We start from the raw sequence: 108,439 nt of genomic DNA, 5'->3' as shown, positions 1-108,439 counted from the left end.
GCGGATGCCGGGCGGCGTGAAGTCTTGATCCAGATGCTTGCGCAGCGCTTTGCGCAGCAGCTCCACGCGCTTGCGCGCCAGGGCTTCATTGATGCCAAGGCTGGAGGCGATTTGCGGATAAGGCAGGTCCTCTTGAAACTTCAGCTGGAACAAGCGCTGCTGTTCCGGCTTCAGTCCGGCCAACGCCGCCTCCATGCGGGCCAGTTGCTGTTTCAGCGTCAGCAATTGTTCAGGTGTAGGCGCGTTGGAGCTGTGGGCATGGACTGTGTCGCAGTCCAGGTCGGAGTTCGGATCGATCACGAGGTTTTCCCGTCCCTGGCGGCGGACGAAGTCTAGAAAGGCGTGGTTGAGCGCCAGAAACAGGAAGCCGGCCAGGTTTTGCACCCGCTCGGCGGAGTGCTGCAGATACAGGTGTACTTTCAGCGCGGTGTCGGACAACAGTTCGTCGGCGCGGTGGGTATCGCCCTTGCACAGATGGCGGGCGCGGCGCTGCAGCTTGGGCTGGATTTCTCGCCATACCGCCGCCAGCGGCTGGATTGAGTCTTCATTCTTTGTGAATTTCACTTGGTAGTCCTGAATGACAAACGGAATTTCAGGATTGCCCAGTTGAAGGTTTGATTCTGTTTCTTGTGTGACAAATGAAATTAAAGAGGTTGAATAATTAAGGCAGGGCTCCACCTTGCTGCGCGATCCGGCGCAACCGTTCCGGATCCTTGATTTGCAAGGCGCGGCGCAATGGCTGAATCAGTCCGCTGCGTTGCCATTCCTTGAGTTGGGCATTGAGTCTGGGACGGCTGGCGTTGAGCATGGCGGCCAGAATGCTCTGGTTGAACTGCATCGGCAGCCAAATGCCGTCCGGCCCGGCCTGGCCCTTGAGCGCCATCTCTTCCAGCAGATGGCGGGCGAGGCGGGCCTCCAGCCGGTACAGGCAGACGGTTTCGACGAAATTGCTCAGCCGCTGCAGCCGCTGGCACAGCTGGGCCTGCACCCTGGACATGAAGGCGGGGTCCTGCTGCAGCAAGGAGAAATGGGGCTGATGCAGCAGCAGCAGCCTGGCGTCGGCGCTGAGCAGGGCGTTGCTGTTGCGCAAACCGGTTTGCAGAAGCGCGCTTTCTCCTACCAGCTCGCCGCAATGGCTGCGGTCTATGATGACCTCCTTGCCATCCGGCTCATCCAGGGTATGGTGCACGGTGCCCTGCATGACCAGGGCGATGAAGTTGGCTGGCTCGTCCTTCCAGAACAGCAGCTTCCGCTTCTTGCCTTGCAGCGGCACCGCGTGTTTTTGCAGATGCAGCAGCAGGGGCTGGGAAAGGCCTTGCAGCAGCGGCAGCGAAGACAGTTGCTGGAGATAATCTAGCGGTGGCGCTGTTGGCGAGGACGGCATGATGGTTTGGCTGGGCATGGTTTTCCGCATGGTGTGGTCTTGGCGGCGAGTGGTTTGACATGTAATGCGACCGGCATGATGTCCTAAGCCTGCTGCGCCGTACTTGCTCTTAGCGGAAAACGCTGCAATTAATGCCGTGTGAATAGTGTGGGCTGAATGGTTGGCGCGGGGGATGAGCGTAGTTATCGATTGGCTTGCATCTGCAATGCCACCCGCATAGCAATCCCATTGGTATTCTCGCGCTTTGAGTGGAGCCAGGGTGGTCTGAATGTTGGAAATCTATGGCACTGTCCATTCCCGCACCTTGCGCGTGCTGTGGATGGCTTGCGAACTTGAGCTGGACTTCGTCCACCACCCGTTGGACTGGCAACGTTGCGGCCAGGACGCGGACTATTTGGCCCTGAATCCGGCCGGCACTATTCTGGCCTTGAAGGACGGCGATTTCGTGCTGGCCGAATCGCTGGCGATCAACCTCTACCTGGCGGGGCGGGAACCGCGGCTGTGGCCGCAGGATGAACAGCGGCAGGCTTTGGCTGTGCAGTGGTCGTTTTGGGCGTAGTCGGCATTGGAGGACGCGTAGGCGCGCTGGGCCGAGCACAGCCTGTGGCTGCCGGCCGCATTGCGTAATAACGCGGCGCGGCGCCAGGCGGAGCGGGATCTGCAAAAGCCGCTGGGGCGGCTGGAGCTTGCCTTGCGCGAGCGGCCCTATCTGCTGGGCGAGGCGTTCAGCGCGGCGGACCTGAACGTGGCGGGGGTGATCAACAGCCTGGCCGGATGCGAGCCGGAGACGCGACCGCGTGTGCATGATTGGCTACGGCGCTGCCTGTCGCGGCCGGCCTATCTGCAGGCGGCGAAACTGCCTTGAGCCGCTTGACGGCGGCGGCACCGGCTAATAAAATGCGCAGCTCTTGGAGGGGTTACCCCAGCGGTCAACGGGTCCGGACTGTAAATCCGGCGGCTCAGCCTTCGAAGGTTCGAATCCTTCTCCCTCCACCAGATACAGAAAAAGCCAGGCGCGATGCCTGGCTTTTTTGCGTCTGCGCGCCGCTCAGGCCAGCAGATGGCGGGCGTGGAAGCGCAGCTGCGCCTCGATGAAGCTGGCGACGAAGTAGTAGCTGTGGTCGTAGCCGGCGTGGCGGTGCAGTTCCAGGCGGCTGTCGCTCTCGCGCGCCGCCTTCTGCAGCGCGTCCGGCTGCAGCTGCTCGGCCAGGAAGGGGTCGGCCAGGCCGATGTCCACCCGGATCGGCAGCGGGCTGCCGCGTTCGGCCAGCAGCAGGCTGGCGTCCCATTCCCGCCAGCGGGTTTCGTCGTCTCCCAGATAGGCGGCGAACGCCTTGCGGCCCCACGGCGCCTTGACCGGATGGCAGATCGGGCTGAAGGCCGACACCGACACGTAGTCCTGCGGCCGCTTCAGCGCGCATACCAGCGCGCCGTGGCCGCCCATCGAATGGCCGGCGACGGCGACGCGGCCGTTGAGCGGGAACTGGCCGCGCAGCAGCGCCGGCAGCTCCTGCGTCACGTAGTCGTACATCCGGTAGTGGCGGCTCCACGGCGCCTGCGTGGCGTTGAGGTAGAAGCCGGCGCCCTGGCCCAGGTCGTAGGCCGGATCGTCCGCCGCCTCTTCGCCGCGCGGGCTGGTGTCCGGCATCACCAGCGCGATGCCCAGCTCCGCCGCCACTCTTTGCGCGCCGGCCTTGTGGCTGAAGTTCTCGTCGCTGCAGGTCAGGCCGGACAGCCACAGCAGCCACGGCAGCTTGTGCTGCGCCGCCGCCGGCGGCAGATAGACGCCGAAGCGCATCGCGCAGCCCAGCGCGGCCGACTGGTGCCGCCACTGTTGCTGGCGGCCGCCGAAGGCCAGGTTGTCGCTGATCTTTTCCAGACTCAAGCCTGCTCCTTCGCGCGGTAGTGGATCACCGAGCGTATGCTCTTGCCCTGGTGCATCAGCTCGAACGCCTCGTTCACCTGCTCCAGCGGCATGGTGTGGGTGATGAAGTCGTCCAGCTGGAATTCGCCTTGCAGATAGCGTTCCACATAGGTCGGCAGCTCGGAGCGGCCGCGCACGCCGCCGAAGGCGCTGCCGCGCCAGACCCGGCCGGTGACTAGCTGGAACGGCCGGGTGGCGATTTCCTGGCCTGCGCCGGCCACGCCTATGATCACCGATTCGCCCCAGCCCTTGTGGCAGCATTCCAGCGCCGCGCGCATCACCTTGACGTTGCCTATGCATTCGAAGGAGAAGTCCACGCCGCCGTCGGTCATCGCCACGATCACGTCCTGGATGGGCTGCTCGTGCAGGCTGGGGTTGACGCAGTCGGTGGCGCCCAGCTTCCTGGCCAGTTCGAATTTGCCCTCGTTGATGTCTATGCCGATGATGCGGCCGGCACCTGCCATGCGCGCGCCTATGATGGCGGACAGCCCGATGCCGCCCAGGCCGAAGATGGCGACGCTGTCGCCCGGCTGCACTTTGGCGGTGTTCACCACCGCGCCCATGCCGGTGGTGACGCCGCAGCCCAACAGGCATACCTCTTCCAGCGGCGCGGCCGGGTTGACCTTGGCCAGCGAGATTTCCGGCAGCACCGTGTATTCGCTGAAGGTGGAGGTGCCCATGTAGTGGTAGATGGGCTGGCCGTCCTTGGAGAAGCGGGTGGTGCCGTCGGGCATCAGGCCCTTGCCCTGCGTCGCGCGTATCTTCTGGCACAGATTGGTCTTGCCGGACTGGCAGAACTTGCACTCGCCGCACTCAGGCGTGTACAGCGGAATCACGTGGTCGCCCACCGCCACGCTGGTGACGCCCGCGCCCACCGATTCCACGACGCCGCCGCCCTCGTGGCCCAGGATGCAGGGGAAGATGCCTTCCGGGTCTTCGCCGGACAGCGTGAAGGCGTCGGTGTGGCAGACGCCGGTGGCCACCAGCTTCACCCGCACCTCGCCGGCCTTGGGCGCTTGCACTTCTATTTGTTCGATGCTCAAGGGCTGGCCTGCGGCCCAGGCCACGGCGGCCTTGCAGCGGATGACGTTCTGGCTCATGCGGGGTTCCTCTTCTGAATGATGATAGGCGGTATCGCCGCGCAATCGGCCATTGTATTTTTCTCTTGGGCATTCATAATCGGCCAAATCGGTAAATGATTTTTTCTGTGGAGAAACAATGGCCGGCTGGGAAGGCATTCATGAATTCGTCGCGGTGGCCGACAGCGGCAGCTTCACCCGGGCGGCGCGGCAGCTGGGGATTTCGGTGGCGCAGGTCAGCCGCCAGATCAGCCAGCTGGAGGCGCGGCTGGGGGCCAAGCTGCTGTACCGCACCACCCGCCAGTTGAGCCTGACCGAGGCCGGAGGCTTGTACCTGACCCACTGCCGCCAGTTGCTGGAGTCGCTGGCCGACGCCGAGCAGGCGGTGTCGCGGCTGCAGGCGGCGCCGCAGGGCAAGCTCAAGCTGACCGCGCCGCTGGCCTATGGCCAGAGCCACATCGCGCCCTTGCTGCTGGATTTCATGCAGCGCTATCCGCAGCTGGAGGTCGGCCTCAATCTGTCCAACCAGTTGCAGGACCTGGTGCACGAGGGCTACGACCTGGCCATCCGCATCGGCCATCTGTCCGATTCCTCGCTGATGGCGCGCAAGCTGTCGCAGCGCCGCCACCACATCTGCGCCGCGCCGGCCTACCTTGCCCGCCACGGCGCGCCGCAGCGGCCGGGGGACCTGGCCGGCCACGCCTGCCTGCTGCTGGGCCAGGACAGCTGGCATCTGCAACAGGGCGGCCGCCGCCAGACGGTGCGGGTACAGGGGCCGCTGCGCTGCAACAATGCCCAGGTGCTGGCCGACGCCGCGCTGCGCGGCATGGGCTTGGTGCAGCTGCCGGACTACTACGTGGCGGCGCACCTTGAGAGCGGCGCGCTGCGCGAGGTGCTGGCCGACTACGCCGAGCCGGAGGAGGGCATCTGGGCGCTGTATCCGCACAACCGCCAGCTCAGCCCCAAGGTGCGGCTGCTGGTGGATTTCCTGGCGGAGGCCTTGTCTTCCGTCCAGCCATAGAGTCCTTGCCAAGGCGGCGGGCGGCGACAATAATCGCCCATTCTTTTGTGGAGCAATGGCGATGGTGATAGCGGAATCGAGAGTGGAATGCATGGTGGTGCACCGGGTGGGCAACCCGACGCGCGGCGAGCCCTTGCAGCTGTCCGAACGCACCACCTCGGTGGACGAGGCGGTGTCCGGCCTGCTGCTGGACGGCTACCTGAAGGGCATAGTATCCGACCGCAAGAAGCACCAGTTCGTCCACGAGACCGATCTCAACCTGAACGAGATCTACCACTACACCCGCCAGTTCTTCCGCGGCGAGATCGATTTCCTGGCGGTGTCGCAGCGCATCGCCAAGCATCTGTACGGCCGCTCGCAGCATCCCAACATCAGCGCCGGCGATCTGCTGATCATCGAGTTTTCCGGCCTGGGGGACGGCGAGCGCGAGGAGCGCGCGCTAGGGGTGTTCAAGTCGGAAATCCGCGACGACTTCCTCACCATCATCGACGGCGCCGGCGTGTTCGACATCAGCCACGCCTCCGGCATCAATCCGCGGCTGATAGACAAGGGCGCGCTGATCCTGGAGCACGGTCCCACCGTCTACGCGGTGGACCGTCTCAGCCGTGAGGCCAAGTTCTGGCTGGACGATTTCCTCAAGGCGCTGCGGGTGCCGGACAAGGCTTCCAGCAGCAAGATGCTGGCCAGCGTGGTGGAGCAGTTGAGCGGCGAGATCGAGGACCCGATGGAGCAGGCGCGCTTCAAGGACGAGCTGTTGACGCTGGTGGAGAGCCAGCAGGAAGAGGTGGCGGCCAAGTCGCTGACCGACGCCGCCGAGCGCTTCGTGCCGCGGGCCCAGGTGGAGGAGGCGCTGGGCAGCGCCGCCGAATCCTACGGCTTCGAGCTGGACGACGAGGCGCGGCTGCCGGCCAAGGGCATGGCCAAGCAGCTGGAAAAGACGCTGTCGCGCTACGGCGTCGGCCACGGCATCAGCGTGCTGCTGCCTTCCGGCATCACCTTGAAGAACATCCAGTCGGTCAACGACGGCGAAGGCGGCCTCAGCCTGACGCTGTTCCTCAACAAGCGCGACGGCTGAGGCGGCGCCGGTTTCCCGCTGGGCCAGCAGAATGACAAAACCCGCCGGATGGCGGGTTTTGTCATGGCGGGAACGGCTCAGGCCTGCAAGGCCAGGGTGCCGCTGCGGCCAGGGATTTCGCCCATCACCACCCGGCCATTGGGCAGGGCGGCGCGATCCAGGCCGTTGAAGATGTCCAGGCAGCTGACCAGCTGGTAGCCCTGGGCCTGCCAGCCCTGCAGCAAGCGGTCGAAAGTCTCGGCCAGGCGCATGCCTTCCAGCTCGGCGTGCAGCGTGTAGACATGGCCGCTGTCCGGCGCGGTCTCGGTCAGTGCCAGCAGGTGCTCGTGCACATTGTCGTTGGTGAGGCCGTTCAGGCCTATCAGCTCGTCCAGCGTCGGCAGCGTGGTGGGCAGCTGCGGCACGCCCAGGCTGCGGCCGGCGGCGTCCACCGGCTGGAACGGGTGGGTGCCGCGGCCGTCGGACGCGTACAGCATGCCCAACTCCTGCTGGTAGGCCAGCGCGGCGTCGTTGATCTGCCAGCCGGCGGCGCCGTGGGTGCGCGGCGGCTCGCCGAAAATCTGCTGGAAGCGGCGCGCGGCCTTGTGCATTTCGGCGCGGGTCCACACCGCGTCTTCTTCCGCCACATGGTCCTGCCATTTGATGTGGTCCCAGCAATGGATGCCCACTTCGAAGCCGGCGTCGCGGACCGAGCGCAGCAGCGCGGCCTCGCGCCGGCCGATGTCGGGGCCCGGCAGCACGGTGCCGTACAGCAGGGTGCGGATGCCGTAGTGTTCCACCACCGAGGTGCGCGACACCTTGGACAGGAAGCCGGGACGGAACACGCGCTTGATGGCGCGGCCGGTGTGGTCCGGCCCCAGGCTGAACAGGAAGGTGGCGTTCGCCTGGCGACGCTGGAGCATCTCCACCAGCCTGGGCACGCCTTCGCGGGTGCCGCGCCAGGTGTCGACGTCTATCTTCAGGGCGAGTTTTTTCATTGTTCTGGCAAGTTCAAGTGTTCGGAATCGCTGGCGAGTTTACCGTGTTGCGGGCTTGCCGTGCGGTTTTCCGGCTGTCATCGCCAACACGGAGGCGATAAACGCGCTCTTGGCGTCGGTGTAGGCGGCGCGGTGTCCGCCCATGCTTTGCGCCAGTTTCCGCTTCAATGCCTCGTATTCGGCGGCGAGATGGCCATCGGCGCGCAAGGCGTCGGGAAAGGCCAGCTTGTCGCGCCAGAAGGCGCTGTCCAGCGCCACTGCGTGCAAGTGGACCTGGCGCGGCGGTTGGGCGGGACGGGTGAAGTAATGCCGGTCCGGCATGGCGGCGGCCATCTGTGGCTGATGGTGAAAACCCGCCGCGAGCAATGCTGGGATGCGGGGCTTGATGCCTGCTAGTGCCGGCAGGCCCAGCATGATGTCGATGATGGGTTTGGCGGCGAGGCCGGGCACGGCGGTGCTGCCTATGTGCTCGATCCGGCAGGCGTCGGCCAGCGGGGCTAGAGCCGACAGGAGACGCCGGCGTTCGGTCTGGAAGCGCGCAGGCCAGGCTGGGGAATAGGGGGCGAGAAAGATGATGTCGGGCATGTGAAATGGGAGCATCCTTCAAAGCGAGGATATCATTTCTCTAGGGCAAACGGTTTTGCATTCGATGGCGCAAAGCGATGGAGTCCGCAGCGCGGACGATGATTTTCACGGCGGTTCCGCCCGCCAGCACGGGCAAAGGAGCTGTCTCGCCAGCCCCTTTGCGATCCCAGGCGACCCCCGCGGCCCGAGAAACCCCGGCGGAACAGTCTTGTGCCAGGCGCCGCCGATCAAAAAAACGGCGGCTTAAAGGCTCCTGGCCCAAGACTGTTCCACCGGCACGGGCCGAAGGGGGATGGGACGGCTGCCGATCAGCCGCTCGCTATGCGGCGCACAGCATGAGCGGAGAGGTTTCTTCGGACAGATTACACCGACAGGTCGCGGCTGGCGGCCACCTGGTCGCGGTAGTAGTCGTAGATGCCGCGCAAGGCGTCGGCCATGGTCACGGTCGGCTTCCAGTCCAGATCGGCCATGGTGTTGCTGATCTTGGGCACGCGGTTCTGCACGTCCTGGTAGCCCTTGCCGTAGTAGGCGCCGGAAGTGGTTTCCTCCACTTTCACCTTGTCGGCGTTGAGCTGGTATTCCGGATAGACGCGGGCCAGGTCCACCATCATTTGCGACAGCTCGCGGATCGAGTAGTTGTTGGCCGGGTTGCCGATGTTGTAGATCTGGCCGGAGGCCTTGCCGTCCTTGTTTTCGATGATCTTCATCAGCGCGGCGATGCCGTCGTCCACATAGGTGAAGGCGCGCTTCTGGTGGCCGCCGTCAACCAGCTTGATGGTTTCGCCGCGGACGATATGGCCCAGGAACTGGGTGATCACGCGGCTGGAGCCTTCCTTTGGCGTGTTGATGTTGTCCAGGCCGCCGCCTATCCAGTTGAACGGGCGGAACAGGGTGTAGTTCAGGCCCTGTTCCATGCCGTAGGCGTGGATGACGCGGTCCATCAGCTGTTTGGAGCAGGAGTAGATCCAGCGCGGCTTGTTGATCGGGCCGCAGATCAGCTCGGAGTTTTCCGGGTCGAACTCGTCGTCGTGGCACATGCCGTAGACTTCCGAGGTGGACGGGAACACCAGATGTTTCTTGTACTCTACGCATTGGCGGACGATGGGCAGGTTGGCCTCGAAGTCCAGCTCGAACACACGCAGCGGGTTGTTGACGTAGGTGGACGGGGTGGCGATGGCCACCAGCGGCAGCACCACGTCGCATTTTTTGACGTGGTACTCGATCCATTCCTTGTTGATGGTGATGTCGCCTTCGAAGAAATGGAAGCGCGGGTGGTCTTTCCATTCGGCCACGCGGTCATCGTGCATGTCCATGCCGTAGATGTGCCAGTCGGTGGTCTCGATGATGCGTTTGGTCAGGTGGTGGCCGATGAAGCCGTTCACGCCCAGGATCAGTACTTTTTTCATTGGATGTCCTCACTCGCCCGCAGGCGGAATAATCAAATTTTGTTTAAAGGCTCAGCGGCAGCGCGTCGCCGCCGGCAAGCGCGGCAAAGTTTTCGGCGCCGAGCGCTTGCCCGGCCAGTTCGGCCTGCAGCACCGCCAGGCGTCCGCCGTCGGCGGCGCGCAGCCACAGCCGGCCGGCTTCTAGGTAGAGCTCGGCGGCGGCGGCCGGAGTGGTCCGACCGGCCTGCAAGGTCTTCCACAATAGCAGGCGGCCGGCGCGGGTGTCGGCGAAGGCGCCGGGGAAGGGAAGGGTCAGCGCGCGCACGAAATTGTGTAGTTGCGCCGCGCCGGCCCGGGCGTCGATGCGGCCGTCTTCCGGCTTGCGGCCGCCGAAGTAGGCGCCCTGGCTCAGGTCTTGCTGGACATGCGGTGCGGCGCCGGCGATCAGGCCGGGCAGGCTGCGCCACAGCACCATCTCCGCCGCCACCGTCACCTTGGCGAACACTTCGTCGGCGCTGTCGTCCGGCAGGATGGGCACCGCCATCTGGTCGACGACGGGGCCGCTGTCCGGCTTGACGTTCATCTGGTGCAGGGTGGCGCCGGTTTCGGTTTCGCCGTGGATCACCGCCCAGTTGATCGGCACCCTGCCGCGGTACTTGGGCAGCAGCGAGCCGTGCATATTGTAGGCCCCGCGATTCACCGCTTCCAGCAGCGGCGCTTTGAGCATGTGGCGGTAGTAGAAGGAGAACAGGAAGTCGGCCTGGCAGGCCTTGACCTGTTCCACCACGTCCGGCGCGTTGGGGTTGTCCGGGGTGATCGCCGGGATGCCGTAGTCGCGCGCGGTTTGCGCCACGCTCTGGAACCAGATGTTTTCGTTGGGGTTGTCCTGGTGGGTCACCACCAGCGCCACGTCCACGCCGCGGCCGATCAGCGCCTTCAGGCAGCGAACGCCGACGTTGTGGTAGGCGAAGACGACGGCGCGGCTCATCGCAGGTCCTTTTTTTCCAGCACCGCCTGGATCACGTAGCGCGGGCGGGCGCGCACTTCCTGGTAGATGCGGCCGATGTACTCGCCCAGCAGGCCGATGCCGAACAGCGCGATGCCGATCAGGAAGAAGGCGATGGCGAATAGCGTGAACAGGCCGCCTTCTTCCGGGCCTATGATCAGCCGGCGCAATACCATATAGGCCACCAGCAGGCCGGAGCCGGCCGAGATCAGCATGCCCAATAGCGAGAACAGCTGCAGCGGCACCAGCGAAAAACCGGTCATCAGGTCGAAGTTCAGCCGGATCAGGCTGTACAGCGAGTACTTGGACTCGCCGGCGAAGCGCTCTTCGTGGCCTACGGTCACCTCGGTGGGGTTCTGCGCGAACTGGTAGGCCAGCGCCGGGATGAAGGTGTGCAGCTCGTTGCACTGGTTGATGGTGTCGATGATGCGGCGGCTGTAGGCGCGCATCATGCAGCCCTGGTCGGTCATCTTGATGCGGGTGAGCTTCTCGCGCAGATGGTTCATCGCCCGGCTGGCGACGTGGCGCCACAGGCTGTCGTTGCGCTGGCGGCGGATGGAGCCGACGTAGTCGTGGCCCTTGTCCATTTCATCCAGCAGCAGCTTGATGTCTTCCGGCGGGTTTTGCAGGTCGGCGTCCAGCGTCACCACCCGCTCGCCGCGGCTGTGCTCGAAGCCGGCCAGGATGGCGCGGTGCTGGCCGAAGTTGCCGTTGAACAGTACCACGCGGGTGACGTCGGGGCGGAGCTTGAACTGTTCCGACAGCATGGCCACGCTCTTGTCGCGGCTGCCGTCGTTGATGAACACGATCTCGTAGCCGATGTTCAGCGCGTCCAGCGCCGGATACAGCCGGTCGAACAGCGCCTGCAGCACGTCCTGTTCGTTGTAGACCGGGATGACAACGGAAAGATGGATGCTTGTATTCATGAGTCTCAGCTTAAAACAGGACGCAGCACGGCGCTGACGGTTTTGCAGACGCGGAGCACGTCCTCGTCGCGCATCGCAGGGAATAGCGGCAAGGTGACGGTGCGCTGTCCGATGTCCTCGGCGACCGGGAACTCGCCTTCGCGGTGGCCGCGCTGGCGGAACAGGGTGAACAGGTGCATTGCCGGGTAGTGCACGCCCACGCCTATTCCCTGCGCCTTCATACGGGCGATGAATTCGCCGCGGTCCACGCTCATCCGCTCCAGCGGCAGCAGCGGCTGGAACATGTGCCAGTTGGATTGTTCAAAGTCGGCCGGCGGCAGATCGCAGCCCAGCTCGCGGTCGAAATGCTGGAAGTATAGCTGGGCCAGCTGGCGGCGGCGGGCGTTGAAGCCGGCCAGCTGCTTTAGCTGTCCCAGGCCGATGGTGGCGGCGATGTCGGTCATATTGGCCTTGCCGCCCAGCACGTCGACGTCCATGGTGCCGTCTGGCAGGCGGGTGACGCCCTGCAGCCGCAGCTTTTCGAACAGCCGCGCCTCGTCGGCGTTGTTCAGCACCAGGCAGCCGCCTTCGCCGCTGGTCATGTTCTTGTTGGCGTGGAAGCTGAACGACACCAGGTCGCCGCCGTTGCCTATGTTCTTGCCTTTCCAGCTGGCGCCCATGGACTGGGCGGCGTCTTCCACCACCCGCAGGCCGTGCTTGCCGGCGATGGCGTATAACCGCTCGCGGTCCACCGGCAGGCCGGCCAGGTCCACCGGGATCAGCGCGCGGGTGCGCGGCGTGATCGCGGCTTCCACTTTGTCCAGGTCGAGGTTGCGGGTGGCCGGGTCGGCGTCTACGAACACCGGGGTGGCGCCCACTTTCAGGATCACATTGGCGGTGGCCACCCAGCTCAGCGGGCAGGTGATCACCTCGTCGCCGGGGCCGACGCCGGCCACCAGCAGCGCCATTTCCAGCGCGGCGGTGGCGGACGATACCAGCCGCACCGGGCGGCCGCCGCAAAAGGCGGACAATTCGGCTTCCAGCTGCTGGCAGCGGGGGCCGGTGGTGATCCAGCCGGAGCGCAGCACGTCGCCGACGGCGGCGATGGTGTCCTCATCGATGTGGGGACGGGTAAACGGCAGAAAATCCATCACAGGTCCTTGCAAAAATCAGCTGCGCGCCACCAGCACTACGCCGACGATGATGACGGCGATGCCGATCAGCTTCTGCGCGGTGAGGGCCTCGCCGAACATCCAGTATGCCAGCATGGCGTTGACCACGTAGCCGATCGACAGCATCGGGTAGGCGACGCTGACCTCCACCCGCGACAGCGCCATGATCCAAACCACCACGCTGACCGCGTAGCAGGACAGGCCGCCGATGATGGGCAGGTTGGTGGCCAGCGACCAGCCTATCGGCAGCGCGTTGGCGGCGGAAAAATCGAAGTGGCCGATCTGGCGCACCCCGGCCTTCAAGCACAGCTGCGCGGCGGCGTTGAGCAGCACGCCGAACAGTATCAATCCGAATTCAATCAGCTTCATGCATCCATTTCCAATTTCGCCCGCGCGCAGGCGGCGCGGGACATTTCCCTCTCCCTTCGGGAGTGTTCTAGGGCTTGGCCACCACCATGCGGCGCGTGTCCTGGTAGATCACCTTCATCGGCAGCCCCTGGCGTTTCAGCAGCTGGTAGGTGTCGTCGGTCAGCATCGCCACCGCCCTGGGCGCCGCCAGCCAGCGCGCGGGGAACTGCGCCAGCCGCGGCAGCCAGCGCTGCGGTTCCTGGCCTTCGCCGAACTCGAACTCGTCGACGAAATCCACCAGCGTCACCGGCCGGCCCACGTAATACGGGAAGGTCTGATCGTAATAGCGGACGGAGAATACCGCGCTGTCCGGCGTCAGATAGGGCTGGATCTGCGCGACGATCTCCTTGCTGCCCTTCAGGCGGCCATAGCTGTCGTGGCCGCAGGCGGCCAGGGTGACGGCGGCGAGGCTGGCGAAAGACAGCGCGGCCACCGCGGCCAGCATTTTGCCGCGCGAGAGCGCGAACCAGGCATAGGCCGCGCCCAGCAGGAACACGGCGGCGCCGGCGGCGATGAAATGCGCGAACGGCTGCAGCACCTCCAGCGGCGAATCGACGCTGGCGAAGCGGCCGACGAAGGGCCAGGCCGCCAGCAGCGCCAGCCACAGCAGCGCCGGCAGCAGCAGGTGTTTTTTCAGCGCCGCCGGCGCCATCCGGGTGAAGCTGTGGGCCAGCAGCAGCGCCAGCGCCGGGAACAGCGGCAGGATGTAGGACGGCAGCTTGGAGCTGGACTTGCTGAAGAAGGCGAAGATGAACACGCTCCAGATCAGCAGCAGCCGGCCGACGCGCAGGCCGGCGGCGCGGTCGGCCCAGCCTTCCTTGACGATGCGCGGCAGCAGCGTGGTCCACGGCAGCAGGCCTATCAGCAGATAGGGCACGAAATACCAGGGCGCGCCGGTGCGCTTGTGCTCGGTGGTGAGAAAGCGCTCGAAGTGTTCGCGGATGAAGAAGAAGTGGGCGAAGGTCGGATTGCGCTCTGAAACCAGCACGAACCACGGCGCGGTGAGCGCGAAGAACAGAGCCAGGCCGCTGAGCCAGTGCATGCGTTTCCAGAACGCCCATTGCCAGTTGAGCAGGCTGTACAGCACCAGGGTGGCGCCGGGAATCAGCAGGCCGATCAGGCCCTTGCTGAGCGTGGCGCCGGCCATCGCCGCCCAGGTGAGCCACATCCAGTTGCGGGCGTCGCGCGGGCTGGCGCCGTCGCGTTGCGCCAGCAGGAAGCCGCACAGCGCGGCGGCGAGGAAAAAGCTGACGCCCATGTCCAGCGACAGGAAATGGCTGTTGGCGACGATCCAGGCGCAGCTGCCGGCGGCCAGCGCGGCGTAGCGGCCGGTTTCCACGCCCCATAGCCGGCGAGCGGTGAAGGCGGTGAGCGCCACGGTGAGGAAGCCGGTGAGGCCGGGCCAGAAGCGGGCGGCGAAATCGTTGACGCCGAAGGCGGCGAAGCTTGCCGCCCCCATCCAGTATTGCAGGATGGGCTTCTCGAAATACAAGAGGCCGTTCAGGCGCGGGGTGATCCAGTCGCCGCTGTGCAGCATGAACAGCGAGATCGTCGCGTAGCGGCCTTCATCGGCGTGGATCAGGCCGCGGTAGCCGAGCGAGCCGAACCAGACCAGGGCGAACAGCAGCCACAGGGCGGGTTCCAGGGCCCGTGGCAGGGCGGTGGCGGAGCCGGAGGATGTGCGCATCGGAAATTTGGGCGGTGAGAGTTGTTGGTTCAAGCCAACTGGCTAGCATAACCGATCTGGCCGGCGCTGTACGTTGGCGCTTTGTAACCGGAGCCGGCTCACAGCCAGTCGCGGGCCGGCAGGAAGTCGGTGTACAGCTTGTCTTCCGGGCTGCCGGCTTCCGGCTGGTAGCCGTACTCCCAGCGCGCCAGCGGCGGCATCGACATCAGGATGGATTCGGTGCGGCCGCCGGACTGCAGGCCGAACAGGGTGCCGCGGTCCCACACCAGGTTGAACTCCACGTAGCGGCCGCGGCGGTAGAGCTGGAACTGGCGCTCGCGCTGGCCCCAGGCGGTATCGCGGCGCTTTGCCACGATGGGCAGGTAGGCGTCGAGGTAGCCGTCGCCCACCGCCTGCATGAAGGCGAAGCTCCGCTCAAAGCCCCAGGCGTTGAGGTCATCGAAGAACAGGCCGCCTATGCCGCGCGCTTCGCCCCTGTGCTTGAGGAAGAAATACTCGTCGCACCATTTCTTGTACTGCGGGTAGACCTCGGCGCCGAACGGCGCGCACAGGTCGCGCGCCACCGTGTGCCAGTGCACCGCGTCTTCCGCCACCGGGTAGTAGGGCGTCAGGTCGAAGCCGCCGCCGAACCACCATACCGGCGCCTCGCCGTCTTTTTCGGCGATGAAGAAACGCACATTGGCGTGGCTGGTGGGGATGTGCGGATTGGTCGGGTGGATCACCAGCGATACTCCCATCGCCTCGAAGCGGCGGCCGGCCAGCTCCGGCCGGTGCGCGCTGGCGGACGCCGGCAGCGCCTCGCCGTGGACGTGGGAGAAGTTGACGCCGGCCTGCTCGAACACCGCGCCCTCGGTCAGCACCCGGCTGCGGCCGCCGCCGCCAGCTTCGCGCTGCCATGCGTCCTCGACGAAGCGGGCCTTGCCGTCGCTTTGCTCCAGCGCGGCGCAGATGCGGTCTTGCAGGTCCAGCAGGAAGGCTTTTACGGCGTCGCTGTGCGGGTGGCTCATGCGTGGGGTCCAGGCGGGTAGCAAAACCTCGATTGTACCAGACCGCGGTAGGCTGTTTGGCAGCTGAAAAAGGCAAAGCCCGCCGAAGCGGGCTGAGTCAGAGAAGGCGGCGGCTTAGAAGAGGTAGCTGAGGCCGGCCTTGAACCGATTGATGCCGTTGGTTTTCAGACCGGCATCGTCTCCTGCCTGGTAGCGGGCGGCGATGTATTCGTATTCGCCGCGCATGGGCAGATTCTTGTCGATGGCGTAGCTGGCGCCGAAGCCGACGCCGGCTTTGGCGTTACTGGTATTCGGGCCCTCTAGGCCGTTGCCCTTGAGGCTGAGCTTGCCACACACTTCCAGGTTGTCCGACACCGGAATGATGCCGAGTACAGCCAAGCGCTCGGCGCGCAGAGACAGCAACCGAGTGATCGTGCCTTCATCGGAGGGAATGCCGCCCTGCATCTTGCCGAAGTCGGCGTAGGACAGTTCAGTTGCCAGATTGGGAGTTGATGCGGTAGCCGGCGCCAATTTCCCAACGGGTGCCGCCAGCCCTGTTGTTTTGCAACTGGGTACCTTCGGTATCGCCGACTGATCTGGCATGCGACTGGGGATCTGGGAGGGCGGAAAGCAAAACCGCCTGCGGATGGCAGGCGGGCGCGCGCGGCGGGGAGAAAACCGTTCAGGCGGCGGCGAAGGCTGTCCAGCCATAAGGCTGTTCCGCGCTTTGCGGGCGGGCGTGGCTGTTGAAGAACTTGAGGCTGCGCTGCAGCACTTCGGCGCGCTCGTTGTCCACCATCACCATATGGTAGCTGTTGGACAGCGGCATGAAGTCCACCGGGCCGCCCAGGTATTGCATCAGATAGTGGGCGGAGCGCGGGCTGGTGATGTCGTCCTCGTCGGCGTGGACGATCAGCGTCGGACAGGTGATTTCCGCCAGGCGCGGCATCAGTTGGCGGCGCAGGCGGTCCACTTCGCGGATGCACATCAGTGGAATGTAGGCGTAGTGGAATCGGTCGCCGCGCTCGAAGCGCTGCTGGATGGCTTTGCGGATGCGGGCGTTCTTGATGCCGAACGGCGACACTTCCGGCACGCGCATCTTCTTGGCCAGACCCGGTACATGGTAGACCGCGTGTCGCAGCCAGGTTAGCTTGGGCAGGCTCCAGCCGTCCAGGAACATCGGCGGCGCGTACAGCGCCAGCCGGTCCTGATGCTTTTCGCGGCGAGCCACTTCCAGCGCCACCAGTCCGCCCAGGCACACGCCGGCCAGATGCACCACCTTGTGCTTGGCCTTCAGCGCGCGGTATTCATTGCGAATGCTTTCCACCCACTCTTCCCAGCCTACGCCGAGCAAATCTTCCGGACTGCCACCATGGCCGGGCAGAACCGGGGAGTGGGTGACAATATCGGCATCTTCTAGTGTGCGGCCTAGTGCGCCCAGATCGTAGGCGGTACCACCCAGGCCATGCACCAGCAGTGCCGCCGGTCGTGAGGAAACCATTTCGCAATAATCCTTAATGTGTTGATAGCCTGCATTATCCGCAAGGCGACGACAAGGGTCTGTTGGCTTCCTGTCGGCGCTTTGTGACGGTGAGTGACTTATTGCTGGCGTGCATCCGGTTGCGCAATGATCATGCGGAAACGGGCGCCGCCCAGCTTGCTGGCCCCGGCGCTGGCGTGGCCCAGATGGTGTTCGGCGATCAGCCGGACGAAGGACAGGCCCAGGCCGTGGCCGCCGGTGGCGCGGTCGCGGCTGCGGTCCAGCCTGAGGAAGGGCTCGAAGACCTTCTCGCGGTCTTCCTCGGGGATGCCGCAGCCGTCGTCGTCCACTTCGATGATCAGCTGCGATCCCTGGTGATAGACCTGCATCCGCACTTGCCGGTGCGCATATTTGAAAGCGTTGAGCAGCAGGTTGCGGGTGGCGATGTACATCAGTTTGCGGTCGAAGGCGCCGTCTTCGCGCGCGCAGTCCAGCGTCAGCTCCAGGCCCGGCGGCTTCAGCGGGGTGACCAGGTCGATCAGGTCGTCGAACCAGTCGAACAGGTCTATGGTTTCCAGGTGCAGCGGGACTTCGCTGCGCTTGAGCTTGGCGAACTCCATGCTGGTGCTGATCAGCTCTTCCAGCTCCTGCAGGTCGCGCTCCATGCCGTCGCGGTAGCGCTGCCATTCGGCCGCATCTTCCTCCTCCTCCAGCATGGTCAGGCCGAAGCGCAGCCGGGCGATCGGGGTGCGGATTTCATGGGCGATGGCGTGCGACAGCGCCTGTCGCGTCTCCAGTTGCCGCTCCAGCCGCGAGGCCATGCTGTTGAAGGCCAGCGGCAGCGGCGCGAACAGCCGGCTTTTGGCGGTGCGGGCGCGGGCGCTGAAATCGCCCTCGGCGAACACCTCGGCGGTGCGGCGCACTTCCAGCAGGTCTTTCCACAACGGCTGCAGGCTGAAGTAGAGCAGGGTGCCCAGCGTGCTGCCGGACAGCAGCATCCAGATCAGCAGCACCTCTATGTCTTCGCTGATCCAGTTGCTGTCGCTGGACTGCACGTCCAGCGGCCCCAGCGCCAGCAAGCGCTTGCTGGCGGGCATCGGCGCGTACAGCAGCTGGTTGTCGCCGTCCAGATAGGGTTTGCCTTGCCGCAGCAGCGGGCGGGCGTCGCGCTCCAGTTCGGTCGGCAACTGATCGACCAGCTTCAGCGGATAGCTGAAGCTGCGGGCGATGGCTGCCAGTTGGGCGTCCCAGTTCTGCTGCGGCTGCGCCTGCAGGCGGTCGCGCAGCAGCGAGATGGTGCCGTTCATGAATTCGAGCTTGCTGACCTGGTCGCTTTTCTCGTACAGCTTGGTCACCAGGAAGCCGAAGCCGATGATGATCAACAGCTGCACCAGCATGGTGGCCAGGAAGTAGCGGGCGAACAGCGTGCCCAGCGACGGTTTGAACCAGCCGCGCATAGTCTTCGACGGCATCTTTTATTCCCAGTCGCTGCGCGAGAACAGGTAACCCTTGCCGCGCACGGTCTTGATCCGCGCCGGCGCATCGGGGTTGTCGCCCAGCTTGCGGCGCAGCCGCGAGATGCGGGCGTCAATCGAGCGGTCCAGTCCGTCGAAGCCTATGCCGCGCAGCTCGCTCATGATGTCGTCGCGCGACAGCACCTGGCCGGCGTGGGTGGCCAGCAGCCATAACAGGTCGAATTCGGCTGTGGTCAGCTCGATCTGCTCGTCGCCCAGCAGCGCCTCGCGCGTGCCCTGGCTGATGCTGAACTGGCCGAAGATGATGCCGTCGCTTTCGGTTTGGACGCCGCTGCCGTCCTGGCGCCCGCCGCTGCTGTTGCGGCGTAGCAGCGCGCGGATGCGCGCCAGCAGACGGCGCGGCTCCACCGGCTTGGCCAGGTAGTCGTCGGCGCCCAGCTCCAGGCCCAGTATCTCGTCAACGTCCTCGTCGCGCGCGGTCATCATCAGGATGCGGCCGCTGTAGTGCGGGCGCACGTCGCGGCAGACATCGAAGCCTTCCTTGCCCGGCAGCATCACGTCCAGCACCACCAGGTCGGGCCGGCTGTCCAGGATGGCCGCCGGCGCGGTGTCGCCGCGGCCGTGCAGGCTGACTTGGTAGCCGTGCTTGGTCAGGTAGGCGGCGATCAGCTCGGCCAGCCTGGCATCGTCTTCCACGATGAGAATGTGTTGTGCCATTGCGTACGTATTCCGATTCATCGGGCAAAAATAGTAACACGCGGCTGAATGGCTGACAGGCTTGTGTTTCACCGCCCATGCCGACAGAATCAATAATGTAGACCACACCCGGATGCAGACCGGCAGATGGGCTGCCGATCAAGTGAGCTGGGGGAGATAGAGAACAGGAACTTCCTTATGCAACAACTCAAGCAGTGTGTCGTCTGGCTGCTGGTGGCGCTGGCGGGGGCTACCGCCTTCGCCATGATGGCGCTGAACCGGGGCGAGACGATCAATGCGGTATGGCTGGTGGTGGCGGCCTTGTCAGTGTATGCCATCGCCTACCGCTTCTACAGCCGCTTCATCGCCGACAAGGTGCTGGAGCTGGACGCGCGCCGGCTGACGCCGGCCGAGAAGTTCAACGACGGGCTCGATTACGTGCCCACCAACAAATGGGTGGTGTTCGGCCACCACTTCGCCGCCATCGCCGGCGCCGGCCCGCTGGTGGGCCCGGTGCTGGCCGCGCAGATGGGCTATCTACCCGGCACGCTGTGGATACTGGTCGGCGTGATGCTGGCCGGCGCGGTGCAGGACTTCATGGTGCTGTTCCTGTCGATGCGCCGCGACGGCAAGTCGCTGGGCGAGATGATACGCCAGGAGCTGGGCGACATTCCCGGCGTCATCGCCTCCGTAGGCGTGCTGATGATCATGGTGATCCTGCTGGCGGTGCTGGCGCTGGTGGTGGTGAAAGCGCTGGCCGGCAGCCCGTGGGGAACGTTCACCATCGCCTGCACCATTCCGATCGCGCTGTTCATGGGCGTCTACACCCGCTTCATCCGGCCGGGCAAGATCGGCGAGGTGTCGGTGCTGGGCTTCATCCTGTTGATGCTGGCCATTGTCTACGGCGGCGACGTGGCCAGGAGCCCCGCGCTGGCGCCGCTGTTCACGCTGTCCGGCACCACGCTGGCCTGGGCGCTGATAGGCTACGGCTTCATCGCCTCGGTGCTGCCGGTGTGGTTGCTGCTGGCGCCGCGCGACTACCTGTCCACCTTCCTGAAAATCGGCACCATCGTCGGCCTGGCAATCGGCATCCTGATCGTGGCGCCGCAGCTGCACATGCCGTCGATCACCCGCTTTGTCGACGGCAGCGGGCCGGTGTTCGCCGGTAACCTGTTCCCCTTCCTGTTCATCACCATCGCCTGCGGCTCGGTGTCGGGCTTCCATGCGCTGGTGGCGTCGGGCACCACGCCCAAGCTGATAGAAAATGAAAAGCAGGCGCGGCTGATAGGCTACGGCGCGATGCTGGTGGAAAGCTTTGTCGCCATCATGGCGCTGATCGCCGCCTGCGTGCTGGACCCGGGCGTCTATTTCGCGATGAACAGCCCGGCGGCGCTGATAGGCAAGACCGCGGCCGATGCCGCCCAGGCGATTTCCGGCTGGGGCTTCGTCGTCACGCCCGACATGCTGACCCAGCTGGCGACGGATGTCGGCGAGCACACCATCCTGTCGCGCGCCGGCGGCGCGCCGACGCTGGCGGTGGGCATGGCGCACATCCTGTCCGGCGTGATAGGCGGCAAGACCATGATGGCGTTCTGGTACCACTTCGCCATCCTGTTCGAGGCGCTGTTCATCCTCACCACGGTGGACGCCGGCACCCGGGTGCTGCGCTTCATGATCCAGGATCTGCTCGGCTTCTTCGTCAAGCCGATGGCCAATACCGAGTCGTGGGTGGCCAACTTTGTCGCCACCGGCTTGGCTGTTTCTGCCTGGGGTTACTTCCTGTACCAGGGCGTGGTCGACCCGCTGGGCGGCATCAACACGCTGTGGCCGCTGTTCGGCATCGCCAACCAGATGCTGGCCGGCATCGCGCTGATGCTGGCTACCGTGGTGCTGGTGAAGATGCAGAAGACGCGCTACGTGTGGGTGACCGCGGTTCCCACCGCCTGGCTGCTGATCGCCACGCTGGTGGCGGGATGGCAGAAGTTGTTCGACCCCAGCCCCAAGATCAGCTTCCTCACCCACGCCGACAAGTTCGTCGCCGCCGCGGCCAATGGCGAGCTGCTGGCGCCGGCGAAAAGCATGGCGCAAATGCAGCAGATCATCTTCAATGATTATGTGGACGCCACGCTGACGGCGATGTTCATGCTGGTGGTGCTGTCCATGCTGGTGTTCGGCATCCAGGTGATTCGCAGGTCGTTGGCGGTGAAATGGGTGACGGCCAAGGAAGTGCCGGCAGTCTACCGGCAGGAGGGAGGTGCCAATGGCTGAATGGTGGCAGGCGTGGGTGAAAACGGCGCGGCTGATGGTGGGGGTCAAGGATTATGACGCCTACTTGCTCAGTCGGCGGCGTTGCAACCCGGACGCCAAGGTGATGAGCCGCGAAGCGTTTTTCCGCTATTGCCAGGACGAGCGCTACGGCGGCAAGTCGATGAAAAAGTGCCCGTGCTGAGTTGAGCGCGGGAGTGGCGATGTGAAAAGCCGCCCGGCGATGCCGGGCGGCTTTTCTCTTGAGGCAGGCTCAATCGGCCTGATGGCTGAGCGCCATGCCGGGCGTGCCGGCGTAGAAAACCAGTAACTCCACCGCTTGATCGCCGGTGACGCCGCGATGCGCCTCCCCCACCATTTCGGGCAGCGTGTCGCCAGCGTGCAAATGCTTGGTCAGACCGTCCGCTTTTCTCTCCAGGACCAGGGAGCCGGACAGCACGTACGCGGCGTTGGGCATGGGGTGGGTATGCCAAGGCAGGCTGGTGTGCGGCGGAATGGTGATTCTGAGCAGGGTGAGTTCCGGTTTGCCGGCAGGATAGGCGGCGTAAGCCTTACCATCCCAGGAGGCGCTGCTTTTGAGCAGCACCTGGGCGCGTACCAGCTACGCTCCCGCGGTCGGCTGCGGTTTGGCGGCCAGGGCCAGCGGAGCGCATAGCCATAGCGCGGCGGCGAGGCGCAGCGCAAGAACGGGGGACGATTTCATTGGTTTTCTCCTTGGTCGACGAAAGCGATGGCGCTGCCCAAGAGCCAAGCGGGGCAAAGACGTTGCGCAGGCTTGTGATCCCGTGGGCTGGCGAGTGCGGCGGCGACTTAGCGCAGTACGGTCATCACGCCCATATTGATCAGCGCGCCGCCTATTATCAGCCAGCCGAACAGCACGCTGGCGAGCAGCAGCGGTTTGGCGCCGGCCTGGCGGATGGCCGAGACATGGGTGGTGATGCCCAGCGCGCCCATCGCCGCGGCCAGCAGCAGGTTGTCCAGCGCGATGACCTGGTTCAGCAGCGCGTGCGGCAGCAGATTGAAGGAGTTGAAGCCGGCCACGCCGAGGAAGGCGACGGCGAACCAGGGGATGGTGATGCCAGTCTTCTCATGGCTGTCGCCGCGGTGCTTCTTCGCCAGCCAGCCGGACAGCGCGATCAGGAAGGGCGCCAGCATCATGACCCGTATCATCTTGGTGATCACCGCAGTGTTCATCGCCGCGTCGCTGACCGATTTGCCGGCGGCCACCGCCTGCGCCACTTCATGGATGGTGGAGCCGGCGAACAGGCCGTAGCTGAATTCGGAAATTCCCAGGTAGCGCACCGCCTCGTACATTATCGGCCACAAGAACATCGCCGCGGTGCCGAACACCACCACGGTGGCCACCGCCACCGCCACTTTCTCGGCGTGAGCCTTCAGCACCGGTTCGGTGGCCAGCACCGCCGCCGCGCCGCAGATCGAACTGCCGGCGCCGATCAGGATCACGCTCTGCTCGTCCAGCCCCAGTTTCCTGCGGCCGACCCAGAAAGCCAGGAAGAAGGTGGAAGTCAGCACCAGCGCGTCTATCAATACGCCGGAGAAGCCTACCGCCGCGATGTCCTGGAAGGTCAGCTTGAAGCCGAACAGGATGATGCCGGCGCGCAGCAGCTTCTGCTTGGAAAAGGCGATGCCGTGGTGGCTGGGCTCGGCGATGAAGCGATAGACGGTGTTGCCGATGATCATGCCGCCGACGATGGCGATGGTGAGCGCGGAGAAGCCCAGGTTTTTCATCGCCGGCATGTCGGCGGCCCAGATGGCGGCGCCGGCCAGGCCCAGGGCCAACAGCAGGCCGGGAATCAGGTTGCGATATTTGGTCATAAGTTAATGCCTCTTCGGTATATGACCAAGATACGCCACTGTATGTCAGTAGAAAAACAGATAAAATTAATAGATATCAGTAGTAAAAATGATTAATTGTCGATGGAGGGCGCAATGAGCCTGCATATCAGCCTGCGCGAACTGGAAGTATTCGTGGCGGTGGCGGAACTGGATACCGTGACGCGCGCGGCGAACCGGTTGGCCTTGACCCAGTCCGCCGCCAGCCAGGCGCTGGACAAGCTGGAGCAGGGCCTGGGGGCGAAGTTGTTCGACCGGGTGGGGCGGCGGCTGCTGATCAATGAGCATGGCCGCCTGCTGTTGCCGCGCGCCCGCGCATTGCTGGACGCCGCCGCCGACGTGCAAGGCTTGTTCGCGGGCGACGCGCTGGCGCTGCGGATAGGCGCCAGCACCACCATCGCCAACTATCTGCTGCCGCCGCTGCTGGCGGCATTCCGGAAGGATTGGCCGCGGGCGCGGCTGGAGCTGGAGGTGGCCAATACCCGCGACATCGTCGAGGCGGTGGCGGCCTTCCGCGTCGATTTCGGCCTGATAGAAGGCCCGTGCCACCATCCGGAGCTGCTGGCCAGCGCTTGGCGGCAGGACGAATTGCTGGTGTTCGTCGGCGCCGGCCATCCGCTGGCCGGGCGCAAGGTGGCGGCGGCGGAACTGGCCGAGGCCGAATGGATATTGCGCGAAGCCGGCTCCGGCACGCGCGAGGAGGTGGAGCGGGTGCTGCTGCCGCACTTGATGCGGCTGGCCATCAGCATGGAGCTGGGCCATTCCGAGGCGATCAAGCACGCGGTGGCGGCGGGCCTGGGCGTCAGCTGCCTGTCGCGCCACGTGGTGGCCGACCTGCTGGCGGCGGGCGTCGTCGTCGAGGTGGACGCCGACTTGCCGGCGCTGACGCGCATCCTGTACCGGATACAGCACCGCGACAAGGCGGTCAGCCGCGGCATGGCGGCGTTCGGCGGCCAGCTGCGATGAAAAACGGGCGGGGCCGCAAGGCCTCGCCCGTTGTCGCTTCGGCGATCTGAAACGACCGTCAGTGCGCGCCGCTGTCGCCGCCGGAGGCGGAGAACGGCGGCTTGGCGAACCAAACCAGGCCGATCAGGATCACGAAAAGGATGCCGGACAGCCAGAAGATCTCGTTGGCGGCCATGACATAACCCTGCTTGGTGACCTGCAGCTGGGTCAGCGCCGCCTGCTGGCCGGAGTTCAGCCCCAGCTTGTCCAGTACGCCGAACCACTCTTGCGAGGCCTGATCGTACAGGCTGACGTGCTCGGTCAGCTTGGAGTGGTGCAGCGCCTCGCGCCGGTCCCACATGGTGGTGGTGATCGAGGTGCCGATGCTGCCGGCCAGGATGCGCAGGAAGTTGGACAGGCTGGAGGCGCTGGCGATGCGCGACGCCGGCAGGCCGGACAGCGTAATGGCGGTCAGCGGCATGAAGAAGCAGGCCACGCCTATGCCTTGCACCACCTGCGGCCATACCACGTAGGAAAAGTCCATGTCCGGGTTGAAGGTGCTGCGCCAGAAGAAGCAGATGGCGTAGACGCTGAAGCTCACTGTCACCACCCAGCGCATGTCCCAGCGGTGCGCGTTCTTGCCGATGATGGGCGACAGCACCACCGGGATCAGGCCTATCGGCGCGGCGGCGAGGCCGGCCCAGGTGGCGGTGTAGCCCAGCTGGGTCTGCAACATCAAGGGCAGCAGCACCACGGTGCCGAAGTACAGCATGAAGCCCAGGCTGATGGCGATGGTGCCGACGGTGAAGTTGCGCCGGCTGAACAGCGACAGGTCGACGATGGGGTGTTCCTCGCCCAGTTCCCAGATCACCAGGTAGACCAGCGCCAGCACCGCCACCACCGCCAGGGTGACGACCTCGACGGAGTTGAACCAGTCCAGCTCCTTGCCGCGGTCGAGCACCATTTGCAGCGAACCGACACCGATTACCAACAGCGCCAGGCCGATCTTGTCGATCGGCAAGTCGACGGTGTCGGTTTCTCGCGGCTTCATGATGCGCCAGGAAATGAAGGCCGCCGCCAGTCCCACCGGCACGTTGATGAAGAAGATCCAGCCCCAGTGCCAGTTGTCGCTGATCACCCCGCCCAGAATCGGGCCGAATACCGGCGCGACGATCACCGTCATCGCCCAGAGCGACAGCGCCAGTCCTTTCTTGGCTGCCGGATAGCAGGAGAGCAGCAGGCTTTGCGACAGCGGAATCATCGGACCGGCCACCGCGCCTTGCAGTATGCGGAAGAAGATCAGCATTTCCAGGCTGCTGGACATGCCGCACAGCCAGGAGGTGAGCACGAACAGCAAGGTGGAGGCGGTGAACAGCTTCACCTCGCCGATGCGTTTGGCCAGCCAGCCGGTGAGCGGCACCGCGATGGCGTTGGCCACGCCGAAGGAGGTGATCACCCAGGTGCCCTGGCTGGTGGCCGCGCCCAGGTTGCCCGATATCGTGGGCAGCGCCACGTTGGCGATGGTGGTGTCCAGCACCTGCATGAACACCGACATCGACAGCGCCAGCGTGATCCAGACCAGTTTCGAGCCGGTCAGTGGCGGATGGTTCATGGCGAAGGGTTCCTTACTTGCCGGCTTCGGCGTTGGCGGCCAGGATGTCGGCCACCAGCTTGTCGGCCTGCTTCAGGTCGGGCAGCGTGTTGTTGTTCTCGCTGGGGGCGTGTGCCGGAGCGGCCTCGGCCAGCGACTTGCCGTCCTGGTTGCTGGTGTCCACCACCGCGTCTATCGACAGGCCGACCCGCAGCGGGTGGTCTTTCAGCTCCTGCGCATCCAGCGCGATGCGCACCGGCACGCGCTGCACCACCTTGATCCAGTTGCCGGTGGCGTTCTGCGGCGGCAGCAGCGAGAAGGCGCTGCCGCTGCCGGCGGCCAGGCCCTGCACCTTGCCGTGGTAGGTGACCTTGCCGCCGTAGAGGTCGGACTTGATCTCCACCGGCTGGCCGACGCGGATCTTGGCCAACTGGCTTTCCTTGAAGTTGGCGTCCACCCACAGGTTTTCCAGCGGTACTACCGCCATCAGCGGGGTGCCGGCGGCGATGCGCTGGCCCACCTGCACGTTGCGGCGGGCGATGGTACCGGAGAGCGGCGCCTTGATCTCGGTGCGCTGCAGATTGAGCCAGGCTTCCTTCAGGCGGCTGGCGGCGGCCTTTACCGTGGGCTGCTGCGCCAGCGCGTCTTTGCCTACCAGCGCCAGGCCGGCCTTGGCCTGCTCTTGGGCGGCGGTGAGGGAGGCCTGGGCTGCGGCGACCGCATCGTTGGCATGGCCCAGCTCTTCGGCGGACATCGCCTCGCTGCCGGCGATCTGCTTGCGGCGTTTCAGGTCGGCTTCGGCGCGGGACAGCTCCGCCTGGCGCAACGCCACCTGGGCGTTGAGCTGCTGGGTGTTGGTCATCAGCTGGCGGGTCTGGCGCACGGTCTGGGCGAATTCGTTGCGGGCGCGCTCGAACGCCAGTTGGGCGTCGCTGTTGTCGTAGCTCAGCAGCAGTTGGCCGGCCGTCACTGCCTGGGTGTCGTCCACCAGGATCTTGGCGACGGTGCCGCCCACTTCCGGCGTGACCTGCACCAGGTGGCCGCCGACGTAGGCGTCGTCGGTGTTTTCCTGATGGCTCAGCACCAGGGTCCAGTAGGCGCCGTAGCCGATGGCGATGGCGGCGAACACGGTGGTGGCCACCAGCAGATTGCGTTTGCGGTTGTTCGCGGTTTCTATTTTCTGATCCATTGCTTGGTGTCCTTAGTGGCTGGCGGGCAGGGAGTCGAAGCCGCCACCCAGTGCGGTATTCAGGGAAGCCCAGGCCAGACGGTTGGCGGCCTTGGCGTCGATGTAGGAGGATTGCTGGCTCAGCAGGGCGTCCTGGGCGTCAAGCAGCGACAGCTTGTTGACCAGGCCGGCGCGCAGGCGCGAAACCATCGCGTCGTTGGCCCTGCGGCTGCTGGCGAGCGCGCGCTCGGCCTGCTTCAGCTGGCGCTGGCTGTTCTGCCAGCCGGATACCGAGTCGGCGGCGTCGCGCAGCGCGTCCAGCACGGTCTGGTTGTACTGCTGCACCGCCATGTCGTAGCCGGCCTGCTGTTTGGACAGGTTGGACTGCAGCTGGCCGGAGTGGAACAGCGGCAGATTGATCGCCGGCATGAAGCCCCACAGCGAAGAGCCGCTCTTGAACAACTGGTCCATTTCCAGCGAGCTTTGGCCGGCGAACACCGTCAGCTTCACATTGGGGTAGAACTCGGCACGGGCTTCCTTGACCGAGCTGTCCATTGCCTCGACGCGCGCGCGCTGGGCGGCGATGTCGGGACGGCGGCCCAGCAGATTGGCGTCCAGGCTGTCCAACTGCGGCGCCGGCGGAACGTCCAGCTTGCCAGGTTGCAGCGCGGCCTGGGCTTGCGGGCCCTGGCCGGTCAGCGCGGCCAGCGCGTGGCGGCTGCGCTCGATGTCGTTGGCGAACGCGCTTTGCTGCTGCAGCAGCTTTTCGATCGACACCTCGTTGCCGCGCTGGTTGTCGCCCGGCAGCAGGCCGGCGTTGATGCGGGCTTGGGTCAGCTTCTCGCGGCTTTGCGCGATGGCCAGCCGTTGCGTCAACAGATCGGCCTGGGCCTGGCTGCGCTGCAGCTGGGTGTATTGGGCGATCACCGCGTGGGTCAGCGTCAGGCGGGTCTGCTCGCCTTCAAAGGCGATCGCTTGTTGCTGGCCGAGCGCGGCGCTGACCGCGGCGTGGTTTTTGCCCCAGAAGTCGAATTCCCAGCTGCCGATCAGCGCCGCGGTGTAGGCGGTGACGTAGTCTTCATGCAGCAGCGGTTTGAGCTGGTCGGTGTGGATCTGCGCGATGTTGGCGGTGGCATCCAGCTGCGGGCCGTCCTTGCTTTCAACGATGCCGACCGCGGCGCGGGCCTGACGCAGGCGCGCGGCCGCCAGTTTCATCGACGGCGCGTCCTTCAGCGTGCTCTCCACCAGCCGGTTCAGCGCAGGGTCGTTCAGTTGCTGCCACCAATCGCCGCTCAGGCTCTGTTTGCCGGGCGCGGCCAGCTTCAGCTGTTCGGCGCCCAGAGCCTGGTCGGGGGTGACATCGGGGCCGAAGCTGGCGCAGCCGCCCAGCACGGCGCTGATCAGCAGCACGCCGGCGGTCTGTGGCCAAGATTTCTTGTTCACCTTGTCGGTCTCCATCAATGATGTATGCGATGCTGTGATATATCTGATGATAATCACACAAGTTATTATTTGGGCGAAAAAAGCATCTACTAGCTCAACCGCCGAGCTTGCTCAGCAGCTTGCGCATCAGCCGTTCCATCTGCATTTTTTCTTCGTCGTCAAAATCGGCCCACAATTCCTTGTGGATCTTGCGGGAGTAGGGCAGCAGGCTTTCCACCAGGGTTACGCCCGCTGGCGTCAGCTCCAGCACGATCTTGCGGCGGTCCTCGGAGCTGGTCGAGCGCGCCGCCCAGCCGTTCTTCACCAATTCGTCGGCGATGCGAGTGGCGTTGGTGCGCGAGGAGTCCAGCGTATCGCTGATGTCGCTCGGATTGAGCGCCTGGTTCGGGCAAGCGTACAAGGCCAGCAACGCCATCCACACGGTTTCGTTCAAGCCGTGTTGCTTCAGGCTTTCGCACATATGGCTGCTCAGCCGCGGCACGATGTGGAAGATCAGCCTGGTGAGGATCACTTCCTGGCGCGGCACGCCGGGAAAGCGGGCCTCGACGTGGTTGATCGCCTGTTCCAATTGGGCAAAGGACTTGTTTGGGCTCATGTCGGATATTTTAGTAACGTACGGTATTATTTTGCAAGTAATAATAAGCCCGTTAATGGCTCATCTGCGCGAGCTGTGGTTAAGATGCCAATGGCATTGAAGGTGGTGTGGTCTTGCGCCGCGAGCGAGGCGTGGGAGAGCCATGCAAAACGGCCTGCGCCGTGAAGGGCAGGCCGCGGGATGGCAAGCGCGGGCGCTTATCGGGTCAGCAGGAGCAGCACCTGTTCCGGCGGACGGCCGATGATGGCGCGGTTATCGCCGATGGCGATCGGGCGCTCGATCAGATTGGGATTGTCCACCATCGCGGCGATCAGATGCTTGCGTTCCAGCGTGATGTCGTCCAGATAGAGGTCAGCGTATTCCTCTTCCTTCTGGCGCATCAACTCGCGCGGTTCCAGCCCCAGCAGTTGCAACAGCCGATCCAGCTCCTCATGGCTGGGCGGGTGCTTCAGGTATTCGACGACTTCGATCTCGGCGCCGGCCTCTTCCAGCAGGGCCAGCGCCGCGCGCGACTTCGAGCATTTGGGATTGTGGTAAAGACGGATCATGTGGCTTCTCCCTTGTTATGGGGCGGGGATCTGCGGCATTGACGCAGCATAACCCTGTCGCTGGGTGATGGGAAGATGGCGGCATCGTGGCATGAAAGACCGCGCCTGCCAAGCCTGCTGCTAGCGTTTGGCAAGCGGAGTGCTTATCGTTAACATGACGATATTGCTTATGATTATTGCCTCATGTCCTCATCATCGCGCAGTCATTTCGGCTTGGTCTTCCTGCTGGCAGCCCTGTCCACCATCGGTCCTTTTTCCATAGATACTTTTTTGCCGGCCATGCGCGCCATCGGCGACAGCCTGGCGGCGACGCCGCTGCAGATGCAGCAGGCGCTGACGGTTTATCTGTTCTGCTACGCGCTGATGATGTTATGGCACGGCTCCATCTCAGACGCGGTGGGCCGTCGGCCGGTGGTGCTGGTCACCACGCTGCTGTTCGGCCTGGCGTCCCTGGGCTGCGCCTTGTCCGACAGCCTGGCCATGCTGCTGCTGTTCCGCGGTTTGCAGGGCTTGTGCGGCGGGGCCGGCCTGGTGGTGGGGCGGGCGATCATCCGCGACCGGCTGGACGGCGCGCATGCGCAGCGGCTGATGTCGCAGGTGACCATGCTGTTTTCCTTGTCGCCGGCCATCGCGCCGGTGGTGGGCGGCTGGTTGTTCGGCGCCTTCGGCTGGCATTCCATCTTCGTGTTCATGGCGCTGGTGGGATTCGCGCTGTTTGCGCTGTGCTGGTTCGGCCTGGAGGAGTCCCATGCCCATGAAGCCCGCCAGCCCTTGAAGGCGCGCCATCTGCTGGCCAATTACTGGCAAGTGGCGAAGAAGCGCGACTTTCAGCTGCTGACCGCCGCAGTGTCGTTCAATTTTGCCGGATTTTTCCTGTATGTGCCGTCTGCGCCGGTATTTCTGATGCAGCATCTGCATCTGGGACCCAGCCAGTTTCTGTGGATGTTCGGGCCGGCGGTGTCGGGCATCATGTTCGGCGCCTACTTGTCCGGGCGGATGGCCGGCCATTTCTCGCAGCGCGAGATCGTGTCGCGCGGTTATTGGCTGATGTTCGCCGCGGCGGCGCTCAACCTGGGCTATAACCTGGCGGCCAGCCAGCTGGCTTTGCCGTGGGCGGTGCTGCCGCTGGCGCTGTACACCACTGGCATGTCGCTGGCGGCGCCGTCGATCACCATCAATCTGATGGATCAGTTTCCTTCGCTGCGCGGCACGGTGTCGTCGCTGCAGGGTTTTTGCCAGACCATGCTGTCCAGCCTGGTGGCCGGGGCGATCGCGCCCCTGGCCTGGTCCAGCTCTCTGCGGCTGGCGCTGTGGATGTGCCTACTGCTGGTGCTGGGCTTTGCCTGCCGGATGGGTTACCGGCTGCGGATGAGGGCGTTGGGGCGATAGGGGCCACCGCCGCCTGCCGTCCATTTGGCAGGCATCCGGCTGGCGTCTTTGCTCAGTTGTTGTTCTTCATCGCCAGGACCATTTCGCGCTGGCGTCCCTGCTCTTGCTGTTTCACCAGGCGGTCGCGCAGCAAGGCGGTCAGCACGCCAAGGCACAAGCCGGCGAACAGGCCCAGCGCCATGATCAGGCTGCGCTTGGGTTTGCTTTTCAATTCAGGCGGCACCGCCGGGTCCAGCACCTGGATCAGCGAGGAGTCCTTGGCTTCGTCTATCCGCGCCAGTTCGTATTGCTTGGACAGCAGTTCGAAGATGGTTTCCTGGTACTTGACTTCGCGCAGCTTGCGCAGGTATTCCAGCCCGCTTTGCGCCACCTTGCCAGTGGGAACCAGCAGGTCGTGGCCGTTGCCGTTGCCGGTCTCCATCTTCGAGAGTTGTTCGCGTAGTCCCGCCAGTTCCTGTTCGGTGCGGATGTAGAGCGGGTTTTGCGCGGTGGCATAGCTCTTCATCGCCTCCAATTGCACCTCCTTGGCCGCGATGTTGGCGCGCAGCTGGGTGATCGAGCCGACGATGGCCGGCAACTGGCCTTCCGGCAGCACCATGCCGGTGCTTTCCTGGGTCTTGCGCAGCGCGATTTCGGCGTCGGCCAGTTGGTCCTTGATCTGCTTCAATTGCTGCTCGAAGAACAATCTGCGCTTGGCGGCATCGGTCACCGCCAGCGACTGGTTCAACGCCTTCAATTCCCCGACATAGCCATTGGCCAGCATGGCGGCGAATTTCGGATCGTGATCGTCGACGCTGATGGTGATCAGTCCGTCCTTGCCGTTGCTGAAATTGCTCAAATTTTGCAGCGCCTTGCGGGTGCCATCCAGAGTGTTTTCCTGATAGCGCTGCTTCAACTGATAACGCTGGATCAGCTTGTCCGCCACGCTGCGGCTTTGCAGCATGCCGACGTAGAGATCATTGGGGTTTTTCAGTCCCGAGAGCCCTCCCGCCGTGCTGGCCAGCCCGCCCAGCTGTCCCAGCAGCGCGCTCATGCCGTTGTTTTGCTGCTGCGGCGGCATGATGCTGGTGGTGGCGGTGAACACCGGCCTGGCCAGCAGGCAGTAGGCCAGCGCCAGCGCGCCGAGCAACAGCGTGCAGCCAAATATCCAGCGTTTGTGGCGGGTCAGCCGCAGCAGCAGGGCCAGCAGGTCGACTTCGTTCTTGTCGGCGGCGTGGGTTGCGTTTTGCATCTGCGTCTCCTTCTCGATCTGGCCGTTGCTCACTTCAGAACCTTCAGGCCGGCGGCGCCTAGGCCGAATTGGTACAGGATGGAAGTCCATTCCTTCAACGCCTGGGTCCAGCTGCCGGCGTTCAGCTCTTCCGGCACGACGATGGTGTCGCCGGGGTTGATGCGTTTGCCGCCGACGCCGGAAAACCAGTTGCCGTTGTTGCTGCTGGCTACAGTGCCGTCGGCGCGCAATACATAAATGGAGGATTTGTCGCCGCTGTCGACTACGCCGCCGGCCAGCGCCAGATAATCGCTGACCGAGCGCTGCGGCCTATAGATGAAGGCATTGCTCTGGTACACCGCCCCCAGCACGTTGACGGTGCCCGGGCGGCGCGGAATCTCCACCTGGTCGCCGTCCTGCAGTTCCAGATCGGGCAGATCCTTGACCTGGGCGTTGGCGTCTTGCAACTCCAGCACCACTCGGCCCTCGGCCTTGACCGTGCGCATCTTGGCGGCGATCTGGCGCTGGCGCTCCACCTCGGCGGTGACCGAGGCGATCGCATCCTTGTCGGTGAGCCGGGACAGGCGGCCGGCGGCGTTCTGCTCCAATTCCTTTTCGAAACGGCCGGAAACCTCGTCCAGCTTCTGCTGCTGCATCTGGCGTATGCTTTCGCGCTTGAGTTGGGTGGCGAACACATAGCCGTCGTCGTTGACGCCGCCCAGGCGCATGATCAGCTGACGCAGGGTTTCGCCCTTGCGGATCTGGAAGGTGCCGGTGTGTTCGACCTCGCCGCCCACGCTGACGAATTCGTCGTTCTTCTGCACGCTGACCGGCTGGGCGCCGGGCACGTGCAAGCGGAAGATGTCGCCGGCGGTGAGGGCAAGGCTGGACAGCGTCTGGTAGTCGCCTTGCAGGCGGCCCACATTGGCGAAGCGGTTGTTCACGCTTTTCTCTATCCAGAGCTCCTTGCCTTCGGCGGCGGACTCCAGCCCGCCGGCCCAGTGCAGCAGGTTGCGGACGTTTTCGCCGTCGCGGAATTCGTAGATGGCCGGCGTCTTGACATCGCCAAGCAGCGCCACCCTAGGTCCGGCGGCGGGAATCTGGATCACGTCGCCGTCGCGCAGGGTCTGATCCTCGGATTTGTCGCCATCCACCAGGATCGCGTATAGGTCGACCTTGGCCACTTCCTTGCCATCGCGCATCAACGCGACGCGGCGCAGGCTGCCGCTGTCGTCGGGGCCGCCGGCTTTCAGCAGGGCGTTGAGCAGCGTGCTCATCGCATTGAGCGTATAGCTGCCAGGCTGGCGGGCGTGCCCGACCACGTAGACCTGGACGGAACGGCTCTGCGCCAGGCTGACGCTGAGATCGAAGTTGTTGAACACCCGGCTGACGCTTTTTTTCAGCAGGCCCTGCAAGTCGCGGTAGCGCACGCCTGCCACGGCGATGCTGCCGACGCGCGGCAGATAGATGGAGCCGTTGCGATCGACGGTCAGCGCCAGGTCGATGTCCACCATGCCCCAACCCTTGACCTGCAGCTGGTCGCCGCTGCCGATCACATAATCGGGATTGACCTGCACGCCGTCGGCTGATTCGAAATTATTGTATGGATTGCGGAACAGTTTGCTGCCGAATATCGGTAGGGTTTTCTCGGTGGCTTTCTGCACATAGTCGGTGAACGGCGGCAGCTTGGGCTTGCCGTCAAGCGGGTTCAGCTCATAGCCGTTGTCGTCCAGATTGAGCGGGATGCGCTGCGGGTAGGGGGAGTTGCCCCGGCCAGTTTGGGGCGTTTGCGGTTGTTGTTGCCTGTCGTAGCCCGCCTGGGTTGCGGGAAAGGCGTTGATCGATGGCAGCCCGTTGCTGTTGTCGGTTTCATAACCGGGCATGGTGGTGCTGGGGTAGCTGACATTGCCGCCGCCTGCCGCCTGCAAACCGCTGCTGGCCGCCAGCAGGCATAGCGCGAGTATGGTTTTTCCGCTCGATTTCAAGATGCTTGCAGTCATGGCTTGGCTTCCCGCTATTGAGACTTATTGAATAGGAACTTGGACCTGTACCCCAACCTGCTTCGGACTGATGATCACATTGCTGCGGTAGCGGCTGTCGTCGCGCTGGGCTTGCCATAGCCAGTTGCCCATCACATAGCCGAGCAGGCCGCCGACAGCGACGTCCGACAGCCAATGGTCGCGGCTGGCCAACCGGCCGGCCGCGCCGAAGGCGGCGACGCCGTACAGCCAGGGTTGGTCGTACTCCTTGGCGAACGGGGTGACGGCGGCGAACATCACCGCGGCGTGGTTGGAGGTGAAGCTGCTGCTCAACCGCGACTGTCCGGCCGGCTGCGTGCGCCACGGACTGTCGCTGCTGCCCGGCCGTTCGCGATTGACCACGCCCTTGAGCAATTCGCTGCCGGCCAGCGCCGCGGCGCTGGACTCCAGCGCGATCAGGCCGGTATTGCTCAGCCTGTCGTCGCCCAGCGCGAAGGCCGCGCCGGAGAGGGCAACGGCGGCATAGGGCAGATCCTTGCCCAGCTTGCCCCAGTCCTTGACCAGGCGATTCTGCTGGTGGTTCTGGAACAGCCGGTTCACCGGGCGATCCAAGCCCATGGCCGCCAGCGTGGCAACCGCTGCCGTGCCCAGCGCGGCGGCCTTGTCGTCGATCTGCAGCCATTGGGTGCCGGAATCCTCCAATCGCATCCGTATCATCGGCCACGGGTGATAGCTGGGCTGCGGCGGATTGACGGCCGGTAGGCTTTGCTCATCGGGCCGTTCGGCAAAGTTGCCCAGGCCGTCGTAGGAGTTGATGTCGCGTTTGGGGTCGCTGAGAATCTCGTATAGATCGCCCGGCGTCATCACCATCTGGCCGACGTCGCGGGTCCAGGGCGATAGCGAGAAGTCGCCGGCGGTGCGGCTATCGAATGTCAGCAGGCTGTTGAGCGGGATGGTGAAGAACATTCCCTTGTCGTTGTAGGGCTTGGCGGGGGTGCCCGGACTGGTGATGTCGTTGCCGTTGGTCTTGGTGTACCAGAAGCCGGCTTCGATGCCGGAGTGGAATCGCCGCTTGAGTTCGAAGCGCACGCCGTCGTCCTTGGCCAGGAAGCGGCCGGCGCGCATGGTGGCGGTCACGCCCATGGGCAACTGGTAATGCAAGGCAGCCAGCGCGGTGATGGTCTGGTAGTCGCGCTTGCCGAACCAGCCCTGAACGTCGCGTTGCTGCAGCGCGTCCACGGTCAGGTCTAGCGCCCAGTTCTTCACGCTGGGGTAATACAGGATCTGGCCGCCGGCGCCGCGGAACATTTCCTCGTAGATGCCGGCCGAAGCCCGAGCATAGGTGTTGGGAGTCAAGGCCATGTACTGGCTGAGCAGGAAGCGGTTCAGCTTGGGCGTCTTGATACGCTTGTAGTCGGCGATGTCGGAGCGGACGTGGGGCAGCAGGCTGTTGGACGGCTGCGTCACCGCCGTGATGGTGTTGTATAGGTCGGCGCTCAGCGCGCTGTCCAGATACAGGCCGCTGCCCAGGCGACGCTTGTAGGTGGCTTCCGCCATGATGTCGTAGTGGAAGGCGCCGCTGGGGTCGTTGAAATAGACGCCGAACTTGGGCGCCAGGTGGAAGTGGTTGTCTTCCGGGTCGTTGCTGGTGACCTGGACCAGATCACCTTCCTGATTGGTCAGCAGGTTGAGCTGGATGTTCTCCTGCAGTCCTTGGGCCAGGGATTTGCTTTCCAGCGGCTGGGTTTCCTCGTCGCGTCCCGGGCGGATGTTCACGGTTTCGAGAAAGCGGTTGCGATTGACCTTGCCCAGCAGATAGTCGTTGAGCGTCGGCATGTCGTAGAAGCTGTAAGTGGCCACCGGCTGTTCGAACTCGGTGTAGACCACCTTGATTTCCCGTGTTTCCAGCGGCGCGAAATAGAGCGCGGTACGCACCGCGCGGCCTACCGCGCGGCCGACATTGGAGATGCGGCTATTGCTCAGCTCCATCACCAGCGCGTCGCGCTGCATGCCGATGCGAATGTTTTTGAAGTCCTGCTTGCTGAGGGCCGTGGCGAGTTGGCTGGCGTAGTCGGGACTGTTCTTCCATTGCGCCAAAGTGGGGCGGGCAGGCAGATCGGGGCCGCCGCGGAAGTAGTCGGGCTCCTGGATCTTGGGAACGAATTCCTTCACGTTCAGCGGGATGTCGATATGGGCGTTGATGCTGTTGAGGGTTTTCTGGCGGGCGACCTGCAGCCCCAGCCAGCCCCATTGGTATTCGATGCCGACAACCGGCCCCTTTTTGCGGTCCGCAGCCAAGGTAGTCGATTCGTAGGGGTCCTGGCGGTAGTTGTTAGCGTCGTATTCGGCTACCAGCGACCAGTTGGGTAGCGCCTGAGGGGTGTAGCGCAGGCCGCCGAACGCGCCCTGTATGCGGTCTTTGCCGTAGCCCAGCGATGCTTCCAGACCAGGCAGCAGGTTCTTGCTGGCAACCAGGTAAGTGCTTTTCCACAAGCGGTTGCCGACGATGTCGGTGGTGCCCAGCGCAATTTCCGGCATCAGGCCGGACTCGTCCCACAGCTTGAATTTCAGGTCTATGGCCTTGTCTTTATAACGGCCATAATTGCCGCCGTATTGCGGATTGTCAAAGCCAGGAATGCCCGAGATGGAGGTATAGCGGCCGGATACCTCAAGCCAAGGCAATACTGTGGTGGAGGTCCACAGGACGCCGTATGGCTTGTCGTAGCCGTAACCAAGACTGAAGGTGCCATCTTCGCCCACTCTAGCCGATGGCATGTTGATATAGCCGATCTGTCCAGTCAGAGATGGCTGGGCAAACGCACCGCAGGCCAAGATGAGCGGCAGCCCTCCTTGCAGCACCCCCGTAACCAGATAGCGTCTGGATTTATTCTGCATTACTGCGGTCCGGATTTATTAGATGCAGCTGTCGCTGCTTATGTGCCGGCCTGATCGGCGGCCCCCTTTATATGCATCATCAGCGATAAGCAAGAGAGGCCTGAAAACGGTGAGGGTGATCCTGTGCGAACCGGTGGCTGCCGTGCATCTCTAGACGGGTGTGACCGGAATGCAAAACGGATCAAACTTTCAGAACAGTCCCTTGAGTCGCATCAGTTGCGGTATTGCTTGACGGTGTATTTTGCTGTTTTTCGTGTTGGAAGTAATGCCAAAAAATATTATTAAATCTTATTTAAACTCTTTGGCATTTTGCCAGGCGGCACGGTGTAGACCACCAGCCTGCCTGGCGTTTCAGCAGTACGGTTTGCATCCGTGCTTAGTGGTGCGTGGCAGCGGAGTGGGAGGACGAGGAGTTGCTGTTGCTGGATACCGCAACGGCCGCGGCAACGGCGGCGCCGATGGCCGCGATGGTACCGATGCTCAGGCCTGCCAAGCCTGCGGTGGTGCCTGCTACGCCGGCGGCGGCGGTAGTGGTGCCCACGGTGCCGGCAGTACCAGCCGTACCGGCAGTACCAGCCGTACCGCTAGTTCCCGCAGTGCCGGCAGCTTCTTCAGCGGCGAAGGCCGGAGTGGCGAGCATCACGGCCAGGGTAATGGTGATGATTTTTTTTAGCAGCATGATGAATCCTTTGCTCAAGTTGAACTACGGAAATCAAAAAACAGCTACTACTCATCACTGATGGTATGTGAATTTTTACGATTTTCAAGTCGAATCCGATGACAACATTGTGAACGTGGCAATGAGGTCACCGGACAGCCGACTCAGTCCAGCCAGAAATCTACCCGTTGATGGTGGCTATGCAACAGATCGCGGAAGATGGCGGGGTCCTTGGTGTAGGTCAATTCGCCGGTCACCGGCTGGTAAAGATCTTGCAGGCGGGATACCCAGAAACGCAGTGCCGCGGCGCGCAGCATCACCGGCCAGCTGTCGCGCTCGTCCTGATTGAGCGGCCGCTCCGATTGATAGCCGTCCAGCAGTGCTCGGGCCAGGGCGTCGTCGAGACTGCCGTCGTCGCGCCGCGCCCAGTCGTTTACCGCGATGGCGACATCGTACAGCAGGATGTCGTTGCAGGCGTAATAGAAGTCGATGAAGCCGGCGATCTGATCGCCGTCCATCAACACATTGTCGCGGAACAGGTCGGCGTGGATCACACCCGATGGCAGGTGATCGAAGCGGCGGCTGTCCTGGAACTGGATCTCGGCGCGCAGCGTCTCCGCCTCGTCAGCCGGCAGCTGCGGATACAGCCGCTGCGCGATGCGGTTCCACCAGCGCGGCCCGCGAGGATTCTTCATTTGCAGCGGGAAGGTGGCCGAGGCCTTGTGCATTTGCGCCAGCATCTCGCCCACGGCACGGCATTGGGCGGGGCTGGGCGCGCTGACATCGGCGCCTTGCAGGCAACTGACCAGGCAGGCCGGCTTGCCGGACAGCAGCGAGGCAAAGCGGTCGGCATGATCGGCGATCGGAGCCGGACAGGCGACGCCGTGCCTGGCCAGGTGGCTCATCAGCGACAGGTAGTAGGGCAACTCGTCCAGTTGCAGGGTTTCGAACAGCGTCAGCACATAGCGGCCGTGGCTGGTGGTGACGAAGTAATTGGTATTGGTGATGCCTGCGGCGATGCCTTGCAGTTCCTGCAGACTGCCCAATGCATAACCCTGCAGCCATTGCTGCAGGGTTTCACGGCTGACCGTGGTGTAAACCGACATGCAAACTCCTCAGAAACGCACCAGCACCCAGCGTGGGATGAGGATGCGTGTGGCCGGGTCGACCTGTTTCATGGTGCCGGAGCCGTTGTCGTCTATCAGGTAATACGGCACGCCATGGCCCGGCGTCACCTTTATCATGTACAACTGGCCGTTCAGCCGGTACTCCTCGATCTTCTCGTCGCCCTTCTGGATCAGGCGCACTTCCGGTTCCGGTTCGGCGGAGTTGTCCGGGCTGATGACGGGCGGCGGCGGCACCAACGCCTTGGCCGGCGCGGATGCGTCGGCGGCGAAGGCGGGGGCCAGCGGCAGGAGGAGAAGCAGGGCGGTGAGGCGGCGCATAGATTGTCCTTATTGATATGCGTTATAGGTTGAGCAGCTGTTCGCGTTCTTCGGGCAGCGCGGCGAAGCCGCGGGTTTCGTAGTGCTTGAAAATGGTGTCGACGATTTGCTGCGGATCGTCGATCAGCTGGATCAGGTTCAGGTCGTAGGCGTTGATCATGCCTTCGCTGACCAGGCGGTCCCTCACCCAGTCCAGGAGGCCGGCCCAGAATTCGCTGCAGCACAGGATGATGGGGATCTTGCGGCATTTGCCGGTCTGGATCAGCGTCAGCGCCTCGAACATCTCGTCCAGCGTGCCGAAGCCGCCGGGCATCACCACGTAGGCGATGGCGTGCTTGACGAACATCACCTTGCGGCTGAAGAAGTGGTTGAACTTGACCGACAGATCTTGGTAATCGTTGGGTTTTTGTTCATGCGGCAGCACGATGTTGAGCGCCACCGACAGACTTCTGCCGTAAAATGCCCCTTTGTTGGCGGCTTCCATGATGCCGGGGCCGCCGCCGGATATCACCGAGAAGCCGGAGTCGGACAGACGCCGCGCCACATCCTCGGTCAGTTTGTAGTATTTGTGATCGCGCGGTGTGCGCGCGCTGCCGAATATGCTTACCGCCGGGGTAATGCCTTGCAGTTCCTCGGCCGACTCGACAAACTCCGACAATATCTTCATCACGTGCCAGGCCTCGCGGGAACGGAAGCGCTGCATCATGGCGTGACGGTCACTGGTCTGCGGCAACTTATCGGACAAGCTCATACTTCTGCCTCTTATGAAAACATTGTTATTGATCGACGGCTCTTCTTACTTGTACCGCGCCTTTCACGCGATGCCCGATTTGCGTTCTCCGGATGGCCGACCGGTGGGAGCTGTCTATGGCATGGTGAACATGCTCAGGCGGCTGGAGAAGGAGGTTGAGTTCGATTATAGCGCCTGCGTCTTCGACGCGAAGGGCAAGACCTTCCGCGACGACCTGTACCCCGAATACAAGGCCAATCGCCCGTCGATGCCCGAGGAGCTTGCCTCCCAGATTACGGCGGTCCACGACGTGGTGCAAGCTTCGGGCTGGCCGATGCTGGTGGTGCCGGGAGTGGAGGCCGACGACGTGATCGGCACGCTGGCGCACGTGGCCGCCGCGGCCGGCATGCAGGTGATCGTCTCCACCGGCGACAAGGACATGGCGCAGCTGGTGACGCCGGCGGTGACGCTGGTCAACACCATGACCAACGAGCTACTGGACGAAGCCGGAGTGAAGGAAAAGTTCGGCGTGCCGCCGAACCGCATCGTCGACTACCTGACCCTGATAGGCGACAAGGTGGACAATGTGCCCGGCGTCGACAAGTGCGGCCCCAAAACCGCTGTTAAATGGCTGGAGCAGTACGACAATCTGGACGCGGTCATCGCTGGCGCGGCCGACATCGGCGGCAAGGTGGGTGAGAACCTGCGCGCGGCGCTGGAATGGCTGCCAAAGGGACGAGAGCTGATCACCATCAAGTGCGACGTCGACCTGGCCGCCGATCTGCCGCATGGCCTGCCCGGCCTGCAGCACGGCCAGAAGGACAAGCCGCGGCTGGCCGAACTGTTCCAGGACCTGGGCTTCCGCACCTTCTACCGCGAAGTGACCGAGGGGGCCCAGATGCCTGCGGTCGCCCAGCGCCTTGACGACAGGCCGGCGGCAATCCCCGCGCCATCGCATCAGGCAGACATGTTCTCCGAGCCTGCAGCCGCAGCGCCTGTCCTGCAAGCCGCTCTGCCCGAGGGCGAGCTGGCGCGCCAGTACGAAACCATTCTCACCGAGGCCCAGCTGGACGCCTGGCTGGAGGCGCTGATGGCCGCGCCCATGGTGTCGTTCGACACCGAAACCACCAGCCTGGAGCCGATGCTGGCGCGCATCGTCGGCGTCAGCTTCTCGATAGAGGCCGGCAAGGCGGCCTACCTGCCGCTGGCCCACCATTATGCCGGTGTGCCCGAGCAACTGCCGCTGGACGCGACACTGGCCCGGCTCAAACCCTGGCTGGAGGACGCGTCCAGGAAGAAATGCGGCCAGAACCTGAAGTACGACTGCCATGTGCTGGCCAATCACGGCATCGCCCTGCGCGGCATCGCCGATGACTCGATGCTGGCCTCCTACGTGGTGGAAAGCCACCAGCGCCACAATATGGACGACCTGGCGCGCCGCCATCTGGGCGAGAACACCGTCAGCTACGAGGACATCTGCGGCAAGGGCGCCAAGCAGATCGGATTCGCCGAGGTGGACGTCGCCATCGCCGCCAACTACGCGGCGGAGGACGCCGACATCACGCTGCGGCTTAACCAGTATTTCGCCGGCGAGCTATCCGGCGCGTTGGAGAAGGTGTACCGCGACATCGAGCTGCCGGTGGCCGAAGTGCTGTTCAAGATGGAGCGCCACGGCGTGCTGATAGACCGCGACCGGCTGGCGGCGCAGAGCCACCAGCTGGGCGGCCAGATGCTGACGCTGGAGCAGCAGGCTTACGAGCTGGCCGGACAGCCGTTCAACCTCAACTCGCCGAAACAGTTGCAGGAGATTCTGTTCGGCAAGCTGGCCATTGCCACCAAGGGCGTCAAGAAGACGCCGTCCGGCGGCTATTCCACCGACGAGTCGGTGCTGGAGCAGCTGGCGCTCGACCACCCGCTGCCCAAGTGCATCTTGGAATACCGCGGCCTAGCCAAGCTGAAGTCCACTTACACCGACAAGCTGCCGCTGCTGATTTATCCACAGACCGGCCGCGTGCACACCACTTATTCACAGGCGGTGGCGATCACCGGCCGCTTATCGAGCAACGACCCCAATCTGCAGAACATCCCGGTGCGCACCGCCGAGGGCCGCCGCGTGCGCGAAGCCTTCATCGCGCCGCCGGGCTGCAGCATCGTCTCCGCCGACTATTCGCAGATCGAGCTGCGCATCATGGCTCACCTGTCGGATGATCCGGGCATGCTGAGGGCCTTCGCCAGCGGCGAGGACATTCACAGGGCGACCGCCGCCGAAGTGTTCGGCGTCGAGTTGTCCGCCGTCACCGCCGACCAGCGCCGCGCCGCCAAGGCGATCAACTTCGGCCTGATCTACGGCATGAGCGCCTTCGGGCTGGCCGCGCAGCTGGACATCGAGCGCAGCGCCGCCCAGCAGTACATCGACCGCTACTTCATGCGCTATCCGGGCGTGGCCGAGTACATGCAGACCACCCGCGAGACCGCGCGCGAGCAGGGCTATGTGGAGACGGTGTTCGGCCGCCGCCTGTACTTGCCGGAAATCAGGCAGGCCAACCCGGCGCGCCGCGCCGGCGCCGAGCGCGCCGCCATCAACGCGCCGATGCAGGGCACCGCGGCGGACCTGATCAAGCTGGCGATGATCGCGGTGCAAAACTGGCTGGAGCAGGATGGCCTCTCAAGCAAGCTGATCATGCAGGTGCATGACGAACTGGTGCTGGAAGTGCCCCAGGCCGAGCTGGAGCTGGTCAAGCGCCGCCTGCCCGAGATCATGGCTGGAGTGGCCGCACTCAAAGTGCCGCTGCTGGCGGAAGTGGGCGCCGGCGACAACTGGGAGGCCGCGCACTGAGGCTGAGCGGCAACTCATCCGCAACGGCGCCCGCGGGCGCCGTTTTTTTTCCGCAGCCGTTCGGTTGGCGATTTTCTCTTCCGCATCACTTTCAACCTGCACTTTAGTCGCACTGACGATGGCGGCTTTCCGGCTTTGGAACAGGTGGGGACGGCGAAGGGCGCGTTCGTTTTCCAGACTATGGACTCGTCCCATCGTCATCGGAGGATTCATGGGCATCGCCAGCCAAGCCGGCCTCACCTTGCTGGAGCTGATGACGGCGCTCGCCATCGCGGCCATAGGCGGCAGCCTCGCCATGCCGCTGCTAGGCCAGTCGCTGGAGCGGCAGCGGCTGCACAGCCATGGCCTGGCGTTGCTGGGCTGCCTGCAGTACGCCCGCGCCGAAGCCTTGCGGCGCAATCAGCCAGTCTATCTGTGCGCGGCCAACCTGAAGCGCAACCGCGAATTGCAGGGTTGCCTGCCATCGCCGGGCGGGGCCCGCCAGACCTGGCCGGAAGGAGCGCTGGTGTTCGCCGACCGCGGCGGCGTCGGCAACGGTTATTACGATAGCGGCGAGCGCCTGAGGCTGGCGATGTTCGATGGCGCTCAGGTGGCTGTCCGCGTGCCGATGCGGCAGCTGGCGCTGACGGCGGAGGGGAGGCTGCAGGCGGCGGAGGCGGTGGTCTTCCGCCTGGCCAGTTTGAGTGGCCGCCATTGCCTGAGCCTGACGGTGGCGGCGGATGGCCGCGCCAGCCTGGGAGCGATGGACGATGCTTGCCGCTAGTCCGCGTCAGGCCGGTTTCAGCCTGCTGGAAACCATGGTGGCCTTGGTGATTTGGATGGTGGCCCTACTGGCGCTGGCCGGCATGCAGGCGCGTTCGCTGCAGCATGCACGCGACGCCGAATTGCGCGGCCGCATCGACGATGCGGTCGGCGATCTGGCCAGCGCCATCCAGGCCCGGCCGGAGAGCCATTGGCTGCACTACCTGGAAAGCGGCTATCACGATCATCTGACGGCTGGCGATTGCGCCGGCCAGTGCTCGTCGGCGCAACTGGCGGCGGCCGATCTGGGGCGTTTCAAGCGGGCGCTGCGGTCCGGCAGCAGCCGCATGGAGCAAGTCAGGGCGGTGGTCTGCCGCGGGGATGGCCGCGTGATGCCTTCCGCCGCCAGTTCGGGTTGCGGCGCGAGCGGCGAGCTGGCGATACGGGTGGCCTGGCGCAGCCGCAACGGCAAGGAATGGCAGGAGCATGCCGGTGTCTGGCCGTTGCAGCCCTGAGCGCAGGCGGCAGCGCGGCTCGCTGCTGCTGGGGCAGTTGCTGGGCCTGGCGTTGTTGTCTTTCGTCTTGGCGCAGGCCATGGCGTCGTTCTGCATGGTCCAGCGCACCACTCTCTTGGCCGAGCAGCGCTTGAGCCGCCGCGAAGAGGCGCGTTGGGTTTTGCGGCAGCTGGCGCAGGATCTGTCTTTGCATGGCCGGCTGGGGTGTTTGCAAGTGGCTTGGCGCCGCGATGATTTCAGTCCGCAGGCGTGGGCGCTGGCATTGCCAGGGCGCTTGTTGCGGCATCGGTCGCCGGAGCTGGATCAGGAGGGGAGTCTGCGCCGCCTGCCGCTGGAGGCGCAGGACGGCGGCAACTGGCGGGATTGGCGCGACAGCCGGTTGGTCAGTTGCGGCCGGTCTTATCGTCTGGCGGGGACGGGTGGGCATTGGAGCGACGCCGCGGGGGCTTTGGCGCTGGATCTGGAGCCGGCTTTGCCGGCCTGGAGCGCCGATGGCCTGCATCTGCCATCGCTGCAGCTATGGCTGCCGCGGCAGCGCCATTACCGCTTGCAGGGCCGGGGCGCGGATGGGCGGCTGTTGCAGAGGGATGCGCTGGGCGGCATCGATGAGGGCGGCGAGCGGGTGCTGCTGGAGGGGGTGAGGTCGTTGTCGCTGCAGGTGTTGGCGCAGACGGCGTGCGGCCAGGATGCGCGTTGGGCATGGCGCGACATCAATGCGCTGACGGATGGCGAGGCGGACCGTCTGGTGGCGGCGCGGGTCGCGATGGAGTGGTATCCGGACAAGGAGGGAAAGGTGATTCAGCTGAACCACGATGTGGCGTTGACACCGCTCCAGCCCTGCGGGGCCGGGCTGTGAGCGCAGGGCGGCAGGCGGGCGGAGCGCTGTTGCTGGTGATGTCGCTGCTGGCGGCGTTGAGCATGCTGGTGCTGTCCTCGTCGCAGTTGATCATCAGCGCGCAGCGGCTGGTCGACAATGTGCAGGACCGGCGGCGGGCGCGGATTCTGGCGCAGCAGGCTCTGCTGGGCGCAGAGGAGTGGGTGTGGCGGCTGGACCGCCGGCTCGACATGGCCAGCCGCGCCGCCAAGCCGGCCGATCTGTATGGCGAGGGCAGCCTGTTCTCCCCGAGTTGCCGCGGGCCGCAGGGCAAGGGGCTGTGCGAACCGCAAGAGCCGCCGGAGCGCCGCCGCAGCGGCGAAGTGCCCTTGCTGCATCCATGCGGCAACAGCCGCGAATTTGCGCTGGAGCCGGCGCCGGCGCAGTCCTGGTGCCCGCAGCAGGTGCGTAGCGGCGCGCTCAGCTGGGCCAACCCGCGCTACGTGGTGGAGCTGATCGACCCCGGCTTCCGCGCGCCGGATGGTTCGCCGGGGCGCTTGTACCGGATCACGGTGCGGGCCTGGGGCCGCAATGCATACAGCGCCGTCACCCTGCAAAGCTGGTATCGAGTCGGCGAGGGCTCGGCCGAAGGCCGGCGCCTGAACTGGGGGGAGAGCAAGGAATGAAGACGGCCGGAAGCGGAGGCTTCAGCCTGCCGGAGTTGATGGGCTGCCTGGCCATCGCGGCGCTGCTGCTGGCGATGGCGCTGCCCGGCTATCAGTCTTATCTGCAGCGCGCCAGGCTGGCGGAGGCGCGCGCGGCCCTGCTGGAGGACAACCACTTCATGCAGCGCTGGTATCACGAAAGGGGCGTGTTCCATCAGGAGGGGCCGCTTGCCTGGCCGGAGTTGCCGGTGATCGAGACCGCCGCCTTCGACATCGGCTTCAACAGCGCGGTGCCGTCGGCGGAAAATATCGAGCAGACCAGCTTCATCATCGAGGCCCGGCCCAAGACCGGCTCCGGCCTGGAAGAGTGGCTGCTGAAGCTGGACCAGGACGGCAATATCCGCCAGTGCCGGCAGGAGGACAGCGGCGAGCAGTGCCGGTTGTGACGCTTCAGGCCTGTTGCGGCGCCGGGTCGTCGCCCCAGGGCGCGACTTTCACCAGCAGCATCATGCCCGGTATCGCCAGCGCGGTGCACAGGAAGAAGAACGAGGTCCAGCCTATGCTGTCGACGATATAGCCGGTGGCGGCGTTGGCCAGCGTGCGCGGCACCGCCGCCAGGCTGGTGAACAGGGCGAACTGGGTGGCGGTGTAGGCGGGGTGGGTGCTGCGGGCGATGAAGGCGACGAAGGCGGCGGTGCCCAGGCCCACGCCCAGCGCTTCGAAGCCTATCACCACCGCCAGCATGCCGAGCTGCTCGGCGCCCACCTGGCTGAAATGGCCGAAGCTGGACAGCCAGGCGAAGCCCAGTATCGACAACACCTGCACCACGCCGAAGGCCCACAGCGCGCGGTTGATGCCAAGCCGGAGCATCCACAAGCCGCCCAATAGCCCGCCGGCCACCGCCGGCCATAGCCCGGCATGCTTGGCCACCAGGCCGATCTGCGATTTGGCGTAGCCCATGTCCAGGTAGAACGGGGTGGCCAGCGAGGTAGCCATGCTGTCGCCCAGCTTGTACAGGAAGATGAAGCCCAGTATCCACAGCGCGCCCTGCCAGCCCTGGCGGGTGAGGAATTCGTGAAACGGCTCCACCACCGCCTCGCGCAGCGTCTTGGGGCTGTGGGCGGCCAGCCTGGGCTCTTTCACCAGCAGGGTCATCGCTGCGCCCGGCAGCATGAACAGAGCGGTGATCAGGAACACGCTGCCCCAGGCGATGTGGTCGGCGAGAATCAGCGACAGCGAGCCCGGCACCAGGCCGGCCAGCCGGTAGGCGTTGATGTGCACGGTGTTGCCCAGGCCCAGTTCCGCGTCGTTGAGGATTTCGCGGCGGAAGGCATCCAGCACGATGTCCTGGCTGGCGGAGAAGAAGGCCACCGCCAGCGCCAGGGCGGCGATGCTCCAGATGTCCTCGCGCGGCTGGAACAGGCCGAACAGCGCGAGGCTGGCCAGCAGCGCCAGCTGGCTGGCCAGCATCCAGCCGCGGCGGCGCCCCAGCCAGGGCAGCGTGTAGCGGTCCATCAGCGGCGACCACAGGAATTTCCAGGTGTAGGGCAGGCCGATCAGCGCGAACAGGCCGATGGACTTGAGATCGACGCCTTCGCTGCGCAGCCAGGCCGGCAGCAGGTTGATCAGGGTGTACAGCGGCAGGCCGGAGGCGAAGCCGGTGAACAGGCAGACGAGCATGGTGCGCGAGAACACGTCGCGCCGCCAGTTGATGGGTGCCAGGGTCATGGAGTTCTTGTCGGTAGGGTTGCGGGGGACGCGGCCGACCCCGGCTGGGGCCGGTCCGAACGGCGTCAGCGCCGCAGCGCCTTGGCGATTTTCTGGTCGGTCTTGTACTGGCTGAGCGCGTACACCGACCACAAGGCGGCCGGAATCCAGCCGACTATGGTCAGTTGCAGGATCAGGCAGAATAATCCGGCGAATGGCCGGCCTATGGTGAAAAACTGCAGCCACGGCAGGAAAATAGCCAACAGCAGACGCATGCTCCACTCCTTAATGCTTGACGGTATCAGCCGCGGGCCACCCGGTAGAAAGCCAGGCTGCCGCGCAGGTTGGGCCACAAGGATACCCGCTTGCCCTTGTCCATGACCACCCTCTGGACTATCCGGATGCGGTTCTTGGCGCACAGCGCCTCGAAGTCGCCCAGCATGCACCAGTGGATGTTGGGAGTGTCGTACCATTGGTAGGGAATGGTGTCGGACACCGGCATGTGCCCCTGCAGGATCTGCCAGCGGTTCTGCCAGTAGCCGAAATTGGGGAAGCTGACGATGGCCTCGCGGCCGACGCGCAGCATTTCGTTGAGGATGGCCTCGGTGTGGCGCATCGCCTGTATCGTCTGCGACAGCACCACGTGGTCGAAGCGCTGGTCCTGGAATTCGGCCAGGCCGGTCTCCAGGTCGCCCTGGATGGCGTTGACGCCGGCGGCGACGCAGCGCACCACGTTGGCGACGTCCAGGTCCACGCCGTAGCCCTGCACCTGCTTGCCATCCTGCAGCGCCGCCAGCAGCTCGCCCTGGCCGCAACCCAGGTCCAGCACCCGGCTGCTGGGAGATACCCAGTCGTAGATCATTTGCAGGTCGGGACGGAGAGTGTTCTGGCTCATGCGTTTACCTCCTTGGCCACGCGGTCGAGATAGGCGCGCATCAGGTCGACATAAGGCGGGTCGGTCATCAGGAAGGCGTCATGGCCGTGCGCGGACTCGATCTCGGCGTAGCTGACGCGCTTGCCGGCGGCGATCAGCGCTTTCACCGTCTCGCGCGAGCGCTCGGGCGCGAAGCGCCAGTCGCTGGTGAAGCTGGCCACCAGGAAGCTGGCTGTCGCCTGCTTCAGCGCGGCGGCCAGGTCGCCGCCGTGGTCCTTGGCCGGGTCGAAGTAGTCCAGCGCCTTGGTCATCAGCAGATAGGTGTTGGCGTCGAAATAGTCGGAAAACTTGTCGCCCTGGTAGCGCAGATAGCTTTCGATCTCGAACTCGACGTCGTAGCCGAAGCGGTATTCGCCGGAACGCAGCATGCGGCCGAATTTCTCGCCCATGCCGTCGTCGGACAGATAGGTGATGTGGCCCAGCATGCGCGCCAGCCGCAGGCCGCGCCGCGGCACTACGCCGTGGGCGTAGAAGTCGCCGCCGTGGAATTCGGGGTCGGTGAGGATGGCTTGGCGCGCCACGTCGTTGAAGGCGATGTTCTGCGCCGACAGTTTGGGCGCGGAGGCGATCACCAGCGCGTGGGCGATGCGTTGCGGATAGGCGATGCTCCAGTGCAGCGCTTGCATGCCGCCCAGGCTGCCGCCTATCACCGCGGCCCAGCGGGCGATGCCCAGCCGGTCGGCCAGTCGCGCCTGCGCGGTCACCCAGTCGGGCACGGTCACCACCGGGAAGGCCGAGCCCCAGGGCTGGCCGCTGGCGGGATTCAGGCTTGAGGGGCCGCTGCTGCCGTGGCAGCCGCCCAGATTGTTGACGCCCACCACGAAGAAGCGGTCGGTGTCTATCGGCTTGCCGGGGCCTATCATGGTGTCCCACCAGCCGGCGGCTTTGTCGTCGGCGTGGTAGCGGCCGGCGACATGGTGGTGGCCGGACAGCGCATGGCAGATCAGGATGGCGTTGCTGGCGTCGCGGTTGAGCCGGCCATAGGTTTCGAAGCGCAGCTGGTACCCCGGCAGCACGGCGCCGCTAGCCAGCGGCAAGGGCGTGTCGAACACGGCGTCTTGGGCCGCGACGATGCCTACCGAACAGTTGGTGTCGGTCATATGTGGTGGTGGCCTCTTTTAATTATCTCCGCGCGCCACCCTCTGTCGGGGCCGGCTGGGCGAAGTCTCCTGCGGCTACTGGACGATTATATCCGCAAGCCGGGCTTGCGCGGGGGGAGATCGCGCCGGGATAATCGCGGCACCTTTTACCTGACTGCCATCATGTTTGGACGCTTGTTCAAGTTTTTCGTGCTGTGCCTGGTGCTGTGGGCGGTGGCCCGCTGGCTGCTGCGGCCCAGCCAGCGCCGCACGCTGCATGAGCTGTTTTCCGCGCTGGCGATCGCGCTGCTGATCAGCGCCGGGCTGTTCTGCGTGCTGTACTGGCTGGGCTGGCACAATATTTGACGCTTGGCGGCGCTCCGCCGGATAGCCGTTGCCTGACAGGCCAGACCGCCCGGCGCCGGCAAGGCCGGCGGGCGGCGAGCAGTGGATGATCAGTCGGCGGCGCTGGCGGGTTTCGTGTCGCTGCCATCGTCGTCGCCATCGGTGCGATTGCCGCCGATATGCCGCACCAGATTGTCCATCCAGCGGTTGACGGTGGGATGGACGTTGGCGCCGAATTCGGTCTGCTGGTAGTTCAGGTTTTCGCTGGAGGCGTAGCTGACCTGATAGCCGGCGGCATCGTAGGCGACGTTCAGCACCAGCGCGTAAGCGCCTTTGACGTGCTTGAGGGTGAGCTTGCCGGGCTGGTCGGCCACTACGTTCCATTGCAGGCCGCTCGCGGCGCGGACGATGACCGCCTTGGTTTTGCCAATGTCGCCATTGGGGGCGGTGAGGGCGATGCGCTGGGGTTGCGCCAGCGCATCGCTGCGGGCGAAGGCGGATTGGCAGAGCAGCAGGCTGAGCAGGGTCAGGGTAATGGCGATTAGTTTCTTCATGACATTGTCTGATTGTAGTTGTTGGTCTAAACCGGCACGGATTGCCATGGCGGACGGTAGCCGATGGCCGACCCAGTTTATCACGATGGCATCGGCGCTGAGCGATCTGGCAAGGATAGCCTTTGCTAACACTTTAGCGCTGAACGGTTTGCATCGACCGGTGTCAGAATCGGCATGTTGATCCGACCAAGTCGAAACGACAGGAGCGCCTTCATGCTGATCAGGAAACCCGCCGACCACTTGCCGTCGGAAATCACGCCGGAAAAAGTGTATTTCAACCGCCGCCAGTTCATGCTGGGCGCCGCCGGCTTGATGCTGTCCGCCGAGACCTTGGCCGGACTCAACGCCAGGAAGAGCCCGCTGTCGACGCTTGCCGCCAACGACAAGCCCAACAGCCTGAAGGAAATCACCAGCTACAACAACTTCTACGAATTCGGCACCGACAAGGCCGATCCAGCGGAAAACGCCCACACTCTGCATACCCGGCCGTGGAGCGTGCTGGTGGACGGCGAGGTGGCCAAGCCGCGCCGCATCGCCATCGAGGATCTGCTCAAGTTTCCGCTGGAGGAGCGCGTCTACCGGCTGCGCTGCGTGGAGGGCTGGAGCATGGTGATTCCGTGGGTGGGCTTTCCGCTCGCCAGCCTGCTCAAGCAGATGAACCCGACCTCGCGCGCCAAATACGTGGCGTTTGAGACGCTGCAGCGCTCAAGCGAAATGCCCGGCCAGCGGGACGCGGTGTTGGATTGGCCGTACCGCGAGGGCTTGCGCATCGACGAGGCGATGCATCCGCTCGCCATCCTGGCGGTAGGCCTGTACGGCAATGCGCTGCCGAACCAGAGCGGCGCGCCGATCCGCCTGGTGGTGCCGTGGAAGTACGGCTTCAAGAGCATCAAGTCCATCGTCCGCATCCGTCTGCAGGAAACTCTGCCGGCCACCAGCTGGAACCTGGCCAACGCGCATGAATACGGCTTCTATTCCAATGTGAATCCGGAGGTGGACCACCCGCGCTGGAGCCAGGGCAGCGAGCGTCGCATCGGCGAATTCTTCAAGCGCAAGACACTAATGTTCAACGGCTACGGCGACCAGGTGGCCGGCCTGTACCGCGGCATGGACCTTAGAAAGAACTATTGATGACGACCTTGAGTATGAAGCCCGCCAAGCCGGCATCCGCCGCCGACCGCAGACTGGCCATCGGCAAAGCGCTGTTGTTCATCGCCTGCCTGCTGCCGCTCTCGCGCACCGCCTGGATCGTGCTGTCCGGCGCGGCGGTGAATCCTATCGAATTCATCACCCGCTCCACCGGCACCTGGACGCTGGTATGGCTGCTGGCGACGCTGTCGATGACGCCGCTGCGCCGTTTCAGCGGCCAGGCCTGGCCGCTCAAATGCCGGCGCATGCTGGGCCTGTTCGCCTTTTTCTACGCCAGCCTGCACTTCACCACCTATCTCTGGCTAGATCAGTTTTTCGACTGGCATCACATTCTGAAGGACATCGCCAAGCGGCCGTTCATCACCGTCGGCTTCGCCGCGCTGCTGCTGATGAGTCCGCTGGCCCTCACTTCGACCCAGGGCTGGATGCGGCGGCTGAAGCGCAACTGGGGCAAGCTGCACCGGCTGGTGTATCCGGTGGCCATTCTGGCGGTGACCCACTATTGGTGGCTGGTGAAGAAGGACATCACCCAGCCCCTGATCTATGCCGGGGTGCTGGCGTTGCTGCTGGGCCTGCGGTTGTGGTGGAAGTGGAGAAGGCCGTCGCCTTGACCCGCGGGCTTGGCAGCCGGCCGCGCCGGTTTTAAAGTCGGGGTTTTCAGTAATCCGATTACACACCATGTCCAAGGAAAAAGCCCCGGTCACCCAGGCCATCCGCGTGCTGCGCGAGCAGCAGGTCAGCTACAGCGAGCATCTGTACAAATACGAGGAAAAGGGCGGCACCACGGTGTCGGCGCGCGAGCTGGGCGTGGCCGAGCACGCGGTGGTGAAGACGCTGATCATGGAAGACGAGAACAAGCGGCCCTTGATCGTGCTGATGCACGGCGATCGCGAAGTCGGCACAGGCATGCTGGCCAAGCAGATCGGCGCGAAGAAGGTGCATCCCTGCAACCCGAAAACCGCCGACAGGCACAGCGGCTACCAGGTGGGAGGCACCAGTCCCTTCGGCACCCGGCACCAGATGCCGGTGTATATGGAGGCCAGCATCGCGGAACTGGACACCATCTACATCAACGGCGGCAAGCGCGGTTTCCTGATCGGCGTCAGTCCGCGGGAAGTGATGCGCGTGTTGCGGCCCACGCTGGTCAACGCTGCGGCGTAGCTTCCGGGAAGTTGCGCTGATAGATCGCCTTCAGGCTGCCGTCATTCTGCATCTGCTCCAGCGCGCGGGCGAAGTCTTCGCGGATGCGTGCCACCTGCGGATAGCTGCGCGAAAACATCAGCCCCAGCGGCGTCTCCTTGTCCAGCGGCGTGGGGATGAAGCCAAACTCCTTCTCATGCCCAGGCAGATTGCTGTGGATCAGAAACAGCCCGCGCTCCAGCGTCATCGGCGCCAGATCCAGATGGCCTAGATAGAGCTGCCGCAGCGCGTGCAGTTCGTCGCTGGTCAGCAGCGTGTTCAGCTTGTGCTGCTGGAACAGCGGGATATACCAATAGCCCAGCTGGGTGGCGATGCGGTAGCCGCGCAACTCGTCCAGCGATTTGAACTGCTGCGGCGGATGCGGCAGGTGCGGCTTGTGGAAGAACAGGTAGCTGGTGGAGCGCATCAGCGCAGCGGAGAAATCGAAATCCGCTCCCCGCTCCGGCGTCGGGCGGTAGGGAAAGGCGGCAGCGGCCTTGCCGGACTTGGTCAGCCATTCCGCCTGCGGCCAGCTCTGGAAGGTGAGGTGCGGCTGATAACCGGCGCGGCGGAAGGCCTCCTGCACGATTTCGGTGAAGACGCCTTGCCCGGGCAGGGTTTGCGAGACATATGGCGGCCATTCCCCGGTGGCGAGCTCGACCACTGGATCGGACGCGGCCGCGGAACGGCACAGCAAGAGAACCAGCGCGGGGAACAGCAGGCGCCACATGGTGTTTCCTTGCGAGGAGGGGATATTGTGTTATCGCACAGTGCTCCCCTCCAACCAAGGACTTACCACCACCAGAACATGAAGCCCCAGGCGCAGTCGACCAGCGCCAGCGCCGCCAGCATGGGCAGCAGCGCCAGATAGCGCGCCGCCGATCCGCCCCAGTGCCGCATGATGCCGCGCGCCAGATGCAGCGACCACAGATTGGCGCCGGCCAGCAGCAGCAGGCGGGCGTGATTGGCCCATTGCATCGGCACGCCCTCGGCCTTCAGCAGCGTGACGGTCAGCGCCGACAGGCCGAGAAACACGCCGCAGCCGGCCAGCGGGATCAAGGCCTGCGCCAGATGGTGCAGGCGCCGGGTCTGCCAGCGGCCGGCCGCGCATACCGCCAGCGCGAGGCAGGCGAGAATGCCGCTGCCCAGCGCCAGCGCGGTGGTGGCGACATAGGTGATCAGCGCGGCCCCGTCCAGCCAGGAGAACACGTCGTTGTGCTGCGGGTAGTGGGTGAGCAGCCACCACGGCGCGCCGGTATCCAGCGGCCACATGATGTCCTTGTCCACCAGCCATTCCGCCGCGGTCTGCTTCAGCGATACGAACCACGGGCTCATGGTCCAGTGGAAGGCGCCCATCGCTACGCCCAGCAGGCCGTAGACGATCAGCGCGGTCTGCCAGCCGTCTGCCTCCCTCTCCGCCACCCGCACCACTTCGTCGCTGGGCGAGCGCAGGCTCAGCTCGATGGCGCCGCGGTGGTCGCTGCAGCGGCCGCACATATGGCAGCCACTGCCGCCCTGCATGTGCCTGAGCGGCTGCAGCGGCGCGCAATCCACCGCCGCCACCCGTTCCCGCTTCTGCTGCGATTGCTTCCAGGCTGCCTCGTCGACGCGGTAATGCATAGGCGCCAGCTTGGACAGCAGGCCGAACACGCCGTTGACCGGGCACAGGTGGCGGCACCAGGCGCGCTTGCCGCGGGTGTAGACGAAGCCGACGGCCACCGCGGCCACGGTGGAGCCGCCCAGCACCAGCAGAGCGGCCTTGGGATATTGGTAGACGCTGACCAACTGGCCGTAGACGGTGGTCAGCACGAAGGCGACGAAAGGCCAGCCGCCCCAGCGCATCCAGCGCGGTATCGGCCGGCCCAGGCCCTTGCGGGCCGCCCATTCCGACAGCGCGCCTTCCGGGCACAGCACGCCGCACCACAGCCGGCCGAACAGCACCATAGACAGCAGCACGAACGGCCACCAGATGCCCCAGAACACGAACTGGGCAAAGATGGTGAGGTTGTTCCACATCCGCGCGCTGTCTTCCGGCAGCTCCAAACAGGCGGGAACGATCAAGAGGAAGGCGTAGACCAGCACCACCGCCCATTGCAGCTTGCGCAGCAGGCCGGCGCGGTCGCGCAGCCAGCCGCCTACGGCCGCCAGCACGCCGCCTGGCTGCCGGCCGTTGCTACAGGAACCGCCGCCCTGGGGGGCGGCGACGATGGGAATCACGCGTTGCGGGCGGACCGGTTTCATGCGGAGATGGCCTGGCGGCGGTTGCGCCACTGGAACAGTGCCCAGATGGCGGCCCAGAACAGCGCGTAGCCTATCAGGCTGGTCAGCGCCGGGTGCGAGCGGTAGCCGGTCAGCGAGGCGACCACGCCGCCGAAGGGGCTCATGTCGTCAAGCAGCGCCGAACTGTCCCACAGCGGGTCCACCAGCGCCGGCAGAATGTCCAGCGAGATCAGTTTCTCCACGCCGCTGAGAAACAGCGAGGCGCCCAGCAGCAGCAGCATGATCTCGGTGACGCGGAAGAACAGTCGCCACGACAGCACCTTGCCGCCCAGTTGCAGCAGGTAGAAGGTGAAAAAGGCCAGCAGCAGGCCGAAGGCGCCGGCCCCGGCCATCTTGGCCAGCTCCACGCCATTGGCTTCGGCCAGCATGCCGTACAGGAACACCACGCACTCGCTGCCTTCGCGGGCGATGGCCAGCGCGGCCAATACCGTCACCCCCCACCAGTTGTTGCTGGCTGCTTTTTCCGACAACCCGCTTTCCAGCTCCTTCTTCAGCGTGCGGCCATGCTCGCGCATCCACAGCACCATCTGCACGATCAGCGCGGCGGCGACGAACACCATGCCGAGCTGGAAGTAGTCTTGCGCGCCGGCCATCAGGCTCCCCGCGGCGAACAGCGCCACCGCCAGCGCGACGGCCAGCGCCAGGCCCAGCGCCACGCCGCCCCACAGATAGGGCTTGCCGGCGCGGCCGGCCGCGTTCTGGTTCATCCAGGCATTGAGGATGCCGACCACCAGCAAGGCTTCGACGCTTTCACGCCAGACGATGAAAAGTACCTGTCCCATATTGGCTCCTGCGGTTTATTTGGCGACGATCACGCCCTGGCCGGTTTTCATGTGGAATTCGTCGAAGAACTTGTATTCGCCGGGCGACAGCGGCTGGAACACCAAGAAGGATTCCGCTCCGGGGCCCAGCACCTTCTCCTTGCGCAGCGGCGTGCTTTCGAACTCGGCCGGCGTCTTGCCGGTGTTCATCACTTCCACCTTGAATTTCTTGCCGGCGGGCACCACCAGCCGGGCGGGCTTGAAGATGCCGTCCTTGATTTCCAGCTTGAATACCGGCATGTCTTCGGCGCTGGCGGCCAGCGACAGCAGGCTAAAGCATAGGGCGGCCAACAGGGGGCGCAGAGCTTTCATGGGATGTGTTCCAAATGCGGAACAGCGCAGGCAGAGGCGCGTGCGCTGTTGTGGTTTTCATCGCGCGAGAATGCGGCGGCGCGCATTCTCATCGCCCGGGCTTAGTAGCCGCCCTTCTTGCCGATGCCGGCGAAGGTGAACTCGTAGTTGATCTCGAACGGCTTGAACCACGGACCCACGCCGGTTTCCTTGTCGACGTGGCGGCCGAAGTGGGCGTGCTCGTTGGCCGACGGCGCCATCACGGTGTACTTCAGCTTGTACTTGCCGGGACCTTGCAGCTTGACGTTGTCGCCGTAGTGCGGGCCATCGTTGGCCACCATCGGCATCAGCTCGCCTTTCTGGGTTTTGCCGCCGACCTTGGCCAGTTCGTACTTGACCACCAGGTAAGGCATCCACGCGCCTTCCTCGAAGCCGTTGGGGTTGTTCTTGGTGGCGTGGATGTCTGCTTCCAGATGGATGTCGGAAGCCTCTGGCTTCAGCATCATGCCGTCCGGCTCCATCTTGGTTGGCTGCAGGTAGACGGCGCCGATCTCCATGCCGTTCTTCAGCATGGGTTTGCCGATCGGGTATTCCTTGGCCATGGCGGAGAAGGAGGCGGACAGGGCGACGCTGGCGATGGCCAGCTGGCAGACAAAGCGGCGCATTATGTTTTCCTTATTCGAGTTGGCCTGACTGACAGGCGCAGAAGGCCATGATAATGCTAGTAATTATCGTTTGCAAACTTCCAATCGAATGATATTGGCCGAACTTGGCTGAACTTTGATGATAATGTCAATTTTGCGCAGCTAAGTTGCGATCGAGCCGGCAATATGGGCGTAAATTAAAACCATTTTTATCATGTGGGAAATAAGCTGCCTGAGGGACAAAGCGTGCGGGATAGACGAAAACGCGCACGAGAAGCGCGCGTTTTCGCCTATTGGAAGAATTTAGTTGCCGGCGTTGCGATGCAGGTCGGGCAGCGCCATCGCTACCACGCCCAGCAGTGGCAGGAAGGAGCACAGCAGGTAGACGAACTCGATGCCATGGCTGTCGGCCAATTGGCCCAGCACCGCCGCGCCGATGCCGCCGATGCCGAAGGCGAAGCCGAAGAACATGCCGGACACCATCCCCACCTTGCCCGGCAGCAGTTCCTGCGCGTAGATCAGGATGGCCGGAAAGGCCGAGGCCAAGATGAAGCCGATTGGCAGCGACAGCAGGCTGGTCCAGAACAGGTTGGCGTGCGGCAGCAGCAAGGTCAGCGGCGCCACCCCCAGGATAGAGAACCAGATCACTCGCTTGCGGCCGATGGCGTCGCCGATGGGGCCGCCCAGCACGGTGCCGGCCGCGACGGCGAACAGGAACATGAACAGATGCAGCTGCGCCGACTGGATGCCGATATTGAAATGGTGGATCAGGTAGAAGGTGTAGTAGCTGGTGATGCTGGCCAGGTAAAAGTGTTTGGAAAACACCAGCAGCAATAGCAGCAACAGCGTCAGCTTGACGCGGCCGGAGGACAGCGCCGGCGCGCGAACCGCGGACGTTTTCCTGGCCTGGCGGTGCTGATGGGCATACCACTGGCCGACGCGGAACAGCACGTACATCGCCAAGAGCGCGGCCAGGCCGAACCAGGCGACGCTGTGCTGGCCCAGCGGAATCACGATCAGCGCAGCCAGCAGCGGGCCGGTGGCGCTGCCGGCGTTGCCGCCCACCTGGAAGATGGACTGGGCGAGGCCGGGGCGGCCGCCGGAAGCCATCCGGGCCACTCGCGACGATTCGGGGTGGAAGATGGACGAGCCGGTGCCGATCAGCGCCGCGGCAAGCAGCAGCAGCGGGAAGCTGGCGGCGCTGGACAGCAGCAGCAGGCCGCACAGCGTCGAGCCCATGCCGAACACCAGCGAAAACGGCTGCGGCTTCTTGTCGGTATAGATGCCCACCAGCGGCTGCAGCAGCGAGGCGGTGCACTGGTAGGTGAAGGTCAGCAGGCCGATTTCGGCGAAGCTTAGGTGGTAATTGCCCTTGAGCAGCGGATAGAGCGCCAGCAGCAGCGACTGCAGCATGTCGTTGAGAAAGTGGGAAAAGCTGATGGCGCCCAGCACGCGGAAACGTGTGTCCTGTGCCGGGGCGGCGGTCTGGATGCTTGCGGACATGAAGTGGATACTCGATACGGGTGGGTGAACTCATGCTAACAAGCGCGATCGCGACAGTCCTGCGAAAATAGGGCAAACATCTTTTCGAAAGAGGCGTTATGGGAGAGTTCGATCATTTGCACCAGTATGATCATGGCCTTGCGCCGGTGGTGGGCAAATGGCGCGACTACCCGGCCGGCAAGCAGACTCCGCGCCATCTGCACTCCACCGCGCAGCTGCTGTACGCGGTGGAGGGCTTGTTCATGGTGAGCACCGGGCGCGGCCAGTGGATCGTGCCGCCCTCGCGTGGCATTTGGCTGCCGGCGGGGACCTGGCACGAGGTACGCATGGTCAGCAAGGTGAAGATGCGCAATCTGTATGTGCGGCAGGATGTATTAGCCGGACTGCCGACCGACTGTTGCGTGCTGGAGATTTCCGCCTTGCTGCGCGAGCTGATCCAGACCGCCTGCGCCATCGACATTCCGTATCCGGAGGACGCGCGCGACGGCAGGGTGATGCGGCTGCTGCTCGACGAATTGCGCCGCGCCCCGGTGCTGGCATTGTCCTTGCCGCGTCCACACAGCAGCGCCTTGCAGCAATTGTGCGATGCCTGGCTGCAAAAACCGGACGACGAGCGCGGGGTGGCCGAGTGGGCGCGCGAGCTGGCGCTGGATCCGCGCACGCTGCAGCGCCGCTTCCGCCGCGAGACCGGCCTCAGTTTCGGCCAGTGGCGGCGCCAAGCGCGGCTGATGCGGGCGATGGAGCGATTGGCTTGCGGCGAGAGCGTGCTGAAAGTGGCGCTGGACCTTGGCTATGCCAGCCCTAGCGGCTTCGCCACCATGTTCAAGCGCGAGCTGGGCGTGCCGCCGAGCAGTTTCTTTTCCTCATCGTAGGGCGGAAGCCCGGCAAGGCCGGGTGTTCCGCCATTGTGCAATGGTTATGTGACAGTAGGTCTTGCCCGCGCTCGTATCTATGCCGACCCTCGCGATTCATAGGAGTCCGCTTCGCGGACGATGCTTGGGGCCGGTTCCGCACGGCGGACGGGTCCATTTCTTTTGCGTCGCCAAAAGAAATGGACGAAAGAAAAGGCGACCCAACCGCGCGGCGAAACCCCGTCTCCAAAGCCATTCCCAAGGCGCCGCCCAACTCGCGGGGCGCTAACTGTAACGCGGCGCGCATTTTGGCACCGGATTGCACCTGATTTGGCACTGCGGCCGATGTACATTTTGCAGCAGCTTTGACACGAAAGCAGCCCCGGAGTCGGGGCTGTTTCGTTACCTGCCGTTCTACGCTTCAGAGAGATGCCGTCGGCTGAATGCGGGTTCCCACGATGCTAGGATGGCAAGCTGCGGCCGGGCCGTTACGATGCCGGTATCCAGCTCAGCCAGTACTCGACCAAACAGGACCAGTCCTATCGGCGCTAGTTCTCGTCGCCATAGCGACCTGGCGTCATCATCGGGTCGAATGTGGCACCATTCCTGCGCCGCAATCGGGCCGGTATCTGCGCCGTCGTCCATCCAGTAGGCCGTCCCGCCAGTAACCGCCTCGCGCATGTGCAGCGCCCAGCGGATCGCGTCGCGTCCCCGGTGCCGAGGTAGCAACGACGGGTGGTAGCCCAGCGCGCCATAGCGAGCCGCAGCACGAGCGCCGGCATCAATGAACACGTGAGCATGGGCGGCGAGGATGATGTCGGTTCCGGCGGGGATATCAGCCGCCGTGACCTGATGGCCGCAGACCACAACAGGGATACCGCTTTCTGCCGCTGCCACCTGCAGCCTGTCGCCGGCCGGGGCGATGGCGGCGGCGACGGTATCGCCTCGCCTCTGCACCAGGCGTAGCAGCTCGCATGCCAGCCATCGCTGGCCGATGATCACGACGCGCATGGTGTGTCATCCACCAGGTAGCGGAACCCCTGCACCGCGCGCATGTGGCCACCATAACCGGAACTGCTCCCCGAATTACCTTTAGTTTGCTCGCTCTGGCGCATTGAGTCCCGGCATCGCATTTTGTGCTCGCCGAACAGCCTGGCGCTAACCTGCGTCCAGCGGCTGTCCCGCCGTAGAGCCTCAGCTAGTCCTGGGTGGCTGGTATGGAACAGCGTCGGCAGCGGCTTGTTATAGCGGTTCTCTCCACGCCGCCAGGCATCGCAAATGGCGTTGAGAAACCGCATCCCCACGCCAGCGCCTTGCCACTCAGGCATGACGACCAATCGGCAAGCGCGCGCTTCGACCAGCCCTGGGCGAGTGCTGACAGCCAAGTGGGCGACCGGCTCGCCATTGATGGTGCCGACGTAGCATGTCGCCGCGATCATCCTCGGCAGTTTCAGATAGTGATGCGGCTCAAACAAGGGCCAGTAACGCCAATCCGTTTGGTGAATTTCGAGTTCCAGGGATGGCCGTCGCCGAAGAGACCCCCGTTGAAATTGTCCGGTAGCCGTATCGAACACCCAGTCCGGCTGCAACCAATCCAGAATGTCGTAATGGCAGGACAGCAGCACGGCCTGGCCGCCGGTCCGCCGCCAGACTTTGGCGAACGCGCCGGCACCGATACGGGCGATCTGGCGGTCGACCACGGACGAGAACTCGTCAACCACGGCGAGTGCCGGCGCTTCGCACACCAGGCGGGCCAGCGTCGCCCGGAATTGCTCGCCGTTCGACAGCACGTTGAACGGTCGCAACCAAGCCGGCACGCTGCCGAGGCCGACAGCCGACAGCGCGGCCGTCACGTCGGCGAACTCGCCGCCAGGTGCGATAGCGTCGACAATGGGCATGCTGGCCGGCCACGTCGGTTTGTACAGCTGGCCGATCTGCGCCCCTATGCTGGTTTTGCCGCTGCCGGACGGCCCCACAATGACGCCGATCTGCCAGTCGTCGCCTTCGATGGGTAGCTCGGCCTCCAACTGGAAGTTGGCCCCGCTGTCTACGTTGAACAGCGATTTGACCCGCTCGGCGCGGTATGAGTCGAAATCGGAACAGCGGTGGTTGACGCGGATTTTCATACGGACACCACCCGCAGCTTGTAGCCGTCAGTTTTGAGCCTGGCGTAGACCTCCGCCTGGTCGGCCTCGTCCTTGCAGATGATGATGACCCCGTACTGAGGGCGGTATTTAAATCCATTGCGTCCTAACGGCTTAGTCATGGTTGACCTCGTTGCTAGACGCTCTCGGGCGTTCGGATGGGAGGCTCTCGGCCTTCAAGTGGTTAATGGCCTGACAGCGCGGGCATTTGATCGTCAACTCAATATATGTGCCGATAGCCAGTTTTCGGCGACACTGGCCACAGCGGATTTCTGTGCTGCACATCGGATACCTTATGCGGTTCTTCTAGCCGGACGCGAGTTTGTCATCCGCGTCCGACCGTTGTTTCAACTCACTGCGGTTTAACAGGCCAAATGGTTTTCAACGGAAACCCCGGCTGCTGGGGCACGTCGCGCAGCGCCTGGGCGTATACCGCCCACTGTGCGGCTTGTTCCTCCGTCAGTGTGGTGGGGGTGCCATAGCTTTTTTGGTTAGTGTGCCGGTCCAAGATCGCCAACACGTCCCTCAGCAAGAGGTCACGCTGCTGCCGGGATTGTTCCGCGACCTCTTCAACGCTGGCCGGGGGCCTGGCTCGTGCTATTGGCCGACCTTTGTCGTCTACGCCAATCACTGCGCCGGCTGCTTGGGCATCCAACAGCGCGTTGTAGAGCTCTGTCGGGATTTCGGCAGCGTCAACCGGGCGTATCGTGCTGTCGCCGTCAAAAAATCCGCAAAGTGAAGGAGAAAAGTAAATTGCCATCTTCGTGGTTACTCCTATAGCTTCCCAATTGCACGGATATAGATCGTGCCCTCGTCCGGCGGACCGCCGTAGATGCCGCGCGTCCGTATCGTGCCGCCAGTCGACGTCGGCGCTGATGCCAGCAACGCCGTCACCTCGCCCTCGGCATCCAACACTGATGGCCAGACCCCGTAGACCTCGGCCATAGCCAATGGAAATACGTAAGGGACCACTTCATCGCGCCGGCCGAACTGGACCGAAAACCATTGCTCAACCTGCCCGTCCGGCCATTTGCGGTGGCCTCGCGGCGCGACCTGACCAGCGAACAGCGTTCGCATGGTGGTAACCGCAGCGGACAAATCACTTTTGGTCGCACCATCCGCGATGCCGTAGCCGGCCAGCGTGTTGGCCTGCGCGGCAAATCGCTCATGAAGCCAGCCGTATTTTGCAGATCGGAGCGCCCCGTCACTGCTGACCGTCAGGCATTCGAGGTTGTCTATCTTGAGCATCAACTTGGCAGAGCCAGCACCCGGCGAGCTACTGGTAGCAGCAAACAAGCCAGTGTCGCCATCCACGTCAAATCCGTATCCAACAGCGGCACCATCGTCACCTACTGCGGCGGGATCGCCTTTATTCGCACGGAAAGCCGCTCCCCAGACGCGCCGCTCGGGATCGCGCCAGGCCGCATCGGTGATGCCGTATCCCGCCAAGGTCGTCGGGCGCTGAGTGCCGCCCCAGGCCAAGCGCGTGATCACCTCCAGTACCTGATTGTTTTTTGTGGCGTCGGGCTGCATGCCTTGCGCCGCGAGCAGAGTGGCCATCTCAGCCTGCAGCGATTGCACGCTGCCTTGTACCGCGTTGAGCCAGGCGGCGGTCACGATAGTGCCCAGCTCGCCCTTGGCGGGGTTGCCATCACGGAACTGTTTGTCGGCGGTGCCGATGGGCTGCATCACGTCTTGCATCTCATCTCCTGTCTTGATAGGCAAAGTAAACGAAGGTGTGTGCCGGTTTGAGATCGTTGAACACCGCTTCGACAACCGGGTCGCCAAAGGCGGTAAGGCGCTCCCCGGCAGCGGAGAGGCCCGCCTGAAAGCGGAAGATCTGGGAGTCTCCGCCGTACACCACCACCTGCCAGACCCAGATGATTTCCGGCACCCACAAGACATCGCCGGCCAGGCTCACACCAGCTCGGAATGGCTGTGGCTCCTGGATGGCGATGTCCAGCCCCATGCCGGCGGCCAAGCGGGTGAAGTACGGGATCGACAGGCCGCCGGTCTCCGCCAGTTTGGCCAGCACCAGTTGCAGCCGTTGCTGATACGGGGCGTCAGCCGGTGGAGTGATGCCGCATACTCGCTCCCAATCGACCAGCAGTTCGCCCGCCGCGAGCGGTGTGATGCCGTCGCCTGCTCGGTCGAGGCTGAGCATAGTCTCGTCCAGGGCGCGGCCCTCGGTTGAAAGCTCAGCCCGTAATGCGGGGCCGTGGGCATAGCTGACCGGGGGCAGCAGCATGGCTAGCAGCGATTCGTGGCGCATCACATGGTCCTCATATTCACGGTGCCAAGGCGCAGCCACTCGACCGTGGAGGCATCGGCCTTCGGCACAACGTTGGCTATTGGCGTCATGATCTGCCGGTCAGCCACGCCGGCAACGGCCGAGACCAGCAATTCGATGCGGCTGCGCACCGCAGTTTCTCCGGGGGCCAGCGCGGCAAAATAGCCGCTGACCGTGTCCTTGACCTGCTCGGTCGCGATGGCCAAGGTCGTGCCGGACAGCAACACCCGGATATCGAGGTCGACCAGGCGCGGCGTGGGGGCGAACACCAAGCAATTGCGGGCCGTGACCGGCCGCATGTCGTCGATATGCTGCTGCACGGCGGCCAGCACCTGGCTGGATGGCGCGCCGCCGGCCATGGTGACGGCAACGTCGACCGTCCCGAGACCGCGCCGTAGCGGGTAGACATAGGCGGCGGTAACGCCGTCCACCTCCATCGCCCAGCGGTGGTAGTCGTAGCGATTGCCGCCGGCCGGTGGACGGCGGATCAGCTCCAGCAGCCGCGCCAGCAGTTCGCCATCCGACTCGGCGTCCGCGCCGCCCGACATATTGACCACTGACGCCTGGCTGGCTATGCCGGACGGGGCCGACGCCAATTCAGCGACAGCACCTGCGGCAATGTTGCCGGCCAGACCAGGCGCGGCGGCATTAACCGTGACGATAGCCGCGCCGCTGGCGTCCAGTGTTGCGCCTTGGGTGGTGGTGTAGCTTTGTCCGGCGGCTTTCGCCGTCAGGCCCGCCGGGGCCGTCGCACCGGGAGAGCCCTGCAGCCGCAACTGGCCGGCGGCGGCAACCGCATTCTTGCGTGACAGGCCACGCACGCGGGCGTGCAGCTCCAGGTAATCGCGGTCTGCGGTATCGGGAAAAATCTGCCGGGTCAGCCACGCCTGGTGCTGGTACAACCCTTCCACCGCGCTGGCCACCGAGGTGGCGCGGACGAACCAGTCGCTGTCGGGGGTGGTGTCGACGTCGGGCCGTTGGTTGCGCAGATCGCGTAGCAGCGCGTCGCGGACAGATCGCATATCTAGGGTGGTGAACGGCATCAGGCGACCCTCACCGGTAAGTTGAACAGCTGGGCGCGGCCGCTCTGGTCTTCTACCGTGATCTGCAGGTGGAGCCAGCCGGGAGTTTGACGGTGGGTGGAGACATCGACCCGGTTGGCGCGGCCGTCAGCCAACAGCGGCTGCAGCGCCTGTTCGCTGTACTGACGGGCAAGCATGTCGACACGGCCGGTGTCTTTCTCGCGCTGCAGCTCATGCAGGCGCGAACCCAGCGTGGGGTCGGCCCACCAACTGCCCAGCGGCGTCATCAGCCGTAGGTAGACGGCGTTGGCGAGGGTGTCAGTAGCGGTGCCGGCATAGTCACCGGATGCGGGGTCGATGAAAGCGTCCATGCCCCAGACTATGGGGCATGGGGCGGGGCGCGAAGCTTATGCAGGTCTTCAGTGCTTTAAATCTGCAGGGATTTTTTGGTGAAGCGCCTGAACAGCTAGAAACAGTTCATTAATGTCGTATCGGACTCCACGGAAGCGGAAGCTTTTATCCGCTGGGTCATACCAACGCATAAAATCTCCGCTGTCTAGTCCCTGAATTGCCCCCCAGTCCCCAATGTTATCAGCCACGATATTTTTATGAGTACTGGTTTGTGCCCAATGGTCCAACCTTTCATCATAATGCTCTAGATGATCTCGTAGCTCTCTGCTCCTAATCGGGTTCTCATCATCGATTTCCAACAAGGTCTTGAGGTGAGCGGCTCTTGCGTTACGTATCTCTCGGTGCTTTTTGCTATCAATTGGCCATATCATTTTCGAAATATTGCTTGTATGGCTTAGAAAGCTATGAAGGGAGCGAAACGTCTCACGCAAGAGATATCTCATTCTCTGTTGATCTACGCCATTTGCATGTATGCCTCCAATAGCCATATTTAGATTTTGAATTGCATGCAGTGCGTAAGTACATTGCGCCTCAATCTCCATAAGAAAGACCTTCTGATCGAAGTCATCCATCTAGCAACCCTCATTAAGTGATCGGTGCTATACACTGTATGGCATTGATTTTAGATATTCAAATCTCATGCCGCTTTAGAGGGGCGGGTCTGTCACGCCACCAGAATCCCCCGGATGCTTGTGATGTACCAAGCTCTTCCCGCTGGCCACCACATCCTCCGTCGCCACCAGCTTGCCCGTCACCGCCGCGCCGGAGCCGCCCTGGATCGCCAGTCCGCCGTTGCCGTTGATCTGCCCCTGAGCGGTTAGGACCGCGCTGACGGTCAGGACCGGCGTATTGAAGTTGGCTTGTCCGCTGGCGTTGACTTCCCATTGCTTGCAGTTGACCCGGAAGACGTCGCAGTCGGTCTCAATCACCCGGCCGCGTTTCAGTACGACCTTGGCCCCTTCGTCGGTGTAGAGCGCCACCTCGCCGGGCTTGAGCGCCTGCAGGCGGTAGTTACCATGCTCGGTGGCGATGATGATGCCGTGGCTGGTGCGGCCGCCCATCGGCAGCACCACGGCCATGGTGCCGGGCGGCGGGTTGGAGGTGTAGCCATATTGCTGGAACAGCTCGTTGTCCTGCAGCTGTTCGCCGGCCAGCGCGTCGGCCTGAACCAGCTGCACGGAGCTGGCGCTGTTCACCCGCGTCAGCACACTGCGGAAAGCCTGGCGCACACCGGATAGTGCGCGGCTGATACGTTTGTCGATGTCGTTGATCATTGGCTGACGTCCACCGCTTCTAGACCGGCCGAGGCGTTCTTGCCGCGCCGGTGCTTGCGCTTGTGCGGGTGGGCGTCCAGCACCCACAGCTTGTCTTCCTTCAGCGTCAGCCGGGTAATGGTACCGGTGGCGCGGCCGCCCTGGATGGTGCGCGCCATCAGGAAGAACGTCGCATCGATGCCCAGCGGCTCGCAGATGACATGAATGCGCTGTCCTGGCTGCCACAGCTGGCCGCCGCTGGTGCGGTGCCCCGCGACCTCGGCTACCAGGGTCAGCCCCTTCAGCCGCCCGTCTGACAGTATCTTCCTGGCCCTGGCCCGCGCTGACTCGGCGCTCTCGGCGTCATGATCGACCTTCACCTTGGGCCGGTAGATGGACATGGCGCTGTCCCGCACCGTGCTCTTGATCGCATGTTTGCCGTTCTCTACCGAGGTGCCGTGCGACTGGCCGAGGACCGTGATGTCGGAATAGCGCTCGGCCATGCTGCGGCTGCGCTTCAGGCTCAGCACGTTGTTGCCCTTGCCGTTGTGCCGCATCACCAGAGAGGCGACCGGTGGCGCGCTGTAGTCGGGGCCGCCAATCACCAGGGTGCCGTCCGGCTCGAACCAGGGCCACAGGCCGTTGGCCTCGGCGGCATGCACCAGGGTATCCCAGGCGGTGTCGCCCGGCTCGACATTGACCTTCTCCGCCGTACCGGCGCGGTCGGCGTCGATGCGGATCTTGCGTACGCCCAGCGGCCGCACCACGCTGGCCACCACCTCGGCTAGCGTCGCCATCTTGGCGGTGAATATGGGAGCCGAGCAGTCCACAAGCACCGCCGCGCCGTCGCGGCCGCGCAGGGTCAGCGAGTGTCCCTCTTTGTGGATGTGGTCGTCGATATCGTCGATGCGGCCGCTGAGCACCGTGTCGTTGCCGATGCGCACCATCACTTCCGCGCCGGGGGCGACCATGGCCGGGATCTTGCCGTCGGCCAGGCCCAGGGACACGCTCCAGGCGTCGGCCGGAATCAGCAGGTCGGAGTCGATCTCGTAGCTGTTCCAGTTGCGGTGCACGTGGCCGCCGACCATCAAATTGACGGCGTTGTCCCCGGAGGGGTGTAGCAAACGACTATCGGGCGTAGGCATGCAGGACATCTCCTGTGGCTATCGCATTGGGGTTGCGTAGTTGCGGGTTGAGGCGGGCCAGCTCCTGGGCACGGGTGTAGTCGCCGTACCAACGGAACGCGACCAGGTGCAGATTGCCAGGCGCTTCTACCACCCGCGTCTGCAACGGCGGCCGCGCCGCGATCACAACTTCGGCAGCATCCTGCACGCTGCTGGCGACATCCTTCAGCGCCTCGACAACCGGCCGGGCCTGTTCCATCGGCAGCGTGGCGCGGATCGCGTCTATGGCGTCCTGGACGCTTGAGCGGGTATCGTTGGCGATCTGCTCAATCTCGGCCGGCGATAGCACCGGCTGGTCGGCCTCGGCCGCCAGTATCTCGCTGGCCGTGTCCGCTTTGGTTGTGGCCGCGCCGACCTGCAGCACAGCTTCGACCAGGTCGACGTCTGCGGGGTACGCCGGCAGCGGCCGGGCGCTGATGATCACCGGCAGCGTGCCAGAATTGCCTGGTGTTCCGCCCGTGCCTGGATCGCTGCCCGGCCTAGGGGTGCCCGTTCCTGGCGTGCCGCCATCGCCCCCGGTTCCCGGCGTACCAGTGTCCGACGTATCCGCTCCCGCGCTCCCGCCGCTGGCGATCTCGCCATTGCTGACTTGCCGGGGCAGTTTGACGATAGCGTCCAGCTGCAAACCCAGGCCGCGCCAATCGCTCATCAGAACGGCGGGGTCAAAGCTGCGCAAATCCGCCAAGCCGCCAAATGCGCCAAACACGTCGGCGGCGAACGCTCGGGGAAAGTCCAGGACATCCAGCATGCCGCCCACCATGCCGCGTACCTGGCCTTTGATCGCCCCCAGGGTGCCGGCCAGCATATTGCGCAGCCCGTTCAGCCTGGCCAGGTTCGCATTGGCACTGTTGATTGCTCCTAGCGCCAGGCCAAACGCCTCAATGCCCTGGTTTTGCGCGGCGGCGGTGAATTGCGTTATCGCCTGGGCCTTTTGCACCGGCAGCTGTTGCACGAAAAACGGATTGCCGGGCGTGGCCTCGACAAAGGCCAGCGCCACCTGGCAGTAGTCTCGGCTGTCCGCCTCGTGGACGATGTCGTAGTCCAACAGCTGGGCGTGTTTGATGCTGCCGAATACCGGGTGTATCAGTTCGCCCGACCCCGGCTTGTCCAGCTCCTGGAGGAACGCCTGCAGGCGGTTCTCGTAATCATTGCCGACGAACACGGCCGAGATCTGCACGCGGCGCGCGCGGCGGCCCAAGTCCTCCACGTCCGCGCCGTCCAGGTAGGGGTATTCGTGACTGGCGGTGGCGCGCTGGGAGCTGTCCTGGGTTTTGACGCAATCGAACTTCACGCCGCGCCAGCTGGCGTCCAGCAGGGTTTTGTCCCAGGCCATCAGTTCCTCCTCGCGGTTTGGGAGTTCACCGCGTTCACGGCGGCGACGATATTGCCGTTCTGCACATCCACCTTGACGTTGATCGGGATAGGCCGCTGGCTGGCCTGGACGATGTGCTGCGCGGCCAGGTCCAGTTTGGTTGAGGCGTTGACGGCTGCCTGCAGCATATCGAGCTGGGGCACCGCGGCTGCAGTTTGGGGATCGGCGCAGCCGGGTTTGGTGCATTGCGCGTTGCAGGGCCAGCAGCGGATTGGTTGTGTTTCAAGAGCGGGGTCGGAGCAGTCAGCTTCGCGTCTTCATCACGATGCAGTAGGTCATAGACCCAAGTACCTAGGGTGCGCTCTTTGCCATCGTTGGTGGCGGTTAGTGCCGCGGTGATGCCTGCATTGAGCAGGCTGCCAATGCCATAGCCAGCTGCAGCGGCCAGCCCGACGCCGCCGGCCGCCCTGAGCGCACCGCCTGTCGCGGTGGCGGCACCGCTGCCAGCGCCGGTGCCTCCGTCGAGCCCTGGAATCTTGCTGGAGAGCAGCATAGGTAACGCGGCAGCGGCAGCGGCGGCGGCCAAGGCGCTGACAGCCGTTGTTGCGCCCGCCAGAGCGGCAGTCAATCCTGGGTATTGCGCGCCATAATCGGCTAGTTTGCCAGCAACGTCTCCGACCGCATTGTTGAATTTTCCGATGGAGTCATATTGCCCTTGTTCCCAGACATTATTCATTTGCTCCAGCTTGAAACCAGCCTGTTCTTTGATGAATCTTTGATTGATTTCAACGTCCTGCTCGCCGCCGACACGGGTCTGTTCTGTCAGTTTCTGCAGCTTAGCCGGGTCAAATAAAACAGGCAGAATGCCGAGCAGCGCTTGGCGGTCTTGAAGTGTTTTGCCAATCCCTTTCGCCATCAAGATATCGGCCATGCTGCCATACATGGCCGTTTTATCTTTATCGTCCTTTGCCGCTTCTGTTTGCTTCTGCAGTTTGGCAAACGCCGGGTCGGCTTTTGCGACCTTGCCTACCAGGGATGTAAAGGCATCAATGGAGTCCATCCCCTTGGACCTGGCCTCCATCAAGGTGCCGTAGAGATCGATCCCTTTTTCGCCTTTCTTTTTATCGCCCATGGTGCGGGCGCTGATTTTCTTGAAGTCGCTCGCCGTATCGGCGGAAGTGATTTTCTGTAGGAAGTTGACGACGTTATTGCCGGCTTCATCGGGGCTGCCTGCCGCCGTTACCGCCATTTGGCTGAGCGCCAGTATCTTGGCCAGGCCATCGGTGCCTCGTAAGCCAGCCGCGCCGCCCATGGCCAGCATCTTAGGCAGCCAGGTGGCCATATCCTTCAATTCGAAGCCGCCCAGCTGGCCCGCCTTCAGCGCCATGCCCAACGCCTTCGGGATCTGGTCGACCGGTATCTTTGCGTTTTGGACCGCCGCCATCACCACGCCCGTCATTTCCTCGGCGCTAGACCCTGCAGCTGTGGCGGCTTTGCTGATCATCGGCAACAGCTTGCCGGCTTCCTGGGGGCTGAAGATGCCGCGTGCGATCAACTTGTCCAGAGCCGTCGCATTGTCGTCGCGGGTGCCACCTTCCTGGGTGGCAGTACGGATATAGCCTTCCAGTTGCGCCTTGCCTGAGCGGCGTCGCTGCAGTTGCTCGTCTACCGATAGTTTGCGGCCCTCGAGCTCGGTCTCGTTGAACGCGGTATTGGCCATGTTCGCCAGCCGCATGTCGTAGTCGGCTACTCGCCGCATCGGGCTTGCCAGCACCGCCTTGCCGGCCATCACACCACCCACGCCGGCCATCAGTCCCTTGGCTCCGGCCGTCATGCCGCGCTGCAGCTGGCTGACGCCTGACAGTTCCTGGCGCAGGCCAGCAACCTTGGCGCGCATGGCGTCATAGGCGCGGGCCTGCTCGCGGGCGGACAGAGTGCCCATCGCCGCCAGGCGCTTGTATGCGGCCTCGGTTTGCTGGATCTCGCGCTGAATAGCGTTCTCGGCGCGCACGCCCAGCAGTTCGCGCGCGGCAGCCGCGCGCTGGTTTTCGCGCGACAGCCCGATCACGGCGCGCTCGGCGACGCCGGTCTGCTGCGCCAGCTGCTGCATCGCCGCCGCGCCGGCCAGCGGTATGCGGGTGGTGGAGATCAGGGTGCGGCTGGCCTGGCCCAGTTGCTCGGTCGAGGCGCTGGCCAGCTGGGTCGACGTGGCCAGCTGCTGCATGGCGGCGGACCCGGCTTGAGACACGCGGGCGGCATACGACAGGCCCGTCGATGCCTTGCCGAGCTGTTGGCCCGCCGCTGTTGCCTCTTTGGTCTTGGCGGTCAGATCCTGCAGCGCCTGGCTTGCGCCCCGCGACGACATGTCGCGGAAGCGCATGACCAGGGCCAACTCCATGTTCTTCATCTGGGAGCCTTCAGGCGTTGGGAAGTAATGCGGCGGGTCTCGACGCCATCGGCCGGCCTGTTGTTACGGCCGGATCGCTTGCCTTGCAGCTGCACGATGGCGTCGAGATACCCCTCCAGCTCGCTGGCGGTCAGTTGGACGGCTCGGGACTCGGGAATGCCGTATCGGCCGAGAGCGACGATGGCGCGCCGGATGCCGGCGACGTGCTGCTCGGCCGCATCCGCTTTTTTTTGAGCTCGCTCCGCGCCTGGGCCAGGACGTCGTAGTCGTCGTCGACCATCCCTTCCAGCAGCTCCAGGGTGATGGCCTCGGCCGGGATGGTGCCCAGGCGGACCAGCGTGCGCGCGAACATGTCCAGGTTCAGCTGCAGATTGCTTTCGACGCCGACGGCATGGATGGCTTCGATGTTGTCGTGCACGGTAGGCAGGCGCAGCTCGAATTCGTAGTGCAGCTGACCGGAGCCGGCCGGGTATTCCACCCCGTACAGCAACGCATTGGAGATCGTCATCATTCGGTTACCTTTCTCAGAGATTGCAGTTTCAGGTCGCGCCGCGCTTCGTTGTCGACGCTGAACTTGTCGCCGACCTCCAGCGAGAAGCAGTCGAGGTAGCTCTCCCGCTTGCCGCCTGGCTTGACCGGGTGAATCGTCAGCTTGGCTCCTTCTATGGCCTCCCAGTCCAGATCGCCAGTCAGCGGGATGACGACCGTTGCCGACAGCTCATACTCGGAAATGCCGCGCGCGAAACCTTTCAGGCGGCCGGTGCTGTTCATCGTCTTGACCGGCTTGCGCCCGGTCTTGGTGCTGATGCTGAGGTCGACGACCTCGACTTCCTTGCCGTCCACTTCCAGGACGATGGCTCCGGCGTATTCTTGCAATGCCATGGCAGGCTCCTTTCCTTACAGCAACAGGTCGATGCGGCCGGCTAACACATGCAGGCCGTTGACCACGTCCACCGGAATCTTGGCGTCCAGGCGGTTGACATCCTGCAGGTCGCGCTCGACGATCAGCGCGTCCTTGTTGTCTTCCACCGCTTCCACGATCTCCAGCTCTTCCAGCTTGAACAGCACGTCCAGCAGCTCGGAGCGGACTTTGGGCGGGGTGCGCTCGGACAGCTTCTCGCGCGGGAAACGCAGCGCGATGCGCTCGCGGCAAGCCTTGCGCACGTAGTCCAGCGTGCGGATGGTGGTGATGTCCAGCAGCGACACATCGTTCACGCCCTGGAGGTCGCGGGTGTAGGTGCTGATGGCGCGCACGATCTGCACGCGGTCGCCGGGGCCGATCTCCAACGGCGTGAGGCCGTTGTAGAGCGCGTTCTCCTGCTCGGTGCGGGTTGGCCGCTGGTCGATGGCGGTCACGTCCAGACCGGCCAGCTCCAGGGTGTTCAGCGGCCTGGCCGGGTCTTCCTCGCTGGCCAGCACGGCGGCGTAGGCGGCGGCGATCTCGCACGGCAGGCGCAGCGAACCGCGATGCCAGGCGCCGGTGATGCGGCCGCTGTTGATTTGGCCAGCCAGGGTGGTGCCGGTGGCTAGCGACGCCGGCCAGCCAAACACGCCGATGGCTCCGCGCTGCTCCATCGGCCCGGACACGAATTCCAGGTGGCTGCGCAATGCGGCCAGCTGCGCCTGGCTGGCGAGGGGCCCGACCAGGATGTGATGGCCGGCCCCGGCCACTGCCGCCAGCGCGGCGGCGTAGTCGGGCTCCAGCGTGCCGCCGCCCATGCCGGCGGCCGTCGCAGTCAGGCCCGGCGCGTTGCAGCTCGCCTGCAGGCGGATGTCGTTGCCGATGGCCCCCTTGTGATAGCAGGTATGGGTAACCACGCCAGCCGCGGCCGCGCTGGCGACCGGGATGCTGGGCTGGGCATTGACGGCCGCCGCCAGCGCCGTCGCCACAGCGGCGGCCGTGTCGCCGCTGTTGATCGCCACGTCGACGCGGGACGCGCCGACCCACAGCGTCACCACACCGCTGCCGCTGGCGGTGCCGGCTAGGGTGGTGGTGCCGGTGGCGGCGGTTCCGGCCGGGTCGTTGACCGCGATGGCCGTCAGCTGCAGATAGGGATTGGCCTTGATGGCGGCGCGCGCCATCAGGTGCAGCTGCGATCCCTGGCCGAACAGCTGGGCGGCTTGTTCGTCGCTGAACAGATCGGCCGGGGCGCGCTCCGCCTGGCTGCCGCTGGCCAGTTTCTGGCCCAGGATCAGCACGCGCTGCAGATTGCCGGGCAGCGTGCGCACCGCCAGCTTGGTGTTGAACTCGAAATACTTGCCCGGCTTGCGGATCGAGGCCGGAATCTGGTCGAAGCTGATGTTGGCGCTGGCCATTATTCGGCTCCTTTCTTGGCGTTGGTTTTGACACTCGCGGCCTCGTCGACCTCGACCAGGTCGCCGTCGCCGAGGATGCGCAGGTAATAGGCGCTGCGCGGCACGTCGGCCGTCTCGGCGTCGGTGATGTAGGCGCGCGGGTTGTCCTCTTTGGGCACCTGCAGGCCAGGTGCGGCGGCTTTCACGATCATTTGGTGCTCCTCAGGATGTCCTGGGCATCGGGCTCGCCGTCGTCCGGGGCCAGGTGGTAGTTGAGGCCGGTGCGCAGCCAGTCCGGGTCTGGGTCGCCGAGCTTGCCCTGGTTGCGGGCGAATACGCTGTCCGGATCGGCCGCCGCGTCCGGCGTGCCGGGTTTCGCTGGAGTCGGCCAGGCATGGAGCGGCAGCGCCTCTTCGATCCACTCGGTGGCGAACTCGCAGGCGAACACCGAAAACGCCGTTTTCTCCAGCCGGGTGTTGAACAGGGTGCGCACCCGGCCGGGCTGCAGCGGCGAGATCGGCAAGTCCAGATCCTGGGCGCTCAGCAAGCGGCGCACGGCGTAGACCAGGGCGTAGGTGCCGATCTCGCCAGCGCCGGGGCCGCCGTGCCGGCCGGCGGCCTCGTTGCGCAGGTTCTGGTCGCCGACCATCACCACGAACTGCCCGCCTGCCTTGTAGCGCTTGCGGCTGGTGCTGGTCGGTTCGGTGCGAGGCGTGCCGCCGTAGGTGACCCAGGCGGCGGGGAAACGGCGGATGGCCTCGCCCAGCCCGTCGTCTAGTTCGCCGCCGTAGCTGCCCACTTCCCGCACCATGCGGCCCAGGCCGAGCCGCAGGCGGGCGATGATAGCGTCCTCGATCTGCGTCAGCAGCATCAGAGCGCCCCTCCAGAGCGGGCGAAGGCGCGCTCTCCGGACACGAACTGCACCGTCTGGCTGGGAGCCGCGACGCCGCCGTCCGGCATCCCGCCCAGCGTGACCTTGCCGGCCGCGACCAGCTCCAGGAAGCGCACGGCGTCGCGGTAGCGGTCGCGGATGTCTTCCGTTAGCTGGGTGCCGCTGCCGCACAGCCGGTAGCGGGCGATGTCGCAGGCGTAGCCGGCCAGGATCTTCGGCGGCTGGGCCAGCGGCAGCGGGTAGCGGCCGCCGATATAGCCGTCGATCTCGACGCCTGCGTCGGCCAGTGCGTCGGCCAGCAGCGGGTCGTCGACCTGGCCGCTGTACTCGCGGTCGGTCAGCGAGATGACCTCCTTCTCGCCGAAGCGTTGCAGCATGTCGTCGCGGGTGGCGTACACGATCAGTTCTCCCGGATGTAGGTCGGCTGCACGGCCAGCATCGGCTCCTGGCACAGCAGCTGGAGCTCGGCCTCGGACAGCTCCGCCAGGCGCACCGTGGTCGCCTCGCGGGTGAACACCCGGCCGGCGCGGCGGAATTGCTCGCACTTGGCCACCACCTCAAGGGCGTTCGGCTCGAACAGTCCCGCCAACGGGCTGGCGGTCTCGGGTTCCTGGGTAGGTTGATCGGCGGCCTGGGCCAACTCCTGCGGCTGCTCGTTGCCGGCGTGGGGCTGCTGCTGCTCGGCCTGGCCCCGTGCGTTCCCCGCCTGGCCGGTGGTCTTGCTGTTTTTGTCGTTCGCCATGGCTTAGCCCTCGCTGCCGTCGGAACCGTAGGCCAGCTGCCAGAAGCCGTAGCCTCCGGCGGCGCGGGCCTCCGCGCCGAACTTGTACTTTTTGCGGTTGAACACGTCGTCAGCCTGCGGGTCGGTTTGCTGTACGAAGTTCGGTTTTTTGCGCTCCTGGTAGATGAAGGGCTTGATGGGCCTGGAGGTGTCCAAGAGGAACCAGGCGGTGTCGGAATTCAGCCAAGGCGCGACCACGACCGTGGCGGTATTGCGGTAGGGGTTGGGCTTGCCGTCTTCGAAGCGCTCCGTCGTCATCAGCAGATTGGCGTCGTCTTCCAGGGCCGGCGGCACCAACAGGACGTTGGGGGCGATGTTCAGCGGGCGGCCCTCGTCGTCGCGGAATTTCTTCATCGCGGTCCGGGCTGCGCCATAGCTGGCGCGCGCAGCCGCCAGGCTGGCCGCTGACAATTTCTTGGTCCCCTTGTTGGAAACCGACTGCCCGGCGACGACGTGGTCGACATCGAAGAAGTACTGGCCGTCATAGCACTGGCTGGCAAAGCCTTTGTTGACCAGGTCAAACACGATTTCGTCCGGCAGTTGCTTGGCCGATTCGCCAGCCATCTGCGCCTGCGGCGCGTAGATGCCCAGGTTGTCGTCGTCGATGTCGTTGCGGTCGACCTCGACAGTGACTTCCCAATCGTCGTTGGTGATGGTGTAGCCGGATGCCGCCAGCGCTTTAACGGTCTTCTCCCCAATCCATTTCTGCATGCGCGGGAAGTTCGACAGCCACTTGTAGTCATTGGTCTTCGTCGAGGACGGCACCAGCATGGCGACTTTCTGCCATTGGCTGGGGGCGGCGCTGAACGCGTTGTTGAAAGTGGTCTTCAGGTTGACGAAGATCGCCTTCAGGCTGGATGCGTTGACAATCATGGGTGTTGTCTCCTTAGTTGACCCATACGCCGTCGGCGTCGATGCCGACCACGATGCCGGCCGGCGAGCGGGTATTGCCGCCATTGCTCTTGGCCACGGTCTGGTTGTCCGCGATGTAGCAGACGCGGCCCAGGCTGGCCTGGGTGACCGGGTCGCCAGAGTCGTTGGCCCACTTGAAGGCCACACCGCGCCGGATCGGCACGCCAGTAGCTCCGTCCGCGCCTGCCGAGTTGTCGACGGCGGCGTCGGCCATGCCCAGGTAAGCCAGGGTGGCGGCCGTTGCGCCAGGCACGGCGAAGCCGCTGCCGCTGGCGCAGACGATGGTGCCGGCCGGAATCTTCACGCCGGCCGCGACCGGCGCGACGATCAGCTCGCCCTGGCGATACGGGGTGTTGCGGTCTTGAGTGGTGGCGGTCATGCCTTCTCCTTCATCACGGCGGCGACGGCGTCCGGGTCGTTGCCAAACATGCTGCAGACGGCCAGCGTGTCGGCGTCGAGGGCAGACGTCACACTGCCGGCCGGCGGTTGGCCCTGGGTTTGGGTGCTGGACAGCGCGGCGATTGCCGGCGCGGTGTCCAGGTAACCCTGCAGCGCGGCCAGGTTGGTCTTGCCCAAATCTCGCGCCCAGTTCTCCTGCACCGCCAGCAGCCGGCCATCCGACAGCGCGGCGGTGATCAGCTCATCCACCTCGCGGCCGTGTTGTTGGGCGGTCAGCGCCGCGACCTGCTCCTGCAGGGCGCGCATGGTCTCCACCGACACGAAACGGGCCGGGTCTGCCTGGTTGGCCGACAGCGCGGCGATGCGTTGCTGCTGGGTGCCGAACAGGCTGACCAGGTCGACGCTGGCGGCGGCCGTGCCCTGGCCATTGGAGAGTTGGTCGATCAGCTTCTGCAGCTGAGTTTTGATATCGTCGGCGGTTGCGCCGACGGGCAGGTTGAGCAGCCAGCGCAGCTGCTCGATCAGTTCGTCCATTGCGGAATCCTCTTGAGTGGTGGACGGGGTGGAAATCAGACGCGACAAGACCGCCACCTGTAGTTCAGGCAGCTCGTCCAATGCCGGGTTATTGGTCAGGGCGACATGCAGCAGGCCGGTGACGCAGCCTTGCTTGTCGTAGGTGAAAACGGGTGAGAGGTAGAGATATTCCTTAGCCGCGATCATCGCGGCGGCCTTTTCGGTCCATTCCACGTCGGTGGCGTAGAGGCCGTCCTCGCGCCACTCCAGCGCGCCAAACCATCCGCTGGCGGGAGCCGGCTGGCCGTTTTTCTCGCTGCGCAGGGTCTGGTGCTCGTAGTCGATGACATAGCGCGTCTCCCGTTGGTTGGCTGCGTCGATCAAGATGGCGGCCAACACCCCGTCCAGCGTCCAGGCGGCGCACTCGGCCGGGCGGCCGTCGCGGGCTCGGAACGTGCCAGCCGGCAACAGTTTGATGACGCGGGGAGCCTCGCCATCGGCGTTGCCGATTTGGGAGAGGTCAACCGTCAGAGCGGCGATGAAGGGTGTCAGATGTGCCATGCCCCGCATTGTGCGGGGCATGTGGGGAGGGGAAATCTGTGAGGGGCTTCAGTGACTTAAACTATTTTCAGCCTAAACATTATCAGGCTTTACCATTTCATTTCGTGCATGTACCGTTCAATACCAGCCGAAGCATGGCGTGCATTTTTGTCTTCTAAACTCTTTGTTAAAATTTTAGCCAAGATAAAGTTGTTGCGCTTCCCCGCAAATGCCTTTGCTTGATTTGCAATGTCGGGCATCTTGTTAAGAATGACTTCCGCTTCTGTCAAGCTCCTGGATAGCCTATTAAGATCAGGCGTACGCATTTCATCTAGTAAGCTATTTTGTAGGCTGCTAATAGCTGGCTCAACCTTTTCAAAAATCATACTTCGAACGTCTTCTGCGAAAAAGTTGATATATTCGAGGGTGCCAGCCTTGTAGCGCTCTTGGGTGTCAATCTCTTTGGGTACGTTACTGCTGGTGCGCCGCATGACATCCCTGATTTTAATTTGTTTTTTGGTTAGCTCTCGATAGTCGTATACATCATATTCGCTACGTCTAGCCTTAGCCTTTAGCAGGTTAACCAGCTGGACTCCTATCGTTTGCTCCAACCTCCTGACAAAATCTGTAATCTCCTTTGCTTGAGATTTGGCTTCTGCCAGTCTAATCTCCAACGATGGAGTGGCATCTCTTCGTGCCTGTAGGGATGTAATAACTTGTCTACGTTCTATGTATCTGAGAGCCATCTTGCTTTGTGCCAGAAACTTCTCAGCGCCCAGATCCTTTCCACATACGTTACCAACATTTGTTAGCCTGCCGTCCTCCAGTCGGACGACAAAACCTAACAGGTGAGGACGATGGCAGTTCTCTTTCCCACAGCGAATCGTATCGGGAAATCTATAAAAGTAAACTATCTTGTCCAATTTTACAGCTTTGGGGTCGATATCTTTCGTATAGCCTGGGAGCCGTTCAAGCTCTTCAATACTCTCAATAACGCCAACTTCAAGCTCATTCGGTTGGATTTTGCTCATGGCCCCTCCATCACCCAATTGGAGATGTCATTTTAACACCGTTAGAACCCCGTTAAAATATCTTGCCATGTTACGGGGTAAGCAAGGGGTCATCGTAGGGTCAAAACGTCGCTACGGGCGTTTATAGGGTCAAGCCATTCAGCCCTCGGCAACGCTGCGCAAATAGCTTTCCGCCGTATAGACGATCTCGTCCAGGTCGTCGTCGGTCAGCAGCATGAATGGCCGCGCCGGGATGTTGCTGCCGGGGTGGTTGACCTTCTTCACGACTCGTCCGCCGAACGCCAGCGCTTTTTTGTTCCTGGGACGGATTTCATGGGGCCGCGTGCGGCCGCCATTGTTTTGGATGGCGGCGTATTTGACGTTGGTGCCAACGGTCGAACTGTCGTTGTCGCTCATGTCATTCATACTGCCGGCGAGCCGGCCGCTTTTCTGCAGTATCTTCCCATCGCGGCCTGGCGGTTTCAGTCCTTGCCATTTCGGCCGCCCTTCTTGGGCGAAATTCTCTTCCACCGCGTCCAGCATGATCGCAGCGATATTGCGCATTAGCGGCTGACGGTGGTTCGTCGCTTGGATGATTCGCCCCATAACATCGGCGACATTCGAGTTGTCTATCTTAATGTCTATCATCTGGCGCTTTGCTCCTGCAGATATTGCTTGGCAAACTCTGGCGGGTAACGGCTGAGGTCCGGCTGATACGCGGCCTGGCCGGGGTTGTAGCCAAAGCCGGCGTCCGCCACGAACAGCTTGCCAGTGGCCGGGTCTCGGAATGCAGGGGCTGGGCGGGTATTGCCTATGCGGTCTATCGGCTGGTCCACCGTTTCCATCCTCCCCTCGCTGCTGGATGCGTCCAGGCCCAGCCGCTCCATGTCGCGGGCGCTCCTGGTGCGCACGCGGCAGCGGCATTTCCAACCGTTGGGCGGGTAGAACCTCCGCCAGAACGGGTCGTCGTAACGGAAGATGCGGCCGTGCAGGCTGCGGTGTAGCGGCCGGGTGCGGTTGTCCAACACCGCCACGTATTCCCAATACGGCCGCGCCTCGGCGTTGGCCAACTGCTCCTGGAAGCGGCCGGCCTGGTAGGCTGACTGCATGTTGGTGCGAAAGATGGTTTCCAGCCGGCGCGGGTTCAGTCGCTTGCCCTGGATCTCGCCGGTTGTCTGGTCGATGATATGGCCGCGCCCCCACCAGCCTTTCGCTTCCAGCACCGGCTGCAAGCGCTTCTGGAAGTCGGCCAGCGTCTCGCCATTCTGGATCGCCTGCAGCAGCGCTTCGCGCATGTCGGTCAGCACGTCCAGTTTCATCACGCCCGCCACGGTGAACGAGCGGGCGTGGGCTTCAGCCCATACCTCCTGCCACTTGAAGCCGATGGCGTAGCCCTTGCTCTCGAAATAGCTGATCGCTTCCTCGGGCGGCAAGCCGATAGCGTAGCTCAGGTCTACGGCCTCACTCGTGGGCATGTAGGCGTCCCCAGACATCGGCGACGAACATCGCCCGCGCCAACAGTTGGGACAGCGCGGCATCGTCCATCTGCGGATACGCCGCCACCAGCGACGCGATGGCATCGTCCGGAGTCGCCCCGTCGCGGATGGCCTGAATCACTGGAGCCAGCACCGCCTCCAGGCCGGCGTTGATCGCATCGGCCGGAAGCGCGACGGCGTCCAGCGCCGCCTGGTCGGGGTAGACCACCTCGCCCCGGTCATTGGTGAGCGCCGCGCGGTAGGACAGCGCGGCGCTCGGCTGCGGCCGCAGCTCCGGCGGCAACGCCATTTCAGGACGCGGCGCGGTTAGCACCTCGTCGTCGTCCTGGGGCTTCGGGATGGCCAGCTTGTCGTACACCCAATCGGTCTTGACCTTCAGGCCCAGCCCTACCAGCTTCGGCAGGCTTTCGGCATACAACTTGATGTCCTCGATCTCGCGGGTATCGAACACCAGGCGCGGCATCCGGCGCGGGTCGACCTGGCCGAAGTTCAACACAGCCAGCGGGTATAGCAGGTCGCGGACCAGGGTTCCCTCCAGCTGGCGCGCATCGCTGACGGTCAGGTCGTGGCGCACTTCGTTGTGGACGTTGCCGAGCGCGTTGGTCGATGTCTTGCCGTCGGCCTGGCTGGTGAGCGTGCCGCCCAGGATCGCCTTGGACTGCGAGCGTTCGCACCAGGCGATCATGGCTTCGAACGGCTCCTCGCTGCCCTGGGCAGCGGCCTGGAACTCGATCATCATGCCTTCCGGTATGATGCCGGCCGCGTTGTGGCCGATCTCGGCCACCGCGCGCAGCAACGTGGCTCGTTCCTGGTCGGTCGCGCCGGGCGGGTATTTGCCCACGCGCAGCGGGAGGCCGTAAATCTCCAGGAACTCAGCCAAATCCCGCACGCTGTAGTTCTTGAACAGATAGGGCCAGGCCAACACGCGGTGCAGGCCGGCGCGGGTCAAGTAGCCCGACTTTGCCTTGTGCCGGTGGATCACCCAGCCGAACTTCCACGGCTCCGCGCCCTGGGCGCTGCCGTCGCGCAGTCGCAGCGCGTTGCCATCCTCGGGCAGGGTTTGGAACCAGCGCTGCGGCCGGTGGGTCAGCGATTGCGGCAACCAGTCTTTGCCCAGCCGCTGCCAGGCGATCTCCAGCGCGGCGAAGCCGTGACCAATGCCGTCCAGGCAATCCAGCAATACGTCGTCCAGGTCCGGTAGGTCGGTCAGCCACTCCTGCAGCTGCTCGGCCTGGCGTTTCTCGGCGGCGCTTGCGCTACGCGGCGGGGCGATGCTCCAGTCCAGCGTCAGCAGCGCGCGCTTGCGCTTGCTCATCTCCGCGAAGATGTGACTGTCTTTCTCCTCTATGTCGTTGAACAGGTCGGCTTGTGCCGCCAGATTGCCCTGTTCGGCGTCTTCCAAGGCCCGGTGCAGCCGCTGCGGCGTCAGCCCGCGCGACGGATGCTCGGCAAACTCCCTGGTCACCCAGCCGATGCGCACGCTTTGCGGCTCGGACAAGACCTCGCGCTGGATGGGCTGGCCGTACTGGTCAAGAATTTGTGCCATGTTTGTCACTCCTACCATGCGCCGGCAGAGAAGCTGCCGGCGTAGTCGTCGGCGCTGCCGGATCGCGGCACCGGGGTGTAATCGATCTGGCCGCCGCCGGAGAGCGCGGCCGCCCACAGCATCTGCAGGGCGTCGGGGCCGTCGTCGTGGTCTGCTTTGGGGAAGTGCCGCAGCTGCTCAATCAGGGTGTGCTGGTCTGGAGATAACCGAATCAGTCCGTTGGCCATGTGCGGCTGCAGCGTCAGGATGCGCAAGTCTTTGTCGCCATGAGGGGTGACACCACGCGCCGGCACCGGAATGTGGCGCGCTGCCGAGCGCTTGACCAGCTCGGTACGCATGAACTCCTGGAACTGGACCGCCTCTACCAGCCACAGCACGCAGCGGTATTCTGCCTGGAAGGCGATCACGTCTTCGATGATGCGGTCGGGCAGGCGCTTGCGGATGCTAGCCTCCACCACGTCGAGGACGCCGGTATGGCGGTTGAAGCCGCCGACCAGGATGGCGGACGGATCACGCCGGTTCCCGGCCTTGCCCAGCGAAGGGTCGCACGCGCCGTAAAACACCCACTCGCGCAGCCGGTTCACCCAGAAGCTGATGCACTCGGCGAATGGGGCGTCATCACCGGACAGCGGATCGTTCTGCTGCTCGCTGTCGAACGCGCCCTTACCGTCGCGCGCCCGCTTGGTCATCAGCTTGTAAAAGGTGGTGCCGCCGGGCCAGCAAATCTTCACGCCGGCATCCATCTCCGGCTGATGGGCGTGATAGAACGCCAGCGCCTCGTCCTTGCCCTCTCCGAGCAGAATCTCGGTCCAGCGATCCCACAGGTCCATGCGGTCGGGCCAGCGCTCGACCGCGCGGAACTTGGCGCTGGTCCACAGCGGATTCTGGATCAGCCGCGCCAGCACCGAGTCGTAGTGCAGGATGGTGCCGATAATGAACACGTCCAGGCTGTCGTCCGCCGGGCCGAGCGACAGCAGGCTCTTGGTGATCCAGCTCATCAGCTTGTCGCGCTGCTCCGGGCTGCGGACGTTCTCGTCGTTTTCCAGGTCGTCGCCGATGACCAGGTCAGGCCGGTGCGGACCATGGCGGCGGCCCCGTATCCGTTTACCGGAGCCGAACACCTCGACCTTGACGTCGTTGGCGGTAAGGATCGTGCCGACCTGCCATACACGGCCCCGGCCGGTGGCCTCTGGAAAGTCCAGCAGCAAGCGGGGATTGAACTCCAGCTCCGCCTTGATCGCCTCCAGCATCGGCCATGCCTGCTCGACGGCGTCCATCACGATCAGCGGGTAATGCTTGCGGCCGGTGACGATGCACCACAACGTGCCGATTTGGGTGATCAGAGTGGACTTGGCATGGCCGCGCGGCGCGGCTACCGCGTCATGGTCGCCGACGCCGTTGTCGACTACCGCCTGGAAGCGATCGAACAGATAGTCATGGACCGTCGCAGGGATGTGTTTGACGTAGTGCGGGAAGTAGGTTTGAGCAAAGAAACGAAAGCTACCCATCGCCTGTAGCCGGCGCTGTTCACGTGCTGCCGGATCTGGGCTGAACCCGTCGCACTCGGCGTCGATCTGGCGGCGGTACTCAGCCGCCAGTAGCGCAACGTCCTTAAGGAAGTCTTTTTTGCTAAGCTTACTCACACCATTCTCCTGGGACGAATACCATGTTTGCAGAATTCACTGCCGCAGCCAGCGCGCTGAAAGCCGCCACTGATATCACCCAAGCCTTGTTGACATTGAAGACCGATGCCGCAGTATCCGCGAAAGTCGTACAGTTGAATGGCGTCATTGCCGATGTCCAACAGCAATTGTTCAAGGCGCAGGCAGATTACGCTACGACTCAGTCCCGACTGAAGGAGCTGAAAGCTGAAATAGAGCAGTTCAAGAATTGGGAGCAGGAGAAACAGCGATATCAGCTGCACCAGTTGGCTGAGGGCACAGTGGTGTATCGTGTAAAACCTGATATGCAAGGCGATGAGCCGGTCCATGAGCTTTGTCCTAATTGTTACCAGAATGGTGTCAAATCGATCTTGCAAAAGTACGGTATTCAAAATGGCCATCATTCGGTCACATGCCCCAATCCCAATTGCCGCGCAGTATTCCTATGTGAAAAGCAGGCTAGGCAGGTACCAATGCCTCCGCCACCAAGTACTAATAATTACTGGTAATTAGCCATACCACTTGGCCAACTCCTCCCCAAATGGCTCCAGCACCTCAACAAATGCGTTGGCATGCTTCGGGTATTTGTCGCGGATGAACGTAGCCATGCGTTGCACTACTTCCATCGCCGTCGCCAGCTGGCTGGTCTCCGGTAATACTCGCTTGCTGGCGGCGATCGTTTTGTTAAACGAGTCTGCCAAGCTGGCCAGCATCGCCACCTTCTTCTCGGCCGGTATCTGGTCATTAGCGGTCAGAGCGTCCATCGTCGCCTGATATTGGGTCATGAACCCTGCCAAGGCGGCACGGGCGATGCTCTCTATCCCATCGCCGGCCAGCAGCGCCGCCGCACGCACCTTGTCCCAATCGTCGCCGGTATCGGCCGATTCGCGTTTCCAGCGGCTGGCGGCAGACATCGACACGCCGCATTGCATGGCGGCCACTTCCAGGCTGATGCGGTCAAACACGTATAGGCGGCGGACCTTGTCTCGCGTCTCTGGTGTATGCGCCATTACAGCGCCCGCTTGACCAGTTCGACGGCGATGGCGGTGCCTACCGCGACGATGCCGCCGCTGATCGCGCCCGCTCGGGCAGCCTGCTGCTCAACGTGGCGCAGGCGGCCGTCCATGGCGTCCAGGCGCTCGTTCTGTACCGACTGGCTGGCGACGATCATGTCCAGCTTGCCTTCAATACGCCCCAGGGCGCGGGTCAGTTCGTTGTTCTCGGACATCAGCGTTTCCCTTCTTGGCGTTGTTGGCAGTCGATACAGCGGGTGCAGCCGGGCACAGCCTGGCGGCGCGGCGCGGGGATCGCATCCCCGCAGTCCTCGCAATGGCTGTAGCTGCTCAGCGAGGAGGCGCGGGCCAGATCCGCCTGGATGGCCAGCGCCTGGTCGCGTTGCCGCTGCTCCAGTTCCTGGGCACGGTCAAAATCATCCATGCGCGGCCCCCTGGTGCAGCCGGATGTAGCTGTCCAGGCGTATCTCCAATTCCTGGCACCAGCGGCCGTAATCGGCGGCGTGGTTCAGTAGGTCTGCGGGCGGTAGCCCTGCGCGGGAGGAGCTGGCTTGATCGGCTTTTGCAGCATTTCCGGCGTCGGCCGAGGGCATACCCGAATCGGACTCGGCGTAACCGAGGGCGGCGCGGTAGAGCCGCAGGCTGTCAGGGCCAAGGCCAGTAAAAGCAGCGCCATCACGTTGCGTTGCATTGGGGATTCTTTCTTTGAGTTGAGCCTGGCTGCGCGCCAGCTCGCCACGGGCCTGCAGCAACTGCCAGCCCACCTGGTGGACCAGATCAGCCAGGCGCTTTTGCTCGGCACTGGCTGCAGTCAACGTGCGGACGTTGTCCTCGGCCCGTTGCTTCAGCTCGGCGGCGTGCTGAGCCTTCAGGGTGGCCAGCGCCACCTGGTGACGCTGGTCGGCCAGGGACTGGCCGGTTTGATAGCCGACATAGCCCACACCTAGCAGCGGCAGCAGGTAGACGGCCCCTTTGATGGCCAGGGCGGCTAGCGGGTTAATTGTCATTGCCGCCCCCTTTGGCATCGCGTTGGGTAGCGATCCAGCTGCGCGCCGCCGAATACCCGCCCACCACGCCCAAATAGATCAGCCATACATCCGCGGTCAGCGTGCCCGCCACACCCTGGTAAATGAACATGCCTGTGCCGGCTGCGCAGGAGATGTTCGCCCACAGCTTGCTGTGGCTCAGCTTGCCGGTTGCAGGGTTTTTGAACAGATCGCCAAGGGTCATTGGTATCCCCGTTGCAGCGCGAAGTGGGGAAACTCACGGAATGGCGCATTGGGCCGGCCGTACCAATGCAGGCCCAGCTCCATGCCGATGCGGCCGGCGGTTTGCCAAGCGGGATGTTTGTCATCCCAGCACGGCTTCCCGCCGACAATCGGTACGACGTCGAACGCGCGAGCTGCCGGCCGCTCCTGGATCATGGCGTTGTGCTCGGATTGGCCGCCACGCGCGTTGGTGACGCGCGCGCCGGGCTTGCCATTGCGGCCCTGAGCGTACAGCTGGTTTTGCTCCTCGGCGGAGCGGTAGGTGCAAGTAATCAGGATGTCCAGGCCGGCAGCCTGGCAGCGCCGCAGAAACTCGCGGCACAGCGGCTGCAGGTCGGGATGGAGGTCTTCTATTTTGCGGCTAGGCATGTCGGTGTCCTGTGGATGGGAACACCGCCAGAATAAGAAAACGCCCCGGTTGGGGCGCTGTGCAGGCTTTCAGTGTATTCGGTCTGATTCACACAGATTTTGCTAGCACCTGGCTGCATGCTTGGGTGGCTTGATCAATTTTCTGCCGTTGCATGTTGACCGCGCCATTATCTGTCAAATCTAGAACTCCCTGAGGCTGCGTTTCCCGGATAATCCAGTACAGATTTTTAGCCTCGGACAGCATGCCTTCGCAAGCATCATACTGGCTTGTCTGTCGATTTCCATATTTTTGATATTGCTCATTCAGAACAATCGGCGAGCTCATCGCATCGTTTAGCAATGGATATTTTTCTAAAGCGCCAGCCGGTACAGCACGGAAGAAGAGGTCATAGTCTTTTTCTTGAACTTTCAATTCCAGATTCTTGGTAATGAACAAGGCTGCTCGATACTGAATTTTAGCAACAGCCTTAATCTCTTCTAAGCTGAGAGACCTGTTTGCGCTGTTCAACTGACGCAGCCTTCCCACGTCTTCAGAGGTTAAGCTCGCAGGCTGCCCACAACCGATAAGAAGTCCTGCAAGCAGCACTGGCAAAATGATGCAGCGGCGTACCATGGCATTTCCCTGTTCTGAAATGACAAAATGCTAAAACAATACCTCCTGTCTTGTCTCGTTAACTCTGTCGGTTTTCTTCAGCACCATCCAGACATTTCGTTCAGTCATCTGGTAGCGGCGGGCCAGCAGCCCGACAGCGTGGCTGGCCGGATGCGTGAGGGTTTCCTCGTCAAACTCAGCACGGATCATGCGGTCCCGCACCTCGCGTAGCGCTGTCGCGCAGCGGGGGATGGCCAGCACCTCGCCACCAAAGTGCAAAGTCAGAATATTGGCGGCATCAACGCCCACGACCTCGGCCAGCGCCTCGTAGCGAATCTGGCCATCCCGGCGCTTATTTTTGGAGATGGGAAAGGTGGTTCCACCCCAGGCCTCTATCAATCTCAGCGCCTTGGGTAGGCCAATCAGGCTGGCAATCAGCTGCGCCATTTCCGGCAACAGGTGCTGCACGTCGTTCAGTTGCATCCCTGGAACCTCCCATGTCGTTTCGCGTCGTACGTCAGCGCGGCAACCAGCCCATGCAGCTGCACCGGGGCAAGCCAACCGGCACGCTCCACGCCATACATGCGTTGAGCCATGGCGTCGGCGTAGTCCCAGGGCCGGCCGGCCTCGGCCAACAGCGCCTCCGCCTTGTTGATCAGGCTTTGCCGGCTCTCGCCAACGCGGGGTTTGTCAGCCGCTTTGCGCTTGGGCTTCCAGCCGCAGCGCTTCATGTGTGTCAGTACCCGGTCAATACCGTCTTGCGTGAGGTCTTTGCTAGATGCCGCGCCTCCCACGCTCAGCAACATGGCGCGGTAGGTCTCGTCGTCCAGCCCCAGTTCCTTCTTGGCAATGTGGATCATCGCCAGTGCCGGATTGCGCATACTTGCCTCCGTTGCTTGGTTTGCAGCCCGCAGCGTTGAGCGGCCCGCCGGTTTCAGAGGACGGCATCTCCAGTTAACCATGGAGGTGGGCCGCTCAACGCTGCGAGCTGTTGGTTAAAACCCGTTGCGGAGCCGGCATGACCGGCTCGACATCAGGCTCTACGTCTTACTGCAGTGCGTCCTTCAGCAACTTGGACGCGGCAAACTTCGGCGCTCGGCGGCCGGGGATCTCCAGCGCCTCGCCGGTCTTCGGGTTGCGGCCGAGCCGGGGCTGAGTCTGTTTGACCGCCAGCTTGCCCAGGCCGGGCAGCAGCGCTTCGCGGCCGGCCTGCAGCTCGGTGGTGGCGACATCGCCGAACGACTCCAGGAAGGCAGCGACGTCTACCTTGCTGACAGCGCGCTCATAGCGGATCTTCATGGTCTCGGTAATGCGTTCCATCAGTTCTTGCTTGGTCATGGCGGTTCCTTGTTTCAGTGGAGGGAGTGGGACGGCTTGCCGTTGACGACGACGTGCTTCTCGCATAGGTCGTTCATCAGCTGATGTAATCGTTCGGCGTCATGCTGCAGATGGGCGGCAACCAGATCGCCGACCTGGCTGGCGATCTCGGCCAGAGCGGCTCGCATGGCAGCCATGACCTCGCCGCGATACAGGACGAGTTCGTTGGCGCACTTCAGCGCGGTGCGCAGCTCGGTCACATTGCTAAGCGTGCCCGGATCGACAGCGCCGGTCGGAGCGTTAACCGCGATGCCAGGAAAGTCGGGGTCCGCCGGATTGACGAGGACGCGCTCCGGCGGCGAGCCCAATTCGGCGATGGCGCTGCGCAGGAAACCGTAGGCGAATGAATCACCTTCAGCGGCACGCAGCGCGCCCAGGGACACGGCCAGGACGGCAGTCAGGTATTCGCTGCGGTCGGTTCCGGACAGGCAGGCGGTGGCCTGCATGGTCAGGTCGATGGCACGTTTGATATCAGCGTTCACGTTGTTCGGTCCCATCTCACTCTCCTTTGGCTTTGCGCATGGCGCGGGTGACGGCCTCGGTGTGAGGTCCGGAGATTAGTGCGATGGCAAGAGAACCACCGCCAGTCAGTTCCATTTCTACGATTTCAAGCTGATTGCCCTGGATGCTTTTTGCTTCTTCGAAAACATCGACCAGCGTGGTATTGGGCCAGCCGAATAAGTCGGTCAATTTGCTCATTTCACGCCCCCGCGATATCAAGAGGAATCGGGCGGTATTGATCGGTGTCGCCGACCCGCTCATAGACCCGGATGTAAGACCGGCTCGCCACTACCTGGACGGCCTCGCCGATTGCCGTCATTGCCTCCTTCCAGCGCTCGTCCTGGATGTCGTAGCGGCGCAGAGCCAACACGCGGCCCGTGTTGATCTGGCCTTGCTTGTCAGTCGCAAAGGCTTCATTGACGATCACCTGCAGCTCGGGGCGGGCGCCTGCTGTCCAGTCCGCCAGGCATTCGTCAATCTTGGCGCGGGCCGCCTGCAGGCGTTCGTCAAAGCCAATCTTGTCTTGGCTGGCGCGGTTGATCTTGTATTTGCCGTCAAACGAATACAGGGTCAGGTTTCCCTTTTTTCCGCCCAGGGCCGCGCCATACTGCTCGGTCGAGAGGTCGACAAAGGCGGCGATATCGCCGAATGCGCGGGCCTTGAATCGGCCCAACACCTCGGACAGCTCCTGAGCGTCTTTCACCAAGGCGCGCACCAGGTTGTCGCGCTCGCGATCAATCGGCTTGATCAGGCTTTCCGGGACCAAATGGCCTTTGGCGTCTTTCCAGTAGCCATCGGGCGCTTGTGCTTGTTTCTCGTTCATCACGTACTCCTCATCAGTTGCTTGATCTTCTGCAGCTGGGCCTTGTTGCGGGCCAGCCATTCCGGGGTCAGCCGGGCTTCCTCTTCCGCCCGCCAGAATCGCCTGGGCGGTCGCGGCGGCGTGGGCGGAGGTTCAGGGCCGGGAGGCGGCGCGTTGGGTGGTGCTGCCTCCATCTCCGCCGGGGCCGGCGCGGTGCTGGGGGCTTGTGGCTGGCATTGGGCCTGCTCATCCAGGTAGTCCAGCCACACAATCCGCCGCGCCTCGCGCCGTTCCGTTCCCATGGCAACCAACCGCTCCACCTCGGCGGCCAGCACCGCTTTGGTTTTGTCGTCTAGAACCGTGTCGCTCATGCGTCCAGCTCGTCCCACACCACGCGGCAGCCGTTCAACTGGAACTGCCCTTGGCGGTACTTCCCGAAATAGGTGTCCTGATCAAAGCCGTAGTAGGCGGCTTTCCCTTCCTGAACCATTGCAGAGCAGCTTTCGTGCTTCAGAATGCGGATCGTCGGGCGTGGCGGCTCCATTTCCACGCCCACTACGGTTAGCCCGCGCTGGGTCAGGCGCTCTACGGCAGCGGCCACCAGGTGCGCGGCTGCAATCACTTTTGCGTTTTGGATCGGTCGTTGCGTTTGCATCTTCACTCTCCTTTGCAGCGGTTTTGGCACCGCTGGCATGCGCGCCAGTGGGCCAGCTTTAACGGGTTGTGGGTCGGGGCTTGGCTGGTGGACTGCGCTTTACACTCATCCGGCGTCAGGTCGCGGCCAAGATACGGGCAGGCCACGCGGCCCAGGGTGTTCAGGACCGCGCCGGCCACGCGTTCCGTCTGGCCGGGGTATTTGCCGGCAAGCACCAGGCTGACGGTGGTTCGGCTGTAGCCCAGCAATTTGGCAGCTTGGCCAATGCTGGTGCGCTCGACCTCGGCGCGCAGTAGGGGGAGCCAGGGCGATTCAGAGGTCGTCATGGTTCATCTCCTCCTGCCACACCACCTTGTCCAGGTTCGGGTCGTACACATAGGCATTGCGGCCAACGACCGGCGGACGCGGCCCGGAATAACGTTGGGGAAGGAATCTGTAACGCGGGGTGGATCGTTTTCCTGCCACTCTGGTGGCCTTGGCCTTGACGACATAGCCGGCCTTCACGAGCTGGCCGATATATAAGCTCGCGGTGCTATGGGCGACAGGGCGATCAGGGGTGCTGGCCAGCGCAGCCAGTTCTCGGGAGGAAAATTCCCCGCCGACGATGCGCATCGTCCGCCACATGGCCTCGGTGCACAGATCGCGCGAAATGGGCCGCCCCTTGGCGTCCAGGCGTGGATACTCGATGCCTGTATCCTTCACCAAGCGGAAGCGCTGCTGCTCGGCATAGCCGGTGCGCTGATTAATACGTTCGACGTAGCCGCCCAGCACCAGGGCGTTGACGTAGTGCCCGATAGCGCCGAGGGTCGCCAATGTGTCGCTGTGGATCAGTTGCGGCGTGAAGTCGTCGCGGCGCGCGCGGATGGCGTCCCAAATGCGCTGGTGCGCGCCACGGCCGCCAGAGCTCTCCATTCGCGTTGCATGACGTGCGGTACGCATCAGATTGCCCCCCGACGCTTCGGCGCGTCGCCGGTGTACAGGTCGCGGTCTCCCCACTTGGCCAGCGTCATTTCGGATTCGGCCAGCATCATGGCTTCCTCATGCACACGGGTCAGGTTCACGCATACGCGGCGCACGGAGCCATGCGACAACTCAACCACGCGGGCCAGCAGGTCTTCTGCGATGTCGACTTGGGGACAATAGATCGGCGACAGCTTACGGGCATCGTCCAGGCTGACGGGGAGTGCAGGAATCCAGGCCATCACGCGGCTATGGAACCGTTCCCAGCGCTTGAGCTTCTGCGGAATGGTCTCTTCGCCGACCAGCAGCAGGGTGCCCTGGCTGCCTTCGTAGATATCGCGCACCAGTTCGACCAGGCCATCGGAGCGCAGGCAGAAATCAAACTCGTCGACGATCAGCGGCCGCCGGGATGCAGCGATCTGTTCGCATACCTGGTCGAGTAGGTGCGGGATGGTGCCGCTGGGCTTGATGCCCATCTCGAATAGGATTTTCTCCAGCAGCGTCTTGCGGCTCCATGCGCTGCGCATCTGCACGTAATAGCCGCGCGTCTGGTTCGCCAACGCGCTGCAGGCGATGGTTTTGCCCCGGCCGGCCTCGCCGTACATCACGCCGATGCCCGGCAGTCCGTCGACCCGCGACAGCAGTTTTTCGGCCGCCACGGCGACCAGGTCGAGGTTGGAAATGTTGGCCACTCGATTGACCTGCGATTGGGGTTGCGTCATGATTTGGGCTCTTTCTAGTGGTTCATGCAGCGCCGTTGCAGCGGCGATGCGTTAGGCGCTCTTGCGCTGATATGTCCGGAATTCGGCGGTCGCCTGATAGGTGTGCCGCCATTTCCTTGCTTTCTCGCTGTCGATTTCCTCCTCGCTCATCCCATTCAGTTGTTGCCATTCCGCCCAGCGGGCCTCCGGCGTGGTTGGCACTGCCCAGGTAGGCAATTCCGCAACCGGCTCAGGCATGGCCTGCCGGGTCTCCGGCTCATTCGCCACGGTCACCACGTCCACCGGGTCCAAGGCGCGGGCGCGCTGCGCCAGTTGCTCGCGATTGAAGGACATAAAGCCGGGGATGGTGACGGTGTCGATCTGCTCCAGCGCCGGGGTGCCGTGCAGCTCCTCGCGCACCTCGACCAACTTCGCCTCCAGGCGCTTCTCGCGGCCGGCCGCGCGTTTCTCGCGGGCGCGGTCGATAACGGACTTCGGCATGTAGTCGCGCTTATTGGCATCCAGCTCGGCTGTGCACAGAAAGCGGCCCTGGTCGTCGTAGACCCAAACGGTGTGAGGGTCGTGGATGTCGTAGCCGACCCGCAGCTGCTCGCCGTGGAACTCCTCCAGGGCGCGGGCAAAGTAGCGGTTGCCGAGCAGTTCGATCTCGCAGCGGCGCACGGTGCGCAGCATCTGCGGGCGGAACAGCGGGCGGGCTTCGTCATCGGTGACGCGGTGCGCCTCAAAGCCCTGGGCGACGTGCTGTTCCCAGACCTCGTTCGGTGTCATGTGGCGACGTCGGCCAGTGGCCTGGTCTGTAATCTTGGGCAGGCTGCGGTGCGGGCGGTCGTTGTACTCGGCCACGCGCTCGTCGCAGAACGCGATGAAACGGTCCCACGCCATCAGCTGCATGGCGCTGACTTCCGCAGACTTGATCGCCTTGCGCGACAGCTTGAAGGTGGCCAGCTTGGCCTCGCGGTCCATGTCATGGCCGATGTAGCCGGCTTGCAGACTCTTCGCCGCGTTGACCCATATGGTTTGGTGCAGCCGTTCAATCACGCCGCGCGCCTGGGAGTTGTACGGCAGGCTGTTGACCATCTCGATGCCCAGCCGGGACATGAAGCCGGTTGCGACATCCAGCATCATTTCGTTCTTGTAGCCGGAGCCGTTGTCGACGTAGAACACGGCGGGGATGCCATGCCGCAAGCAGGCATCGCGCAGGGCGTCCAGTACCGCCAACCCGCTCTCGGCCAAGGCCACCGACCAACCCACCACGCGGCGGGTGGCGATGTCGACCATGGAGGTGATCTCCGGGCGGAACGGGCGGCCATGCAGCGGGTGTTGCACCTCGGCGTCAAAGGTGTGGCCATCGGCGCTGTAGATATCGCCCGGTAGCAGGTTTTCGAAGCCACGGCGGATGAAAGGCTTGAGCGTCTTCAGCTCGCGCTCGCCCATGCGGCCGATCTCGCGGCTGACGTTGCCGACTTTCTGCAGGAAGCGGCGGACCTGCCAAACGCTGGGCACCTCGGTCCCCGGCTGGGCTTGCGCCCAATCAGCGGCAAACAAGCGGTAAGCATGTTCGACTGTCGGCTTCTCCGGCCGCTGGTAATAGCCCAGGAAGAACGGAGCCCAGGCCGGCACGCTCATGTCGCGCTCGCGCTTCTTCGGGGCCAGCATGCCGGCGCGCTCGTACTCAACAAAGCGCAGCACGCTGCGAACGCTCGGCAAGCCGTCCGGGCTGGGGCGGCCGCGCTCATCGCGCGCCATTTTGAGCATCTTCACCAGCTGTTCGCTGGCGGTGCCCAAGCGGGCCATGTCGAGGAGCGTCGCAGCCGCTTTTTTCAGCGGATACCCGGAGCGCTTCATCAGCATTTCCAGCGCCTGCAGCACGCCGCGCCGCGCGTCGGCCTTTAGCGACTGCGCCTCGGTTTCGATCAGTGGCAGCTGTTCGGCGCGCCGTGTAGGAAGAGCTGGAGCCGGCATGGCGGCGGCTACGCTTTCGGCGGCTTTAGCCTTGATTGCTGCGACCACCTCGGCGGGCGGGGTGTATTCTCGGCGGATGCCGCCTCGGCCGGTGGTTTCGACGTAAGGCCAGGATTCGCGCTCGGCGCGAGCTATCAGGGCCACTTTAGAAGTTGGGAGCCCAAGCAGATGTAGTGCCGCAAGTTCCGATGCACTGTAGTGCGATTTCACGAGAGGCGCGTTCATTTTTCGCCTCGCGCGCTTCGACGAATCTTGCCCATCAAATGGCCAAAGAGCTTTTCGTCCATTTGTCCTTCGATTGCTTTCTGTTTCGCCTTGATATGTCGATCCAGAACAGCCATAGCCCCAAACTCTGCACACAGTGCTTCATCTGTCGTCAGAACTTTTCTACCCGCTTGATGAGCCATCCACTCCAAGGGACGAGCGTCTTCGCAGACAGACATCAGGGCCATCAGGGCATCAACAGGGATTCGGCGATCAATCTGGCTTGGTGCACACCACAAGTCCAGGTGGGATTTATTGACCGGGCGAGCCAGCCTCTCGCTTATCGCATCCGCTACCCGTTCGCGGGAAAGGCCACGGGCAAAGGCGTCATCAAGTGCGGAAGCCAGCATTTGACGAATCCCCGCGTCGTATAGATTTTGGCCCTGGGCTGCGACGACCCCTTCGGGCGTTTCAATCGCGAATACATCGAAGCTGAGAGCTAGCTGCCCTGGTGGATTGCGTGGTCTTCTACTCATAGTGTTCTCCAGTAGTCGTAAGCGTTAAAATTGTCCCGATAGCATTACACTTGAGATTTACCCTGATTGCTGCTCACTCCTTCGATATACTTATGGGCATAGCGAGGCCGAATTCGGCGTCCTTCACGGGTCCAGCGTTCGGGCCAAAGCTCGTGTGGTGGAACGCCTAGGAACTCTGCGATCACAACCTCGCCAGAGAGGACTGGTCGAGCAAGAGCATTCCGTATAGTTGACGGCGGTAGATCTTGTTGACGCGCAAGGGCCGACATCGTGGTTCCCCGTTTTCGGATAGCCGCTTTGATATCCTCCTTGTGCCATCCTTTGTGTTTACAGGCGCTCATGTGGATTCCTTCGTTACCCGGTAGCAGCCGGTTTTTTAGGCGGGAGCTAATCCCGAACGTCATCTTTAACGAAGATTAAGTGTTCTTAAGTGTTAAGTCAATGCTTAACGCTCGTCCTGCGCGTCGCCGGCTCTGAGCGATATCGGGCGCGAGCAAATAAACACAATTAAAACAAGATAATGCGCTGATTCTGGCTCAGGGATTGGAATCTGTTTAAGTGTTGCGCGAACCTAACGGTTCGTTATGGGGAAGTGTTAGGTGAAAAAGCTATACTCAGCGAGTGAGATCGCAGCGATGTGCCTACCAGGCTTGCCTAAAAGCAAGCCTGCGTTGATTGCGCGCGCACAAAGTGAAGGCTGGTTCTTCGAGGAGAGAAAAGGAATCGGGGGAACACGCAAGGTCTATGAGATTCCTGCGCGCTATCTCGGTGAGGCCAAAACGTTGCCTGCTGAGGCCACATCAGTAGCAGGCACAATTGTCGCCGGCTCGTCAGATATCGACCTCTCAAAACTTCAAATGGTCGAAACGGTACTAGAAGAAGCTTTGCGTGCTCGGGGGCTGGAGATCGACCCTGCTAGGCGAGGAGCTGTAGTGGCTTTCCTGTATGACTACGCTAAGAAAGGTGGCAACCAGGAAGGCATCCTGATGGCTATCAAAGCGCTAGTGGCTTGACGTAGTGGCAAAAGGTACAAGTGCTGTGAAAATGCATATGGTATAGCATGGGACATTTCTAATGCGTATCAGCAGCACATTGAATGCAGGAAGAGGTAGAGGTAGAAGCCTTGCGGCGCTTACTAGATGGCGCGCTCAGGGTCGCAGCGCCGCAGCGCCCGGAGACATTGTCCGGCCTCTCTCTCATCGATACCAACGCTGATGCGGCCAATGATCCGCTATTCGAAGTCATTCGCCCGCTGTTCAATGCCAAAAATGGCGCAAATCTGGTTAAGATCGCGCCATTTTTTATCGCTACCGTGCATTTCTTCCTGGATGATCCTGGTCAGTGGATAGCCGCGTGGTTACTGGCTTTCTTGGCAAACAAGCGGCCGGCCACCCGGTGACAAACTAACTACCCCCCCACACTAACGTCGCCCCGCTCAAACAAAGGGCGTCTTAAAACCTTGGGAATGGCTTTGGAGACGGCTTGCGCTGATGGGGGAGGGGCGCGTCGGTTCGGTTTCAGGTTATTGGAAGCGGGCAAGCCACATGGGACTGAAGGCAGATTCAGACAGTGCTGCTAGATTCAGGCGGGGGGATGACGGAACGCCAAGAAGGTCGGGCTTCTGTCCTACAAGATGTAGAACGGAAGCGACGCGCCTCTTCCCCTTTCAGCGCGCGCCGGCAAAAAGGCGATGGGCAAGGTTTTAAGCCGCCGAAACTTGCCGCGCGACGGTAGCGCGCGGCAAGTTTCGGCGGCTCCTTGCCCAGCGTCTTTTTGTCGGGGTTTCGCGGGCTGCAGGGGCGGCTTGGGGATGAAAGGGGGCTGGCCGCGCAGCCCCCTTTCCCGTTCGCCGGGCGGAACCGGCCCTCAAGCATCGTCCGCGAAGCGGTCTCATCAAATTGTTAAGAAGGAGAGTCTGGTTGAGTGCGCAGGGCGGGCAAGACCTGATGGTCTGCCCGCCCTGCCTGGCTAAGGTCTATTGATTGGTGGAGCGCCAGATGACCAAAGGCCAAAAGTAAATGACGAGTCTTCGTCTTTTGGAGTTATCTGGAGGTCTTTTCGCATCTCAAAGAACAATCTCGACATGAGTCGATCGTGATTCTCTTGAGTTTTTTGACTATTGCTGACCTTGATCTCCTGCTGAAAGTCCTGCATTGCTTTCACGATAGCTTGAGGGGCAACCAAATTGAGCTTATTGCAGGCACGCGCGAACTCACGTTGACCTTCAGGACTTTCTTCACCGATGACGATGCCGCTCAGACTTGCAACGAATTCTTTATAGTGTTCGAGTTTCTCTTTCCGAAGCTCTGCTTCTCGTTCACGTTTTTTTGTAAACCAGTACGTGGCTCCGGCAAGCGCAAATGCCCCTGAGGATGCGATGAGTGCTGTGGCGATTTCGGCTGCCATGTGTGTACTCTCCTGAGATTGTTTCGGTGGGGAAAAGCTCAGGAATAATATTCACATTAATGACAGCGCTTGTATTCGCTGGATAGCTCTAATCGTTTTCAAAATGGCAGGACGGGATCAATTCCGAATTGGTGGCAATCTCTCCTGACGGGGGCTGAACCAGGGGCTTTGCCTATGCGTCCAAGCAGACGTCAGTCTCATCTCACTGCCAGTTTCCCCGCCAACTCCGCCAACCGCTTCCCCTGAGCCAGCGCCAGCGCCTTCTCATGCTCACTAATCGGCTGCCGATTATCTATCCCCGACACATGACTCACCCCATACGGTGTGCCGCCGCTCTGGGTGGCGGCGAGCGCGGCTTCCGAATAGGGCAGGCCGGCGATCACCATGCCGTGGTGCAACAGCGGGATCATCATGGTCAATAGCGTCGACTCCTGGCCGCCGTGCATCGACGCCGAACTAGTGAACACGCAGGCGGGTTTACCGGACAGCGCGCCCTGCATCCATTCGCCGCTGGTGCCGTCCAGAAAGTATTTCATCGCCGCCGCCATATTGCCGAAGCGGGTGGGGCTGCCCAGCGCCAGGCCGGCGCAGTCGGCCAGATCCTGTCTTTCCACATAGGGCGCGCCGCTTTCTGGAATGGCCGGCTCGCTGGCCTCGCATACGGTGGAAACCTTGGGCACGGTGCGCAGCCGCGCCTGGCAGCCAGGCACGCTGTCGACGCCGCGCGCGATCAGCCGCGCCAGTTCGCGGGTGGAGCCGTGCTGGCTGTAATACAGCACTAGGATGTCTAGCATGAAAACCTCGCAATCACGGATAACCGCCGCATGATAGGGCAAAGCGGCTTGTCTTGCCTCATCGCCGCTTTGCCATTACCTTTGCGCCCATGCAAGTTCAACGATTAGAACCCTATTTCGGTTTTGCCCGCTTCCTGGCGCGGCGCATGGGCGGCCTGCGCGTGCTGCAGGTGTCGGGCAGCCTGACCTTCACCACGCTGTTGGCGCTGGTGCCGTTGTTCACCATCGCGCTGACGGTGATTTCGGCGTTTCCGGTGTTTTCCGACTACAGCACCCGCTTCAAGATCATGCTGCTGTCGACACTGGTGCCGGAGTTCGCCGGCAAGGTGATCACCGTCTACATGCGCCAGTTCGCCGACAACGCGGAAAAGCTCACCGCCGCCGGCATCGTGATGCTGGGCGTCACCGCGCTGATGCTGATGTCCACCATAGAGCGCACCTTCAACGCCATCTGGGGCGTGCGCCGCGGCCGGCCCTGGCTGCAGCAGGGCATGGTGTACTGGACGGTGCTGACGCTGGGGCCGCTGGTGCTGGGCGGCAGCCTGCTGTCCTGGCGCTGGTTGTTCCGGGTGACGCGTTTCGAGAAGAACCTGCCTTTTCTGGCCAGCCTGGTGGAGGCCGGCGGCACCATCGTGCTGACCGCGCTGGTGCTGTCGCTGCTGTACCGCATCGTGCCCAACCGCTTCGTGCCGATCAAGCACGCGATTTGGGGCGCGCTGGCGACGGCGGTGCTGTTGGAGGCCACCAAGGCCGGCTTCGGTTTCTATATCGGCCAGATCGCCAGCTACCAGCTGGTGTACGGCGCTTTCGCCAGCATTCCGATCTTTCTGTTGTGGGTGTATTGCCTGTGGCTGGTGGTATTGGCCGGCGCGGTGTTCACTTCGGCCTTGTCCTATTGGGAGGGTGACGCCTGGCGCCGCCGCAACCAGCCGCAGCGTCGCTTTTTGGATGCGCTGGAAGTGCTGCTGCTGCTGGACGCCGCCCATGAGCGCGGCGAGGCGCTGACGCCGCCGCAGCTGCGGGAGGCGGTGAAGGTGGGCTACGACGAGCTGGGCCTGGTATTGGACAAGCTGGCGCAGCTGGGCTACGTGCAGAAAGGCCATGGCGATGCCTGGGTGCTGATGAAGCGCGCGGCGGCGATCCGTCTGTCCGAGTTGTTCGAGTTGTTTGTCTATCGTCGGGAGAACGAGCGCGGCGACCTGCTGGGCGAGGCTTTGACGCAGTTGCTTGCTCCGCTGACCGATGGGCTTCAGGCGGAAACCGTGGAGGATTTCGCCCGCCGCGTCGGGCAGAAATAGGCGGTATTGTCGTAGAAGGCCGGATCTTCGTTGTCCGGCCACCAGCCCGGTATGCCCAGCAGCGGCAGCGGGCACATCGCGCGCGGGCTGGCTATTTGTCTGTCGTCGTCCAGCAGCGCGGCCAGTCTTTGGTCCAGCCGCTGTTGCCGCTGTTCCGCCTTGAGCGCGAAGAACTCCGGCTCCACATCCAGAATCAGCGCCTTGCCGCACCACCCTATGTGCGGCGTCAGTCCCATTTCCATCACCGCGTGGCCCAGCGTGCGCGCTTCCATGTTCAGGCCCCAGTCGGCGCGGCGCGCCATGAACAGCAGCTTCCATTGCATGTCGTCCAGCGCGCGGCCCAGCGCGGGATCGGATGTCGCCACGATCACCCCGCATTCGTCCAGCAAGGTGGCGGCGTCGCGCAGCGGCCCGCGCCGCGCTTCGCCACGCCGGATCGCGCGGACATGGCGTCGGTTGAGCGCCTGTTTGGCGCGCGGCCAGGCCAGCCAGGCCAGCGCGTTGAACCAGTCGTGCCAGTTTTGCAGCCGGGTGGGCACCTGGCCGGTGTCGGCGATGTGGCTTTCGTAATAGTCGTCCGGCTCCAGGCCGCAGACGAAGCGAAGGTTCGCCGGCAGCGGCTGGCCCATGGCGCGGGCGGCGGCCAGCAGGTGGTCGTAATCGCGCTGTTGCGGCCAGCTGCTCGGCTCAATGCCGGCCAGAACCGGGCGCAGCGGTTGGTACAGCGGGTGGGCTAGGTAATCGGTGTGCCAGGCGTTCACGGCGGAGAGGGCGTCGAGAAAAGGCGCCATTCTAGCCGGAAACCGGCAGGTCAGCCGGCAGGATGTCCAGATCGCTGCAGATGCGGTTGCGCCCGGTGCGCTTGGCCTGGTACAGCAGCTTGTCGGCGCGGCCGAGCACTTCGTCTATGTCCGACTCGGCCGGCTGCCGCATCGCCGCGCCGATGCTGACGGTGTAGCCCAGTTCGCCGTTGCCGCCCGGCAGCCGGGTGGCGGCGACCGCTGCGCGCAGCCGTTCCGCCACCAGCAGCGCGTCTTCCAGCCGGGTGTCGGGCAGCACCGCGGCGAATTCCTCGCCGCCCAGGCGGCCGCACAGATCGCTGGCGCGCAGCACCTCGCGGCACAGTTGGGCGAAGTGGCGGATCACGTCGTCGCCTTGCGCGTGGCCGTGTAGGTCGTTGATGTCCTTGAAATGGTCCAGGTCCATCATCAGCACCGTCAGCGGGCCGTCGTTGCGGCGGCTGCGCTCGATTTCGCGGTCGGCCAGCTCGATGAACTGGCGGCGGTTGTTCAGCTCGGTCAGGCCGTCCTGGGTCGCCAGGCGGAACAGCTGCTTCTCGTGGCCGTGGCGCTGCAGCGCGATGGCGATGATGTGGGTGCTGCGGTGGGCTAGCGCCAGGTCTTCCGGCGTCGGGCTGCGCGGTTCGCAGTAATAGGTGGCGAAAGTGCCCAGCAGGCGGCGGTCGCTGGAGAAGATAGGCGTCGACCAGCAGGCGCGCAGGCCGAAGGGCTGCGCCTTGTGCAGCGCGTGCGTCCATAGCGGGCTTTGCTGGATGTCGTCCACCACGATGGTGCGTTTCCAGTGCGCCGAGGTGCCGCAGGAACCGGCGCTGGGGCCGACCGCTACCCGCTCCACTTCCTTGCGGTAGGCCGGCGGCAGGCTCAGGCCGGCGGCGAAGCGCAGCGACGCGCCGTCTTCTTCCAGCAGCATGATGCTGCACATGCCGCGCGGCTGCTGCGATTCCATCATCTGGCAGATCTGGTTCAGCGTCTGCGGCAGCGGATGGTTGCCGGCTATCATCTCCAGCACCGCGTTCTCCTCCGCCAGCAGGCGCTCGCCCTGGCGGCTGGCGGTGACTTCGCGGTCCACCGACAGGATGGTCTTCAGCATGCCGGCACTGTCGAATTCCGGGAACAGCCGGATCTCGAAGATATGGCGCTGCTGGTTCTTGTACAGCTCCAGCTCGAAGCTGCGCGCCTCCCAGTTGTTGATCAGCTGGCGGCATTCCATTTCGAAGCGGGTGCTGGCCTCGTCGGTCCAGCCTTTTTCGCGCGGGGTCTTTCCCAGGTGCTCTTCCAGCGGCAGGTCGGAGAAGCGCACCACGCTGCGGTTGATGAACAGGCAGTGCAGCTCCAGATCGTAGCGGGCGATGATGTCTTCGGAGTTTTCCACCAGTGTGCGGAACTGCTGCTCGCGCCGCATCATCGCCGCCTCGCTGTGCTTGCGCGCGGTGACGACGCGGCAGATCGCCGTCAAGCGGTGCACCTTGCCGGCGCGCCAGGCGGGCTGCAGGCTCATTTCCAGCCATTCCCAGTGGCCGCTGTGGTGGCGGATGCGCAATTCGTAGCCGGCTTCCGGCATCTGCGGCGGTTGTTGCAGCAGTTGGCTGAAGCCCGACCGGTCTTCCGGGTGAAGCAGGGTCAGCCAGCGCACGCAGTCCATGCCGCGGGTGTGCGCCGGCAGGCCCAGCAGGCGTTGCAGGGTGTGGACGCTGCCGTGCACGTATTGGCGCGGCAGGTTGAACTCCAAGAGGCCCAGGCAGGCGTCCTGCAGGGTGGCGCGGGCCTTGCGCTGCCGCTGGCGGCTCTGCAGCCAGAGCGCGGTGACCAGCATGGCCAGCAGCCAGCCCGCCTGGCTCATCGACGCGCCATGGTTGCCGGCCGCCCAGGCCAGTTGCGGACTGGCGAGGGCGAGGCAGGGCAGGATGGCCGGCGCCGGCAGGCGCAGGGAGAATCGGTGAGTCAAACAGCGCTCCACATGAATGGCGGCAGGCCAAAACGGGAATTTTGACATCAGCGGCGGGGTCTTCCGCGGAGTCGTCGTCGCGCTGCCAGCCAAGCGTCGTATTTATGCAACAAATACAGTATCCTTGATGACGAAAAGGCGGATTATTCCGCGTGGGCAAGCGAAATGGCTGGCGGGGCGGCGAAAGCTGCGCGGCGTGGAGTGCTGAATGGATTTCTTTCCGATTTTTCTCAAGCTGCAACAGCAGCCCTGTCTGGTGGTGGGCGGCGGCGAGGCCGCCTTGCGCAAGGCGCGGCTGCTGGCGGCGGCGGGCGCCCGCCTGCAGGTGGCGGCACCGGAATTGGCGCCGGAACTGGCGGAGATGGCCGCGCGCGGCGAGCTGATCCACCTGGCCGCGGCATACGCGGCGGAGCAATTGCAGGGGCAGCGGTTGGTGGTGGCCGCCAGCGGCGACGCGGATTTGAATCGCCGGGTGGCTGCCGATGCCGAGGTCTTGGGGGTGCTGGTGAATGTGGTGGACGACGCCGAGGTATCGCGCTACATCACGCCGGCCATCATCGATCGCTCGCCGTTGATGATCGCCATCGCCAGCGGCGGCAGCGTGCCGGTGCTGGTGCGGATGGCGCGCGCGCGGCTGGAGAGCATGATTCCCGCGGCCTACGGCCGGCTGGCGCGCTTCGCTGCGCAGTTCCGCGAGCGCAGCAAGGCCCGTTTCCCGGACGTGGACCAGCGCCGCCGCTTCTGGGAGGGCGTGCTGGAGGGGCCGCTGGCCGACGCGGTGCTGAACGGGCATGACGAGCAGGCCGCGGCGGAAATGGAGCGGCAGCTGGCCGGCGCGGGGCCGGACGCCGCCGGCGCGGTCTATCTGGTGGGCGCCGGGCCGGGCAATCCCGACCTGCTGACCTTTCGCGCGCTCAGGCTGATGCAGCAGGCCGACGTGGTGCTGTACGACAAGCTGGTGGCGCCGGAGCTGTTGCAGCTGGTGCGGCGCGACGCCGAGCGCGTTTATGTGGGCAAGGCGCGCGCCAACCACGCGCTGCCGCAGGACGACATCAATCAATTGATGGTGACGCTGGCCAAGCAGGGCAAGCGGGTGTTGCGGCTCAAAGGCGGCGATCCCTTCACCTTCGGCCGCGGCGGCGAGGAGATCGCCACCTTGGCCGAGCATGGCGTGGCCTTCGAAGTGGTGCCCGGCATCACCTCGGCCAGCGGCGCGGCGGCCTATGCCGGCATTCCGTTGACCCATCGCGACTACGCGCAGTCGGTGACGTTTGTCACAGGCCATAAGCAAGATGGCAGCATCGCGCTTGACTGGCCGGCGCTGACCCGGCCGCAGCAGACGGTGGTGGTGTACATGGGCGTGTCCAGCGCCGCCGAGCTGTGCCAGGCTTTTGTCGACAACGGCCGAGGGGCGGCGACGCCTGCCGCCGCGGTTGAGTGGGCCACCACCGAGCGCCAGCGCACGGTGTGCGGCACTTTATCCACCTTGCCCGGTCTGATGGCTTCGCACAGCATCGCTTCGCCGGCGTTGATCATCGTCGGCGAAGTGGTGCAATTGGCGGACAAGCTGTCCTGGTACCGCCGCAGTGAGAATTCAGCTGTTACAATTCAGGAAGATTGATCTGCGGATGCGCGGGCGGAACATGGCCCGCGCGGTTCGAGCTTTGCTCAAATAACGTGGCCGGCAGGCGCTTGGCCGCACCAATTCGAAGACTCAGGCATGGTAGGTGTTCTGATAATTGCACATGGAGACCTGGGGCGTAGCCTGGCGGATTGCGCCAAGCACATCTTGGGCCGAGAACCGGAAAATCTGGCGGTGATGGTGGTGGACAAGACCGAAGACCCGGAACGCAAGCTGGCAGAAGCGCAAAGCCTGGTGGATGGCCTGGACCAGGGCGACGGCGTGATGGTGCTGACCGACATGTACGGCGGCACGCCATCCAATATCGCCAGCCGGCTGATCCGGCCTGGCCGAGTCGAGGCGGTGGCCGGCGCCAGCTTGCCGATGCTGGTGCGCGCGCTGTGCTACAGCAGCCAGCCGCTGGAGATCGTCGTCAGCAAGGCGATCACCGGCGGCTTGGAGGGCGTGCTTTACATTATTCCGGGGGAAGGAAATGTTGCGATCTGAAGTCGAAATCATCAACAAGCTGGGCCTGCACGCGCGTGCGTCCAGCAAGTTCACCCAACTGGCCAGCCGCTACAAGAGCGATATCTTCATTGCCCGCAACAACCGCCGCGTCAACGGCAAGAGCATCATGGGAGTGATGATGCTGGCCGCGGCCAAGGGCGCCAAGGTGGAGCTGGAGATCAGCGGCGAGGACGAACAGCAGGCGCTGGAAGCGCTGATCGCGCTGATCAACAACCGTTTCGACGAGGCGGAGTGATGCGGCGCTGAGCGGGTGGCCGGCTTTCCCCGGCCGTTCAGGGAGTCTGCCGCCAGCGGCGGCAGGGATAGAGGCAGGCACAGCGAAAATAACACGGCCTGCCAGGGGAGGGGGCAATGAGCATCATCCTGCACGGGGTGGCCATCGGCGGCGGCATCGCCATCGGTCGGGCCCATCTGATTTCGCGCAGCATGGACGATGTTGCGCACTATCTGCTGGAAGAGGGCGAGATTCCGGCGGAAAAGGCACGTTTTGACGAAGCAGTGCGCTCGACCCGCAAGGAGCTGGAGATGCTGTGGGGCAGCATCCCGGAGAACGCACCGGCCGAGCTGGGCGCCTTTTTGTCGCTGCACATCATGCTGCTGGGCGACGTCACCATCTCGCGCGAGCCGCGCGAGATCATAGAAAAGCAGCATTGCAACGCCGAATGGGCGCTCAAGCTGCAGTGCGACCATCTGATCGAACAGTTCGACGCCATCGAAGAGGACTACCTGCGCGAGCGCAAGAACGACGTGCTGCAGGTGGTGGAGCGCATCTTCAAGAACCTGGATGGCGATGCGCCGCAGCTGCCGGCGCCCGAAGACCTGGTGGAAGACCACATCCTGGTGGCGCACGACCTGTCGCCGGCCGACATGGTGTACTTCAAGGATTCCAATTTCGCCGCCTTCATCACCGACGTCGGCGGCGCCACTTCGCATACCGCCATCTTGGGGCGCAGCCTGGACCTGCCGTCGGTGATCGCGCTGCATCACGGCCGCGAGCTGATCCGCGAGGACGAGATGATCATCGTCGACGGCCTGCAGGGCGTGGTGATCATCAATCCGGACGTGCTGGTGCTGGCCGAATACCGGCGCCGGCTGCGCGCCTGGCGCGGCGCGCGGCGTAAGCTGTCGTCCATCCGCAAGTCCAACGCCGTCACCCGCGACGGCTCGGTGATCGAGCTCTTGGCCAATATCGAGCGGCCGCAGGACGTCGAGGACGTGCGCGAGTCCGGCGCGGTGGGGGTGGGGCTGTTCCGCAGCGAGTTCCTGTTCCTGGGCCGCGACACTCTGCCCACCGAGGACGAGCAGTTCGAGGCCTACCGCCATGTGGCGATGGCGCTCAAGGGCATGCCGGTGACCATCCGCACCATGGACCTGGGCGCCGACAAGAGCCCGAAATGGCTGGGTCACGACCAGGCCGACAATCCGGCGCTGGGCCTGACCGGCATCCGCCTGTGCCTGGCAGAGCCGCTGATGTTCCGCGCCCAGCTGCGCGCCTTGCTGCGCGCCTCGGTGCACGGCCGCATCCGCGTGCTGTTCCCGATGCTCAATTCACTGCCGGAGCTCAAGCAGGCGCTGGCGCAGTTCGAATACGCCAAGGAAGAGCTGCGCGACGAGGGGATAGGCTACGCCGACGACATCGAAGTGGGCGCGATGATAGAAATCCCGTCGGCGGCGCTGGTGGCGGGCAGCTTTGCCAAGCATGTCGATTTCCTGTCGGTGGGCACCAACGATCTGATCCAGTACACGCTGGCGATAGACCGCAACGACGATACCGTCAGCCACTTGTACGATCCCGTCCACCCGGCGGTGCTGAAGCTGATCCTGCATACCATCAAGTGCGGCATCAAGGCCAATGTGCCGGTGTCGGTGTGCGGCGAGATGGCGGGCGATGCCAAGCTCACCCGCCTGCTTCTGGGTATGGGGCTGCGCAAGTTCTCGATGCACCCCGCCAATCTGCTGTCGGTGAAGCAGCAGGTGCTGACCACCCACCTGGACGAGATCGCCTCGATCACGACGCGCATGCTTAGATCGGAAGACCCTGATAAAATAGCCGATTTACTGCAACTGCTGAATGCAGAGCCGGGCGACTAGGCCCGGTTTTTATTTATGCTAAACGACGCGATCGATCTATCCCAGGTCAGGCGGGCGCTGGTGATACGGTTGATGCATCACGGCGACGTGTTGCTGACCTCTCCGGTGTTTACCGTACTGAAGAGCCATGCGCCGCATATCGAGATTGATGCGCTGGTCTACCATGAAACCCGGGAAATGCTGACCTTGCACCCGGCCGTCTCCCATGTTTTCACCATCGACCGCAATTGGAAGAAGCTGGGCGCCTGGCAGCGGCTGCGCCATGAGTTGGCGCTGTATTCCAGCCTGAAGGCGCGCGGATACCAGCTGGTCGTGGTGTTGAACTCCAGCAATCGGACGACTGCGCTGGTCCGGCTGCTCAAGCCGCGCTGGTCGGTGGTGCCGGACATGCCGGGAAGCGGCCGTTTCTTCCGGAAAACCTTCAGCCATCGTCATGGCTTGCCTCCCGCCAATACCCGGCATATCGTCGAAATGCATCTAGACGCTTTGCGCCGGCTGGGTGTTTATCCCGCCGAGGATGAGACGCGCTTGGCCATTGTCGCCGGGGACGAGGCCGAGCGGACGGTGCGGCGATTGCTGGCCGGGAACGAAGTGCGCCCGGGCCGGTTCATACTGGTGCATCCCGGATCGCGCTGGTTCTACAAGTGCTGGCCGGCTGACAAGATGGCCGGCCTGGTGAATGCCCTGCATGAGCAAGGCTGGCAAGTGGTGCTCAGCGGCGCGCCGTCCGCGGAGGAGGCCGCCATGATCCAGGCGGTCAAAGCCGGCTTGGGCCGGCCTGCGGTGGATTTGAGCGGGCAGTTGTCGCTAAAGCAGTTGGCGGCGCTGATTGCGCAAGCGCGCTTGTTCGTCGGTGTCGATTCCTTGCCCATGCACCTGGCCGCCGCGGTGCAAACGCCGGTCGTGGCCTTGTTCGGCCCGTCGCGCGACAAGGTGTGGGGGCCTTGGCGGGTGGCGCACCGGCAGGTGTCGCTGGATCTGCCTTGCCGGCCCTGCAATCTGGCAGGCTGCGGCGGCGGCGAGCGCAGCGAATGCATCGAGCGGATACCGGTCCGGCAGGTGCTGGCCGCAGTCGAGTCGCTGCTGGCTGAAACCGAGCCGCGCCAAGCTTGCTAACAAAAAAAATATGTCAGCACACGGTCGCTTGGATCTTGCCTGCTACGCTGCGGCGAAATGTCATGTCGGCAGTGCGAGCGCCGTACCCGGCGCTTTTGAATTACAACCTGCAGTTTCGATAGAATCCGTCCATGTCATTCTTAGATAACAAAACCAGTTTCGCTCTCTACAAACGGGTGATGCTCTACCTGCGGCCCTACTGGAAGGTCTTCGTCCTGTCGATGCTGACCATGACCATCGCGGCGGCTACCGAACCGATGTTCGCCCGGCTGATGAAGCCGCTGATCGATGGCGGCTTCGTCAATCGCGATCCCCAGGCGATCATTTGGACTCCGTTGGCCATTGTCGGCTTGTTCATCTTGCGCGGGTTGACCAGCTACATCAATGAATACACCTCCAGTTGGCTGTCCGGCCATCTGGTGCAGACGCTGCGGCAGGAAATGTTCTCCCGCATGGTGCGGCTGCCGGTCAACTACTACGACAACAACCAGTCGGGCAGCATCGTGTCGCGAGTGGTATTCGACGTGACGCAGATCAGCGAGGCGGGCTTCAATGTCATCACCGTGGTGGTCAAGGACGGCATCACGGTGATCGGTCTGCTGGGCTTGCTGTTGTATACCGACTGGCGGCTGACGCTGATCTGCCTGGCGGTGATGCCGATCGTGGCGTGGTGCATCCGCTATGTCAGCAAGCGCCTGCGCGGGCTGTCGCGCAAGAATCAGCAGGACATGGCCGAAATGACCCAGATTCTGGGCGAGAGCATTGATTGCCAGCGCGTGGTCAAGGTTTACGGCGGCCAGACTTATGAAGCGGCGCGCTTCGGCCGTTCGGCCGAGGCCATTCGCCACAATATGGTCAAGGAAAGGTCCACCAGCGCCGCCAGCACCGGGGTGACCCAGCTGATCATCGCCTGCGCGCTGGCGGTGATCCTGTATTTCGCCGGCACGCTGGCGCAGCATGGCAGTTTTTCCGCCGGCGACTTCATGTCCTTTCTGACGGCGATGCTGATGCTGTTCGCGCCGATCAAGCGCATCACCAGCATCAGCCAGACGGTACAGAAGGGCTTGGCTGCGGCGGAGAGCGTGTTCAAGTTTCTGGACGAGCACGCCGAGCCGGATGAGGGCAAGCTTCGCCTAGGCGCCACCAAGGGAGCCTTCCGCTTTCGTCAGCTGTCTTTCCAGTACCCTGGCGCGGAGCGCCCGGCGTTGCGCGACATCAATCTGGATATCCGCTCTGGAGAAACCATTGCCCTGGTGGGCTCCAGCGGCGGCGGCAAAACCACGCTGGCCAGCCTGATCCCACGCTTCTATGAGCCGACTTCTGGGGAGATTCTGCTCGATGATGTGCCGCTGACCCGGATTAGCCTGACCAGTCTGCGCGAACAGATCGCGTTGGTGAGCCAGGACGTGGTGTTGTTCAACGATACGGTGGCGGCAAACATTGCCTATGGAAGGCTGGGGCAGGTCACGCGCGAGGAGATCCGCGAAGCGGCGCGCGCGGCCAATGCGCTGGACTTCATCGACGCCATGCCACAGGGGCTCGACACGCTGATCGGCGAGAATGGTACCCGGCTGTCCGGCGGCCAGCGCCAGCGTCTCGCGATTGCCCGGGCAATCCTGAAGGATGCGCCTATCCTGATTCTGGACGAGGCGACCAGCGCGCTGGACACTGCGTCGGAGCGCCTGGTGCAATCGGCTCTGGATAATCTGATGAAGAACCGGACGACGATCGTCATCGCCCACCGGCTGTCCACCATCGAAAGTGCCGACCGCATCGTGGTGATGCACCAAGGGCAGATCGCGGAGGTTGGCAAGCACCAGGAGTTGCTCGACAGCAACGGCATTTATTCAAAGCTATACCTGCTGCAATTCGGCAGTTGAGAAGAAAGAACCCAGATGGCTATCAGTGGTTTGGTGATAACGCTCAATGAGGCACACAATATC

Annotated in this window: 126 protein-coding genes and 1 tRNA gene (2 of these 127 only partly in view); 31 read left to right on the top strand and 96 right to left on the bottom strand. The window is 63.7% G+C overall.

Annotated features, from left to right (window positions below; genetic code table 11):
- Both BI344_RS01880 and BI344_RS01875 read right to left on the bottom strand, forming a co-directional pair.
- Positions 1-564, bottom strand: partial view of an RNA polymerase sigma factor gene (locus BI344_RS01880; RefSeq protein ID WP_071111267.1) — the 5' portion only. The gene continues 9 nt to the left of window position 1, outside the view; only the first 564 of its 573 coding nucleotides appear in the window; it begins with the start codon at positions 562-564; its stop codon lies off the left edge, out of view.
- A gap of 97 nt (positions 565-661) precedes the next feature.
- On the bottom strand, positions 662-1,402 hold the full coding sequence (locus tag BI344_RS01875) for a Crp/Fnr family transcriptional regulator (RefSeq protein WP_204377993.1): 741 nt from the start codon (positions 1,400-1,402) through the stop codon (positions 662-664).
- Positions 1,403-1,652: 250 nt separating this feature from the next.
- Between BI344_RS01875 and BI344_RS22635 the strand changes: the two genes are divergently transcribed.
- The 3 genes from BI344_RS22635 to BI344_RS01865 all read left to right on the top strand — a co-directional run bounded on the left by BI344_RS22635 (position 1,653) and on the right by BI344_RS01865 (position 2,380).
- Complete coding sequence (locus tag BI344_RS22635; protein WP_083370032.1) at positions 1,653-1,943, top strand: glutathione S-transferase family protein; 291 nt, start codon at positions 1,653-1,655, stop codon at positions 1,941-1,943.
- A gap of 60 nt (positions 1,944-2,003) precedes the next feature.
- On the top strand, positions 2,004-2,249 hold the full coding sequence (locus BI344_RS22630; protein ID WP_158021021.1) for a glutathione S-transferase C-terminal domain-containing protein: 246 nt from the start codon (positions 2,004-2,006) through the stop codon (positions 2,247-2,249).
- Positions 2,250-2,294: 45 nt separating this feature from the next.
- Positions 2,295-2,380 (top strand) — tRNA-Tyr (locus tag BI344_RS01865).
- 52 nt (positions 2,381-2,432) lie between these two features.
- Here the strand turns inward: BI344_RS01865 and fghA are convergent.
- Together fghA and BI344_RS01855 are read right to left on the bottom strand one after the other, a co-directional pair.
- Positions 2,433-3,263: an S-formylglutathione hydrolase gene (fghA, locus tag BI344_RS01860; RefSeq protein ID WP_071112024.1), complete on the bottom strand. Its 831-nt coding sequence runs from the start codon at positions 3,261-3,263 to the stop codon at positions 2,433-2,435.
- Between the two features lie 2 nt (positions 3,264-3,265).
- Positions 3,266-4,408: an S-(hydroxymethyl)glutathione dehydrogenase/class III alcohol dehydrogenase gene (locus BI344_RS01855; protein WP_071111266.1), complete on the bottom strand. Its 1,143-nt coding sequence runs from the start codon at positions 4,406-4,408 to the stop codon at positions 3,266-3,268.
- A gap of 118 nt (positions 4,409-4,526) precedes the next feature.
- Between BI344_RS01855 and BI344_RS01850 the strand changes: the two genes are divergently transcribed.
- Together BI344_RS01850 and BI344_RS01845 are read left to right on the top strand one after the other, a co-directional pair.
- Positions 4,527-5,408, top strand: coding sequence for a LysR family transcriptional regulator (locus BI344_RS01850; protein ID WP_071111265.1), 882 nt, complete (start codon positions 4,527-4,529; stop codon positions 5,406-5,408).
- Positions 5,409-5,469: 61 nt separating this feature from the next.
- On the top strand, positions 5,470-6,483 hold the full coding sequence (locus BI344_RS01845) for a nucleoid-associated protein (protein WP_071111264.1): 1,014 nt from the start codon (positions 5,470-5,472) through the stop codon (positions 6,481-6,483).
- A 77-nt stretch (positions 6,484-6,560) separates the two neighbouring features.
- Here BI344_RS01845 and BI344_RS01840 read toward each other — a convergent pair whose 3' ends face one another.
- The 13 genes from BI344_RS01840 to BI344_RS01780 form a co-directional block, all read right to left on the bottom strand.
- The gene (locus tag BI344_RS01840; protein WP_071111263.1) at positions 6,561-7,460 is read right to left on the bottom strand and encodes a 4-deoxy-4-formamido-L-arabinose-phosphoundecaprenol deformylase; all 900 of its coding nucleotides are present in this window, start codon (positions 7,458-7,460) and stop codon (positions 6,561-6,563) included.
- Positions 7,461-7,499: 39 nt separating this feature from the next.
- Positions 7,500-8,045, bottom strand: coding sequence for a GrpB family protein (locus BI344_RS01835; RefSeq protein WP_071111262.1), 546 nt, complete (start codon positions 8,043-8,045; stop codon positions 7,500-7,502).
- A gap of 362 nt (positions 8,046-8,407) precedes the next feature.
- Positions 8,408-9,451: a bifunctional UDP-4-keto-pentose/UDP-xylose synthase gene (locus BI344_RS01830; RefSeq protein ID WP_071111261.1), complete on the bottom strand. Its 1,044-nt coding sequence runs from the start codon at positions 9,449-9,451 to the stop codon at positions 8,408-8,410.
- Positions 9,452-9,494: 43 nt separating this feature from the next.
- Positions 9,495-10,418, bottom strand: coding sequence for a formyltransferase (locus BI344_RS01825; protein ID WP_071111260.1), 924 nt, complete (start codon positions 10,416-10,418; stop codon positions 9,495-9,497).
- The gene (locus BI344_RS01820; protein WP_071111259.1) at positions 10,415-11,362 is read right to left on the bottom strand and encodes a glycosyltransferase; all 948 of its coding nucleotides are present in this window, start codon (positions 11,360-11,362) and stop codon (positions 10,415-10,417) included. Before BI344_RS01820 ends, BI344_RS01825 begins: the two co-directional genes overlap by 4 nt.
- A gap of 5 nt (positions 11,363-11,367) precedes the next feature.
- A complete protein-coding gene (locus BI344_RS01815; RefSeq protein ID WP_071111258.1) occupies positions 11,368-12,492 on the bottom strand; it encodes a DegT/DnrJ/EryC1/StrS family aminotransferase in 1,125 nt (374 codons plus the stop codon).
- Between the two features lie 18 nt (positions 12,493-12,510).
- A complete protein-coding gene (locus BI344_RS01810; RefSeq protein ID WP_071111257.1) occupies positions 12,511-12,882 on the bottom strand; it encodes an SMR family transporter in 372 nt (123 codons plus the stop codon).
- Between the two features lie 67 nt (positions 12,883-12,949).
- A complete protein-coding gene (locus BI344_RS01805) occupies positions 12,950-14,608 on the bottom strand; it encodes a glycosyltransferase family 39 protein (RefSeq protein WP_071111256.1) in 1,659 nt (552 codons plus the stop codon).
- 98 nt (positions 14,609-14,706) lie between these two features.
- Positions 14,707-15,615 (bottom strand): oxygen-dependent coproporphyrinogen oxidase, encoded by a 909-nt coding sequence (gene hemF / locus BI344_RS01800; protein ID WP_071111255.1) that lies wholly within the window; start codon positions 15,613-15,615, stop codon positions 14,707-14,709.
- 114 nt (positions 15,616-15,729) lie between these two features.
- On the bottom strand, positions 15,730-16,197 hold the full coding sequence (locus BI344_RS01795; RefSeq protein WP_206600312.1) for a porin family protein: 468 nt from the start codon (positions 16,195-16,197) through the stop codon (positions 15,730-15,732).
- A gap of 79 nt (positions 16,198-16,276) precedes the next feature.
- On the bottom strand, positions 16,277-17,095 hold the full coding sequence (locus BI344_RS01790; protein ID WP_071111253.1) for an alpha/beta hydrolase: 819 nt from the start codon (positions 17,093-17,095) through the stop codon (positions 16,277-16,279).
- Positions 17,096-17,193: 98 nt separating this feature from the next.
- The gene (locus BI344_RS01785; RefSeq protein ID WP_071111252.1) at positions 17,194-18,546 is read right to left on the bottom strand and encodes an ATP-binding protein; all 1,353 of its coding nucleotides are present in this window, start codon (positions 18,544-18,546) and stop codon (positions 17,194-17,196) included.
- A gap of 3 nt (positions 18,547-18,549) precedes the next feature.
- A complete protein-coding gene (locus BI344_RS01780) occupies positions 18,550-19,266 on the bottom strand; it encodes a winged helix-turn-helix domain-containing protein (protein ID WP_071111251.1) in 717 nt (238 codons plus the stop codon).
- 177 nt (positions 19,267-19,443) lie between these two features.
- On the opposite strand from BI344_RS01780, the gene BI344_RS01775 reads away from it, so the two are divergent.
- Both BI344_RS01775 and BI344_RS01770 read left to right on the top strand, forming a co-directional pair.
- Positions 19,444-21,513 (top strand): carbon starvation CstA family protein, encoded by a 2,070-nt coding sequence (locus tag BI344_RS01775; RefSeq protein WP_071111250.1) that lies wholly within the window; start codon positions 19,444-19,446, stop codon positions 21,511-21,513.
- A complete protein-coding gene (locus tag BI344_RS01770; RefSeq protein ID WP_071111249.1) occupies positions 21,506-21,694 on the top strand; it encodes a YbdD/YjiX family protein in 189 nt (62 codons plus the stop codon). Before BI344_RS01775 ends, BI344_RS01770 begins: the two co-directional genes overlap by 8 nt.
- A 69-nt stretch (positions 21,695-21,763) precedes the next feature.
- Here BI344_RS01770 and BI344_RS01765 read toward each other — a convergent pair whose 3' ends face one another.
- Both BI344_RS01765 and BI344_RS01760 read right to left on the bottom strand, forming a co-directional pair.
- Entirely contained in the window at positions 21,764-22,096 is a 333-nt protein-coding gene (locus BI344_RS01765; RefSeq protein ID WP_204377994.1) for a cupin domain-containing protein, read from the bottom strand.
- A gap of 224 nt (positions 22,097-22,320) precedes the next feature.
- On the bottom strand, positions 22,321-23,346 hold the full coding sequence (locus BI344_RS01760; RefSeq protein ID WP_071111248.1) for a YeiH family protein: 1,026 nt from the start codon (positions 23,344-23,346) through the stop codon (positions 22,321-22,323).
- A 114-nt stretch (positions 23,347-23,460) separates the two neighbouring features.
- On the opposite strand from BI344_RS01760, the gene BI344_RS01755 reads away from it, so the two are divergent.
- Positions 23,461-24,330 (top strand): LysR family transcriptional regulator, encoded by an 870-nt coding sequence (locus tag BI344_RS01755; protein WP_071111247.1) that lies wholly within the window; start codon positions 23,461-23,463, stop codon positions 24,328-24,330.
- 58 nt (positions 24,331-24,388) lie between these two features.
- Here BI344_RS01755 and BI344_RS01750 read toward each other — a convergent pair whose 3' ends face one another.
- The 5 genes from BI344_RS01750 to arsC form a co-directional block, all read right to left on the bottom strand.
- Positions 24,389-25,921, bottom strand: coding sequence for a DHA2 family efflux MFS transporter permease subunit (locus tag BI344_RS01750; protein ID WP_071111246.1), 1,533 nt, complete (start codon positions 25,919-25,921; stop codon positions 24,389-24,391).
- A gap of 13 nt (positions 25,922-25,934) precedes the next feature.
- The gene (locus BI344_RS01745; protein WP_071111245.1) at positions 25,935-27,089 is read right to left on the bottom strand and encodes an HlyD/EmrA/EmrK family protein; all 1,155 of its coding nucleotides are present in this window, start codon (positions 27,087-27,089) and stop codon (positions 25,935-25,937) included.
- A gap of 12 nt (positions 27,090-27,101) precedes the next feature.
- A complete protein-coding gene (locus BI344_RS01740; protein WP_241499229.1) occupies positions 27,102-28,511 on the bottom strand; it encodes an efflux transporter outer membrane subunit in 1,410 nt (469 codons plus the stop codon).
- A gap of 94 nt (positions 28,512-28,605) precedes the next feature.
- Positions 28,606-29,106, bottom strand: a complete 501-nt coding sequence (locus BI344_RS01735) for a MarR family transcriptional regulator (protein ID WP_071111243.1) — start codon at positions 29,104-29,106, stop codon at positions 28,606-28,608.
- A gap of 197 nt (positions 29,107-29,303) precedes the next feature.
- Positions 29,304-29,654 carry an arsenate reductase (glutaredoxin) gene (arsC, locus tag BI344_RS01730; RefSeq protein ID WP_071111242.1) on the bottom strand — a complete coding sequence of 117 codons (351 nt, stop codon included), beginning with the start codon at positions 29,652-29,654 and terminating at the stop codon, positions 29,304-29,306.
- A 183-nt stretch (positions 29,655-29,837) separates the two neighbouring features.
- Between arsC and BI344_RS01725 the strand changes: the two genes are divergently transcribed.
- The gene (locus BI344_RS01725) at positions 29,838-31,043 is read left to right on the top strand and encodes a multidrug effflux MFS transporter (protein ID WP_071111241.1); all 1,206 of its coding nucleotides are present in this window, start codon (positions 29,838-29,840) and stop codon (positions 31,041-31,043) included.
- A gap of 52 nt (positions 31,044-31,095) precedes the next feature.
- On the opposite strand, the gene BI344_RS01720 is transcribed toward BI344_RS01725, so the two are convergent.
- The 7 genes from BI344_RS01720 to BI344_RS01690 all read right to left on the bottom strand — a co-directional run bounded on the left by BI344_RS01720 (position 31,096) and on the right by BI344_RS01690 (position 39,981).
- Entirely contained in the window at positions 31,096-32,274 is a 1,179-nt protein-coding gene (locus BI344_RS01720; RefSeq protein WP_071112023.1) for a GumC family protein, read from the bottom strand.
- A gap of 29 nt (positions 32,275-32,303) precedes the next feature.
- Positions 32,304-34,253 carry an SLBB domain-containing protein gene (locus tag BI344_RS01715; RefSeq protein ID WP_071111240.1) on the bottom strand — a complete coding sequence of 650 codons (1,950 nt, stop codon included), beginning with the start codon at positions 34,251-34,253 and terminating at the stop codon, positions 32,304-32,306.
- Between the two features lie 24 nt (positions 34,254-34,277).
- Positions 34,278-37,127 carry a YjbH domain-containing protein gene (locus BI344_RS01710; protein WP_071111239.1) on the bottom strand — a complete coding sequence of 950 codons (2,850 nt, stop codon included), beginning with the start codon at positions 37,125-37,127 and terminating at the stop codon, positions 34,278-34,280.
- A gap of 376 nt (positions 37,128-37,503) precedes the next feature.
- Positions 37,504-37,806, bottom strand: a complete 303-nt coding sequence (locus tag BI344_RS23600; RefSeq protein WP_083338661.1) for a hypothetical protein — start codon at positions 37,804-37,806, stop codon at positions 37,504-37,506.
- A 143-nt stretch (positions 37,807-37,949) separates the two neighbouring features.
- Positions 37,950-38,891 (bottom strand): homoserine kinase, encoded by a 942-nt coding sequence (thrB, locus tag BI344_RS01700; RefSeq protein WP_071111238.1) that lies wholly within the window; start codon positions 38,889-38,891, stop codon positions 37,950-37,952.
- Between the two features lie 9 nt (positions 38,892-38,900).
- A complete protein-coding gene (locus BI344_RS01695; RefSeq protein ID WP_071111237.1) occupies positions 38,901-39,230 on the bottom strand; it encodes a DUF2782 domain-containing protein in 330 nt (109 codons plus the stop codon).
- 22 nt (positions 39,231-39,252) lie between these two features.
- Positions 39,253-39,981 carry an LOG family protein gene (locus BI344_RS01690; RefSeq protein WP_071111236.1) on the bottom strand — a complete coding sequence of 243 codons (729 nt, stop codon included), beginning with the start codon at positions 39,979-39,981 and terminating at the stop codon, positions 39,253-39,255.
- Positions 39,982-39,994: 13 nt separating this feature from the next.
- On the opposite strand from BI344_RS01690, the gene polA reads away from it, so the two are divergent.
- The 6 genes from polA (at position 39,995) to BI344_RS01660 (ending at position 45,977) form a co-directional block, all read left to right on the top strand.
- Complete coding sequence (gene polA / locus BI344_RS01685) at positions 39,995-42,796, top strand: DNA polymerase I (RefSeq protein WP_083338662.1); 2,802 nt, start codon at positions 39,995-39,997, stop codon at positions 42,794-42,796.
- 211 nt (positions 42,797-43,007) lie between these two features.
- The gene (locus tag BI344_RS01680; protein WP_071111235.1) at positions 43,008-43,559 is read left to right on the top strand and encodes a GspH/FimT family pseudopilin; all 552 of its coding nucleotides are present in this window, start codon (positions 43,008-43,010) and stop codon (positions 43,557-43,559) included.
- Positions 43,546-44,052: a prepilin-type N-terminal cleavage/methylation domain-containing protein gene (locus tag BI344_RS01675; RefSeq protein ID WP_071111234.1), complete on the top strand. Its 507-nt coding sequence runs from the start codon at positions 43,546-43,548 to the stop codon at positions 44,050-44,052. The genes BI344_RS01680 and BI344_RS01675 overlap by 14 nt, the downstream gene beginning before the upstream one ends.
- A complete protein-coding gene (locus BI344_RS24265) occupies positions 44,024-44,908 on the top strand; it encodes a hypothetical protein (RefSeq protein WP_071111233.1) in 885 nt (294 codons plus the stop codon). The genes BI344_RS01675 and BI344_RS24265 overlap by 29 nt, the downstream gene beginning before the upstream one ends.
- Complete coding sequence (locus BI344_RS01665) at positions 44,905-45,552, top strand: pilus assembly PilX family protein (RefSeq protein ID WP_083338665.1); 648 nt, start codon at positions 44,905-44,907, stop codon at positions 45,550-45,552. The genes BI344_RS24265 and BI344_RS01665 overlap by 4 nt, the downstream gene beginning before the upstream one ends.
- Positions 45,549-45,977 carry a type IV pilin protein gene (locus BI344_RS01660; protein ID WP_071111232.1) on the top strand — a complete coding sequence of 143 codons (429 nt, stop codon included), beginning with the start codon at positions 45,549-45,551 and terminating at the stop codon, positions 45,975-45,977. Before BI344_RS01665 ends, BI344_RS01660 begins: the two co-directional genes overlap by 4 nt.
- 4 nt (positions 45,978-45,981) lie before the next feature.
- Here the strand turns inward: BI344_RS01660 and BI344_RS01655 are convergent, their stop codons facing one another.
- The 4 genes from BI344_RS01655 to metX all read right to left on the bottom strand — a co-directional run bounded on the left by BI344_RS01655 (position 45,982) and on the right by metX (position 49,272).
- Complete coding sequence (locus BI344_RS01655) at positions 45,982-47,259, bottom strand: AmpG family muropeptide MFS transporter (protein WP_071111231.1); 1,278 nt, start codon at positions 47,257-47,259, stop codon at positions 45,982-45,984.
- A 65-nt stretch (positions 47,260-47,324) separates the two neighbouring features.
- Positions 47,325-47,513, bottom strand: a complete 189-nt coding sequence (locus tag BI344_RS01650) for a YqaE/Pmp3 family membrane protein (RefSeq protein WP_071111230.1) — start codon at positions 47,511-47,513, stop codon at positions 47,325-47,327.
- A 26-nt stretch (positions 47,514-47,539) separates the two neighbouring features.
- On the bottom strand, positions 47,540-48,133 hold the full coding sequence (gene metW / locus BI344_RS01645) for a methionine biosynthesis protein MetW (protein ID WP_071111229.1): 594 nt from the start codon (positions 48,131-48,133) through the stop codon (positions 47,540-47,542).
- A complete protein-coding gene (gene metX / locus BI344_RS01640) occupies positions 48,130-49,272 on the bottom strand; it encodes a homoserine O-succinyltransferase MetX (protein ID WP_071111228.1) in 1,143 nt (380 codons plus the stop codon). Before metX ends, metW begins: the two co-directional genes overlap by 4 nt.
- Positions 49,273-49,434: 162 nt before the next feature.
- Between metX and BI344_RS01635 the strand changes: the two genes are divergently transcribed.
- Positions 49,435-49,617, top strand: a complete 183-nt coding sequence (locus BI344_RS01635; RefSeq protein ID WP_071111227.1) for a protein MIGRI — start codon at positions 49,435-49,437, stop codon at positions 49,615-49,617.
- Positions 49,618-49,706: 89 nt separating this feature from the next.
- Here the strand turns inward: BI344_RS01635 and BI344_RS01630 are convergent, their stop codons facing one another.
- Positions 49,707-50,150, bottom strand: a complete 444-nt coding sequence (locus BI344_RS01630; RefSeq protein WP_071111226.1) for a hypothetical protein — start codon at positions 50,148-50,150, stop codon at positions 49,707-49,709.
- A 213-nt stretch (positions 50,151-50,363) separates the two neighbouring features.
- Here BI344_RS01630 and msrP point away from each other — a divergent pair, with 213 nt between their 5' ends.
- The 3 genes from msrP to ybaK all read left to right on the top strand — a co-directional run bounded on the left by msrP (position 50,364) and on the right by ybaK (position 52,460).
- Positions 50,364-51,281: a protein-methionine-sulfoxide reductase catalytic subunit MsrP gene (gene msrP, locus BI344_RS01625; RefSeq protein WP_071111225.1), complete on the top strand. Its 918-nt coding sequence runs from the start codon at positions 50,364-50,366 to the stop codon at positions 51,279-51,281.
- A complete protein-coding gene (locus BI344_RS01620) occupies positions 51,281-51,910 on the top strand; it encodes a protein-methionine-sulfoxide reductase heme-binding subunit MsrQ (protein WP_071111224.1) in 630 nt (209 codons plus the stop codon). Before msrP ends, BI344_RS01620 begins: the two co-directional genes overlap by 1 nt.
- A gap of 67 nt (positions 51,911-51,977) precedes the next feature.
- On the top strand, positions 51,978-52,460 hold the full coding sequence (ybaK, locus tag BI344_RS01615) for a Cys-tRNA(Pro) deacylase (RefSeq protein WP_071111223.1): 483 nt from the start codon (positions 51,978-51,980) through the stop codon (positions 52,458-52,460).
- On the opposite strand, the gene BI344_RS01610 is transcribed toward ybaK, so the two are convergent.
- The 6 genes from BI344_RS01610 to BI344_RS01585 form a co-directional block, all read right to left on the bottom strand.
- A complete protein-coding gene (locus tag BI344_RS01610) occupies positions 52,444-53,208 on the bottom strand; it encodes a substrate-binding periplasmic protein (protein WP_071111222.1) in 765 nt (254 codons plus the stop codon). The genes ybaK and BI344_RS01610 overlap by 17 nt on opposite strands.
- Before the next feature lie 62 nt (positions 53,209-53,270).
- The gene (locus BI344_RS01605) at positions 53,271-54,719 is read right to left on the bottom strand and encodes a 4Fe-4S binding protein (protein WP_083338666.1); all 1,449 of its coding nucleotides are present in this window, start codon (positions 54,717-54,719) and stop codon (positions 53,271-53,273) included.
- Entirely contained in the window at positions 54,716-55,540 is an 825-nt protein-coding gene (locus BI344_RS01600) for an FTR1 family iron permease (protein WP_071111221.1), read from the bottom strand. The genes BI344_RS01605 and BI344_RS01600 overlap by 4 nt, the downstream gene beginning before the upstream one ends.
- Before the next feature lie 15 nt (positions 55,541-55,555).
- On the bottom strand, positions 55,556-55,891 hold the full coding sequence (locus BI344_RS01595) for a cupredoxin domain-containing protein (protein WP_071111220.1): 336 nt from the start codon (positions 55,889-55,891) through the stop codon (positions 55,556-55,558).
- A gap of 101 nt (positions 55,892-55,992) precedes the next feature.
- Positions 55,993-56,535: an iron transporter gene (locus BI344_RS01590; protein ID WP_071111219.1), complete on the bottom strand. Its 543-nt coding sequence runs from the start codon at positions 56,533-56,535 to the stop codon at positions 55,993-55,995.
- A gap of 282 nt (positions 56,536-56,817) precedes the next feature.
- Positions 56,818-58,017 (bottom strand): MFS transporter, encoded by a 1,200-nt coding sequence (locus BI344_RS01585; RefSeq protein WP_071111218.1) that lies wholly within the window; start codon positions 58,015-58,017, stop codon positions 56,818-56,820.
- Between the two features lie 98 nt (positions 58,018-58,115).
- On the opposite strand from BI344_RS01585, the gene BI344_RS01580 reads away from it, so the two are divergent.
- Positions 58,116-58,889 carry an AraC family transcriptional regulator gene (locus tag BI344_RS01580; RefSeq protein WP_071111217.1) on the top strand — a complete coding sequence of 258 codons (774 nt, stop codon included), beginning with the start codon at positions 58,116-58,118 and terminating at the stop codon, positions 58,887-58,889.
- A 393-nt stretch (positions 58,890-59,282) separates the two neighbouring features.
- On the opposite strand, the gene BI344_RS01575 is transcribed toward BI344_RS01580, so the two are convergent.
- From BI344_RS01575 to terL, 29 genes are all read right to left on the bottom strand, one after another.
- Entirely contained in the window at positions 59,283-59,879 is a 597-nt protein-coding gene (locus tag BI344_RS01575) for a formyltransferase family protein (protein ID WP_071111216.1), read from the bottom strand.
- A complete protein-coding gene (locus BI344_RS01570; RefSeq protein ID WP_071111215.1) occupies positions 59,867-60,994 on the bottom strand; it encodes a GNAT family N-acetyltransferase in 1,128 nt (375 codons plus the stop codon). The genes BI344_RS01575 and BI344_RS01570 overlap by 13 nt, the downstream gene beginning before the upstream one ends.
- A complete protein-coding gene (locus BI344_RS24535) occupies positions 60,991-61,134 on the bottom strand; it encodes a hypothetical protein (RefSeq protein WP_193430942.1) in 144 nt (47 codons plus the stop codon). Before BI344_RS24535 ends, BI344_RS01570 begins: the two co-directional genes overlap by 4 nt.
- Positions 61,127-61,297 carry a Com family DNA-binding transcriptional regulator gene (locus tag BI344_RS22625; RefSeq protein WP_083370026.1) on the bottom strand — a complete coding sequence of 57 codons (171 nt, stop codon included), beginning with the start codon at positions 61,295-61,297 and terminating at the stop codon, positions 61,127-61,129. The genes BI344_RS24535 and BI344_RS22625 overlap by 8 nt, the downstream gene beginning before the upstream one ends.
- Positions 61,298-61,364: 67 nt before the next feature.
- Positions 61,365-61,772 (bottom strand): phage tail assembly chaperone, encoded by a 408-nt coding sequence (locus tag BI344_RS01565; RefSeq protein ID WP_071111214.1) that lies wholly within the window; start codon positions 61,770-61,772, stop codon positions 61,365-61,367.
- 14 nt (positions 61,773-61,786) lie between these two features.
- Complete coding sequence (locus BI344_RS01560) at positions 61,787-62,713, bottom strand: hypothetical protein (RefSeq protein ID WP_071111213.1); 927 nt, start codon at positions 62,711-62,713, stop codon at positions 61,787-61,789.
- A 1-nt stretch (position 62,714) separates the two neighbouring features.
- Positions 62,715-63,284: a YmfQ family protein gene (locus BI344_RS01555; RefSeq protein ID WP_071111212.1), complete on the bottom strand. Its 570-nt coding sequence runs from the start codon at positions 63,282-63,284 to the stop codon at positions 62,715-62,717.
- On the bottom strand, positions 63,284-64,345 hold the full coding sequence (locus tag BI344_RS01550; RefSeq protein WP_071111211.1) for a baseplate J/gp47 family protein: 1,062 nt from the start codon (positions 64,343-64,345) through the stop codon (positions 63,284-63,286). Before BI344_RS01550 ends, BI344_RS01555 begins: the two co-directional genes overlap by 1 nt.
- Positions 64,345-64,695, bottom strand: a complete 351-nt coding sequence (locus BI344_RS01545; RefSeq protein WP_071111210.1) for a phage GP46 family protein — start codon at positions 64,693-64,695, stop codon at positions 64,345-64,347. The genes BI344_RS01550 and BI344_RS01545 overlap by 1 nt, the downstream gene beginning before the upstream one ends.
- A 48-nt stretch (positions 64,696-64,743) precedes the next feature.
- Complete coding sequence (locus BI344_RS01540; RefSeq protein WP_071111209.1) at positions 64,744-65,307, bottom strand: hypothetical protein; 564 nt, start codon at positions 65,305-65,307, stop codon at positions 64,744-64,746.
- Positions 65,308-65,382: 75 nt separating this feature from the next.
- Entirely contained in the window at positions 65,383-66,009 is a 627-nt protein-coding gene (locus BI344_RS01535) for a phage baseplate assembly protein V (RefSeq protein ID WP_071111208.1), read from the bottom strand.
- On the bottom strand, positions 66,006-67,133 hold the full coding sequence (locus BI344_RS01530) for a phage baseplate assembly protein (protein ID WP_071111207.1): 1,128 nt from the start codon (positions 67,131-67,133) through the stop codon (positions 66,006-66,008). The genes BI344_RS01535 and BI344_RS01530 overlap by 4 nt, the downstream gene beginning before the upstream one ends.
- Complete coding sequence (locus tag BI344_RS01525) at positions 67,117-68,505, bottom strand: DNA circularization protein (protein WP_071111206.1); 1,389 nt, start codon at positions 68,503-68,505, stop codon at positions 67,117-67,119. Before BI344_RS01525 ends, BI344_RS01530 begins: the two co-directional genes overlap by 17 nt.
- A 34-nt stretch (positions 68,506-68,539) precedes the next feature.
- Positions 68,540-70,891 (bottom strand): phage tail tape measure protein, encoded by a 2,352-nt coding sequence (locus BI344_RS01520; RefSeq protein WP_071111205.1) that lies wholly within the window; start codon positions 70,889-70,891, stop codon positions 68,540-68,542.
- 130 nt (positions 70,892-71,021) lie between these two features.
- Positions 71,022-71,402: a hypothetical protein gene (locus BI344_RS01515; protein WP_071111204.1), complete on the bottom strand. Its 381-nt coding sequence runs from the start codon at positions 71,400-71,402 to the stop codon at positions 71,022-71,024.
- A complete protein-coding gene (locus BI344_RS01510; protein WP_071111203.1) occupies positions 71,399-71,773 on the bottom strand; it encodes a phage tail protein in 375 nt (124 codons plus the stop codon). The genes BI344_RS01515 and BI344_RS01510 overlap by 4 nt, the downstream gene beginning before the upstream one ends.
- A gap of 15 nt (positions 71,774-71,788) precedes the next feature.
- Positions 71,789-73,207 (bottom strand): phage tail sheath subtilisin-like domain-containing protein, encoded by a 1,419-nt coding sequence (locus BI344_RS01505; protein WP_071111202.1) that lies wholly within the window; start codon positions 73,205-73,207, stop codon positions 71,789-71,791.
- Positions 73,207-73,398 carry a DUF2635 domain-containing protein gene (locus BI344_RS01500; RefSeq protein ID WP_071111201.1) on the bottom strand — a complete coding sequence of 64 codons (192 nt, stop codon included), beginning with the start codon at positions 73,396-73,398 and terminating at the stop codon, positions 73,207-73,209. Before BI344_RS01500 ends, BI344_RS01505 begins: the two co-directional genes overlap by 1 nt.
- The gene (locus BI344_RS01495; protein ID WP_071111200.1) at positions 73,395-74,057 is read right to left on the bottom strand and encodes a DUF1834 family protein; all 663 of its coding nucleotides are present in this window, start codon (positions 74,055-74,057) and stop codon (positions 73,395-73,397) included. Before BI344_RS01495 ends, BI344_RS01500 begins: the two co-directional genes overlap by 4 nt.
- A complete protein-coding gene (locus BI344_RS01490) occupies positions 74,057-74,476 on the bottom strand; it encodes a gp436 family protein (protein ID WP_071111199.1) in 420 nt (139 codons plus the stop codon). The genes BI344_RS01495 and BI344_RS01490 overlap by 1 nt, the downstream gene beginning before the upstream one ends.
- Positions 74,477-74,478: 2 nt before the next feature.
- Positions 74,479-74,820 carry a hypothetical protein gene (locus tag BI344_RS01485; protein WP_071111198.1) on the bottom strand — a complete coding sequence of 114 codons (342 nt, stop codon included), beginning with the start codon at positions 74,818-74,820 and terminating at the stop codon, positions 74,479-74,481.
- A 3-nt stretch (positions 74,821-74,823) separates the two neighbouring features.
- Positions 74,824-75,732, bottom strand: a complete 909-nt coding sequence (locus BI344_RS01480; RefSeq protein WP_071111197.1) for a Mu-like prophage major head subunit gpT family protein — start codon at positions 75,730-75,732, stop codon at positions 74,824-74,826.
- A 13-nt stretch (positions 75,733-75,745) separates the two neighbouring features.
- The gene (locus BI344_RS01475) at positions 75,746-76,150 is read right to left on the bottom strand and encodes a hypothetical protein (protein ID WP_071111196.1); all 405 of its coding nucleotides are present in this window, start codon (positions 76,148-76,150) and stop codon (positions 75,746-75,748) included.
- Positions 76,147-77,244 (bottom strand): phage protease, encoded by a 1,098-nt coding sequence (locus BI344_RS01470; RefSeq protein ID WP_071111195.1) that lies wholly within the window; start codon positions 77,242-77,244, stop codon positions 76,147-76,149. Before BI344_RS01470 ends, BI344_RS01475 begins: the two co-directional genes overlap by 4 nt.
- Before the next feature lie 89 nt (positions 77,245-77,333).
- Positions 77,334-78,254, bottom strand: coding sequence for a hypothetical protein (locus BI344_RS01465; protein WP_071111194.1), 921 nt, complete (start codon positions 78,252-78,254; stop codon positions 77,334-77,336).
- Between the two features lie 138 nt (positions 78,255-78,392).
- Positions 78,393-78,881: a phage virion morphogenesis protein gene (locus BI344_RS01460; protein ID WP_071111193.1), complete on the bottom strand. Its 489-nt coding sequence runs from the start codon at positions 78,879-78,881 to the stop codon at positions 78,393-78,395.
- The gene (locus BI344_RS01455; RefSeq protein WP_071111192.1) at positions 78,878-79,708 is read right to left on the bottom strand and encodes a phage head morphogenesis protein; all 831 of its coding nucleotides are present in this window, start codon (positions 79,706-79,708) and stop codon (positions 78,878-78,880) included. The genes BI344_RS01460 and BI344_RS01455 overlap by 4 nt, the downstream gene beginning before the upstream one ends.
- Complete coding sequence (locus BI344_RS01450; protein ID WP_071111191.1) at positions 79,695-81,275, bottom strand: DUF935 domain-containing protein; 1,581 nt, start codon at positions 81,273-81,275, stop codon at positions 79,695-79,697. The genes BI344_RS01455 and BI344_RS01450 overlap by 14 nt, the downstream gene beginning before the upstream one ends.
- Positions 81,276-81,286: 11 nt before the next feature.
- Positions 81,287-82,918 carry a phage terminase large subunit gene (gene terL, locus BI344_RS01445; RefSeq protein WP_071111190.1) on the bottom strand — a complete coding sequence of 544 codons (1,632 nt, stop codon included), beginning with the start codon at positions 82,916-82,918 and terminating at the stop codon, positions 81,287-81,289.
- Between the two features lie 23 nt (positions 82,919-82,941).
- Between terL and BI344_RS23595 the strand changes: the two genes are divergently transcribed.
- The gene (locus tag BI344_RS23595) at positions 82,942-83,445 is read left to right on the top strand and encodes a hypothetical protein (protein WP_083370024.1); all 504 of its coding nucleotides are present in this window, start codon (positions 82,942-82,944) and stop codon (positions 83,443-83,445) included.
- Here BI344_RS23595 and BI344_RS01435 read toward each other — a convergent pair whose 3' ends face one another.
- The 21 genes from BI344_RS01435 to BI344_RS22615 all read right to left on the bottom strand — a co-directional run bounded on the left by BI344_RS01435 (position 83,446) and on the right by BI344_RS22615 (position 94,238).
- Positions 83,446-83,946, bottom strand: coding sequence for a DUF1804 family protein (locus tag BI344_RS01435; protein WP_071111188.1), 501 nt, complete (start codon positions 83,944-83,946; stop codon positions 83,446-83,448). It lies immediately after the preceding gene.
- Positions 83,946-84,164 carry a hypothetical protein gene (locus tag BI344_RS01430; protein ID WP_071111187.1) on the bottom strand — a complete coding sequence of 73 codons (219 nt, stop codon included), beginning with the start codon at positions 84,162-84,164 and terminating at the stop codon, positions 83,946-83,948. The genes BI344_RS01435 and BI344_RS01430 overlap by 1 nt, the downstream gene beginning before the upstream one ends.
- Positions 84,164-84,373, bottom strand: coding sequence for a TraR/DksA family transcriptional regulator (locus BI344_RS01425; protein ID WP_071111186.1), 210 nt, complete (start codon positions 84,371-84,373; stop codon positions 84,164-84,166). The genes BI344_RS01430 and BI344_RS01425 overlap by 1 nt, the downstream gene beginning before the upstream one ends.
- Entirely contained in the window at positions 84,366-84,956 is a 591-nt protein-coding gene (locus BI344_RS01420; protein WP_071111185.1) for a hypothetical protein, read from the bottom strand. Before BI344_RS01420 ends, BI344_RS01425 begins: the two co-directional genes overlap by 8 nt.
- On the bottom strand, positions 84,946-85,179 hold the full coding sequence (locus BI344_RS01415; protein WP_071111184.1) for a hypothetical protein: 234 nt from the start codon (positions 85,177-85,179) through the stop codon (positions 84,946-84,948). The genes BI344_RS01420 and BI344_RS01415 overlap by 11 nt, the downstream gene beginning before the upstream one ends.
- On the bottom strand, positions 85,176-85,586 hold the full coding sequence (locus BI344_RS01410; RefSeq protein WP_071111183.1) for a M15 family metallopeptidase: 411 nt from the start codon (positions 85,584-85,586) through the stop codon (positions 85,176-85,178). The genes BI344_RS01415 and BI344_RS01410 overlap by 4 nt, the downstream gene beginning before the upstream one ends.
- 88 nt (positions 85,587-85,674) lie before the next feature.
- Positions 85,675-86,199, bottom strand: a complete 525-nt coding sequence (locus BI344_RS01405) for a hypothetical protein (RefSeq protein ID WP_071111182.1) — start codon at positions 86,197-86,199, stop codon at positions 85,675-85,677.
- Between the two features lie 30 nt (positions 86,200-86,229).
- The gene (locus BI344_RS01400; RefSeq protein WP_071111181.1) at positions 86,230-86,661 is read right to left on the bottom strand and encodes a Mor transcription activator family protein; all 432 of its coding nucleotides are present in this window, start codon (positions 86,659-86,661) and stop codon (positions 86,230-86,232) included.
- On the bottom strand, positions 86,652-87,059 hold the full coding sequence (locus BI344_RS01395; protein ID WP_071111180.1) for a gp16 family protein: 408 nt from the start codon (positions 87,057-87,059) through the stop codon (positions 86,652-86,654). Before BI344_RS01395 ends, BI344_RS01400 begins: the two co-directional genes overlap by 10 nt.
- A gap of 166 nt (positions 87,060-87,225) precedes the next feature.
- On the bottom strand, positions 87,226-87,516 hold the full coding sequence (locus BI344_RS01390; RefSeq protein WP_071111179.1) for an HU family DNA-binding protein: 291 nt from the start codon (positions 87,514-87,516) through the stop codon (positions 87,226-87,228).
- A 14-nt stretch (positions 87,517-87,530) separates the two neighbouring features.
- Positions 87,531-88,052, bottom strand: a complete 522-nt coding sequence (locus BI344_RS01385) for a hypothetical protein (RefSeq protein WP_071111178.1) — start codon at positions 88,050-88,052, stop codon at positions 87,531-87,533.
- 1 nt (position 88,053) lies between these two features.
- Entirely contained in the window at positions 88,054-88,254 is a 201-nt protein-coding gene (locus BI344_RS01380) for a hypothetical protein (RefSeq protein ID WP_071111177.1), read from the bottom strand.
- A gap of 1 nt (position 88,255) precedes the next feature.
- Entirely contained in the window at positions 88,256-88,879 is a 624-nt protein-coding gene (locus BI344_RS01375; RefSeq protein WP_071111176.1) for a DUF3164 family protein, read from the bottom strand.
- Positions 88,879-89,229, bottom strand: coding sequence for a hypothetical protein (locus tag BI344_RS24685; RefSeq protein ID WP_071111175.1), 351 nt, complete (start codon positions 89,227-89,229; stop codon positions 88,879-88,881). The genes BI344_RS01375 and BI344_RS24685 overlap by 1 nt, the downstream gene beginning before the upstream one ends.
- On the bottom strand, positions 89,226-89,513 hold the full coding sequence (locus BI344_RS01365) for a hypothetical protein (RefSeq protein WP_071111174.1): 288 nt from the start codon (positions 89,511-89,513) through the stop codon (positions 89,226-89,228). Before BI344_RS01365 ends, BI344_RS24685 begins: the two co-directional genes overlap by 4 nt.
- Before the next feature lie 2 nt (positions 89,514-89,515).
- Positions 89,516-89,839: a helix-turn-helix domain-containing protein gene (locus BI344_RS01360; protein ID WP_071111173.1), complete on the bottom strand. Its 324-nt coding sequence runs from the start codon at positions 89,837-89,839 to the stop codon at positions 89,516-89,518.
- Positions 89,826-90,452, bottom strand: coding sequence for a hypothetical protein (locus BI344_RS01355; protein WP_071111172.1), 627 nt, complete (start codon positions 90,450-90,452; stop codon positions 89,826-89,828). The genes BI344_RS01360 and BI344_RS01355 overlap by 14 nt, the downstream gene beginning before the upstream one ends.
- Positions 90,452-91,195, bottom strand: a complete 744-nt coding sequence (locus BI344_RS01350) for an AAA family ATPase (protein WP_071111171.1) — start codon at positions 91,193-91,195, stop codon at positions 90,452-90,454. Before BI344_RS01350 ends, BI344_RS01355 begins: the two co-directional genes overlap by 1 nt.
- Positions 91,196-91,246: 51 nt before the next feature.
- Entirely contained in the window at positions 91,247-93,382 is a 2,136-nt protein-coding gene (locus BI344_RS01345) for a Mu transposase C-terminal domain-containing protein (RefSeq protein ID WP_071111170.1), read from the bottom strand.
- The gene (locus BI344_RS01340) at positions 93,379-93,897 is read right to left on the bottom strand and encodes a hypothetical protein (RefSeq protein ID WP_071111169.1); all 519 of its coding nucleotides are present in this window, start codon (positions 93,895-93,897) and stop codon (positions 93,379-93,381) included. The genes BI344_RS01345 and BI344_RS01340 overlap by 4 nt, the downstream gene beginning before the upstream one ends.
- Before the next feature lie 44 nt (positions 93,898-93,941).
- Positions 93,942-94,238 (bottom strand): helix-turn-helix domain-containing protein, encoded by a 297-nt coding sequence (locus BI344_RS22615; RefSeq protein ID WP_083370021.1) that lies wholly within the window; start codon positions 94,236-94,238, stop codon positions 93,942-93,944.
- 258 nt (positions 94,239-94,496) lie between these two features.
- Between BI344_RS22615 and BI344_RS01335 the strand changes: the two genes are divergently transcribed.
- The gene (locus tag BI344_RS01335) at positions 94,497-94,910 is read left to right on the top strand and encodes a hypothetical protein (RefSeq protein ID WP_139166851.1); all 414 of its coding nucleotides are present in this window, start codon (positions 94,497-94,499) and stop codon (positions 94,908-94,910) included.
- An 83-nt stretch (positions 94,911-94,993) separates the two neighbouring features.
- Complete coding sequence (locus BI344_RS01330) at positions 94,994-95,296, top strand: hypothetical protein (protein ID WP_071111167.1); 303 nt, start codon at positions 94,994-94,996, stop codon at positions 95,294-95,296.
- Between the two features lie 569 nt (positions 95,297-95,865).
- Here BI344_RS01330 and BI344_RS23585 read toward each other — a convergent pair.
- Both BI344_RS23585 and wrbA read right to left on the bottom strand, forming a co-directional pair.
- Positions 95,866-96,303, bottom strand: coding sequence for a hypothetical protein (locus BI344_RS23585; protein WP_139166850.1), 438 nt, complete (start codon positions 96,301-96,303; stop codon positions 95,866-95,868).
- A 197-nt stretch (positions 96,304-96,500) separates the two neighbouring features.
- Entirely contained in the window at positions 96,501-97,097 is a 597-nt protein-coding gene (gene wrbA / locus BI344_RS01320; RefSeq protein WP_071111165.1) for an NAD(P)H:quinone oxidoreductase, read from the bottom strand.
- 89 nt (positions 97,098-97,186) lie between these two features.
- Between wrbA and BI344_RS01315 the strand changes: the two genes are divergently transcribed.
- Positions 97,187-98,395, top strand: coding sequence for a YihY family inner membrane protein (locus BI344_RS01315; protein WP_071111164.1), 1,209 nt, complete (start codon positions 97,187-97,189; stop codon positions 98,393-98,395).
- Here the strand turns inward: BI344_RS01315 and BI344_RS01310 are convergent.
- Both BI344_RS01310 and BI344_RS01305 read right to left on the bottom strand, forming a co-directional pair.
- The gene (locus tag BI344_RS01310; RefSeq protein ID WP_071111163.1) at positions 98,347-99,186 is read right to left on the bottom strand and encodes a DUF3025 domain-containing protein; all 840 of its coding nucleotides are present in this window, start codon (positions 99,184-99,186) and stop codon (positions 98,347-98,349) included. The genes BI344_RS01315 and BI344_RS01310 overlap by 49 nt on opposite strands.
- Position 99,187: 1 nt before the next feature.
- The gene (locus tag BI344_RS01305) at positions 99,188-101,140 is read right to left on the bottom strand and encodes a sensor domain-containing diguanylate cyclase (protein ID WP_158021020.1); all 1,953 of its coding nucleotides are present in this window, start codon (positions 101,138-101,140) and stop codon (positions 99,188-99,190) included.
- Positions 101,141-101,348: 208 nt separating this feature from the next.
- Here BI344_RS01305 and cysG point away from each other — a divergent pair, with 208 nt between their 5' ends.
- The 7 genes from cysG to BI344_RS01270 all read left to right on the top strand — a co-directional run.
- Positions 101,349-102,761 (top strand): siroheme synthase CysG, encoded by a 1,413-nt coding sequence (gene cysG / locus BI344_RS01300; RefSeq protein WP_071111161.1) that lies wholly within the window; start codon positions 101,349-101,351, stop codon positions 102,759-102,761.
- A gap of 99 nt (positions 102,762-102,860) precedes the next feature.
- On the top strand, positions 102,861-103,268 hold the full coding sequence (locus tag BI344_RS01295; protein WP_071111160.1) for a PTS sugar transporter subunit IIA: 408 nt from the start codon (positions 102,861-102,863) through the stop codon (positions 103,266-103,268).
- On the top strand, positions 103,255-103,524 hold the full coding sequence (locus tag BI344_RS01290) for an HPr family phosphocarrier protein (protein ID WP_043576934.1): 270 nt from the start codon (positions 103,255-103,257) through the stop codon (positions 103,522-103,524). The genes BI344_RS01295 and BI344_RS01290 overlap by 14 nt, the downstream gene beginning before the upstream one ends.
- Before the next feature lie 116 nt (positions 103,525-103,640).
- The gene (ptsP, locus tag BI344_RS01285) at positions 103,641-105,380 is read left to right on the top strand and encodes a phosphoenolpyruvate--protein phosphotransferase (protein WP_071111159.1); all 1,740 of its coding nucleotides are present in this window, start codon (positions 103,641-103,643) and stop codon (positions 105,378-105,380) included.
- A gap of 15 nt (positions 105,381-105,395) precedes the next feature.
- Positions 105,396-106,496, top strand: coding sequence for a putative lipopolysaccharide heptosyltransferase III (rfaQ, locus tag BI344_RS01280; protein WP_071111158.1), 1,101 nt, complete (start codon positions 105,396-105,398; stop codon positions 106,494-106,496).
- A gap of 131 nt (positions 106,497-106,627) precedes the next feature.
- On the top strand, positions 106,628-108,376 hold the full coding sequence (gene msbA / locus BI344_RS01275) for a lipid A export permease/ATP-binding protein MsbA (RefSeq protein WP_071111157.1): 1,749 nt from the start codon (positions 106,628-106,630) through the stop codon (positions 108,374-108,376).
- Positions 108,377-108,391: 15 nt separating this feature from the next.
- On the top strand, positions 108,392-108,439 hold the beginning of the coding sequence (locus BI344_RS01270) for a glycosyltransferase family 2 protein (protein ID WP_071111156.1). Its footprint extends 705 nt past the window's final position; 48 of the gene's 753 nt are visible here — the first part of the coding sequence; the start codon lies at positions 108,392-108,394; the stop codon falls past the right edge of the window.

Source organism: Chromobacterium sphagni (assembly GCF_001855555.1).
GTDB lineage: Bacteria > Pseudomonadota > Gammaproteobacteria > Burkholderiales > Chromobacteriaceae > Chromobacterium > Chromobacterium sphagni.
This window is presented reverse-complemented; position numbering and strand designations above follow the sequence as displayed.

Coding starts and splice junctions, on each gene's coding strand:
- BI344_RS01875 (WP_204377993.1), bottom strand. CDS start 1,402: ATGCCCAGCCAAACCATCATGCCGTCCTCGCCAACAGCGCCACCGCTA.
- BI344_RS22635 (WP_083370032.1), top strand. CDS start 1,653: ATGTTGGAAATCTATGGCACTGTCCATTCCCGCACCTTGCGCGTGCTG.
- BI344_RS01855 (WP_071111266.1), bottom strand. CDS start 4,408: ATGAGCCAGAACGTCATCCGCTGCAAGGCCGCCGTGGCCTGGGCCGCA.
- BI344_RS01850 (WP_071111265.1), top strand. CDS start 4,527: ATGGCCGGCTGGGAAGGCATTCATGAATTCGTCGCGGTGGCCGACAGC.
- BI344_RS01845 (WP_071111264.1), top strand. CDS start 5,470: ATGGTGATAGCGGAATCGAGAGTGGAATGCATGGTGGTGCACCGGGTG.
- BI344_RS01840 (WP_071111263.1), bottom strand. CDS start 7,460: ATGAAAAAACTCGCCCTGAAGATAGACGTCGACACCTGGCGCGGCACC.
- BI344_RS01835 (WP_071111262.1), bottom strand. CDS start 8,045: ATGCCCGACATCATCTTTCTCGCCCCCTATTCCCCAGCCTGGCCTGCG.
- BI344_RS01830 (WP_071111261.1), bottom strand. CDS start 9,451: ATGAAAAAAGTACTGATCCTGGGCGTGAACGGCTTCATCGGCCACCAC.
- BI344_RS01825 (WP_071111260.1), bottom strand. CDS start 10,418: ATGAGCCGCGCCGTCGTCTTCGCCTACCACAACGTCGGCGTTCGCTGC.
- BI344_RS01820 (WP_071111259.1), bottom strand. CDS start 11,362: ATGAATACAAGCATCCATCTTTCCGTTGTCATCCCGGTCTACAACGAA.
- BI344_RS01815 (WP_071111258.1), bottom strand. CDS start 12,492: ATGGATTTTCTGCCGTTTACCCGTCCCCACATCGATGAGGACACCATC.
- BI344_RS01810 (WP_071111257.1), bottom strand. CDS start 12,882: ATGAAGCTGATTGAATTCGGATTGATACTGTTCGGCGTGCTGCTCAAC.
- BI344_RS01805 (WP_071111256.1), bottom strand. CDS start 14,608: ATGCGCACATCCTCCGGCTCCGCCACCGCCCTGCCACGGGCCCTGGAA.
- hemF (WP_071111255.1), bottom strand. CDS start 15,615: ATGAGCCACCCGCACAGCGACGCCGTAAAAGCCTTCCTGCTGGACCTG.
- BI344_RS01795 (WP_206600312.1), bottom strand. CDS start 16,197: ATGCCAGATCAGTCGGCGATACCGAAGGTACCCAGTTGCAAAACAACA.
- BI344_RS01790 (WP_071111253.1), bottom strand. CDS start 17,095: ATGGTTTCCTCACGACCGGCGGCACTGCTGGTGCATGGCCTGGGTGGT.
- BI344_RS01785 (WP_071111252.1), bottom strand. CDS start 18,546: ATGCCGTCGAAGACTATGCGCGGCTGGTTCAAACCGTCGCTGGGCACG.
- BI344_RS01780 (WP_071111251.1), bottom strand. CDS start 19,266: ATGGCACAACACATTCTCATCGTGGAAGACGATGCCAGGCTGGCCGAG.
- BI344_RS01775 (WP_071111250.1), top strand. CDS start 19,444: ATGCAACAACTCAAGCAGTGTGTCGTCTGGCTGCTGGTGGCGCTGGCG.
- BI344_RS01770 (WP_071111249.1), top strand. CDS start 21,506: ATGGCTGAATGGTGGCAGGCGTGGGTGAAAACGGCGCGGCTGATGGTG.
- BI344_RS01760 (WP_071111248.1), bottom strand. CDS start 23,346: ATGACCAAATATCGCAACCTGATTCCCGGCCTGCTGTTGGCCCTGGGC.
- BI344_RS01755 (WP_071111247.1), top strand. CDS start 23,461: ATGAGCCTGCATATCAGCCTGCGCGAACTGGAAGTATTCGTGGCGGTG.
- BI344_RS01750 (WP_071111246.1), bottom strand. CDS start 25,921: ATGAACCATCCGCCACTGACCGGCTCGAAACTGGTCTGGATCACGCTG.
- BI344_RS01745 (WP_071111245.1), bottom strand. CDS start 27,089: ATGGATCAGAAAATAGAAACCGCGAACAACCGCAAACGCAATCTGCTG.
- BI344_RS01735 (WP_071111243.1), bottom strand. CDS start 29,106: ATGAGCCCAAACAAGTCCTTTGCCCAATTGGAACAGGCGATCAACCAC.
- arsC (WP_071111242.1), bottom strand. CDS start 29,654: ATGATCCGTCTTTACCACAATCCCAAATGCTCGAAGTCGCGCGCGGCG.
- BI344_RS01725 (WP_071111241.1), top strand. CDS start 29,838: ATGTCCTCATCATCGCGCAGTCATTTCGGCTTGGTCTTCCTGCTGGCA.
- BI344_RS01720 (WP_071112023.1), bottom strand. CDS start 32,274: ATGCAAAACGCAACCCACGCCGCCGACAAGAACGAAGTCGACCTGCTG.
- BI344_RS01715 (WP_071111240.1), bottom strand. CDS start 34,253: ATGACTGCAAGCATCTTGAAATCGAGCGGAAAAACCATACTCGCGCTA.
- BI344_RS01710 (WP_071111239.1), bottom strand. CDS start 37,127: ATGCAGAATAAATCCAGACGCTATCTGGTTACGGGGGTGCTGCAAGGA.
- BI344_RS23600 (WP_083338661.1), bottom strand. CDS start 37,806: ATGCTGCTAAAAAAAATCATCACCATTACCCTGGCCGTGATGCTCGCC.
- thrB (WP_071111238.1), bottom strand. CDS start 38,891: ATGTCGGTTTACACCACGGTCAGCCGTGAAACCCTGCAGCAATGGCTG.
- BI344_RS01695 (WP_071111237.1), bottom strand. CDS start 39,230: ATGCGCCGCCTCACCGCCCTGCTTCTCCTCCTGCCGCTGGCCCCCGCC.
- BI344_RS01690 (WP_071111236.1), bottom strand. CDS start 39,981: ATGAGCTTGTCCGATAAGTTGCCGCAGACCAGTGACCGTCACGCCATG.
- polA (WP_083338662.1), top strand. CDS start 39,995: ATGAAAACATTGTTATTGATCGACGGCTCTTCTTACTTGTACCGCGCC.
- BI344_RS01680 (WP_071111235.1), top strand. CDS start 43,008: ATGGGCATCGCCAGCCAAGCCGGCCTCACCTTGCTGGAGCTGATGACG.
- BI344_RS01675 (WP_071111234.1), top strand. CDS start 43,546: ATGCTTGCCGCTAGTCCGCGTCAGGCCGGTTTCAGCCTGCTGGAAACC.
- BI344_RS24265 (WP_071111233.1), top strand. CDS start 44,024: ATGCCGGTGTCTGGCCGTTGCAGCCCTGAGCGCAGGCGGCAGCGCGGC.
- BI344_RS01660 (WP_071111232.1), top strand. CDS start 45,549: ATGAAGACGGCCGGAAGCGGAGGCTTCAGCCTGCCGGAGTTGATGGGC.
- BI344_RS01655 (WP_071111231.1), bottom strand. CDS start 47,259: ATGACCCTGGCACCCATCAACTGGCGGCGCGACGTGTTCTCGCGCACC.
- BI344_RS01650 (WP_071111230.1), bottom strand. CDS start 47,513: ATGCGTCTGCTGTTGGCTATTTTCCTGCCGTGGCTGCAGTTTTTCACC.
- metW (WP_071111229.1), bottom strand. CDS start 48,133: ATGAGCCAGAACACTCTCCGTCCCGACCTGCAAATGATCTACGACTGG.
- metX (WP_071111228.1), bottom strand. CDS start 49,272: ATGACCGACACCAACTGTTCGGTAGGCATCGTCGCGGCCCAAGACGCC.
- BI344_RS01635 (WP_071111227.1), top strand. CDS start 49,435: ATGTTTGGACGCTTGTTCAAGTTTTTCGTGCTGTGCCTGGTGCTGTGG.
- BI344_RS01630 (WP_071111226.1), bottom strand. CDS start 50,150: ATGAAGAAACTAATCGCCATTACCCTGACCCTGCTCAGCCTGCTGCTC.
- msrP (WP_071111225.1), top strand. CDS start 50,364: ATGCTGATCAGGAAACCCGCCGACCACTTGCCGTCGGAAATCACGCCG.
- BI344_RS01620 (WP_071111224.1), top strand. CDS start 51,281: ATGACGACCTTGAGTATGAAGCCCGCCAAGCCGGCATCCGCCGCCGAC.
- ybaK (WP_071111223.1), top strand. CDS start 51,978: ATGTCCAAGGAAAAAGCCCCGGTCACCCAGGCCATCCGCGTGCTGCGC.
- BI344_RS01610 (WP_071111222.1), bottom strand. CDS start 53,208: ATGTGGCGCCTGCTGTTCCCCGCGCTGGTTCTCTTGCTGTGCCGTTCC.
- BI344_RS01605 (WP_083338666.1), bottom strand. CDS start 54,719: ATGAAACCGGTCCGCCCGCAACGCGTGATTCCCATCGTCGCCGCCCCC.
- BI344_RS01600 (WP_071111221.1), bottom strand. CDS start 55,540: ATGGGACAGGTACTTTTCATCGTCTGGCGTGAAAGCGTCGAAGCCTTG.
- BI344_RS01595 (WP_071111220.1), bottom strand. CDS start 55,891: ATGAAAGCTCTGCGCCCCCTGTTGGCCGCCCTATGCTTTAGCCTGCTG.
- BI344_RS01590 (WP_071111219.1), bottom strand. CDS start 56,535: ATGCGCCGCTTTGTCTGCCAGCTGGCCATCGCCAGCGTCGCCCTGTCC.
- BI344_RS01585 (WP_071111218.1), bottom strand. CDS start 58,017: ATGTCCGCAAGCATCCAGACCGCCGCCCCGGCACAGGACACACGTTTC.
- BI344_RS01580 (WP_071111217.1), top strand. CDS start 58,116: ATGGGAGAGTTCGATCATTTGCACCAGTATGATCATGGCCTTGCGCCG.
- BI344_RS01575 (WP_071111216.1), bottom strand. CDS start 59,879: ATGCGCGTCGTGATCATCGGCCAGCGATGGCTGGCATGCGAGCTGCTA.
- BI344_RS01570 (WP_071111215.1), bottom strand. CDS start 60,994: ATGAAAATCCGCGTCAACCACCGCTGTTCCGATTTCGACTCATACCGC.
- BI344_RS24535 (WP_193430942.1), bottom strand. CDS start 61,134: ATGACTAAGCCGTTAGGACGCAATGGATTTAAATACCGCCCTCAGTAC.
- BI344_RS22625 (WP_083370026.1), bottom strand. CDS start 61,297: ATGTGCAGCACAGAAATCCGCTGTGGCCAGTGTCGCCGAAAACTGGCT.
- BI344_RS01565 (WP_071111214.1), bottom strand. CDS start 61,772: ATGGCAATTTACTTTTCTCCTTCACTTTGCGGATTTTTTGACGGCGAC.
- BI344_RS01560 (WP_071111213.1), bottom strand. CDS start 62,713: ATGCAAGACGTGATGCAGCCCATCGGCACCGCCGACAAACAGTTCCGT.
- BI344_RS01555 (WP_071111212.1), bottom strand. CDS start 63,284: ATGCGCCACGAATCGCTGCTAGCCATGCTGCTGCCCCCGGTCAGCTAT.
- BI344_RS01550 (WP_071111211.1), bottom strand. CDS start 64,345: ATGCCGTTCACCACCCTAGATATGCGATCTGTCCGCGACGCGCTGCTA.
- BI344_RS01545 (WP_071111210.1), bottom strand. CDS start 64,695: ATGGACGCTTTCATCGACCCCGCATCCGGTGACTATGCCGGCACCGCT.
- BI344_RS01540 (WP_071111209.1), bottom strand. CDS start 65,307: ATGGATGACTTCGATCAGAAGGTCTTTCTTATGGAGATTGAGGCGCAA.
- BI344_RS01535 (WP_071111208.1), bottom strand. CDS start 66,009: ATGATCAACGACATCGACAAACGTATCAGCCGCGCACTATCCGGTGTG.
- BI344_RS01530 (WP_071111207.1), bottom strand. CDS start 67,133: ATGCCTACGCCCGATAGTCGTTTGCTACACCCCTCCGGGGACAACGCC.
- BI344_RS01525 (WP_071111206.1), bottom strand. CDS start 68,505: ATGGCCTGGGACAAAACCCTGCTGGACGCCAGCTGGCGCGGCGTGAAG.
- BI344_RS01520 (WP_071111205.1), bottom strand. CDS start 70,891: ATGAAGAACATGGAGTTGGCCCTGGTCATGCGCTTCCGCGACATGTCG.
- BI344_RS01515 (WP_071111204.1), bottom strand. CDS start 71,402: ATGATGACGATCTCCAATGCGTTGCTGTACGGGGTGGAATACCCGGCC.
- BI344_RS01510 (WP_071111203.1), bottom strand. CDS start 71,773: ATGGCATTGCAAGAATACGCCGGAGCCATCGTCCTGGAAGTGGACGGC.
- BI344_RS01505 (WP_071111202.1), bottom strand. CDS start 73,207: ATGGCCAGCGCCAACATCAGCTTCGACCAGATTCCGGCCTCGATCCGC.
- BI344_RS01500 (WP_071111201.1), bottom strand. CDS start 73,398: ATGATCGTGAAAGCCGCCGCACCTGGCCTGCAGGTGCCCAAAGAGGAC.
- BI344_RS01495 (WP_071111200.1), bottom strand. CDS start 74,057: ATGCTGCTGACGCAGATCGAGGACGCTATCATCGCCCGCCTGCGGCTC.
- BI344_RS01485 (WP_071111198.1), bottom strand. CDS start 74,820: ATGGCGAACGACAAAAACAGCAAGACCACCGGCCAGGCGGGGAACGCA.
- BI344_RS01480 (WP_071111197.1), bottom strand. CDS start 75,732: ATGATTGTCAACGCATCCAGCCTGAAGGCGATCTTCGTCAACCTGAAG.
- BI344_RS01475 (WP_071111196.1), bottom strand. CDS start 76,150: ATGACCGCCACCACTCAAGACCGCAACACCCCGTATCGCCAGGGCGAG.
- BI344_RS01470 (WP_071111195.1), bottom strand. CDS start 77,244: ATGGCACATCTGACACCCTTCATCGCCGCTCTGACGGTTGACCTCTCC.
- BI344_RS01465 (WP_071111194.1), bottom strand. CDS start 78,254: ATGAGCAAAATCCAACCGAATGAGCTTGAAGTTGGCGTTATTGAGAGT.
- BI344_RS01460 (WP_071111193.1), bottom strand. CDS start 78,881: ATGATAGACATTAAGATAGACAACTCGAATGTCGCCGATGTTATGGGG.
- BI344_RS01455 (WP_071111192.1), bottom strand. CDS start 79,708: ATGCCCACGAGTGAGGCCGTAGACCTGAGCTACGCTATCGGCTTGCCG.
- BI344_RS01450 (WP_071111191.1), bottom strand. CDS start 81,275: ATGGCACAAATTCTTGACCAGTACGGCCAGCCCATCCAGCGCGAGGTC.
- BI344_RS23595 (WP_083370024.1), top strand. CDS start 82,942: ATGTTTGCAGAATTCACTGCCGCAGCCAGCGCGCTGAAAGCCGCCACT.
- BI344_RS01435 (WP_071111188.1), bottom strand. CDS start 83,946: ATGGCGCATACACCAGAGACGCGAGACAAGGTCCGCCGCCTATACGTG.
- BI344_RS01430 (WP_071111187.1), bottom strand. CDS start 84,164: ATGTCCGAGAACAACGAACTGACCCGCGCCCTGGGGCGTATTGAAGGC.
- BI344_RS01425 (WP_071111186.1), bottom strand. CDS start 84,373: ATGGATGATTTTGACCGTGCCCAGGAACTGGAGCAGCGGCAACGCGAC.
- BI344_RS01420 (WP_071111185.1), bottom strand. CDS start 84,956: ATGACAATTAACCCGCTAGCCGCCCTGGCCATCAAAGGGGCCGTCTAC.
- BI344_RS01415 (WP_071111184.1), bottom strand. CDS start 85,179: ATGACCCTTGGCGATCTGTTCAAAAACCCTGCAACCGGCAAGCTGAGC.
- BI344_RS01410 (WP_071111183.1), bottom strand. CDS start 85,586: ATGCCTAGCCGCAAAATAGAAGACCTCCATCCCGACCTGCAGCCGCTG.
- BI344_RS01405 (WP_071111182.1), bottom strand. CDS start 86,199: ATGGTACGCCGCTGCATCATTTTGCCAGTGCTGCTTGCAGGACTTCTT.
- BI344_RS01400 (WP_071111181.1), bottom strand. CDS start 86,661: ATGCAACTGAACGACGTGCAGCACCTGTTGCCGGAAATGGCGCAGCTG.
- BI344_RS01395 (WP_071111180.1), bottom strand. CDS start 87,059: ATGCGCAATCCGGCACTGGCGATGATCCACATTGCCAAGAAGGAACTG.
- BI344_RS01390 (WP_071111179.1), bottom strand. CDS start 87,516: ATGACCAAGCAAGAACTGATGGAACGCATTACCGAGACCATGAAGATC.
- BI344_RS01385 (WP_071111178.1), bottom strand. CDS start 88,052: ATGGGACCGAACAACGTGAACGCTGATATCAAACGTGCCATCGACCTG.
- BI344_RS01380 (WP_071111177.1), bottom strand. CDS start 88,254: ATGAGCAAATTGACCGACTTATTCGGCTGGCCCAATACCACGCTGGTC.
- BI344_RS01375 (WP_071111176.1), bottom strand. CDS start 88,879: ATGAACGAGAAACAAGCACAAGCGCCCGATGGCTACTGGAAAGACGCC.
- BI344_RS24685 (WP_071111175.1), bottom strand. CDS start 89,229: ATGAGCGACACGGTTCTAGACGACAAAACCAAAGCGGTGCTGGCCGCC.
- BI344_RS01365 (WP_071111174.1), bottom strand. CDS start 89,513: ATGCAAACGCAACGACCGATCCAAAACGCAAAAGTGATTGCAGCCGCG.
- BI344_RS01360 (WP_071111173.1), bottom strand. CDS start 89,839: ATGACGACCTCTGAATCGCCCTGGCTCCCCCTACTGCGCGCCGAGGTC.
- BI344_RS01355 (WP_071111172.1), bottom strand. CDS start 90,452: ATGCGTACCGCACGTCATGCAACGCGAATGGAGAGCTCTGGCGGCCGT.
- BI344_RS01350 (WP_071111171.1), bottom strand. CDS start 91,195: ATGACGCAACCCCAATCGCAGGTCAATCGAGTGGCCAACATTTCCAAC.
- BI344_RS01345 (WP_071111170.1), bottom strand. CDS start 93,382: ATGAACGCGCCTCTCGTGAAATCGCACTACAGTGCATCGGAACTTGCG.
- BI344_RS01340 (WP_071111169.1), bottom strand. CDS start 93,897: ATGAGTAGAAGACCACGCAATCCACCAGGGCAGCTAGCTCTCAGCTTC.
- BI344_RS22615 (WP_083370021.1), bottom strand. CDS start 94,238: ATGAGCGCCTGTAAACACAAAGGATGGCACAAGGAGGATATCAAAGCG.
- BI344_RS01330 (WP_071111167.1), top strand. CDS start 94,994: ATGCAGGAAGAGGTAGAGGTAGAAGCCTTGCGGCGCTTACTAGATGGC.
- BI344_RS23585 (WP_139166850.1), bottom strand. CDS start 96,303: ATGGCAGCCGAAATCGCCACAGCACTCATCGCATCCTCAGGGGCATTT.
- wrbA (WP_071111165.1), bottom strand. CDS start 97,097: ATGCTAGACATCCTAGTGCTGTATTACAGCCAGCACGGCTCCACCCGC.
- BI344_RS01315 (WP_071111164.1), top strand. CDS start 97,187: ATGCAAGTTCAACGATTAGAACCCTATTTCGGTTTTGCCCGCTTCCTG.
- BI344_RS01310 (WP_071111163.1), bottom strand. CDS start 99,186: ATGGCGCCTTTTCTCGACGCCCTCTCCGCCGTGAACGCCTGGCACACC.
- cysG (WP_071111161.1), top strand. CDS start 101,349: ATGGATTTCTTTCCGATTTTTCTCAAGCTGCAACAGCAGCCCTGTCTG.
- BI344_RS01295 (WP_071111160.1), top strand. CDS start 102,861: ATGGTAGGTGTTCTGATAATTGCACATGGAGACCTGGGGCGTAGCCTG.
- BI344_RS01290 (WP_043576934.1), top strand. CDS start 103,255: ATGTTGCGATCTGAAGTCGAAATCATCAACAAGCTGGGCCTGCACGCG.
- ptsP (WP_071111159.1), top strand. CDS start 103,641: ATGAGCATCATCCTGCACGGGGTGGCCATCGGCGGCGGCATCGCCATC.
- rfaQ (WP_071111158.1), top strand. CDS start 105,396: ATGCTAAACGACGCGATCGATCTATCCCAGGTCAGGCGGGCGCTGGTG.
- msbA (WP_071111157.1), top strand. CDS start 106,628: ATGTCATTCTTAGATAACAAAACCAGTTTCGCTCTCTACAAACGGGTG.